Origin of the sequence: Pseudomonas asgharzadehiana, from assembly GCF_019139815.1 — a bacterium.
GTDB classification, from domain to species: Bacteria; Pseudomonadota; Gammaproteobacteria; order Pseudomonadales; family Pseudomonadaceae; genus Aquipseudomonas; species Aquipseudomonas asgharzadehiana.
This window is the reverse complement of record NZ_CP077079.1, coordinates 5,501,739-5,614,317: the sequence shown is the minus strand read 5'-3', so window position 1 is coordinate 5,614,317 and position 112,579 is coordinate 5,501,739. Positions and strand designations below refer to the sequence as shown.

At 58.2% G+C, this 112,579-nt stretch carries 107 protein-coding genes and 3 pseudogenes (2 of these 110 only partly in view); 52 read left to right on the top strand and 58 right to left on the bottom strand.

Going from position 1 to position 112,579, the window contains the following annotated elements; genetic code table 11:
• From dxs to ycaC, 6 genes are all read right to left on the bottom strand, one after another.
• Positions 1-305 carry the beginning of a 1-deoxy-D-xylulose-5-phosphate synthase gene (dxs, locus tag KSS96_RS25460; RefSeq protein WP_068936637.1) on the bottom strand. 1,594 nt of this gene lie to the left of the window's left edge, so 305 of the gene's 1,899 nt are visible here — the first part of the coding sequence; the start codon lies at positions 303-305; the stop codon falls past the left edge of the window.
• A 99-nt stretch (positions 306-404) separates the two neighbouring features.
• Positions 405-1,292 (bottom strand): (2E,6E)-farnesyl diphosphate synthase, encoded by an 888-nt coding sequence (gene ispA / locus KSS96_RS25455; RefSeq protein ID WP_017525996.1) that lies wholly within the window; start codon positions 1,290-1,292, stop codon positions 405-407.
• On the bottom strand, positions 1,289-1,531 hold the full coding sequence (locus tag KSS96_RS25450; protein WP_003176346.1) for an exodeoxyribonuclease VII small subunit: 243 nt from the start codon (positions 1,529-1,531) through the stop codon (positions 1,289-1,291). The genes ispA and KSS96_RS25450 overlap by 4 nt, the downstream gene beginning before the upstream one ends.
• Before the next feature lie 322 nt (positions 1,532-1,853).
• Positions 1,854-2,276, bottom strand: coding sequence for an HAD family hydrolase (locus KSS96_RS25445; protein ID WP_065879173.1), 423 nt, complete (start codon positions 2,274-2,276; stop codon positions 1,854-1,856).
• Positions 2,273-6,838 carry an RHS repeat-associated core domain-containing protein gene (locus KSS96_RS25440; protein ID WP_217855451.1) on the bottom strand — a complete coding sequence of 1,522 codons (4,566 nt, stop codon included), beginning with the start codon at positions 6,836-6,838 and terminating at the stop codon, positions 2,273-2,275. Before KSS96_RS25440 ends, KSS96_RS25445 begins: the two co-directional genes overlap by 4 nt.
• 284 nt (positions 6,839-7,122) lie before the next feature.
• Entirely contained in the window at positions 7,123-7,755 is a 633-nt protein-coding gene (gene ycaC / locus KSS96_RS25435; protein WP_017528971.1) for an isochorismate family cysteine hydrolase YcaC, read from the bottom strand.
• A gap of 345 nt (positions 7,756-8,100) precedes the next feature.
• Here ycaC and KSS96_RS25430 point away from each other — a divergent pair, with 345 nt between their 5' ends.
• The 3 genes from KSS96_RS25430 (at position 8,101) to KSS96_RS25420 (ending at position 11,960) form a co-directional block, all read left to right on the top strand.
• On the top strand, positions 8,101-8,565 hold the full coding sequence (locus KSS96_RS25430; protein WP_241665023.1) for a sigma factor-like helix-turn-helix DNA-binding protein: 465 nt from the start codon (positions 8,101-8,103) through the stop codon (positions 8,563-8,565).
• Positions 8,562-9,503, top strand: coding sequence for a FecR domain-containing protein (locus tag KSS96_RS25425; protein WP_223271458.1), 942 nt, complete (start codon positions 8,562-8,564; stop codon positions 9,501-9,503). The genes KSS96_RS25430 and KSS96_RS25425 overlap by 4 nt, the downstream gene beginning before the upstream one ends.
• Before the next feature lie 102 nt (positions 9,504-9,605).
• Positions 9,606-11,960, top strand: a complete 2,355-nt coding sequence (locus tag KSS96_RS25420) for a TonB-dependent siderophore receptor (RefSeq protein ID WP_065876723.1) — start codon at positions 9,606-9,608, stop codon at positions 11,958-11,960.
• 312 nt (positions 11,961-12,272) lie between these two features.
• Here KSS96_RS25420 and KSS96_RS25415 read toward each other — a convergent pair whose 3' ends face one another.
• From KSS96_RS25415 to exaC, 9 genes are all read right to left on the bottom strand, one after another.
• Positions 12,273-13,049: a LexA family transcriptional regulator gene (locus KSS96_RS25415; protein ID WP_065876724.1), complete on the bottom strand. Its 777-nt coding sequence runs from the start codon at positions 13,047-13,049 to the stop codon at positions 12,273-12,275.
• Between the two features lie 212 nt (positions 13,050-13,261).
• On the bottom strand, positions 13,262-13,789 hold the full coding sequence (ppa, locus tag KSS96_RS25410; protein ID WP_003176323.1) for an inorganic diphosphatase: 528 nt from the start codon (positions 13,787-13,789) through the stop codon (positions 13,262-13,264).
• Positions 13,790-13,897: 108 nt separating this feature from the next.
• Entirely contained in the window at positions 13,898-14,713 is an 816-nt protein-coding gene (locus KSS96_RS25405) for a M90 family metallopeptidase (RefSeq protein ID WP_217855449.1), read from the bottom strand.
• A 6-nt stretch (positions 14,714-14,719) separates the two neighbouring features.
• Complete coding sequence (locus tag KSS96_RS25400; protein WP_017528965.1) at positions 14,720-15,376, bottom strand: DedA family protein; 657 nt, start codon at positions 15,374-15,376, stop codon at positions 14,720-14,722.
• Between the two features lie 308 nt (positions 15,377-15,684).
• Entirely contained in the window at positions 15,685-16,143 is a 459-nt protein-coding gene (locus KSS96_RS25395; protein WP_017528964.1) for a GNAT family N-acetyltransferase, read from the bottom strand.
• Between the two features lie 91 nt (positions 16,144-16,234).
• On the bottom strand, positions 16,235-17,068 hold the full coding sequence (gene eutC / locus KSS96_RS25390; protein ID WP_065876726.1) for an ethanolamine ammonia-lyase subunit EutC: 834 nt from the start codon (positions 17,066-17,068) through the stop codon (positions 16,235-16,237).
• Entirely contained in the window at positions 17,065-18,459 is a 1,395-nt protein-coding gene (locus KSS96_RS25385; RefSeq protein ID WP_017528962.1) for an ethanolamine ammonia-lyase subunit EutB, read from the bottom strand. Before KSS96_RS25385 ends, eutC begins: the two co-directional genes overlap by 4 nt.
• Before the next feature lie 53 nt (positions 18,460-18,512).
• Positions 18,513-19,946, bottom strand: coding sequence for an ethanolamine permease (gene eat, locus KSS96_RS25380; RefSeq protein ID WP_017528961.1), 1,434 nt, complete (start codon positions 19,944-19,946; stop codon positions 18,513-18,515).
• Between the two features lie 210 nt (positions 19,947-20,156).
• The gene (gene exaC, locus KSS96_RS25375; protein ID WP_017528960.1) at positions 20,157-21,677 is read right to left on the bottom strand and encodes an acetaldehyde dehydrogenase ExaC; all 1,521 of its coding nucleotides are present in this window, start codon (positions 21,675-21,677) and stop codon (positions 20,157-20,159) included.
• Between the two features lie 271 nt (positions 21,678-21,948).
• On the opposite strand from exaC, the gene KSS96_RS25370 reads away from it, so the two are divergent.
• The 6 genes from KSS96_RS25370 to KSS96_RS25345 all read left to right on the top strand — a co-directional run bounded on the left by KSS96_RS25370 (position 21,949) and on the right by KSS96_RS25345 (position 30,852).
• Complete coding sequence (locus KSS96_RS25370) at positions 21,949-23,856, top strand: sigma-54-dependent Fis family transcriptional regulator (RefSeq protein WP_116079155.1); 1,908 nt, start codon at positions 21,949-21,951, stop codon at positions 23,854-23,856.
• 160 nt (positions 23,857-24,016) lie between these two features.
• The gene (locus KSS96_RS25365) at positions 24,017-27,232 is read left to right on the top strand and encodes a hypothetical protein (protein ID WP_135196717.1); all 3,216 of its coding nucleotides are present in this window, start codon (positions 24,017-24,019) and stop codon (positions 27,230-27,232) included.
• 181 nt (positions 27,233-27,413) lie between these two features.
• Positions 27,414-28,367 (top strand): hypothetical protein, encoded by a 954-nt coding sequence (locus tag KSS96_RS25360; protein WP_065876729.1) that lies wholly within the window; start codon positions 27,414-27,416, stop codon positions 28,365-28,367.
• Positions 28,368-28,599: 232 nt separating this feature from the next.
• Positions 28,600-29,949, top strand: coding sequence for a UDP-N-acetylmuramate:L-alanyl-gamma-D-glutamyl-meso-diaminopimelate ligase (gene mpl, locus KSS96_RS25355; RefSeq protein ID WP_217855447.1), 1,350 nt, complete (start codon positions 28,600-28,602; stop codon positions 29,947-29,949).
• Positions 29,946-30,575 carry a flavin prenyltransferase UbiX gene (ubiX, locus tag KSS96_RS25350; protein WP_017528953.1) on the top strand — a complete coding sequence of 210 codons (630 nt, stop codon included), beginning with the start codon at positions 29,946-29,948 and terminating at the stop codon, positions 30,573-30,575. Before mpl ends, ubiX begins: the two co-directional genes overlap by 4 nt.
• Complete coding sequence (locus KSS96_RS25345) at positions 30,568-30,852, top strand: YceK/YidQ family lipoprotein (protein WP_017528952.1); 285 nt, start codon at positions 30,568-30,570, stop codon at positions 30,850-30,852. The genes ubiX and KSS96_RS25345 overlap by 8 nt, the downstream gene beginning before the upstream one ends.
• Before the next feature lie 82 nt (positions 30,853-30,934).
• Here KSS96_RS25345 and KSS96_RS25340 read toward each other — a convergent pair whose 3' ends face one another.
• The 3 genes from KSS96_RS25340 to KSS96_RS25330 all read right to left on the bottom strand — a co-directional run bounded on the left by KSS96_RS25340 (position 30,935) and on the right by KSS96_RS25330 (position 33,885).
• On the bottom strand, positions 30,935-31,576 hold the full coding sequence (locus tag KSS96_RS25340) for an oxidoreductase (RefSeq protein WP_017528951.1): 642 nt from the start codon (positions 31,574-31,576) through the stop codon (positions 30,935-30,937).
• A 29-nt stretch (positions 31,577-31,605) separates the two neighbouring features.
• A complete protein-coding gene (locus KSS96_RS25335; RefSeq protein ID WP_017528950.1) occupies positions 31,606-33,324 on the bottom strand; it encodes a C13 family peptidase in 1,719 nt (572 codons plus the stop codon).
• A 105-nt stretch (positions 33,325-33,429) separates the two neighbouring features.
• The gene (locus KSS96_RS25330; protein WP_017528949.1) at positions 33,430-33,885 is read right to left on the bottom strand and encodes a MaoC family dehydratase; all 456 of its coding nucleotides are present in this window, start codon (positions 33,883-33,885) and stop codon (positions 33,430-33,432) included.
• Positions 33,886-34,048: 163 nt separating this feature from the next.
• Between KSS96_RS25330 and KSS96_RS25325 the strand changes: the two genes are divergently transcribed.
• From KSS96_RS25325 to KSS96_RS25315, 3 genes are read left to right on the top strand one after another with little or no spacing between them, the layout of a single operon-like run.
• Complete coding sequence (locus KSS96_RS25325; RefSeq protein ID WP_017528948.1) at positions 34,049-34,402, top strand: CidA/LrgA family protein; 354 nt, start codon at positions 34,049-34,051, stop codon at positions 34,400-34,402.
• Complete coding sequence (locus tag KSS96_RS25320; protein ID WP_017528947.1) at positions 34,399-35,115, top strand: LrgB family protein; 717 nt, start codon at positions 34,399-34,401, stop codon at positions 35,113-35,115. Before KSS96_RS25325 ends, KSS96_RS25320 begins: the two co-directional genes overlap by 4 nt.
• Before the next feature lie 21 nt (positions 35,116-35,136).
• A complete protein-coding gene (locus KSS96_RS25315) occupies positions 35,137-35,727 on the top strand; it encodes an LON peptidase substrate-binding domain-containing protein (RefSeq protein ID WP_068936650.1) in 591 nt (196 codons plus the stop codon).
• Here KSS96_RS25315 and KSS96_RS25310 read toward each other — a convergent pair.
• Positions 35,724-37,040: a bifunctional DedA family/phosphatase PAP2 family protein gene (locus KSS96_RS25310; RefSeq protein ID WP_068936652.1), complete on the bottom strand. Its 1,317-nt coding sequence runs from the start codon at positions 37,038-37,040 to the stop codon at positions 35,724-35,726. The two genes, KSS96_RS25315 and KSS96_RS25310, sit on opposite strands and share 4 nt — an antisense overlap.
• A gap of 78 nt (positions 37,041-37,118) precedes the next feature.
• Entirely contained in the window at positions 37,119-37,805 is a 687-nt protein-coding gene (locus KSS96_RS25305) for a DNA-3-methyladenine glycosylase (RefSeq protein ID WP_065876802.1), read from the bottom strand.
• A gap of 174 nt (positions 37,806-37,979) precedes the next feature.
• Here KSS96_RS25305 and KSS96_RS25300 point away from each other — a divergent pair, with 174 nt between their 5' ends.
• The 13 genes from KSS96_RS25300 (at position 37,980) to KSS96_RS25240 (ending at position 50,444) form a co-directional block, all read left to right on the top strand.
• Positions 37,980-39,245, top strand: coding sequence for a glutamate-5-semialdehyde dehydrogenase (locus tag KSS96_RS25300; RefSeq protein ID WP_017528943.1), 1,266 nt, complete (start codon positions 37,980-37,982; stop codon positions 39,243-39,245).
• Positions 39,245-39,889, top strand: a complete 645-nt coding sequence (nadD, locus tag KSS96_RS25295; RefSeq protein ID WP_017528942.1) for a nicotinate-nucleotide adenylyltransferase — start codon at positions 39,245-39,247, stop codon at positions 39,887-39,889. Before KSS96_RS25300 ends, nadD begins: the two co-directional genes overlap by 1 nt.
• A gap of 69 nt (positions 39,890-39,958) precedes the next feature.
• Entirely contained in the window at positions 39,959-40,453 is a 495-nt protein-coding gene (gene rsfS, locus KSS96_RS25290; RefSeq protein WP_003176298.1) for a ribosome silencing factor, read from the top strand.
• Positions 40,454-40,462: 9 nt separating this feature from the next.
• The gene (gene rlmH, locus KSS96_RS25285) at positions 40,463-40,930 is read left to right on the top strand and encodes a 23S rRNA (pseudouridine(1915)-N(3))-methyltransferase RlmH (RefSeq protein WP_003176297.1); all 468 of its coding nucleotides are present in this window, start codon (positions 40,463-40,465) and stop codon (positions 40,928-40,930) included.
• Positions 40,931-40,945: 15 nt separating this feature from the next.
• A complete protein-coding gene (mrdA, locus tag KSS96_RS25280) occupies positions 40,946-42,844 on the top strand; it encodes a penicillin-binding protein 2 (protein WP_017528941.1) in 1,899 nt (632 codons plus the stop codon).
• Positions 42,845-42,875: 31 nt separating this feature from the next.
• Entirely contained in the window at positions 42,876-43,979 is a 1,104-nt protein-coding gene (gene rodA / locus KSS96_RS25275; protein ID WP_050554003.1) for a rod shape-determining protein RodA, read from the top strand.
• A 17-nt stretch (positions 43,980-43,996) separates the two neighbouring features.
• On the top strand, positions 43,997-45,007 hold the full coding sequence (mltB, locus tag KSS96_RS25270) for a lytic murein transglycosylase B (protein ID WP_017528939.1): 1,011 nt from the start codon (positions 43,997-43,999) through the stop codon (positions 45,005-45,007).
• A complete protein-coding gene (locus tag KSS96_RS25265) occupies positions 45,007-46,005 on the top strand; it encodes a septal ring lytic transglycosylase RlpA family protein (protein WP_017528938.1) in 999 nt (332 codons plus the stop codon). Before mltB ends, KSS96_RS25265 begins: the two co-directional genes overlap by 1 nt.
• A gap of 178 nt (positions 46,006-46,183) precedes the next feature.
• Complete coding sequence (locus KSS96_RS25260; protein WP_137220292.1) at positions 46,184-47,341, top strand: D-alanyl-D-alanine carboxypeptidase family protein; 1,158 nt, start codon at positions 46,184-46,186, stop codon at positions 47,339-47,341.
• An 84-nt stretch (positions 47,342-47,425) separates the two neighbouring features.
• Entirely contained in the window at positions 47,426-47,701 is a 276-nt protein-coding gene (locus KSS96_RS25255) for a DUF493 domain-containing protein (protein WP_017528936.1), read from the top strand.
• Complete coding sequence (gene lipB / locus KSS96_RS25250) at positions 47,701-48,348, top strand: lipoyl(octanoyl) transferase LipB (protein ID WP_017528935.1); 648 nt, start codon at positions 47,701-47,703, stop codon at positions 48,346-48,348. The genes KSS96_RS25255 and lipB overlap by 1 nt, the downstream gene beginning before the upstream one ends.
• A gap of 26 nt (positions 48,349-48,374) precedes the next feature.
• Positions 48,375-49,376 (top strand): lipoyl synthase, encoded by a 1,002-nt coding sequence (gene lipA / locus KSS96_RS25245; RefSeq protein WP_161979900.1) that lies wholly within the window; start codon positions 48,375-48,377, stop codon positions 49,374-49,376.
• A gap of 147 nt (positions 49,377-49,523) precedes the next feature.
• Positions 49,524-50,444 (top strand): S66 peptidase family protein, encoded by a 921-nt coding sequence (locus tag KSS96_RS25240; protein WP_017528933.1) that lies wholly within the window; start codon positions 49,524-49,526, stop codon positions 50,442-50,444.
• A gap of 123 nt (positions 50,445-50,567) precedes the next feature.
• On the opposite strand, the gene KSS96_RS25235 is transcribed toward KSS96_RS25240, so the two are convergent.
• From KSS96_RS25235 to leuS, 5 genes are all read right to left on the bottom strand, one after another.
• On the bottom strand, positions 50,568-51,893 hold the full coding sequence (locus KSS96_RS25235) for a lytic murein transglycosylase (RefSeq protein WP_017528932.1): 1,326 nt from the start codon (positions 51,891-51,893) through the stop codon (positions 50,568-50,570).
• Between the two features lie 61 nt (positions 51,894-51,954).
• Positions 51,955-52,119, bottom strand: a complete 165-nt coding sequence (gene arfA, locus KSS96_RS25230) for an alternative ribosome rescue factor ArfA (RefSeq protein ID WP_003176285.1) — start codon at positions 52,117-52,119, stop codon at positions 51,955-51,957.
• Positions 52,120-52,237: 118 nt separating this feature from the next.
• A complete protein-coding gene (holA, locus tag KSS96_RS25225) occupies positions 52,238-53,275 on the bottom strand; it encodes a DNA polymerase III subunit delta (RefSeq protein ID WP_217855445.1) in 1,038 nt (345 codons plus the stop codon).
• A 39-nt stretch (positions 53,276-53,314) separates the two neighbouring features.
• The gene (locus tag KSS96_RS25220) at positions 53,315-53,920 is read right to left on the bottom strand and encodes an LPS-assembly lipoprotein LptE (protein ID WP_017528930.1); all 606 of its coding nucleotides are present in this window, start codon (positions 53,918-53,920) and stop codon (positions 53,315-53,317) included.
• An 88-nt stretch (positions 53,921-54,008) separates the two neighbouring features.
• Complete coding sequence (gene leuS, locus KSS96_RS25215) at positions 54,009-56,615, bottom strand: leucine--tRNA ligase (protein ID WP_217855443.1); 2,607 nt, start codon at positions 56,613-56,615, stop codon at positions 54,009-54,011.
• A gap of 261 nt (positions 56,616-56,876) precedes the next feature.
• Between leuS and KSS96_RS25210 the strand changes: the two genes are divergently transcribed.
• On the top strand, positions 56,877-57,194 hold the full coding sequence (locus tag KSS96_RS25210) for a hypothetical protein (protein ID WP_017528928.1): 318 nt from the start codon (positions 56,877-56,879) through the stop codon (positions 57,192-57,194).
• Between the two features lie 98 nt (positions 57,195-57,292).
• Positions 57,293-58,054: a YdcF family protein gene (locus tag KSS96_RS25205; RefSeq protein ID WP_065876737.1), complete on the top strand. Its 762-nt coding sequence runs from the start codon at positions 57,293-57,295 to the stop codon at positions 58,052-58,054.
• Between the two features lie 57 nt (positions 58,055-58,111).
• Here KSS96_RS25205 and lnt read toward each other — a convergent pair whose 3' ends face one another.
• From lnt to miaB, 5 genes are all read right to left on the bottom strand, one after another.
• A complete protein-coding gene (gene lnt / locus KSS96_RS25200) occupies positions 58,112-59,635 on the bottom strand; it encodes an apolipoprotein N-acyltransferase (protein WP_017528926.1) in 1,524 nt (507 codons plus the stop codon).
• Positions 59,636-59,643: 8 nt separating this feature from the next.
• A complete protein-coding gene (locus tag KSS96_RS25195; protein WP_017528925.1) occupies positions 59,644-60,483 on the bottom strand; it encodes a CorC family transporter in 840 nt (279 codons plus the stop codon).
• Between the two features lie 45 nt (positions 60,484-60,528).
• Positions 60,529-60,987, bottom strand: a complete 459-nt coding sequence (gene ybeY / locus KSS96_RS25190) for an rRNA maturation RNase YbeY (protein WP_017528924.1) — start codon at positions 60,985-60,987, stop codon at positions 60,529-60,531.
• On the bottom strand, positions 60,980-61,984 hold the full coding sequence (locus KSS96_RS25185; protein ID WP_003176276.1) for a PhoH family protein: 1,005 nt from the start codon (positions 61,982-61,984) through the stop codon (positions 60,980-60,982). Before KSS96_RS25185 ends, ybeY begins: the two co-directional genes overlap by 8 nt.
• Before the next feature lie 203 nt (positions 61,985-62,187).
• Positions 62,188-63,516 carry a tRNA (N6-isopentenyl adenosine(37)-C2)-methylthiotransferase MiaB gene (gene miaB, locus KSS96_RS25180; RefSeq protein WP_017528923.1) on the bottom strand — a complete coding sequence of 443 codons (1,329 nt, stop codon included), beginning with the start codon at positions 63,514-63,516 and terminating at the stop codon, positions 62,188-62,190.
• Positions 63,517-63,647: 131 nt separating this feature from the next.
• Here miaB and KSS96_RS25175 point away from each other — a divergent pair, with 131 nt between their 5' ends.
• The gene (locus KSS96_RS25175; protein ID WP_003236992.1) at positions 63,648-63,974 is read left to right on the top strand and encodes a DUF1820 family protein; all 327 of its coding nucleotides are present in this window, start codon (positions 63,648-63,650) and stop codon (positions 63,972-63,974) included.
• 10 nt (positions 63,975-63,984) lie between these two features.
• On the opposite strand, the gene KSS96_RS25170 is transcribed toward KSS96_RS25175, so the two are convergent.
• From KSS96_RS25170 to KSS96_RS25155, 4 genes are all read right to left on the bottom strand, one after another.
• Positions 63,985-64,539 (bottom strand): tetratricopeptide repeat protein, encoded by a 555-nt coding sequence (locus tag KSS96_RS25170; RefSeq protein ID WP_017528921.1) that lies wholly within the window; start codon positions 64,537-64,539, stop codon positions 63,985-63,987.
• A 225-nt stretch (positions 64,540-64,764) separates the two neighbouring features.
• On the bottom strand, positions 64,765-66,048 hold the full coding sequence (gene hemL / locus KSS96_RS25165; RefSeq protein ID WP_017528920.1) for a glutamate-1-semialdehyde 2,1-aminomutase: 1,284 nt from the start codon (positions 66,046-66,048) through the stop codon (positions 64,765-64,767).
• Positions 66,049-66,059: 11 nt separating this feature from the next.
• Complete coding sequence (gene thiE, locus KSS96_RS25160) at positions 66,060-66,689, bottom strand: thiamine phosphate synthase (RefSeq protein WP_065876739.1); 630 nt, start codon at positions 66,687-66,689, stop codon at positions 66,060-66,062.
• Between the two features lie 18 nt (positions 66,690-66,707).
• Entirely contained in the window at positions 66,708-67,505 is a 798-nt protein-coding gene (locus KSS96_RS25155; RefSeq protein WP_017528918.1) for a hydroxymethylpyrimidine/phosphomethylpyrimidine kinase, read from the bottom strand.
• A 272-nt stretch (positions 67,506-67,777) separates the two neighbouring features.
• On the opposite strand from KSS96_RS25155, the gene KSS96_RS25150 reads away from it, so the two are divergent.
• From KSS96_RS25150 to KSS96_RS25135, 4 genes are all read left to right on the top strand, one after another.
• On the top strand, positions 67,778-70,168 hold the full coding sequence (locus tag KSS96_RS25150) for a hybrid sensor histidine kinase/response regulator (RefSeq protein WP_068935241.1): 2,391 nt from the start codon (positions 67,778-67,780) through the stop codon (positions 70,166-70,168).
• A 69-nt stretch (positions 70,169-70,237) separates the two neighbouring features.
• Positions 70,238-71,893: an acyl-CoA dehydrogenase family protein gene (locus KSS96_RS25145; protein ID WP_065876741.1), complete on the top strand. Its 1,656-nt coding sequence runs from the start codon at positions 70,238-70,240 to the stop codon at positions 71,891-71,893.
• 90 nt (positions 71,894-71,983) lie between these two features.
• Positions 71,984-73,456, top strand: a complete 1,473-nt coding sequence (amn, locus tag KSS96_RS25140) for an AMP nucleosidase (RefSeq protein ID WP_003176267.1) — start codon at positions 71,984-71,986, stop codon at positions 73,454-73,456.
• Between the two features lie 71 nt (positions 73,457-73,527).
• On the top strand, positions 73,528-74,163 hold the full coding sequence (locus KSS96_RS25135; RefSeq protein WP_017528914.1) for a pseudouridine synthase: 636 nt from the start codon (positions 73,528-73,530) through the stop codon (positions 74,161-74,163).
• Here KSS96_RS25135 and KSS96_RS25130 read toward each other — a convergent pair.
• Both KSS96_RS25130 and KSS96_RS25125 read right to left on the bottom strand, forming a co-directional pair.
• Positions 74,158-74,367: a DUF2788 domain-containing protein gene (locus KSS96_RS25130; protein WP_025999909.1), complete on the bottom strand. Its 210-nt coding sequence runs from the start codon at positions 74,365-74,367 to the stop codon at positions 74,158-74,160. The two genes, KSS96_RS25135 and KSS96_RS25130, sit on opposite strands and share 6 nt — an antisense overlap.
• A 134-nt stretch (positions 74,368-74,501) precedes the next feature.
• Entirely contained in the window at positions 74,502-74,981 is a 480-nt protein-coding gene (locus KSS96_RS25125) for an Lrp/AsnC family transcriptional regulator (protein WP_003194418.1), read from the bottom strand.
• A 417-nt stretch (positions 74,982-75,398) separates the two neighbouring features.
• On the opposite strand from KSS96_RS25125, the gene KSS96_RS25120 reads away from it, so the two are divergent.
• Entirely contained in the window at positions 75,399-76,430 is a 1,032-nt protein-coding gene (locus tag KSS96_RS25120; protein WP_217855441.1) for a DUF6515 family protein, read from the top strand.
• Here the strand turns inward: KSS96_RS25120 and KSS96_RS25115 are convergent.
• A complete protein-coding gene (locus KSS96_RS25115) occupies positions 76,427-77,320 on the bottom strand; it encodes a cation diffusion facilitator family transporter (protein WP_017528911.1) in 894 nt (297 codons plus the stop codon). The two genes, KSS96_RS25120 and KSS96_RS25115, sit on opposite strands and share 4 nt — an antisense overlap.
• 9 nt (positions 77,321-77,329) lie before the next feature.
• Entirely contained in the window at positions 77,330-77,749 is a 420-nt protein-coding gene (pmcY, locus tag KSS96_RS25110) for a periplasmic Zn2+ metallochaperone PmcY (RefSeq protein WP_017528910.1), read from the bottom strand.
• A 110-nt stretch (positions 77,750-77,859) separates the two neighbouring features.
• Between pmcY and KSS96_RS25105 the strand changes: the two are divergent.
• Together KSS96_RS25105 and hrpB are read left to right on the top strand one after the other, a co-directional pair.
• Positions 77,860-78,240, top strand: a pseudogene (locus KSS96_RS25105) (DEAD/DEAH box helicase); the annotation flags it as partial.
• A 128-nt stretch (positions 78,241-78,368) separates the two neighbouring features.
• Positions 78,369-80,891, top strand: a complete 2,523-nt coding sequence (hrpB, locus tag KSS96_RS25100) for an ATP-dependent helicase HrpB (RefSeq protein WP_217855438.1) — start codon at positions 78,369-78,371, stop codon at positions 80,889-80,891.
• Between the two features lie 147 nt (positions 80,892-81,038).
• Here hrpB and KSS96_RS25095 read toward each other — a convergent pair whose 3' ends face one another.
• The 5 genes from KSS96_RS25095 to KSS96_RS25075 form a co-directional block, all read right to left on the bottom strand.
• Positions 81,039-81,809: a DUF4365 domain-containing protein gene (locus KSS96_RS25095; RefSeq protein ID WP_217855436.1), complete on the bottom strand. Its 771-nt coding sequence runs from the start codon at positions 81,807-81,809 to the stop codon at positions 81,039-81,041.
• A gap of 28 nt (positions 81,810-81,837) precedes the next feature.
• Positions 81,838-82,530 carry a helix-turn-helix domain-containing protein gene (locus tag KSS96_RS25090; RefSeq protein ID WP_145162402.1) on the bottom strand — a complete coding sequence of 231 codons (693 nt, stop codon included), beginning with the start codon at positions 82,528-82,530 and terminating at the stop codon, positions 81,838-81,840.
• 89 nt (positions 82,531-82,619) lie between these two features.
• A complete protein-coding gene (locus KSS96_RS25085) occupies positions 82,620-84,248 on the bottom strand; it encodes a DUF2326 domain-containing protein (protein ID WP_217855434.1) in 1,629 nt (542 codons plus the stop codon).
• Positions 84,241-84,411: an ABC-three component system middle component 7 gene (locus KSS96_RS25080; protein WP_225913303.1), complete on the bottom strand. Its 171-nt coding sequence runs from the start codon at positions 84,409-84,411 to the stop codon at positions 84,241-84,243. Before KSS96_RS25080 ends, KSS96_RS25085 begins: the two co-directional genes overlap by 8 nt.
• Positions 84,412-84,448: 37 nt before the next feature.
• Positions 84,449-85,183 carry an ABC-three component system protein gene (locus KSS96_RS25075; RefSeq protein WP_145162393.1) on the bottom strand — a complete coding sequence of 245 codons (735 nt, stop codon included), beginning with the start codon at positions 85,181-85,183 and terminating at the stop codon, positions 84,449-84,451.
• A 435-nt stretch (positions 85,184-85,618) separates the two neighbouring features.
• Here KSS96_RS25075 and KSS96_RS25070 point away from each other — a divergent pair, with 435 nt between their 5' ends.
• Positions 85,619-86,173, top strand: coding sequence for a hypothetical protein (locus KSS96_RS25070; protein WP_217855430.1), 555 nt, complete (start codon positions 85,619-85,621; stop codon positions 86,171-86,173).
• A gap of 183 nt (positions 86,174-86,356) precedes the next feature.
• Here the strand turns inward: KSS96_RS25070 and KSS96_RS25065 are convergent, their stop codons facing one another.
• Together KSS96_RS25065 and KSS96_RS25060 are read right to left on the bottom strand one after the other, a co-directional pair.
• Positions 86,357-86,845, bottom strand: coding sequence for a 3'-5' exonuclease family protein (locus KSS96_RS25065; protein WP_186754785.1), 489 nt, complete (start codon positions 86,843-86,845; stop codon positions 86,357-86,359).
• A gap of 709 nt (positions 86,846-87,554) precedes the next feature.
• Positions 87,555-88,109 carry a hypothetical protein gene (locus KSS96_RS25060; protein ID WP_189683307.1) on the bottom strand — a complete coding sequence of 185 codons (555 nt, stop codon included), beginning with the start codon at positions 88,107-88,109 and terminating at the stop codon, positions 87,555-87,557.
• A 305-nt stretch (positions 88,110-88,414) separates the two neighbouring features.
• On the opposite strand from KSS96_RS25060, the gene KSS96_RS25055 reads away from it, so the two are divergent.
• From KSS96_RS25055 to KSS96_RS25045, 3 genes and pseudogenes are all read left to right on the top strand, one after another.
• Entirely contained in the window at positions 88,415-88,882 is a 468-nt protein-coding gene (locus KSS96_RS25055; RefSeq protein ID WP_186701132.1) for a transcriptional regulator, read from the top strand.
• A 325-nt stretch (positions 88,883-89,207) separates the two neighbouring features.
• Positions 89,208-90,209, top strand: a complete 1,002-nt coding sequence (locus KSS96_RS25050) for a metallophosphoesterase (protein ID WP_186754782.1) — start codon at positions 89,208-89,210, stop codon at positions 90,207-90,209.
• 67 nt (positions 90,210-90,276) lie between these two features.
• Positions 90,277-90,885: pseudogene (locus KSS96_RS25045) on the top strand (histidine phosphatase family protein); the annotation flags it as partial.
• Positions 90,886-91,211: 326 nt separating this feature from the next.
• On the opposite strand, the gene KSS96_RS25040 reads toward KSS96_RS25045, so the two are convergent.
• The 5 genes from KSS96_RS25040 to KSS96_RS25020 form a co-directional block, all read right to left on the bottom strand.
• Entirely contained in the window at positions 91,212-91,757 is a 546-nt protein-coding gene (locus KSS96_RS25040) for a DUF488 domain-containing protein (RefSeq protein ID WP_186701133.1), read from the bottom strand.
• A gap of 309 nt (positions 91,758-92,066) precedes the next feature.
• The gene (locus KSS96_RS25035; protein ID WP_217855428.1) at positions 92,067-93,578 is read right to left on the bottom strand and encodes a sensor domain-containing diguanylate cyclase; all 1,512 of its coding nucleotides are present in this window, start codon (positions 93,576-93,578) and stop codon (positions 92,067-92,069) included.
• A gap of 305 nt (positions 93,579-93,883) precedes the next feature.
• The gene (locus tag KSS96_RS25030) at positions 93,884-94,417 is read right to left on the bottom strand and encodes a hypothetical protein (RefSeq protein ID WP_225913301.1); all 534 of its coding nucleotides are present in this window, start codon (positions 94,415-94,417) and stop codon (positions 93,884-93,886) included.
• A 111-nt stretch (positions 94,418-94,528) separates the two neighbouring features.
• Complete coding sequence (locus KSS96_RS25025) at positions 94,529-94,753, bottom strand: DUF2188 domain-containing protein (RefSeq protein WP_186701135.1); 225 nt, start codon at positions 94,751-94,753, stop codon at positions 94,529-94,531.
• Between the two features lie 156 nt (positions 94,754-94,909).
• The gene (locus tag KSS96_RS25020) at positions 94,910-95,920 is read right to left on the bottom strand and encodes a chemotaxis protein CheB (protein ID WP_186701136.1); all 1,011 of its coding nucleotides are present in this window, start codon (positions 95,918-95,920) and stop codon (positions 94,910-94,912) included.
• A gap of 410 nt (positions 95,921-96,330) precedes the next feature.
• Here KSS96_RS25020 and KSS96_RS25015 point away from each other — a divergent pair, with 410 nt between their 5' ends.
• The 6 genes and pseudogenes from KSS96_RS25015 (at position 96,331) to KSS96_RS24990 (ending at position 100,324) form a co-directional block, all read left to right on the top strand.
• Positions 96,331-96,741, top strand: coding sequence for a response regulator (locus KSS96_RS25015; protein WP_186701137.1), 411 nt, complete (start codon positions 96,331-96,333; stop codon positions 96,739-96,741).
• Positions 96,742-96,902: 161 nt separating this feature from the next.
• Complete coding sequence (locus KSS96_RS25010; protein ID WP_186701138.1) at positions 96,903-97,130, top strand: DUF6555 family protein; 228 nt, start codon at positions 96,903-96,905, stop codon at positions 97,128-97,130.
• A gap of 154 nt (positions 97,131-97,284) precedes the next feature.
• Entirely contained in the window at positions 97,285-97,977 is a 693-nt protein-coding gene (locus tag KSS96_RS25005; protein ID WP_186701194.1) for a DUF421 domain-containing protein, read from the top strand.
• 52 nt (positions 97,978-98,029) lie between these two features.
• Positions 98,030-99,211 (top strand): annotated as a pseudogene (locus tag KSS96_RS25000) (RimK-like ATPgrasp N-terminal domain-containing protein); the annotation flags it as partial.
• Positions 99,212-99,214: 3 nt separating this feature from the next.
• Positions 99,215-100,126, top strand: coding sequence for a magnesium transporter CorA family protein (locus tag KSS96_RS24995; RefSeq protein WP_186754774.1), 912 nt, complete (start codon positions 99,215-99,217; stop codon positions 100,124-100,126).
• Between the two features lie 42 nt (positions 100,127-100,168).
• On the top strand, positions 100,169-100,324 hold the full coding sequence (locus KSS96_RS24990) for a hypothetical protein (RefSeq protein ID WP_186701140.1): 156 nt from the start codon (positions 100,169-100,171) through the stop codon (positions 100,322-100,324).
• Between the two features lie 62 nt (positions 100,325-100,386).
• Here KSS96_RS24990 and KSS96_RS24985 read toward each other — a convergent pair whose 3' ends face one another.
• The 5 genes from KSS96_RS24985 to KSS96_RS24965 form a co-directional block, all read right to left on the bottom strand.
• A complete protein-coding gene (locus tag KSS96_RS24985) occupies positions 100,387-102,288 on the bottom strand; it encodes a potassium transporter Kup (protein ID WP_186701141.1) in 1,902 nt (633 codons plus the stop codon).
• Positions 102,289-102,764: 476 nt separating this feature from the next.
• Positions 102,765-103,046, bottom strand: coding sequence for a hypothetical protein (locus tag KSS96_RS24980; RefSeq protein WP_186701142.1), 282 nt, complete (start codon positions 103,044-103,046; stop codon positions 102,765-102,767).
• 55 nt (positions 103,047-103,101) lie between these two features.
• Positions 103,102-103,485, bottom strand: a complete 384-nt coding sequence (locus KSS96_RS24975) for a hypothetical protein (RefSeq protein ID WP_186701143.1) — start codon at positions 103,483-103,485, stop codon at positions 103,102-103,104.
• Positions 103,486-103,575: 90 nt separating this feature from the next.
• Positions 103,576-104,022 (bottom strand): hypothetical protein, encoded by a 447-nt coding sequence (locus KSS96_RS24970; RefSeq protein ID WP_186701144.1) that lies wholly within the window; start codon positions 104,020-104,022, stop codon positions 103,576-103,578.
• A 42-nt stretch (positions 104,023-104,064) separates the two neighbouring features.
• Positions 104,065-104,457 carry a DUF6957 family protein gene (locus KSS96_RS24965; RefSeq protein WP_217855426.1) on the bottom strand — a complete coding sequence of 131 codons (393 nt, stop codon included), beginning with the start codon at positions 104,455-104,457 and terminating at the stop codon, positions 104,065-104,067.
• Between the two features lie 225 nt (positions 104,458-104,682).
• On the opposite strand from KSS96_RS24965, the gene KSS96_RS24960 reads away from it, so the two are divergent.
• On the top strand, positions 104,683-105,174 hold the full coding sequence (locus KSS96_RS24960) for a transcriptional regulator (protein ID WP_186754764.1): 492 nt from the start codon (positions 104,683-104,685) through the stop codon (positions 105,172-105,174).
• Positions 105,175-105,581: 407 nt separating this feature from the next.
• Here the strand turns inward: KSS96_RS24960 and KSS96_RS24955 are convergent, their stop codons facing one another.
• Positions 105,582-106,043, bottom strand: a complete 462-nt coding sequence (locus KSS96_RS24955) for a 3'-5' exonuclease family protein (RefSeq protein ID WP_186754762.1) — start codon at positions 106,041-106,043, stop codon at positions 105,582-105,584.
• A 467-nt stretch (positions 106,044-106,510) separates the two neighbouring features.
• On the opposite strand from KSS96_RS24955, the gene KSS96_RS24950 reads away from it, so the two are divergent.
• Entirely contained in the window at positions 106,511-106,855 is a 345-nt protein-coding gene (locus KSS96_RS24950; protein ID WP_186754760.1) for a hypothetical protein, read from the top strand.
• Between the two features lie 74 nt (positions 106,856-106,929).
• On the opposite strand, the gene KSS96_RS24945 is transcribed toward KSS96_RS24950, so the two are convergent.
• Complete coding sequence (locus KSS96_RS24945; protein ID WP_186754758.1) at positions 106,930-107,640, bottom strand: SOS response-associated peptidase family protein; 711 nt, start codon at positions 107,638-107,640, stop codon at positions 106,930-106,932.
• A 99-nt stretch (positions 107,641-107,739) separates the two neighbouring features.
• Between KSS96_RS24945 and KSS96_RS24940 the strand changes: the two genes are divergently transcribed.
• The 5 genes from KSS96_RS24940 (at position 107,740) to KSS96_RS24920 (ending at position 112,194) form a co-directional block, all read left to right on the top strand.
• Positions 107,740-108,171 (top strand): LexA family protein, encoded by a 432-nt coding sequence (locus tag KSS96_RS24940; protein ID WP_186754756.1) that lies wholly within the window; start codon positions 107,740-107,742, stop codon positions 108,169-108,171.
• The gene (gene umuC / locus KSS96_RS24935; protein WP_186754754.1) at positions 108,158-109,438 is read left to right on the top strand and encodes a translesion error-prone DNA polymerase V subunit UmuC; all 1,281 of its coding nucleotides are present in this window, start codon (positions 108,158-108,160) and stop codon (positions 109,436-109,438) included. Before KSS96_RS24940 ends, umuC begins: the two co-directional genes overlap by 14 nt.
• Before the next feature lie 624 nt (positions 109,439-110,062).
• Complete coding sequence (locus KSS96_RS24930; protein ID WP_217855425.1) at positions 110,063-110,431, top strand: hypothetical protein; 369 nt, start codon at positions 110,063-110,065, stop codon at positions 110,429-110,431.
• A 61-nt stretch (positions 110,432-110,492) separates the two neighbouring features.
• The gene (locus tag KSS96_RS24925) at positions 110,493-111,665 is read left to right on the top strand and encodes a DUF3800 domain-containing protein (RefSeq protein ID WP_217855424.1); all 1,173 of its coding nucleotides are present in this window, start codon (positions 110,493-110,495) and stop codon (positions 111,663-111,665) included.
• The gene (locus KSS96_RS24920) at positions 111,658-112,194 is read left to right on the top strand and encodes a hypothetical protein (RefSeq protein WP_217855423.1); all 537 of its coding nucleotides are present in this window, start codon (positions 111,658-111,660) and stop codon (positions 112,192-112,194) included. The genes KSS96_RS24925 and KSS96_RS24920 overlap by 8 nt, the downstream gene beginning before the upstream one ends.
• A gap of 321 nt (positions 112,195-112,515) precedes the next feature.
• Here KSS96_RS24920 and KSS96_RS24915 read toward each other — a convergent pair whose 3' ends face one another.
• A protein-coding gene (locus KSS96_RS24915) for a hypothetical protein (protein WP_054044287.1) crosses the window boundary here: on the bottom strand, positions 112,516-112,579 show its 3' end. It continues 692 nt past the right edge of the window; only the last 64 of its 756 coding nucleotides appear in the window; its start codon lies off the right edge, out of view; its stop codon occupies positions 112,516-112,518.

Sequence of the window (112,579 nt, the reverse complement as noted above, 5' to 3'; positions counted from 1 at the left end):
ATGCGCTCGCGGCGGCCGGTGAGGATTTTATGCGGATACGCCTGGTGGCCCACGTCCCACACCAGCCGGTCGTCCGGGGTGTCGAACACGTAATGCAAGGCGATCGTCAGCTCGATGACGCCCAGGCCCGCGCCGAAATGCCCACCGGTCTGGCCGACCGTGTAGAGCAATTCCAGGCGCAGTTCATCGGCCAGGGTTTCCAGCTCGGCTTCACCCAGTCGACGCAGGCCGTCCGGCATGGCAGCACGGTCGAGCAGGGGCGTGGACGGGCGCTTGCGGGGAATCTCTTGAAACGTCGTGGGCATCAGGCGAATCGTTATAGGTATAAGAAGAGGCGGCAGTTTACCTCAAGCATCGCAAACTGCCCACGCAGAGCACCGAAGTTGGCCGATATGCGGCCTTTATCAGTGGCGGCGTTCGACGATATACCGCGCCAGGTCACGCAATGGCTCGGCTGCCGCGTCGAATGGTCGCAGGGCGTCCAGGGCCTGATCGCGCAGTTCCAGGGCATAGGCCTTGGCGGCTTGCAGGCCGAGCAGTGCCGGATACGTCGGTTTATCCCGTGCGATATCGGCACCCTGGCGTTTGCCCAGGGTTGCGGTGTCACTTTCTACGTCGAGAATGTCGTCCTGCACCTGGAACGCCAGGCCGATGGCTCGGGAATAGGTCTGCAACGCCGCCAATTGGGCCGCGTCGGCACGACCACTGGCCAGGGCGCCCAACTGCACGGCGGCCTCGATCAGCGCGCCGGTCTTGTGGCGGTGCATGTGTTCGAGGGCGGTTTGATCCAACTTGAGGCTGACCGAGCCCATGTCGATCGCCTGCCCCCCGACCATGCCGGCCGGACCGGCGGCCAGGGCCAGGTCGGTGACCATGCGCAGACGGATCTCGGCGTTGACACTGCTCAGGCGCGGGTCCAGCAAGGCACTGAACGCCAGGCTTTGCAGGCCATCGCCGGCCAGAATCGCATAGGCTTCGTCAAAGGCTTTGTGGGTGGTCGGCTGGCCGCGACGCAGATCGTCATCGTCCATCGCCGGCAGATCGTCGTGCACCAGGGAATAGGCGTGAATCAACTCCACCGCACACGCCGCACCATTGGCCTGCTCGGCGGGCGCGCCCAGTGCTTCGCAGGCCGCATACGCCAGCAACGGGCGTACACGCTTGCCGCCATTCATCACGCTGTAGCGCATGGCCTCGTATAAACGCTTCATTTCCGGGCTTGGCGCAACAAACAAGGGCTCCAGCGCCGCATTCACCCGGGCTTGGCTACTGGCCTGGTACGCGTCGATCATTCCGGCTGTTCCGCATCGAAAGGTTCCTCGGCCAACTCGCCGTCACGCTCGAGCAACACCTGCACCTTTTGCTCGGCCTGCGCCAACGCGCTCTGGCAGTCACGGGTCAGGCCGATGCCTTGCTCAAACGCTGTCAGCGAGTCCTCCAGCGACAACTCGCCGTTCTCCAGACGCTCGACCAGGGTTTGCAGATCGGCGAGGGATTGTTCGAAATCGAGTGCAACTTTTTTGCGGGCCATGGCGGCTATTCCGGTAGACGGTAAACCGGCGCGACACTAGCAGACATGGGGGATGGGGGCAAATGAGTGGGGTGTCAGCGGTCCGCTGTATCGACCTGATAACGCGTGCTGCGGCGGTCTCTCAGGAAGCGGATGGGTTTGCTGGCAGGAATTGTCATGCTCATGGCGTGCCTTGACACGAGCTTTGGAAAGCGTCTAGCTATTGTTTTTTTTGTTTTGGTGTGCTGCAGTATTCTAACTTTTTCATGTTTCATGGTTGTTCAGATCTGCGACCATCTTTGTGGCTCAAGCCATGGGAGTGATTTAACAAGGGCCCGAATTTTTATTCTGAGACAAGATTAGCGAAGTTCAATTGTCCTTCGAATGAGATGCATGCAATCCATTCCAATGACTTAGATGTTATATAGGTGTGCTGTGGTATTTCTGAAAAAAATCTGAGTGCTTCTTCTAAGTCTTCGGAATGTATGATGTAAGCCTCATCACAAACCGAATCGCCTAAAATAACTATTTCGTCGGTTGCTACATTTTTTATTTCCTTGGCGAGTTGCGAATTCGCTGCGTGCGGAAGTTCATCCTCAAAGCTAATGCTCTTTTTTAATTTGCTCCAAGCGATTTTGCTTCCTGAGAAAGGTATGCGCTCATTGATTTCTCTAACGATAGAATTGTGGTTATTCACAGATAGAATATTAAAGGGGATGTTGTGGGCCTTAAGCTCTTTAATTAGCTCGTCATCAAAGTAACTCATTTTTTCGCGAACCTTTTAGTCAATTTGAATACGGTTTTTGGGCTGGCGTCAAAAAGGTAGTGTGGTCCTTTTTTCTTCGCAGACCAAACATTTATATGGGCGCCATTCTTATTGTCATGCTCAACCCGGTAACCAGTCTTACCGTCGGCTGTCTGCATTCCCACTGGCTCCCCTTTGCGTGGACCGAATCTTCTTGGAGTTGGCTTTTCTGCGCGGAAGTTATTTTCAAGCAGCCAATCTAGTGCTTTATTTGCGGCCTGTTCATATGTTGATGAGCGGATAGCGCCACTAGTCTCCGGGGAGGTGGGGCCATGTTTTTTCGCTAACGCTTCGTCTCTTTGTCCAGGGCACCTCCCGGAGACGCAAGTTAATCCCAACGGATCCACCCACCCCGTAGGATTGGGCGCGTACTGGTAGGCGTTGATCCCACCCGCCAGCTTCACCGGGTCTGGCGTCAGGTAACGACCAATATCCGGATTGTAGTAGCGATGGCGGTTGTAGTGCAGTCCGCTTTCCGGATCGAAGTATTGGCCTTGGAAACGCAGCGGGTTGTCGATTTTTCCTATGTCGAGGCGGCTGATTTGGCCGTAGGCGCGGTAGTGGGCGGACCAGACAATTTCGCCATCAGGAGCTGTGAGTTCCTGCGGCGTGCCGAGGTGGTCGAGTTGGTAGTGGTAGGGCTTGGTGTCTTGTGGGCCGAAGCCTTCCAGCAGCGCCAGCGGCCGAAAGCTGTCCGGTTCATAGATAAAACTGCGATGGCGATCCGCATGGTGTTCGGCGATCAGTTTGTCGCCTTGCCAGAAAAACTCGGTCGTTATGCCATCGACGGTTTTGCTGATGCGTCGCCCAAACGGGTCGTAGCGGTAACTCGCGGTTTGGCCGTTGGGCTGGGTGAGGCCGATCAAGCGATGCTGGCAGTCGTAGCGGTACTCGGTAACGAGTTGATGGCCCTTGCCGCGCCGTTCACGGATCAGGTTGCCGAAGGCGTCATAGTCGTAATGCCGGTCGCCCTGAATCATCAACCGATTGCCCGCCACAATGTCCGGGCCGGGGCGGTCGTGCATCAGTAGATTGCCGGCAGGGGTGTGGCCGAAGCGTTCTTGCAGGTCTTGCGAATGGTCGGCGCGGGTGAGGCGGGCTAGTGGGTCGTAGCGGTAGCGGTGTTCGCCCTTGCGGGTGTCGTTCAGGCGGGTGAGGTTGCCGGATTTGTCGTAATCGTAGTGGCGTTGGTAGAGGTGGTTTTCCTGTTGCGTGACGGTGTGGGCGTGCAGGCGGTGTTGGTCGTCGTAGTGGTAGTGGCTGAGGAGTTGACCTTGTTGGCGTTGGTGTTCTTGGCCGGATTTGAAGAGGTGCGAGGTCAGCGTTTCGCCATTCAACTCAACTGTCGCCAAATGACCACCTTTGGCGTGGTTGAACACCAGTCGGTTGTTGTCCGGCAGGCGTAAATGTTGAAGCTGGCCGCAGGCGTCATAGCCATAGCGTAAAGTGCCCCAGCCCTGATGCTCGGCGGTGAGGCGATTTTGGGCGTCGTCCTCGTAGGCCAGCGCCCAGTGGCCGTCGTCGACGCTGAGGAGGTTGCCCTGGCGGTCGTAGGTGTAATCGACCTTGTTGCCGTCGGGCAGGGTTTTTCGTACGAGTCGGCCGGCGTGGTCGCGCTGGTAAACGGTAACTAGCTGACGGCCATCGTCGCCGTGTTCGGTTTTTTCCTGCAGGTGGCCGTTAAGGTCGTAGACGTAGGCGGTGCGCTGGCCGTCAAAGCCGATTTCCTGCTGGATCAGGCCGTTGGGGTGGTAGTTGAGCCGGTAGGTTTCGCCGACTTCGTTTTCGATTTCGGTGAGCAACAGCCGAGCGTTGTCGTAGCGGTAGTTGACCTGGCTGCCATCGGCGTTGAGGCGGCGGCTGATCAGGTGCAGGCCGTCGGCGTATTCGTAGCGGGTGACGTGGCCGAGTTCGTCGCGTTCGGTGGTGATTTTTCCGTAGGGGTTGTAGCTGTATTCTCGCGTGGCACCGCCTGGCAACACGATGCGAATCAACCGGCCGACGCTGTCCCATTGGTATTGGGTCAGCGCGCCTTGTTCATCCTCGCGGGCAATCTGGCGGCCCAGATCATCGTAGCGATAGCGCTTGGCGCCGCCATTGGGCCGTTGTTCTTCAATGAGCTGACCGCGTTCATTCCACACCAGGCGGTGACAACTGTGGTCGGGATACCAAACCCCCGTCAGTTGCCCATATTTGTTGTAGCTGTAGTCCGTCACCTCACCATCGGGATCGGTCCTACGCGTTACGTCGCCCTGATCGTTACGCTCGTACTTCCAAACCGCCTCACCACGCCGCACCACCCGTACGAAGCCGTTGTCATGCTCGTAGGACGTCGGCGCGTCATCCCCCGGAAACACCGCCACCAAGCGTCCGGCATCGTCGTACTGATACGCCGTCACCGCCCCGAGCGGATCCTGCTCGACCGTCAGCCGGCCTTTGGCGTCGTAGGATTTGAAGTGCTGAGCGCCGTCCGGATCAATGCGCTGCACCAGCCGTGCGCGGTCATCGTGGACATACACTTCCTGACTGCCATCGGCGTTATGCACGACCACGCGGCCGTTGTCCTCCCAGACATACCGCGTATCCATCTGCGAAAAACTGGCCCAGTGCCGGACACACCGCGCCGCCTTGCCAGAGCGTTCCCATTCCCAGAAGAAACTCGCCCCGCCGGCCAAGCCCCGCTCCAGAATGACGTGCTGCTCGTCGTACCGATAAACCTCGCTTTCGCCGACGGCGTTGGTTGCCGAAAGCAGTCGTCCCGCGTCGTCATAGGCGTAGGAAACAACGTTCTGTTCCGTGATCCATTCGTAAGGCTCATACCCCTTGGCCCGCTGAACCTGGTAATCCACCGCCACCATGCGGCCCAGTTCATAGCGCAAACACAACGAGCGCCCGACGCCGTTATCCAGCCGTGCAATACGCCCCACCACATCCCGCGAAATCCGCAGGCGGTTGTCATACGCATCGCTGATCGAGACCAGCACCCCGTCACGAAAGTGATAAAACCGCGAGGCCTGGGCCAGCACTAACTCATCCGGCGAAGCCCCCAAATAGATCGCCGCTTCAGCCAGGCTGTTGGTGATCGCCGGTCGCGCCTCGGTCGGCAGTGGAAACTCAGTCGACCGGTTTTCATGGTCGGTCCACACCACCGAATCGCCCGAAACAGAAAGCCGCTGCGCCAGCGAATGACTCCAGCCAAACCCCAGCCCAACATCCACTTCCACCGCGCTGGTGCGGTACAAACGGGTCCACTCAAACGGCAATATCCCGTCTAAAACACCATCGGTGAGGGTGAGCAATTCCTCCCCAGTGACCATCGACACCGGGCAGCCATTGGTGACGGTCTTGTCCGCCGAAGCCGCCGCATCTCCGTTCGGGTTTTTCCCCGAAACAGGCGCATCGTCGACATGCTCTTTTTGCTTCAGCACCGCGTTCTGCCGCGCCCGCCAGCGCATCTGCAGCTTGCCTTGCTTCACCCCACCGACGACCCCGCGCACCGCCACCGCTTTGTAGCGACCCACCGCTTGCATGAACTTCGCAAGAATCGCCAGCACGCTCTGAACAAAACCAACGGCCTCCTTCACAATCTGCGCGCCGTACCTGGCCAGCCGCAGGCTCAGATACGCCACAGCCGCCGCTGGCAATGCGATGGTCAGCACCGCGCCAATCACAAGGTCAATCAGCAGCGACACCACAAACCCAGCGGCCACTTGCGCAATCTCACTGGGCGGCAATGCGTCCAACCAGATCATCGCCGTGCGCACCAGCAGAAACAGCGCCGCCTCGTCACTGGCGAGCAACATCGCCTGTTCCATGACCTTGGGCGCGTCGGTGGCGATTTGCGCCAATTTGGCGGCCTGATCACCGAGCTCTTCGACGTATTTAAGCGGGTCTTCAAGAACCGCCTGCACCCGCTTGACGCTGTCCCACACGTCCATGATCGCGGCCCAACTGCCCGCCAGCACGCCGCTGCCAATCGCACTCGCGGTGGACTGTTCCCAATAGGGCTTGAAGGTTCGCCACTGCTCGCGAAGCCACTGCTCCAGGTCCGCTGTCAGCCCGGCATAGGAGGCAAACAGTGCATCGACCTGTTCTGCCGACACGCCGCCCTGCACCCGCACTTGATAGCGCCCGCCGGCAGCGCAGTGGTGAGAGCCCTTGCCGTGCTCATCCAGCATGACTGGCGTGGAGCTGCCGTCATCCAGCCCGACCACCTCGACCGCAATCCCGCCAATCGGCACGTCATACAGCGACTCGAATTTGCTCTCGATCTTCAGCTCGCCGCCCGCACGGCAGCGGGCCACGGTGGAAAAATCCGCATCGGAAATACTTACCGAACGCTGCGAGTCCCCGACCCGCACCACCCGATCCATCCCCAACAAGGACGGTATATCTGCCGCGTGGCTCACCGAATCCAGCGCCCGCGAATACCAGGCGCCCATCTGCTGGCGATAAATCATCAGGCTCTGATGAAAGCCATCCAGCTCATGTTCGATAGAGGCAATGTGGGAGGCGTGTGTCATCCGTGACGTCTCGGCAGAGGGCAAGGCGTCGGAGTCTGCCGCAGCAAAAAGCGGCTGGATGAACGGTTGGAAAAGTCAGAATAGGCTGACGAGCAGGATGTAAAAGTCGGCGTCAACTGGTGGGCAAGGGCTACTTAAAATAGCGACATTGCACATAGGAAACAGGGCTTTCCAAGGTGGGAGGGGGGAGCGTTGTTCGGTCTGCGTTCAGATCTATGCAAGCCCTTGCATAGATGCGCAAAAGCCTGCTTTTCAGGGCAGGCTTATCGCGGATCTCGGCTGACTTACTTCTGATGAGCTGTCAGCGCCGCATACCCATTCATCAAGTTGCGATAGTTGGGAATGCGCTGGGACAACAGGTTGCCCAAGCCTTCGATATCGTTGCGCCAGTCGCGATGCAGCTCACACGCCACCGAGAACCAGTTCATCAACTGCGCACCGGCTTGCGTCATGCGGCTCCACGCGGCTTGCTGCACGGTGGTGTTGAACGTGCCGGAAGCATCCGTCACCACAAACACCTCAAACCCTTCCGCCAGCGCCGACAAGGTCGGGAACGCTACACACACATCGGTAACCACGCCGGCAATGATGATCTGTTTGCGGCCGGTGGCTTTGATCGCCTTGACGAAGTCTTCGTTGTCCCACGCGTTGATCTGGCCAGGGCGAGCGATGTAGGGCGCGTCCGGGAACATCTCTTTCAGCTCTGGTACCAGCGGGCCATTGGGGCCTTGTTCGAAGCTGGTGGTGAGGATCGTCGGCAGGTTGAAAAACTTGGCCAGGTCGGCCAGGGCCAGCACGTTGTTCTTGAACTCGTTGGGCGAGAAGTCCTGCACCAGGGAGATCAGGCCGGTCTGGTGGTCGACCAACAGAACTACGGCGTCGTCTTTGTTCAAGCGGTTATAGGTTGGAGCGCTCATGGTTGAATCCTTTTTTGTTTAGGTTGGTTGGGCGTTGCGTTCAACATGGGCATAGATTAATGGGTGAGCGAGGGGGGATAAATCGGCTGGTAGGTGTCTTACTGTCAACTTAAAAGCGACAATGTGCGTAAGCTGATGGTGTTGGCGTGGGCGAGGTGAATGAGCTGTTGTACAGGCATTGGCATCGATGACCAGTCGCTCCTGCACCGCCAAGCCCGGCCCACTCTTGCAATCAGGCTCCAATCACGCCACTATTGAGAATAGTTTTCATTAGCACGGACGCCTCCCGCTGTGTTTCCTACTCGCTCGGCAAACCAAGATCCCCGCCAGCAGGCGCTCCACCGCTTGTTCGGCGAGCACCACAGCTGGCTGCTCGAACGTCTGCGCCTGCGCCTGCACTGTCGTGAAGATGCTGCCGATATGGCCGCCGAAACCTTTGCCCAGGTTGTGGCGCTGCCGGATCCCCATGCCATTCGCGAGCCTCGGGCGTTGTTGAGCCTCATTGGCAAGCGGCTGATGTTCGCTCGCTGGCGACGCAATGATATCGAACGAGCCTATCTCGACGCCCTTACCTCTTTGCCCGAGCCGACCGTGCCTTCGCCCGAGGAACACTGGGTGGTGATGGAGGCGTTGATGGCGGTCGATCAGTTGCTCGATGGCTTGTCGTCCAAGGCCCGCGCGGCGTTTCTATATAGCCAGATTGATGGCCTGACTTACGCGCGCATCGCCGATGAGCTGGGAGTGTCGGTGACGCGGGTGCATCAGTACGTGGTGCAGGGACTGACTGCATGTTATCGAGCCGTTCCGTGACGACAGTGTCCGCAGCGGCGGCACAGGCGATCGAGTGGTATGCACGGCGTGCTTCGGGCGTGTTCACTGAGCAGGAGCAACAGCAATTGATGCTGTGGCTCGAAGCCGACCCTGGTCATCTGCATGCCTGGCAGACCTTGCAGCGGCAGTTGAGCCGTACGGTGGCACCGTTGGTGCAGCAGCAGGCCGCCGTCCATGCGCTGTGCGATGCCGGGCACAGTCGTCGACGTTTGCTGCGTGGCGCCCTCGGTCTGGGCGCGATGGCTGTCGGTGGGCAGTTGTTGACCATGCCGGGTGGGCCGTTACACGCACGTTTTCGCGCCGACCTGCGCACGTCAACGGCCCAACGCCGTAGTTTCACCCTCGAAGACGGTTCGACCTTGCAACTCAACGCCCAGAGTTCCGTCGACGTGAATTTCAACCCTCTGCAGCGTCACGTCCAGCTGTTACGCGGCGCGGCCCAGGCCCAGGTGCGAAGTGATCCGGCGCGGCCGTTTGTGCTGGCGTGCCCGTGGGGCGAGGTCTGGCTCGACAGTGGGCAGTGCCTGCTGGCGATGCAGGCCGGCCAGCCACAAGTGTGGGCACTGGAAGGTTCCTTGCAGTTGCGCACGCCCCATGACAGCCAACACCTCGCCGCCGGCGAGGGCCTGGCGTTCGATGGCCACCGCTGGCGGGACCTCCCGTCGCGTTATGTTGACGAGCGCAGTTGGACCAGAGGGATGCTCGAAGTGCATGACCAGTCTCTGGGCCAGGTGGTTGAGCACCTGGCGCCTTACCACCAAGGGCTGCTGCATGTTTCGCCAGCGGCGGCGGTGTTGCGGATTTCCGGGGTGTTCGCCCTGGATGACACGCGTGGCGCGCTGGCCGCGCTTAGGGATGTGCTGCCGTTGCGCATCGATAACTGGCTGGGCGTATGGACGCGAATCGAGCGTGTTTGAGTTTTTTTTCCCACACCCCTGAAAATATCCCGGGCTTGCGTCACATACCTGTTAGACGCGCGTATTCCGCGCACTCGTTTCCGTACTTCTGCGAGCCCGCTCATGCATCCCAACCTCCTTTTGCCGGTGTTTGCCGGCTGCCTGGCCAGCTTTACCCTGCAAGCGGCCGAAACCGTCTATGACTTCAACCTGCCCGCCGGCGCCGTGGGCGCGACTCTGATAGGGATTGGCCAGGTGAGTGGCCAGCAGGTGCTGTTTATTCCGGCTGATGTGGCAGGTCGTCAGGCGCCTGGGGTGCGCGGCCTCCTGAGCGCGCGTGAAGCGGTACGCCAGAGCCTGGTGGGCACCGACCTGAGTGTGCTGGTCACCGCAAGCGGTGCCTTGAGCGTGCAACGAACTGGTGACGGCCTGACCCTGGATGCCACCACCATTAATGCAATCCGTCAGAGCGGGGAAACCGCTGACGCCGGCTATGTGGCTCAACGTTCCTCGGTCGGCACAAAAACCCGCACGGAACTGGTAAAAGTCCCACAATCCGTGTCGGTAGTGACTCGCGAAGAGCTCAACACGCGCAAAAGCGACAACCTCTCCGACGCGCTCAAGTACACCCCCGGGTTCAGCAGCCAGCCCGCCAGTTTCAGCCGCACCGCCGACGACTACACCCTACGCGGCTTCAACGTCGGCGCCGGTACCGGGGGTATCCTGCGCGATGGTATGAAACTGCAATCGAACCCTTACGATGGCAGCGTCGAAGCCTATGGTCTGGAGCGCGTCGAGGTACTTAAGGGCGCCTCGTCCGTGTTGTACGGCCAGCTCTCGCCGGGCGGCATGATCAATACCGTGAGCAAGCGTCCTACCGATACGCCGCTGCACGAAATCGGCCTGGAACTAGGCAATTACGACCGCCGCCAGTACACCATCGACCTCGGCGGCCCGCTGGATGACCAGGGTGAGTTCAGTTACCGCCTGACCGGCCTTTGGCGCGACAGCGGTACCCAGGTTGACCACGTCGATGATGACCGTCGTTACATTGCCCCGGCCGTGACCTGGAAACCCGACGACGATACCTCACTGACCGTCCTCGCCAGCCACCAGGACACCTATACCGGTTTCTCGCCGCCGATGAGCTATGCACTCAGCAGTTACAGCAACACCGCCGGCTATAAGATCGGCCGCAACCAGTTCGTGGGTGAACCCGGCTACGACCACTTCACCAACCGTATGGACACACTCGGCTACCTCTTCGAGCACCGCTTCAACGACAACCTCGCCGTCAACCACAGTCTTCGTTACTTCCAGGCCAATACCAATTGGGACTACCTGATTCCTGTGTCGGTCAGTGGCAGCCGACTGCTGCGCCGCTACAGCGCCCGCGAAGAGCGTTCCACTGGCTGGACCAGCGACAATAACCTCAACTTCACGTTCGACAGCGGGCGCTGGCAGCACGACCTGGTGCTGGGCGTCGACTACTACCACAAGACTTACGATTCGCACCGTTTTATCAGCTCGACCGTGGCCCAACTGGCACCGCCGCTGAACCTGGCCAACCCGCAATACACCGGTGTCGGTGCCAACACCGCCGCCGATACCGGCAGTGACCTGCACAGCAGCCAGGCCGGCATCTACCTGCAAGACCAGATCACCTTTGACGACAAATGGGTACTGCTGCTCGGCGGCCGCCAGGACTGGGCTGAGAGCGTCACCACTACCTTCGCCACTGAGGCTCGCGCCACCCGCAACGACAAAAAAGCCACCGGCCGTGTAGGCCTGGTCTACCTCGCGGACAACGGCCTGGCGCCCTATATCAGCTACAGCCAATCATTCCAGCCGGCCAGCGTCAGCAACCCGGCCTTCGGCAACGCGTTTGCCCCGCTGGAAGGCGAACAATACGAAATCGGTCTGCGCTACCAGCCTCCCGGCACCGATACCCTGCTCAGCGCCGCCGTCTACCAGCTCGACCAGGACAACTCACTGAGCCTCGACAGCCTCACCAACACCTACGTGCAATATGGCAAGACCCGCTCTAAAGGCCTGGAGCTCGAAGCCAAGGGCAACCTCACCGAGAACCTTCAACTCAGTGCCGGCTACGCCTACACCGATACCCACGTACTGGAAGACAAGACCGCGAGTAACGTAGGTAAGCGCATCGAGGGCGTGCCCTACAACACCGCGAGCCTGTGGGCCAGCTACCGCTTGGCGAGCCTTGGTCTTGAGCGCTTGCGCGTGGGTGCTGGCGCCCGCTACATAGGAACTACGCGGACGACACCGAGTGTTTATGACGGGAAAATTCCGGCTTACACGCTGGTAGATGCGCTGGTTAGTTATGATCTGGACAGCCATTGGCAGCTGCAGGCTAAAGCGCAGAACCTGTTTGATAGGAAGTATCTGTATTGCAATACCACGTGCCGGTATGGCGATGAGCGTAGCTTGATTGGTTCGGTTACGTATAAGTGGTGATAGCCCGCAGAGTGGGCATCTGTTGGCGGGTGAGCACGCATTCGCAAATTGCGATATTCCTGACTGGGCAGGTAAGGGGAGCTACGAGAGTGGCTTTCAAAAAGACATTAAAAAGCCGGCTTGTGGCCGGCTTCTCGGGGACTGCCTCAGCTTGTTTTTGACAAGCCTCACCAGCCTTCAAATCGCTCAGCCCACGTTGCGTCGGGCTGAATAGTAGGGGCATCCGCGGGAACTCCTCCGCTTCGCCGAGCAGGGTGGATAAGCGTTTGCCACCCCCTGCCAAATGTGCGGCGCATGATACCCACATTCATTTCAAATGCCCACCTCCGGATCCGACTTAGAGCCTTCCCAGCCCAAAAGATGCTCATCCAGCGGCACGGGTGGACGGCGGTTGTTGAGGGTGGACCACCAGAATACCCAGCCGACGATAGTGAAGTTCTGTTCGAAGCGTTCCTCGTAGGTGAGGTATTCGTCCGGGTGTTCGCCGGCGTTGTGGCTACGCATGCGAAGGCCACCTCCCGGCCGGTTGTAGAGGTATTTGATGCGCAGCATGCCGTCGTGTTCGACGGCGTAGATTTCACCGTCGATGATTTGGGTGCGGCCTTTGTCGATGGCGAGGGTGGCGCCTTGTTGGATGATGTCGATCATGCTGTTGTCGACCATGTAGGCGCCTAGCGCGCGGTCGGGGTTTACGTTGAGCGCGTCGAGGGTGTGCAGGGCGACGCGGATGCGTTCGGTTGAGGTGAAGGTTTGGTGGAGGGGGATCTCCACGTCGAGTTTTTCTGGAGGGCAGGCAGGGCCTGTGAGGTACTTTCCGCTTCCTTCGCGGGTGGTGGGCAGTCCTTTACGTGTTTCCGGGCCTTCCAGGAGGAAGTTGGCCGGTGGGTGTTTGGGGCCTTCGCCGGTGCGCAGCCAACGGCTGGAGACGCAGAGCAGTTCTGCGAACTCGTTGAGTCGGCCCATGGGCACGCCGCGTTTGAACCAGTTGTTCACGTGTTGAGGCGTGACGCCGCGGTTCTTGGCGAAGTCGGAGGCGGAAAGATGCACTTCCCGTAACAGCGCTTTTAATCGATCACCTGATGTATTCATAAACGCAGAGTTTACTGGCCGAAAAAACCATTCAAATAAACCATGCGTTGAATTGCGCGTGTAGGTTTTTACTTAGTTGTGGCTTGATCTTTCAGTTGTGCAACTTAGGTCAACGTTATGTGTTACGCGTTTAACTGGGAGTTTAATTTTTTTCATAAAAAAGCCCCGAGCAGTCGGGGCTTTTTAACTTGCCTGGGCAAGAGGAGCAGGTATCAGCCTTTATAGGCAGCGACCGACTTCATGATCTCGGCGCGGGCGGCGTCTGCGTTGCCCCAACCGTCGATCTTCACCCATTTGCCTTTTTCGAGGTCTTTGTAGTTTTCAAAGAAGTGCTTGATCTGTTCCAGCAGCAATGGCGGCAGATCGGTGTATTCCTTCACGTCCACGTACAGCTGGGAGAGCTTGTCGTGCGGGACTGCGATCACTTTGGCATCGCCGCCGCCGTCGTCGGTCATGTTCAGGATGCCGACTGGGCGTGCGCGGATAACCGAGCCTGGGGTAACCGGGTAAGGGGTCACCACGAGCACGTCGAGGGGGTCACCGTCGTCAGCCAGGGTGTTAGGGATGAAACCGTAGTTGGCCGGATAGAACATCGGGGTGGCCATGAAACGGTCAACGAACAGGCAGTCGCTGTCTTTGTCGATTTCGTATTTGATCGGCGCGTGGTTGGCCGGAATCTCGATGGCGACGTAGATGTCGTTCGGCAGGTCTTTGCCAGCCGGAATCTTGCTGTAGCTCATTGGGCGTTGCCCCCGTAGTTGGCCATATGACATGGCCGGATTGGCCTAAAAGTGGCGGCGATTATAGGCATATTCTGACGCCGATGCCATGCGCCAGACGTCGTACGGTCATTCGTCTTGTGGCTGATAACGTGGGTCGTGCGCCTGCAAATGGATCAGGCGGGCCAGGGGATCCTGGCGATAAAAGCGGCTGAGCTGGGCGTACACCTGTGGATAACGGTTGACCAGTAAATCCGGGGCACTGAAAAAATATTCACTGGTCACGGCAAAGAACTCCGCCGGGTCTTGCGCCGCATACGGGTCTATGTCGGTTTCGGCATCCGGGTCGGCGTCCAACTGGCGATTGAGATCATCAAACGCGCTTTGCATCACGCTGGCCCACTCCTGCACGCGCATGTCGCTGTGCAGCGGCGGCAAGCCATTGGCGTCGCCGTTGAGCATGTCGAGCTTGTGCGCCAGTTCGTGAATCACCAGGTTGTAGCCTTCCCACTGGCCGCTGGCGAGCACGCCGGGCCAGGCGAGGATCACCGGGCCTTGTTGCCAGGCTTCGCCGCTGTGTTCGCCGTCCCACTCGTGTTCCACGCCGCTGGCATCGCGATGGCGCTGGGGGCTCAGGAAGTCGTCGGGGTACAGCACGATTTCGTGGAAGCCCTGGTACCAATCGAGATCGCCAAGGTGCATCAGCGGCAGTTGCGCCTGGGCGGCGAGCAGCAGGCGTTGCTCCTGGTGCAGCTTGACGCCGAGCAGTGCGGTGAGGTGTTTTTCGGCGAGAAATACTACGCAGGCTTCGCGCAGCCACTGGTCCTGCTCGGCGCTGATGCCGTCGAGGAAGGTCAGGTGGTGGCGCACCCGTTGCCAGGTGTCATCGGCAATCGGGTTCTTGGCCAGCAGTCGCCGGCGACGCCAAGCGCTGAAGGACCACATGGCCGGTTACTGCTGCTTGGCTTCGGAGGAGGTACGGCCAAAGCGGCTGCGCAATACGCTGATGATCATCGGCACCAGCGACAGCAGGATGATGAACACCACCAGCAGCGACAGGTTTTTCTTGATAAACGGCACGTTGCCGAAGAAGTAGCCCAGGGTCACCAGGCCGCCGACCCAGAGGATGGTGCCCAGCACGCTGAAACCGAAGAACCGCGGGTAGGGCATCTTCGCAATGCCGGCAACGAATGGCGCAAAGGTGCGCAGGATCGGCAGGAAACGCGCCAGGGTCACGGTTTTACCGCCGTGCTTGTCGTAGAAGTCGTGGGTTTTTTGCAGGTAGTCGCGGCGGAAGATTTTCGAGTTCGGGTTGTTGAACAGGCGCTCGCCGATGGTTCGCCCGATCACGTAGTTGGTGCTGTCACCGAGGATCGCCGCCAACATCAACAGACCGGCCAGCAACACCGGGTCCATGCCACCACCTGCAGCGACGGCGCCGGCGATAAACAGCAAGGAATCACCCGGCAGGAAGGGCATGACCACCAGGCCGGTTTCGCAAAAGATGACCAGAAACAGGATGGCGTAGATCCACGGACCGTAATTGGTTACCAGCAGGTCGAGGTAAACGTCGAGATGCAGGATAAGGTCGAGCGGGTTGAAATCCATGGATGACACCTGTGTGAACGGCCCGGCTCTGCAGGCCTGTGCGGAAGCTCGGGTAATAAGGCTACACCGGTATGCCGTATTTTCTTACAACCCTGAAAGGTCCGCATTATACGGATTGAACTGTGAAAAGCGTGTGGGTTTTGTAGCGAAGAGTGTCGTGGTGCACGGCGTGGGAACCGCTGGAGACTCAACTGTGGGAGGGGCTTGCTCCCGATTACGGTGGGTCAGTTATAAATAGTCTGACTGGCCCAGCGCAATTGGGAGCAAGCCCTCTCCCACGGGGATATGCGGTGTTTGGTCTGTCGAACTTAATCCTCGCTGATCGGCAGGGTGTAGTTCTTGAACTCCGTGTCTTCGCGAAAACCGATCGACTCATAGGTCTTCTGCGCCACTTCATTGTCACTGCTGGTAGACACCCGCAGCCGCACCGCGTGGGTCTCCTTGGCCATTTTTTTCGCTGTGCGCATCAGGTTGTCCGCCACCAGTTGCCGGCGTGCGTCCTCGGCTACATAGATATCGTTGAGGATCCACACCCGCTTGAGCGACAGCGACGAAAAGCTTGGGTACAGCTGGCAAAAGCCCAGCAGTTTTTTGTCGTCATCATCGGCCAGGGCCAGGTAAATCACCGACTCCTTGCGGCGCAGGCGCTTTTCCAGAAAGGCCCGCGACGAGTCCGGGAAGGGCAAGGCCCCGTAAAATTCACGGTATTTGACGAACAGGGGGGTCAGCAGGTCCAGGTGTTCCAGGGTCGCTTGAGTAATCCGCATGCCAGGCCTCGACTTCCAAAGGGGTATGACCACGCGCGCGGCCGTGACTCGATGCTGCCTAAAGACGCCAAAAAGCGCAATCGTGCCGGGATCAGTCTGCGGGTGGGCTGAGCAGGAAATTACCCTTCATCAGGTCCGGATCGTCGGACTCGATCGTTTGCACCTGCGCCTCGTCCTTGAGATTGACCCCTGATAACTGTCGGCGACATGCCTCGCGCATCAAGTACAGCAAACGATGGGCCGCCATGCCGTAACTCAAGCCTTCCAGGCGTACGTTGGAGATGCAATTGCGGTAGGCATCGGTGAGGCCGACCTTGGGGTTGTAGGTGAAATACAGTCCCAGGCTGTCCGGCGAACTGAGCCCTGGCCGCTCGCCGATCAGGATCACCACCATCTTTGCGCCGAGCAAGTGCCCGATCTCATCGGCCACGGCCACGCGGCCTTGTTCCACCAGTATGACGGGTGATAAGGACCAGCCTTCGGCGTGGGTCTGTTCCTCCATGCGTGTCAGAAACGGCAACGTGTGTTTATGCACCGCCAGCGCAGACAAGCCATCGGCCACCACCACCGCCAAGTCCACGCCGCCAGGGTTGGCCGCCGCATGGTCACGCAGGGTTTGCGCCGATTCATCGCTCAAGCGCCGGCCCAAATCTGGGCGTTGCAGGTAGCTGTGCCGGTCGGCGGCGGCGCTGTGCAGCAACAGGCTGTCGCGGCCGCGCTCGGCCAACTGGCTGCTCAGGCCTGCAGGGTCGAAGGGCAAATGCACGGCATCGCGCGCCTGGGCGTGGGCGAACTGGAAGTCCAACTGGGCGCTGGTTGGGATGCTGGTACCGGTACGGCCCAGGGCGATACGCGCCGGGGTCAGGCGGCGCAGTTCCAACCACGGGTTGTCAGGCAATTCTGGGTGCACGGTCGGCTCCTTCATCCCAATTGCGCCAAGGCGTGGCGAAACGCCGGTGGCAGGCTGTTGCCGAAGCGTACTTTACCGTCGGCTTGCGTGAAGATGCCCATTTTCGCCAGCCACTGTTCGAACTCCGGCGCCGGTTTTAAACCCAGGGTTTGGCGGGCGTATAAGGCGTCGTGGAACGACGTGGTCTGGTAGTTGAGCATGATGTCGTCGGAGCCGGGGATGCCCATGATGAAGTTGATGCCGGCCACGCCGAGCAGGGTCAGCAGGGTGTCCATGTCGTCCTGGTCGGCTTCGGCATGGTTGGTGTAGCAGATGTCGCAGCCCATCGGCACGCCGAGCAACTTGCCGCAGAAGTGGTCTTCGAGGCCGGCGCGGATGATCTGTTTGCCGTTGTACAGGTATTCGGGGCCGATAAACCCGACCACGGTATTGACCAAAAACGGCTTGAAGTGTCGGGCCACCGCATAGGCGCGGGTTTCGCAGGTTTGCTGGTCGACGCCAAAGTGCGCGTTGGCCGACAGGGCACTGCCCTGGCCGGTTTCGAAGTACATCAGGTTCTGGCCCAGGGTGCCGCGGTTCAGGCTCAAGCCCGCATCGTAGCCTTCCTGCAGCACGCTCAGGCTGATGCCGAAACTGGCGTTGGCCGCCTCGGTGCCGGCAATCGACTGGAAAACCAGGTCCAGCGGCACGCCACGGTTGATCGCCTCGATGGAGGTGGTGACGTGGGTCAGCACGCAGGCCTGGGTGGGGATTTCGTAGCGCTGGATGATCGCGTCAAGCATCTCGAGCATGGCGCAGATCGAGGCGATGCTGTCGGTGGCCGGGTTGATGCCGATCATGGCGTCGCCGTTGCCATACAGCAGGCCGTCGAGAATGCTCGCGGCGATGCCGGCCGGTTCGTCCGTCGGGTGGTTGGGCTGCAGGCGGGTCGACAGGCGCCCGCGCAAACCCATGGTGCCGCGAAACTGGGTGACCACGCGGATCTTCTGCGCGACCAGCACCAGGTCCTGCACGCGCATGATCTTGGAGACGGCGGCGGCCATTTCCGGCGTCAGGCCGGGCGCCAAGGCGCGCAGGGATTGCTCATCGGCCGCGTCGCTCAGCAGCCAGTCGCGTAACCCGCCGACGGTGAGGTGGCTGACCGGGGTAAACGCCTGTTTATCGTGGGTGTCGATGATCAGCCGAGTGACTTCATCGCTTTCATAGGGGATCAGCGCTTCCTGCAGGAAGTGCTTGAGCGGGATATTCGCCAGCGCCATTTGCGCCGCCACCCGTTCACCGTCGTTTTGCGCGGCCACGCCGGCCAAAAAATCCCCGGAGCGCGCGGGGCTGGCCTTGGCCATCACGTCCTTGAGGCTGTCGAAGCGGTAGGTTTGTGTACCCACCGCGTGGGAAAAGCTTGCCATACAGTGTCTCCTTGGCGACGCGGGCAAGGCGCCCGCGCCGAGGTTTACGGCAGTTAGTGCAAGGCGGCCTCCGCGGCCTGGATCGCCGCGAATTCCTCTTCGGGCGTGCCTGCTACCAAGTGATGCCGGCTGTAGAAAGCAAAGTAAGCAATTAATACTCCATAGATGATCGCGGCGCCAATCACCACCCGTGGGTCCACCAGAAAGCCCGCCACCACGGCCACGCAGGCCAGTACCAGCGCTACGCCGGAAGTAAAGATGCCGCCCGGCGTACGGTAAGGACGTTCCATTTTGGGGCGGCGGATGCGCAGGGTGATGTGTGCGGCCATCATCAGCACGTAGGAAATGGTCGCGCCAAACACCGCCACCAGGATCAGCAAATCACCTTGGCCGGTCAGCGACAGGCCGAAACCGATGATGCCGGGGATAACCAGCGCCAGCACCGGGGCCTTGCTTTTATTGGTCTGCGACAACTTGCGTGGGAGGTAACCGGCGCGCGACAAGGCAAAGATCTGCCGCGAATAGGCATAGATAATCGAGAAAAAGCTCGCAATCAGCCCGGCCAGGCCCACCAGGTTGACGAAGCTGCCCATCCAGGTCGAGCCGCCGTAGGACAACGCCAGCGCTTCTACCAGCGGGTTACCGGATTTGATCAGCGCATAAGTCCCCGCGCCGCCGGGTGCGATCACTAGGATCAACAGAGCAAAACTGGTCAGCACCACAATGGCGCCGATCAAGCCACGCGGCAGGTCGCGCTTGGGGTTCTTGGTTTCTTCGGCGGCCAGTGGCACCCCTTCTACCGCGAGGAAAAACCAGATGGCATAGGGGATCGCCGCCCACACGCCAACGTAGCCGAAGGGCAGGAAGGTGCTGGCGCCCTTGGCTTCGGTCACCGGGATGTCCAGCAGGTTGGCGACGTTGAAGTGCGGCACCATCGCCACCAGGAAGACGCCCAAGGCAATCGCGGCGACGGCGGTGATCACAAACATCAGCTTCAAGGCTTCACCGACGCCGAAGATATGGATGCCGATAAAGATGATGTAGAACGCCAGGTAGATCATCCAGCCGCCAATGCCGAACAGCGATTCGCAGTACGCGCCGATAAACACCGCGATGGCGGCCGGGGCGATGGCGTATTCGATCAAAATCGCGGTGCCGGTGAGGAACCCGCCCCAGGGGCCGAAGGCGCTGCGGGCAAAACCGTAGCCGCCGCCGGCGGTGGGGATCATGGAAGACAGTTCGGCCAGGGAAAAACACATGCACAGGTACATGGTGGCCATCAGCAAGGTTGCGAGGAACATCCCGCCCCAGCCACCTTGGGCCAGGCCGAAGTTCCAGCCGGCGTAGTCGCCCGAGATCACATAGGCGACGCCGAGGCCGACCAGCAGCACCCAGCCGGCGGCGCCTTTTTTAAGTTCGCGTTGTTGGAAGTAGTCGGTGCCGACTTTTTCAAAGTCGACGGAAGAGCCAGTGGGTTCGCTAGGCATGGGAAAGTACCTTTCATTGTTATTGTTTTTAACTCGGCATCTTTGTGCCGGATGCACATCGCAAGTACTTATGAATATCCAAACCTGGGGGAGGGGGCTTGCTCCCGATGGCGGTGGGCCAGTGATATAAACATTGGCTGACACAATGCAATCGGGAGCAAGCCCCCTCCCACAGGTTTAACCGCATTTCAAAGTGGGTGGGGTGATGGGTTAGAAGAAGCCCAACGGATTAATGTCGTAACTCACCAGCAAGTTTTTAGTCTGCTGGTAATGGTCCAACATCATCTTGTGCGTTTCACGGCCCACGCCGGACTTCTTGTAACCACCGAACGCAGCATGCGCCGGGTACAGGTGATAGCAGTTGGTCCACACGCGCCCGGCCTTGATCGCCCGGCCCATGCGGTAGGCGCGGTTGATGTCGCGGGTCCACACGCCGGCGCCCAGGCCGAACTCGGTGTCGTTGGCAATCGCCAGGGCTTCGGCTTCGTCCTTGAAGGTGGTGATACTCACCACCGGGCCGAAGATTTCTTCCTGGAATACGCGCATGTCGTTGGTGCCCTTGAGCAGGGTCGGCTGGATGTAATAACCGCCGGCCATGTCGCCGGTGAGTTTTTCCACTTTGCCACCGGTGAGCAGTTGCGCGCCTTCACCCTTGGCGATTTCCAGGTAGGACAGGATCTTGTCGAACTGCTGCTCGGATGCCTGGGCGCCGACCATGGTGTCGGTGTCCAGCGGGTCGCCGCGCTTGATCTGTTCGATTTTCTTCATCACCACTTTCATGAAGTCGTCGTAGATCGACTCTTCCACCAGCGCGCGGGATGGGCAGGTGCACACTTCGCCCTGGTTGAAGAACGCCAGCACCAGGCCTTCAGCGGCTTTTTCGATAAACGACGGCTCGGCTTTCATGATGTCGGCGAAGAAGATGTTCGGCGACTTGCCGCCCAGCTCGACGGTCGACGGAATAATGTTCTCGGCCGCCGCATGCATGATGTGCGAGCCCACCGGGGTGGAGCCGGTGAAGGCGATCTTGGCGATGCGTTTGCTGGTGGCCAGGGCTTCGCCGGCTTCTTTGCCGAAGCCGTGCACGACGTTCAGCACGCCCGGTGGCAGCAAGTCGCCGATCACTTCCATCAGCACGTTGATGCCCAGCGGGGTCTGCTCGGCCGGCTTGAGAACCACGCAGTTACCGGCGGCGAGGGCCGGGGCGAGTTTCCAGGCGGCCATCAGCAGCGGGAAGTTCCACGGGATGATCTGGCCGACCACGCCGAGGGGTTCGTGGAAGTGATAGGACGCGGTGTGCTCGTTGATCTCGGCGCTGGTGCCTTCCTGGGCGCGCAGGCAGCCGGCGAAGTAGCGGAAGTGGTCGGCGGCCAGTGGGATGTCGGCGTTGAGGGTTTCACGCACGGCCTTGCCGTTGTCCCAGGTTTCGGTGATGGCCAGCAGTTCGAGGTTTTGTTCGATGCGGTCGGCGATTTTCAGCAGCACCAGCGAGCGGTCCTGCGCCGAGGTCTTGCCCCAGGCGTCAGCGGCGGCGTGGGCGGCGTCTAGCGCCTTGTCGATGTCTTTGGCAGTGGAGCGCGGGAATTCGGCGATAGGCTTGCCGTTGACCGGCGAGGTGTTGGTGAAGTAATTGCCGTCGACCGGCGCAACGAACTCGCCACCAATGAAGTTGCCGTACTTGGCCTTGAACGAAACGATCGCGCCTTCAGTACCGGGGTGTGCGTAACGCATGGTGGGTATCTCCTGGCTTTTATGTTTATTGGAGTGCAGCGCTCAAGCGCTTGATAAAGCGTAGAGCAAAGGTTGGGCCAGTGCTCTGCGGGTCAGTTAAATCAAGGGCTTGGGGTTTGTTGCAAGGCGTTGTTGTCACGTGCGCGGTACAGGCGCGTGACAGTTTGTGCCATAAACGGTACAGCCTGTGACCGGTGGGTCGGCGCGGGATTGCATCTGCCGCAGGGCTGGGGGATGCTGGGCGCTCTCACGCCGGGAGAATAATAAGAACATGCACAACGATCATTTCAGTCGCCATGCCCAGCAAGTCTTGACCGTGACCCGTGGGCAAGACCTGACCCAGGGCCCCGGCAGCGACCCGTCCATCGCCCGCTCCTGGTTGCGTTGCCTTCAGGACTACCACCTCGACCCTGCGCTGACCATCGCTCCCACCGTGCTTGAACACGCGCGTCTGCTGGAAAGCCGCGAGCGTCTGCAGCACGTGCTGCACATCGCCGGCAGCGAAATGAACAGCCTGCACCAACAACTCTCCGGCGCCGGCCACGCGGTGCTGCTGACCGATGCGCGCGGGGTGATCCTCAACTGTGTCACCGCGCCGTCCGAGCGCAAGATTTTCGAGCGCGCCGGGCTGTGGCTCGGTGCCGATTGGAGTGAAGCCTGCGAAGGTACCAATGGCATCGGCACCTGCCTGGTGGAGCGCCAGTCCCTGACCATCCACCGCGATGAACACTTTCGCGGCCGGCATACCGGGCTGACCTGTTCGGCCAGCCCGGTGTTCGACCCTCACGGTGAGCTGCTGGCGGTGCTGGATGTGTCGTCGGCGCGGGAGGCGGTGTCGCGCCAGAGCCAGTTTCACACCATGGCATTGGTCAATCTCTCCGCGAAGATGATCGAGAGCTGTTACTTCCTGCGTCATTTTGAGAACCACTGGCTGCTGCGGTTCCATTTGCAGGCCGAGTCCGTGGGGTTGTTCAGTGAAGGGCTGTTGGCGTTCGATGGCGAAGGTCGGGTGTGCGCGGTCAACCAAAGTGCGTTGAACCTGCTGGGGCAGGTGCGTGGGGGGTTGCTGGGCCAGCCGGTGGAAGCGTTTTTCGAGTGCTCCCTGGACCAATTGCTCGCTCGCTCCAGCGCCAATGCGACCGCCAGTTGGCCCCTGCGCACCCGTGATGGCCGGCATTTATTTGCGGCGTTGCGGGGGCAGGCACGCAATGTGCCGGTCGCCACCGCCAAGCCCGTGGCGCCGCGCCTTGCAGATATCTGCCTGGGCGACCCGGCCCTGCAAAATGATTTTCGTAAAGCACTGCGCGTATTTGAGCGCGACGTGCCGTTATTGATCAACGGCGAAACCGGCTGCGGTAAAGAAGCTTTTGCCAAGGCCGTGCATCAGGCCAGCTCGCGTGCCGACAAGCCCTTCGTGGCCCTCAACTGCGCCGCCATCCCCGAAAACCTGATTGAAAGTGAGTTGTTCGGTTATCGCGGTGGCAGTTTTACCGGTGCGCTCAAAGAAGGGATGCGCGGCAAGCTGCAACAGGCCGATGGCGGCACGTTGTTTCTCGATGAGATCGGTGACATGCCGTTCGCCTTGCAAACCCGTCTGCTGCGGGTGTTGGAAGATCGAGTGGTGGTGCCCATCGGCGGCGCGCCGCAGGCGGTGGATGTCAGAGTTATCAGCGCCACCCATCGTAACCTGTCAGCACGTGTTGCCAATGGCAGTTTCCGTGAAGATCTTTACTATCGTCTCAACGGCCTTGAAATTGCGGTGCCCCCCTTACGCGAGCGTAGCGACAAAGCACAATTGCTGGCGTTTTTGCTTGCAAATGAAGCTGCAGGACAGGTTGTGTCGCTTGATGAGGCGGCGCACCACGCTCTGCTCGAATACGCTTGGCCTGGCAACGTTCGGCAATTGCGCAACGTACTTCGCACGTTGGCAGCGCTGTGCGAGAACGGGCAAATCGGTTTTGAAGACCTGCCGCCAATCATTCGCCAGGCGCGAGCGGTGACGGTTGTCGAGTCTGGCCAAGAGCGCGCACTGGACGATGCAGAGCGGGTGGCGTTGCTCAACGCATTGAAGCAGCAACATTGGCACATGTCCCATACGGCAAAGAGCTTAGGGGTAAGCCGGAATACGCTTTACAGGAAGCTGCGCAAACACGGAATCGAACGTTGTTCACAAGTATGATCGCCACCTTGTCGCCACAAAATTTACGAAGCCTGAGGGAGGGGGTAGGGCCGAAATAATTGGATAAGAGTTTTCGAATTTTTTTTGAATTACTTGTATGAAATCACACCACTCAGGGTACGAACAGTTACTGAATTTAATCGTACCCGAGTGTGGAAAGATGACGAATTTTGAAGGTGTAAAAGCAACACCGTCCTTTTCGAATAACATGGCGCGCGAATTACCATTGGTTGCCGCCAGGGCGACTAACGATAATGCATTCGTTACCAACCCCCCCTCCGCGAAAATACCGGACACCCCCGAAGCGCGAGCTACTGCTGACGCTCAATTGGCCAAGCCCTACGCGATCGCATTGGCGACGCGCTCTTACCACACCTCAATTTCCCCTCCCGATGTTCCAGTTGCTCCCGAGTCGACGCTTGGGCGCTGGCGTACCCAATTGGACAGTGCTTTCAAGAGCCCCGGATTTATATCGTGGGCAAAAGAGCAGGGGCTTGATACCAAAAAACTCAAACTGGATCCGTTCCTCGGGGAGTTGACTGCAATTGTAAATGGCCAGTTGCAAACGTTCTCCCTGACCGACGATTCGGGTTGGTCAGATATTTCTCGAGTGCTGTTATCCATTGCAAAGGCGATCGCCCCAATGTCCGGGCAGGCGTTCGATTATCCCTGGCCCGAAGGGAAGGTGCCGTTGTACACGGTGGGGAGGTTTTATGGCGAACCTGTCGACCTCTCGCCTTCACAAGCCGCCTCACACATTAAGCAATTGAAAGAAGGGCGCGCGTTTGAGTTTGCGCCTGTAAAGCAGGCACTGCAGCGATCTGTAGAGGCGCTGGCGGGGCACGAGGAGGCGCTGGGGAATGAAGCAAATCGTCATGCGCTTCTTGCTGCGCTGAGGTCACAGGTAGACGACGCCGAAGGGAAGATCGACCTGAGTAACGTCAGGGTTGCGATTGACCCACGTTCGAGTTTGTTCCTTCGCGAACAGCGCCGGGAAATAAGTGTTGCGCAACTGCTCGAAGAGCAAGGGCAGAAACCACCTGCGAGCAGCGAACTGGCGCATGACTTGGCCAACGCTATGTCCTTTGACCTTGCCCACCGGGTGCCTGGTGCCGATGCTGGGGGGGTAAGGCATATTGTTGGGCTGCTGAACAAAACCTCATTGCGCAAGATGAAAGCGGTGGTGGATCAGTGGAAGTTGGCGCATGCAAGTCAAGCTGCTGAACCGCAAGTGGGGGCAGGGGCAGGTAGCTTGTTACGTAGCCTGATTAGCACGCTTTCAGCATCTGAGAAGAAGGCAATTGCCGACAATCCTTCATGGGGAGTGGACCAGCTCATTCGGTCGCCCGATGCTCAGGCATTGGGCAGCGCTATACAAACGCGTATCAAACTAGCAGCATCGCCGACCGGTGCGCTTGAGGCCTTGACTGCGGCGCTCTTGCAAGAGCTCGATCCTAACCCAGAGCGGTCACGTTTCAACGTGGCGGGCTATAACCTTTATAAAAGCGAAAATGTGGGTGCCTGCGCTGCTGAAATCGTCAAACGCTTTACTGCTCACCTTGAAAGTAAAGTGGGAGTTGAAGCCGCCCCGCTTGCTGCGCAACTATTGCTATCAGCCGTCGCTCCTGAACTGCTGGTGAAGAACACGCCTGCGAACCTTGTGTATGGATCTCATACGTGGGCGGAGTTCTCTATAGCGGTTGCATTGGTAGAGCATGAGGCACCCGGTGCGTCGGGGAACATGACGTTCAGTCAAGTCATGAGCTATGCGGATGCGCAACTTCGTATTCTTGAAGGGAGGGAGGCGTTAGCCGCAGCGTCAACCGATCCGCTTATTGCGTGGGGCCTCGCTAATCAGGTGATTAAATGCAATCCAAAAGGGCAGTACACGTCCGAAGAGATTGAACAATCATTAAAGGTATTAAAAAAACAGAAAAAGGAATTGGAGTGGGCGCGCGTCGAGCTAATGAAACCAACGCCTACTCGGCAGGAAGCGGCGTTGGCCGAGTTCAAACGGGTGTTCCCTGAGGTTGATCCGACGAAGGCGACGTTACGGAGTGTTCATGAAGCCGGGTATGTCGTATCGCCCCTGGATGTCTATATGACGAAGCCTCAGCATTTGGATTGGTGGAAGTCGCGAAATGAAAAGGAATTTTCGTGGGAACAGGTGAAAGCTCGCTTTTCTGAGCTTGATGACAATATCGATAAAAAGTTCTCTGATGAGTTTGAAGTGTATACGAAGACTCAAGCAGCTGCCTGGGCTATTCAGTTCAAGTATCAAGTGTCTTTGCTACCATGGGTGGAACAGGAGCGTATAAAAAACTCTGAGGTAACGTTCGTCGGTGTGTCTCGCCCGTTTTTGGGAACGAAGCTAAATAGTCGCGGCGGCCTGTTCCCTGAGCGCATACCACGAACGCCGACCCCGCATGAACTCAAAGAACTAGACGGGGTGTGCGGTTTACTTATGAAAGTGAAGGCAGCGGATGGCAAGGTGGAGTACTACAGTTATTTTCCAGGCCTAGGGAAAATAGTTAAGGAACAGGGCGTGCCGGAAGAACAGTCTAACTTTGACGATAGCAAGTATTTTCCCTCGGACTCAACGCCGCGTGTGCCGGGTACTAATAATGTGTTTACGATATTTGATGCTGTTGATCCGAACCCAGCCTCGCCTGACGTAGCGGGTGAAGAAAGCGCACCTTATTTTTCTCGACGGACGGGTAGGCTGGCGACCGTCGTGGGTAAATTCTTCACCAAAGATTATGGCGACTTAAAGGCACGGGCTGCCGGTGAAACAATTATTGAAAAGAATAATAGAAAAATTAAGGCGATCAATGATTTTATTCTTTCGCTTGTCCCTTTTTATGACGGCATCAAAGATGCGATCAAGGGTAATGTTGCGGGCTCGGTTTTTAATCTCGGGTTTGACCTCTTAGGGTTCTTTCTTCCTGGGGCGCGCGCCGCGAGCAGAGCGGCGAAACTTGGAAAATCAACCGGGAAAATACTCAAAAGCTCTTTCTTTGCTGGCCTTGGCGCTTCTACGGGTGTCACCGATACTATTGAGCTTCCGAAAAACCTCAAGCGGGGGGCAGTAGCATTGGGTCAGGATGCAAGATCGCTGCAAAAACATGCAGATGAGGTGCTCCCTCGATTAAAAGGGAATTATGGATCTTATGAAGTGACTAGGACTTATAAGGAAGGTGATATTGTCAAGGGGTTCTATCAAATAGAATCTGACGGCGTGTATAAGCCCATCGTCGCGATACTTAAAAAGGGGGGGTGGTATGCGTACAGTAGTGTCACCAATACCCCGTTTGGCCCTCAGTTAGTGCAATTTGGTACGTTGAGCGCACTGCAGTCCTCGAATAAACCGAAATGATTTGCGGGTGGCCAATTAACTGCTCCTCACACGCTCCAGTGTCAGTGGTCAATGTTGGCGCGTTATGTGTTAGTGATGAATTTTTAATTTTAATTTGGAACCGTTAAAGCTCTTTTAGTTACACAGTGGGTGAAAGAAACGGATGGCTTTCTAATGTAAATCAATCATTAGGTAGGGCATTATGATATTTTCAAATTCAGTGACACGGCGGGTAGCTTTCTCAAAAGTTGGGGATATTTTTAGTGGGGGGTGGACCAGGACCCCCACCCCACCCCCTATCAAGGGGTTTGAACTTACAAAGATAGAAGTCCAGGCCGGGCCCAAGTCTGCAGGCAGCAGCAAGCACGATTTCGATCAGGACTTCGTCGATAAAAAAGTGAGTGGCTTTGAAGGGCCGGGGCACGTCAGTGGCAAGCGCCAGCCAGGGGATACCCCCGATGCAGATACTCCTGATTCTCCAGAAATCACTCAATACAGAGAGGCGAACAGGAAGAAGTGGCAGGCTGAACAAGATGCTAAAGCCCGGGATAAGTTGTTTGATCAGCCGACCCCAGGTCGAGTAGACGGAAGGGAGGCTGAGCCTTTTTCGCAGAGTGGCCTTGAAGACAACGCCGAGGTGGTAGTAAAGGCTAAAACTGCGAAAGCGAATCGGGCGCTTCCGCTTGAGGCGCGAAATATAGCCAAGACCGCCGCGATTACGACGGCGATCACAGCACCCATAACGGCGACCGCGACACTTGCCGCGAACGTCGTTCTGGAACGTCTCAAACCCAAAATCAATCCAGCGCAGACGCCAGCTACAGAGCAGCATGTGATGGAGTCGCGGCTGGTTGATAATGCTCAACGGAACGTATTTCTGTTAGCAAATACGCTGGGTAGTCTTCGTTCGGAAGAGGGCGTCAAACCCAGTGTGGAGTGGTTGGCAAAAACAAATGATGAACGCATGGATTACTTGGATGAGATGCTGGACTACCTTGAAAAGGAGTTTGCTGTAGAAGCGAACTCGCGGGGTATTCAAACTCAGCCTCCGTCAATCGGCGCGCAAGAAGAGGATATCAAGAGCCGGGCCACTGGCATGGAGTCCAGAATGGCATACATCAACGGTCTGTTGAGCGCCATAAAACCCAAGGTGTAGTTAATTCGCGCCTCATACACGGTGTAATGGGCGGTTCCGACTGAACCGCTCATAAGCAGTTGCTCACTTAACAGGGGGGCAACTGCTTATCGTGTTGTTCATGCCATAAAGTCACGCTGCGGTTATCGGTGCATGCGTTAACGTTGGCGCATTTTACCAGGCGGCTGACCGTATAAAAGGTGCGATTTGCCCCTCCCTGCGCTAACCTGCCTCGATGTTTAAGAGGTCAACCATGCACATTCATATTCTCGGTATCTGCGGCACATTCATGGGCTCGATGGCCGTTCTGGCCAAGGAACTCGGCCATCACGTGACCGGCTCCGATGCCAATGTTTACCCACCCATGAGCACGCAACTGGAGGCCCAGGGGATTGAGTTGACCCAGGGTTACGACCCGGCGCAATTCGACCCGGTCCCTGACCTGGTGGTCATCGGCAATGCCATGTCCCGTGGTAACCCTGCTGTTGAATACGTGCTTAACAAAGGTTTGCCTTATGTGTCCGGCCCGCAATGGCTGGCCGATCATGTGCTGCAAGGCCGCTGGGTGCTGGCTGTGGCCGGCACGCATGGCAAGACCACCACCAGCAGCATGCTGGCCTGGGTGCTGGAGCACGCGGGCATGAGCCCGGGTTTCCTGATCGGCGGCGTACCGCAGAATTTCTCGGTGTCGGCGCGCCTGGGCGATACGCCGTTCTTCGTGATTGAGGCGGATGAATATGACAGCGCCTTCTTCGACAAGCGTTCCAAATTCGTTCATTACCGTCCGCGCACCGCGATCCTCAATAACCTGGAGTTCGATCACGCCGACATTTTCCCCGATCTACCGGCCATTGAGCGGCAGTTTCACCATTTGGTGCGCACCATCCCCAGCGAAGGCCTGGTGATTCACCCCACGACCGAGCCGGCCTTGCAGCGTGTCATTGACATGGGCTGCTGGACCCCGGTGCAAACCACCGGCGTCGGCGGGCAGTGGCAGGTCAAGTTGCTCAGCGACGACGGCTCGCGCTTTGAAGTGCTGTTCGAAGGCCAGGCCCAGGGCGTCGTCGAGTGGGACATGACCGGTCAGCACAACGTTGCCAATGCCTTGGTCACCTTGGCCGCCGCGCGCCATGTGGGTGTGGTGCCGTCCATGGGCATCGCGGCCTTGAGCGCGTTCAAAAGCGTGAAGCGGCGCATGGAAAAAGTCGCCGATGTGAACGGGATTACCCTCTACGACGACTTTGCCCACCACCCCACGGCGATCGCCACCACCCTTGATGGCCTGCGCAAGCGCGTCGGGGATGCCCAAGTGATCGCGATTGTCGAGCCGCGCTCCAACTCCATGAAGCTCGGCGCGCACCGCGATGGGTTGCCGCAAAGCGTCAATGACGCCGATCGGGTGGTGTGGTACGCCCCGGCCAACCTCGGCTGGGACCTGCCGGCCATTGCCGCGCTGTGCACCGTGCCATCGAAGGTGTGTGATTCCCTCGACGCCATCATCGAAGACGTCAAGCACCACGCCAAGCCCGGCACCCAGGTGGTGATCATGAGCAACGGCGGCTTCGGCGGCCTGCACGGCAAGCTGGCCGAGGCGCTCAAGTGAGCGGGCCGGAACGCGTTACCCTGGCGATGACCGGCGCCTCGGGCGCGCCTTACGGTCTGCGCCTGCTCGATTGTTTGGTGCGTGAAGACCGTGAGGTGCATTTCCTGATCTCCAAAGCGGCGCAATTGGTGCTGGCTACCGAGACGGAGGTGCAGCTGCCGCCCAAGGTGCAGATGATGCAAGCCTTCCTCACCGAATACACCGGTGCGGCGGCGGGGCAGATCAAGGTGTATGGCAAAGAGGACTGGATGTCGCCGGTGGCTTCGGGCTCCGGTGCGCCGGCCGCGATGGTGGTGGTGCCGTGCTCTACCGGCACCTTGTCGGCGATTGCCACGGGGGCCTGCAATAATTTGATCGAGCGCGCGGCGGACGTGACGTTGAAGGAGCGTCGCCAGTTGATCCTGGTACCGCGCGAGGCGCCATATTCGAGTATTCATCTGGAGCACATGCTCAAGCTGTCGAATATGGGCGTGACCATCTTGCCGGCATCGCCAGGCTTTTATCACCAGCCGCAAACCATCGATGACCTGGTGGATTTTGTGGTGGCTCGCATTCTCAACCTGCTGAGCATCCCCCAGGACATGCTGCCGCGTTGGGGCGAGCACCATCTGAGCAGCGATGAATAAGGCGCTGCTGCTGGTGTTGGCGCTGCACCTGAGCGGCTGCGCCACCGCGCGCACGCTGGACGCGGCGCAACCGGGCGCGCCGGTGGTATATGCCGGCACGCGGCTGGACGTGTATGCGATAAATGGTGGCTGCTGCGCCAAGGACCGGTTTGGCGCCGAGGCGCCGAGCTACCCCGGCGTCGACCTGCCGGCCAGTGCGTTGCTCGATACGCTGCTGTTGCCGTTGTCGGTGTTGACGGTGCTGGGAGTTGGATTCAACGCAACCGGCGGACTCTAGCCTGGGTTTTAAAGGCACCACATCACTCATGTGGGAGGGGGCTTGCTCCCACAGTTGGATAGGTGCAGGTTTTTAGATCGCATTACTTACCGAGTTTGCGCAGCTCATCCGACTCGACGATCCGCACCCCATCCTGCTCTTCCAGTGCCAGGCGCCACATGGCGCGGGCCAGTTCGCACACTTCGATGCCGTGGTACTTGCCCGGAATCAAGCGCGACAACGGGCCGGCCAGTTGCTCGGCCAGGCGGGGTTCCAGCCGTTCCCCCAGTAATAGAGACGGGCGCACGATGGTCAGTTGCGGCCAATCCTGCGCCTTCAGCGCCTGCTCCATTTCGCCTTTGACCCGGTTGTAGAACACCGAGGATTGCGGATCGGCGCCAATCGCACTGATCACGATCAGATGCCGCGCGCCCATTTCCCGTGCGCGCTTGGCGAAGGTCACGACCATGTCCAGGTCGACAGCCCGGAACGCCGCCTCGGAACCGGCCTTCTTGATGGTGGTGCCCAGGCAGCAGAAAGCGATATCCACGCGACCGCTCAGTTGCGCCAGCAATACCGCCGGGTCACCCACCGGGTTTTCCAGATGTGGGTGTTCGGCCAGGGGCTTGCGGCTGGGCGCGAGTACGCGGGTGACGGTGGGTTCGTTGAGCAGGCGATCGAGCAGGTGTTCGCCGGTAAGGCCAGAGGCGCCAGCGAGCAAAATATGCTGAGGTGTCAGGTACATAGTGTTTCCCCCTTGTTACACGTTACAGCTTAGTTGCCTTTGGCTTCCTTGCTATTCATTGAGACGCTTTCGAGCGCCTTTCGTGCCTGCTGCTTGCGTAATAGTTGCCAGTGAGCGATCACCCCTTTAGGCGCCCACATCTGCGGTTCGGAGGGCTCGAAGTTGTCTGCCTGTTCGCGCTCGGTCACGTGCAGTTGCGCCAGCTTGAAGGCTTGCTGCAGGTCGTCGGTCTGGTTGAAGGCTTGGGCGAAGAGGGCGTCGCCGAAGTAGGTGAAGTCAGCCTCTTCGGAGCAGCCGAAGGACACGCGGTCGGCTCGCGAGGCGGTCATGATCAGCGTGCGATCGTCTTTGAGCGCGGGGATAAACCCTCCGGAGTAGCAGGCGGAAATTACCACGATTTTGTCGCGGTTCTTCAGCGGGGCGAGTACGGCCGCCAGCTCGTCGGCGGGCAGGTCGGCGAGTTCCATGCGCGGTTGGTCCAGGACCAGTTCGTGTTCGTGGGTGCCGTGGCTGGTCAGGTAAATAAACACCAGGTCTTCCGGCCCGGTGCGTTCGGCCAGGGTTTGCACGGCACGGCGCAGGCTTTCACGGGTGGCCAGCGGGCGATCGGCGATATGGTCGCGGTGGTTGACCAGGCGGATCTGCCCGCGCGCGCCGAAGCGTGAGGCGAGCATGTTGCTGACGTAGTCGGCTTCGCGCAGGAACACGCTTTGCTTGCCATCGCCGGCCAGCGCCAGGGTATACAGCTCGACGGCCGGCGTGGAGGTGGGCACGGCGGCGAGTGCCGCATCGAGCAGGCGACCCTGGGCCAATACGCCGATTTCCAGAGGGTCGGGCAGCAGCTTGCCGTCGGCGTCACGCACGCGCATGCCGTTGACCCATGTGCCGGCCTGTACGGTGCCGTCGGTGAGTACCAGGGTGCCCCGGCCTTGATAGTTGTCGCTGTCGAAGCCACCGATGTAGAAGCTGCCGTCCGTGAGGTTCAGGCGGCCTTCGCCGGTGAAGCGCCAGTCGCTGAACTGGCCGACGTAGTGGCTGCCATCCACCCCGATCAACTCGCCCTTGCCGCTGAGCGCGCCCTCCTTGAACTGGCCGATCCACACGTCGCCGTCGGCGTTTTCATAACGGCCCTTGCCGTTGAGTTGGTTCTGTTTGAACTGGCCGACATAGATGTCGCCGTCAGCGCTGTTGAAGGTGCCGTTGCCCTCCAACTGGCCATCGACGAAATGGCCGCTGAACTGGTTGCCGCTGTCGTCGTTGCGCTGGCCTTCGCCGTTCGGCTTGCCGTGGGCGAACTGGCCCTGGTATTGGCTGCCGTCGGCCAGCTCCAGGCGGCCGAGGCCGGAATACTGGTCGTCCTTGAATTCGCCGCGATAGGTCATCTGCCCCTCTTTGAGGGTGCCTTCGCCGTTGCGCCGGCCGTTGCTGAAACCGCCGACATAGTGGCTGCCCGCCGTGGTCAGGCTGCCCTGGCCGTCGAACAGGCCCTGCTTGAACTGGCCTTTATAGACTTCGCCGTTGCTGCCATGCCATTCGCCCTGGCCGTGCCACTGGCCCTTATCGAACTCACCGGCGTACCAACTGCCATTGGGGTAGTCGACGCGGCCCTGGCCTTGCAGCAAACCATTGACCACATCGCCCCGGTAACGGCCGCCATCGGGCAGGCGCGCATCGGGCGGCAACAGCGATTCGCCGTCTCCGCAAGCGGTGAGCAACAGGGCAAGGGCGAGGGGGGCGAGTGGGCGCATAGCGGGATCCGGATAATTGAGCGCCGAGTATGCCGCAGCTGCAGGTTTCATACATAAATTTACATACCCTGTGGTGAGTTTCAGTGCCTCACCACAGGGAAAACCTTATACGAAGCAGAGTGACAGCGACTCGGCGATGTAAGCCGGTTTTTCCTGGCCCTCGATCTCAAGGGTGGCGGTGGCCTTGAACAGCCACTGGCCAGGTTTTTTCTCGGTGACACTTGTCAGGGTCACGTTAAGGCGCACCTTGGAGTCGACCTTCACCGGCTGGATAAAGCGCACGCTGTCCAGGCCGTAGTTGATCGCCATCTTCAGGCCTTCGGGCATGATCAGAATGTCTTCCATCAACATGGGCATCAGCGACAGCGACAGGAAACCGTGGGCGATGGTGCTGCCGAACGGGGTTTGCGCGGCCTTGACCGGGTCGACGTGGATGAACTGATGATCGCCGGTGGCCTCTGCGAACAGGTTGATACGGGCCTGGTCGATGGTGAGCCATTCGGAACGTCCCAGTTCCTTGCCGACATAATCGTTGAGCTGCGCTACGGGTACATAGGGCATTGCGTCTCTCCTTGGTCCATCGATGCTGTTTTTAGGGGTTACAGAGAACCAATGTAGATCATCATGGGCACCCGGCCCGGTCAACCCACCATGCTTTTGGCGAATGCCGATGCATAGCGCGGGCGTGCTTATAATGCGGGCGGGTCTTGAGGGGAGAGAGCGGATGCTGTTACGCGGGCTGACATGGCTGGTGTTGTTTCAATTGATCGGCACGGCCATCAATCATTTATTGCTGCCGGTGCTGCCGGGGCCGATCATCGGCCTGCTGCTGATGCTGGGTTATCTGGTGTGGCGTGGCGAAGTCGGCGAGCCCCTGAGCCTGGCGGCCAGCAGCCTGCTGCGTTACCTACCGTTGCTGCTGGTGCCGCCGGCGGTGGGGGTGATGGTGTACGCCAAGGATATCGCCGCCGACTTCTGGGCCATCGTCGGCGCGTTGGTGTTGTCGCTGGTGGTGGCCATGGCCTTTGTCGGTGTGCTGATGCAGCAGATGGTCAAGCGCAAGGAGAAGGACCAATGATGTTCGACTGGCACGGCGCGTGGACGGCGGTGATCCATCACCCGCTGTTCGGCATCGGCATCACCCTCGGCGCCTATCAGCTGGTGCTGGCGGGCTTTGAGAAAACCCGCTGGATCTTCCTGCAACCGGTGCTGGTCTCTATGCTTTTGGTGATCGGGGTGTTGCTCACTTGCGGCTTGAGTTACGCCGAGTACCGCAAGAGCACCGAGATCCTGGGGGTTCTGCTCGGCCCTGCGACAGTGGCCCTGGCCGTGCCGCTTTATCTGAACCTGCGACGGATTCGCCAATTGTTCTGGCCGATTTTTACTACGCTGGTAATAGGCGGGGTGCTGGCCACCGGCCTGTGTGTGCTGCTCGGCTGGTGGTTTGGCGCCGAACACATGATGTTGATGACCATGGCGCCCAAGTCGGTGACCTCGCCGATTGCCATGTTGGTGGCCGAGCAGATTGGCGGCGTGGCGGCCCTGGCGGCCGTGTTCGTACTGATAACCGGTGTGGTGGGCGCGATGGTCGGCCCGGCGCTGCTGACGCTTCTGCGCGTACACGGCCCCGAGGCGCGTGGCATGGCCCTGGGCATGACCGCCCACGCGGTCGGCACCTCGGTGGCCCTGCAGGAAAGCGAAGAGTGCGGTGCCTTTGCGGCGCTGGCCATGAGTCTGATGGGCGTGGCTACGGCGGTCTTCCTACCGCTGGCCGTGTCGGTAATTGTTTAAACCAGGTTTAAGGAAGCCTTTATGAGTCTGGCGCTGTTCCCGCTCAATACCGTGTTGTTCCCCGGTTGCACCCTCGACCTGCAAATATTTGAGGCGCGCTATCTGGATATGATCAGCCGCTGCATGAAAAAGGGCGAAAGCTTCGGCGTGGTCTGCATCCTTGGCGGCAAGGAGGTCGGCATGGCGGCGGATGGCTATGCATTGATTGGCTGCGAAGCGCTGATTCGCGACTTCAAGCAGCAGGACAACGGCCTGCTCGGCATTCGCGTCGAAGGCGGCCGCCGTTTCCGCGTGCGGGAGGCCGGGGTGCAGAAGGACCAACTGCTGGTGGCTGACGTGCAATGGCTTAAAGAGTTGCCGGACCAGCCACTGCACGAAGAAGATGCTGATTTGCTGGCCTTGCTTGAAGCACTGGCGGAGCACCCGATGGTCGCATCGTTGGACATGGACGCCAGTGCCGAAGGCCAGCAAGCCTTGGGCAATCAGTTGGCTTACCTCTTGCCCTTCACCGAAGCCGACAAGATCGACCTGTTGCAACTCGATGACCCGCAGCAGCGCCTGGACGCGATCCAGATGCTGCTCGACGAGTTGCAGGGTGAACTCTTCACTTAGTAGGCATAACGCAACAGTGCGTGGGAAGTGCCGGTGAGTGCGATAAAACTGAACACCGCCACAATCGCCGGCAACAGCAGCCACCAGGTTTTCTTGCGCATTGCCGGCAACGGGCTGCGGTACTGGATAGCGGTCAGGCTGAGCGCACACACGGTCATCGCCAGCAACGTGCCGGCGAGGATGTCGCTGGGCCAGTGCACGCCCAGGTACACGCGGGACAAGGCGATAAACGCGGCGGGAATGCAGCCCAGCAGTATCCAGGTCAGGCGCAGCCGTATCGGTTGGCCGCGACCCGCCAACACCGCCAGCGCCAGGAAAAACGCGAAGGCGCCGGATGCATGGCCGCTTGGCATGCTGAAACTGGTCAGTGGGTCGGTCAGGATTTCGGGGCGGCCACGCGCGAAAAACAGCTTGGTGCCGGTGTTGATGACCGCCGTACCCGCCAATGCTGCGCCGACAAAGATCGCGTGACGCCACTGCCGAGCCAGCAACAGCAGGCCGGTGAACACGGCGCTGGCGATAAACATCTTCTTGAACTCGCCCAGCTGCGTCACCCTCACCATGGTTTCATCCAGCCACGGGCTGCGATGTTCTTGCACCAGCGCACTCAGGCCCTGGTCGAAGTCGTTCAGGTGCGGGTAGCCGATAAACAGCGCAATCAACAGAACCAGGCTGGCGCAACCGACCCATAAGGTAGCGCGTCGATGTTCGCGCAGGCTGCTGTTGAGGCTCAGGCCCAGCAGCAATGCCAGACACGCCGTGACCACGCCCGCTTCAGGCCAGAAACCTTCAGGCAGCGGCAAGCGGAACGCGGCGCCGGTGGCCCAGCCGGGCAGCAGATACGCCACCGTCCAACCGGCTGCGGCGAGCATGCTGACCAGGGCAAAGCGCGGGAATGGCATATCGCACATACCCGCTACCATCGGCAGCATGGGGCGCAATGGGCCAATGAAACGTCCGACCAGCAGGCTGGCAATGCCGTACTTGTGGAAGTAGGTTTCGGCGCCGTTCATCCATTCCGGATGGTGGCGCAGGCCGGGCAGGCGGCGGATGTTCTGATGGAAATGGCGCCCTAAAAAGTAGGAAACCCCGTCGCCCAATAAGCCTCCCAGAAAGCCCATCAGCAAGGTTTCACTCAACGACAGCGCACCGCTGCCGGCCAGCGCGGCGATAGCGAACAACAACACCGTGCCGGGCACGATCAAGCCGGCAATGGCCAGGCACTCCACGCACGCGACGACAAACACCGCCATGGCCAGCCATTGGGGGTTCAGGGTCAGCCAGCCGGTAATGCTATCGAGCCATTGGCTCATACGATCCACTCCATCAATGCGATACAGGCTCTTCAGCGCTGCGGGTATCCATGTGCAGCACGAACAGCTGTGTTCAATTCATCCAATCAAAAAATAGTCGCGGCCTTCGACCTGGCCCCGACGCAGCGGGTTCCGTGTGCAGTAAGGCGCATAGCCAGCATCGACGAAGCGGTACATCAAATGCGCGTCACGCCCGCTGGGAATACCCAGCCGCGTGGTCTGGATAATCTGCGTGGGCACCTGGCCCACATCTTCTACATACAGCAGCTCCTGGTCGAACCGCTTGGCATCCCACATGGGCACTTTCAGCCCCAATGCCTTGCATAGCAGCGTCTGCCCCGCGCATAGCTTTTGCGAGGTGCGCGGGCTGCCGTCGGCGTTTGGGTTGTTCAGCAGCATCTGCGCGAGGCTGGCGGGGCCGGAGACATTATCGACCCACGGGTAGGCCGATTTGATCAGCACCGCATTGCCCGGGCCATGGGCACTGAAGTTCAGGGAGTCGCCGCCACGGGCGTAGTACATGTAGATATGGCCACCATCCAGAAACAAAGCCTTACGCTTTTCTGTGTAGCCGAGTGAGGCGTGGCTGCCTTTTTCGGCCAGGTAATAGGCTTCGGTTTCAATAATTCGCGCCGAAAGCCAGATTTCGCCGACGCGATGGCGTATGACTTTTCCGAGCAATTGGCACGCGAGTATCTGCGCGTCACGGTCGAAGAAGCTGTCGGGCAGGGCGCTGGCGGGGCGTTTGGGCAATGGGCTGGGCATGGTGGTCAGGAGAAATACGGCTAAATGTGACGGAATCATAACAACTCCCACCTTAATTACCGCTGAACCCCAAGTTTTTACAGTTCATTTCGACCATCCGCCCCTCACCGCTGTCAGTCGAGCGGCGTCACGGCTATAATCTGCCGCTTTCCTCTTTGCCAAGACTCCCTGACCATGACTGAGTCCGTTCTTGACTACATGACCCGCCTGGGTCGCGCTGCCCGGCAGGCCTCGCGGTTGATCGCCCGTGCGAGCACGGCGCAGAAGAACCGCGCCTTGCTGGCGGCCGCCGATGCTCTGGATGCTTCGCGCTCCGAGCTCGCCGCCGCCAACGAGCTGGACCTGGCCAACGGCCGCGCCAATGGCTTGGAGCCGGCCCTGCTGGACCGCCTGGCACTGACGCCGGCACGTATCGACGACATGATCGAAGGCCTGCGTCAGGTGGCCAAGCTGCCTGACCCCATCGGTGAAATCCGCGATATGCGCTACCTGCCGTCCGGCATCCAGGTCGGCAAGATGCGCGTGCCCCTGGGCGTGATCGGTATCATCTATGAGTCGCGTCCGAACGTGACCATCGACGCCGCGAGCCTGTGCCTCAAGTCCGGCAACGCCACCATCCTGCGTGGCGGCTCCGAGGCGATCAATTCCAACCGTGCCATTGCCGCCTGCATCCAGCAGGGCCTGGCCGTGGCCGAGTTGCCGGCCGAAGTGGTGCAAGTGGTCGAGACCACCGACCGCGCCGCCGTGGGGGCGCTGATCACCATGCCGGAGTACGTCGATGTGATCGTGCCGCGCGGTGGCAAGAGCCTGATCGAGCGTGTCAGCCGTGATGCCAAGGTGCCTGTCATCAAGCACCTGGACGGTGTATGCCACGTGTTCATCGACATCGCCGCCGACCTCGACAAGGCGATCCGTATCGCCGACAACGCCAAGACCCATCGCTACGCGCCGTGCAACACCATGGAAACCCTGCTGGTGCATGCCGGCATTGCCGAGCGCGTGCTGCCGCCGCTGGCTGCCATCTACCGCGATAAGGGTGTCGAGTTGCGAGGCTGCGAGCGCACCCGTGCGCTGTTGGGCGCGGACGTGATCGAGGCGACCGAGCAGGACTGGTACACCGAATACACGGCGCCGATCCTGTCGATCCGCATCGTTGACGACCTGGACCAAGCCATCGAACACATCAATAAGTACGGTTCCAAGCACACCGACGCCATTGTTTCCGAGCATTTCAGCGATGCGCGACGTTTCCTCAACGAAGTGGATTCCGCTTCGGTGATGGTCAACGCCTCGACGCGTTTTGCCGATGGCTTCGAGTATGGCCTGGGGGCGGAGATCGGTATTTCCACCGACAAGCTCCACGCCCGTGGCCCGGTTGGCCTCGAAGGCCTGACCAGCGAGAAGTACGTGGTGTTTGGCGACGGTCATGTGCGCACTTGATGGCTAAACGCATCGGGCTGCTCGGCGGTACTTTCGACCCCGTGCACATCGGCCATTTGCGCAGTGCCCTGGAAGTCGCGGATGCCCTGGCGCTGGATGAGCTGCGCCTGACCCCCAATTTCCGGCCGCCGCATCGCGACACGCCGCAAGTGTCACCGCAACAACGTTTGCAAATGGTACGCCTGGCCGTAGAGGGCATACCGCCGCTGGTGGTGGACGATCGTGAACTCAAGCGCGATAAACCGTCCTACACTGTCGACACCCTGGAACTGATGCGCGCCGAGTTGGCCGCGGATGACCAGCTGTTTCTGCTTTTGGGCTGGGACGCATTTTGCGGCCTGCCCTCTTGGCATCGCTGGGAGGAACTCCTCCAGCATTGCCACATCCTGGTGCTGCAACGCCCGGATGCCGACAGCGAACCGCCGGATGCCTTGCGCAACCTGCTGGCCGCGCGGTCGGTAAGTGACCCCTTGGCCCTGACCGGGCCGAACGGGAATATTGCATTCGTCTGGCAAACCCCGCTTGCGGTGTCTGCCACCCAGATCCGTCAACTGCTGGCCAGCGGGAAGTCGGTACGTTTCCTGGTGCCTGACGCGGTCCTGGCCTACATCGATGCGCACGGGCTTTACCGTGCGTCGAACTGAAAAGGCGCGCTTGAACGCACGAACAGTCGTGCAGCGAGCGCCCGAACATACGAGCAAAACGAGTTTTATATGACGAACAAAGACGTAAGCAAAGTTAAGCGCAAAGGCACCTTCAAAAGCGCCCCGCTGCCGGTCGAAGCCCATGTTGGCCCGGAACTGGCTGGCGAAGAGCTGGTGAAAGTCGCCGTTGCCGCCCTGGAAGACGTGAAGGCCCAGGACATCCAGGTCCTGGACGTACGCGACAAGCAGAGCATCACCGACTTCATGATCATCGCCACCGGTACCTCCAACCGCCAGATCGGCGCGATGCTGGACAAGGTTCGCGAAGCCGTCAAAGCCCAGGGCGTCAAGCCACTGGGTGAAGAAGGCAAGGGCGACAGCGACTGGGTGTTGCTGGACATGGACGACGTGATCGTTCACATGATGACCTCCAACGCCCGCCAGTTCTACGACCTGGAGCGTCTGTGGAAAGGCGCCGAGCAGAGCCGTGCCGCCGATGGCAAGCACCACAGCCCGGAAGTGGGCCACGCACACTTCGACAAGCTCAACAAAGACCAGGAATAAGGAACGGCTGTGCGCCTGCGTCTGATCGCTGTCGGTTCACGCATGCCCAAGTGGGTGGAAGAAGGCTGGCACGAGTATGCCAAGCGTCTGCCCGCCGAGCTGTCGCTTGAGCTGGTGGAAATACCGCTCAATACCCGGGGCAAGAATGCCGACGTGGCGCGTTTTATCCGCCAGGAAGGCGAAGCCATGCTGGCCAAGGTCGGCCCCAACGAGCGCATCGTCACCCTCGAAGTGCACGGCAAGCCCTGGAGCACCGAGCAACTGGCGGTGGAACTGGATCGCTGGCGCCTGGATTCGCGCACGGTCAACTTCATGGTCGGTGGCCCCGAGGGGCTGGCGCCGGAAGTGTGCGCGCGGGCGGATCAGCGCTGGTCGCTCTCGGCGCTGACGCTGCCGCACCCGTTGGTAAGGATTCTGATCGGTGAACAGCTGTATCGCGCCTGGACAGTTCTGTCCGGGCACCCTTACCACAAATAATCTGCGCCCCTCCCGATGACCCAGCCGATCCGCATCAAGGACCATGAGAAAGACGCACGTCTTGTACGTGCGCGCGTGGTGTTTGGCGCGATCATGGTGGTGGCGTTGATTGGGGTGCTGATCGCCCGCCTGTATTTCCTGCAAGTGGTCCAGTACGACTATCACTCCACGCTGTCGGAAAACAATCGGGTGCATGTGCAACCGATTCCACCGACCCGTGGGTTGATCTTCGACCGCAACGGCGTGGTGGTCGCGGATAACCGGCCCAGTTTCAGCCTGAGCATGACCCGCGAACGCTCCGGCGATTGGCAGCAGGTACTCGATGTGATTGTCGAGGTGCTGCAGTTGACCCCGGAAGATCGAGTGGTCTTCGAAAAACGCATGAAGCAGGGGCGGCGGCCATTCGAGCCGGTGCCGATCCTGTTCGAGCTGACCGAAGAGCAGATCGCACGTATCGCGGTCAACCAGTTCCGCCTGCCGGGTGTGGAAGTGGTGGCGCAGTTGGTGCGCCACTACCCGCAAGGGCCGCATTTTGCCCACTCGGTCGGCTATATGGGGCGCATCAACGAAAAAGAGCTCAAAAGCCTCGACCCCGTCAATTACAGCGGCACCCATCATATCGGCAAGACCGGCATCGAGCGTTTCTACGAGCCCGAGCTGCACGGCCAGGTGGGTTACGAAGAAGTCGAGACCAACGCCCGCGGCCGCGTATTGCGCGTGCTCAAGCGCACCGATCCGGTGCCCGGCAAAGACATTGTGCTGAGCCTGGACATCAAGTTGCAGGAAGCGGCCGAGATGGCTCTGGGCGGTCGGCGCGGCGCCGTGGTGGCGCTGGACCCGAAGACGGGTGAAGTGCTGGCCATGGTCAGCCAGCCGAGTTTCGACCCCAACCTGTTTGTCACCGGGATCAGCTTCAAGGCGTACGCCGAGTTGCGCGATTCCATCGACCGGCCATTGTTCAACCGCGTGCTGCGCGGCCTCTACCCGCCCGGCTCGACCATCAAGCCGGCCGTGGCGATTGCCGGCCTGGATGCCGGTGTGGTGACCGCATCGAGCCGGGTCTATGACCCCGGCTATTACATGCTGCCCAACTATGATCACAAATACCGTAACTGGAACCGCACCGGTGACGGCTATGTCGATTTGGATACGGCAATCATGCGGTCCAACGACACCTATTTCTACGACCTGGCCCACAAGCTGGGGATCGATCGTCTGTCTGCCTACATGGGCAAGTTCGGCCTTGGTCAGAAAGTTTCCCTGGATATGTTCGAAGAGTCCCCCGGACTGATGCCATCGCGGGAATGGAAGCGTGCCACCCGACGTCAGGCGTGGTTCCCCGGTGAAACGCTGATCCTCGGGATTGGCCAGGGCTATATGCAGGCAACGCCATTGCAACTGGCCCAGGCGACCGCGCTGGTGGCCAACAAAGGCATCTGGAATCGACCGCACCTGGCCAAGACCATCGAAGGCGAAAAGCCGGTGGATGACAATCCGATTCCGGACATCGTGCTGCGTGACCCGTCCGACTGGACCAAGGTCAACCATGGCATGCAGCAAGTGATGCACGGTGCCCGTGGTACCGCGCGCAAAGCGGCGATCGGCGCGCAATACCGCATTGCCGGCAAGAGTGGTACGGCCCAGGTGGTTGCGATCAAGCAGGGCGAGAAATACGACCGCTCCAAGGTCCAGGAACGCCACCGCGACCACGCGTTGTTTGTCGGCTTTGCCCCGGCGGACGACCCTAAAATCGTCGTGGCGGTGATGGTGGAAAACGGCGAGTCCGGCTCCGGCGTCGCCGCGCCCGTGGTGCGCCAGGTGATGGACGCCTGGCTGCTGGGCCCCGACGGCAGGCTCAAGCCCGAATATGGCGGCCCCCCTTCAACCCCCGAGGTTACGGCCAGTGAAGAGTAATTTTGACCGCATCCTCTCCAGCGAAGACGTGATGCGTCGCCGCGCGACGTTGCTGCAGCGCATGCACATTGATGGCCCGTTGTTGATCCTGCTGCTGACCCTGGCCGCCGGCAGCCTGTTCGTGCTGTATTCGGCCAGTGGTAAAAACTGGGACCTGCTGATCAAGCAAGCGTCCTCGTTTGGCCTTGGCCTGTTGTCGATGGTGGTCATCGCCCAGTTGGAGCCGCGCTTTATGGCGCGTTGGGTGCCGCTGGGGTATGTCGCCGGCGTGTTGCTGCTGGTGGTGGTGGATGTCATGGGCCACAACGCGATGGGGGCGACCCGCTGGATCAACATTCCAGGGGTGATTCGCTTCCAGCCGTCGGAATTCATGAAGATCCTGATGCCGGCCACTATTGCCTGGTATTTGTCCAAGCGCACACTACCGCCGCAGCTCAAGCACGTGGGTATCAGCCTGATCCTGATCGGCGTTCCCTTTGTGCTGATTGTGCGTCAGCCGGACCTCGGCACCTCGCTGCTGATCCTGGCCGGTGGTGCGTTCGTACTGTTTATGGGTGGGCTGCGTTGGCGCTGGATCCTCAGCGTGCTGGCCGCCGCGGTACCTGTGGCGGTGGCCATGTGGTTCTTTTTCATGCACGACTACCAGAAGCAGCGGATCCTCACCTTCCTCGACCCGGAAAGCGACCCGCTGGGTACCGGCTGGAACATTATCCAATCCAAGGCCGCCATTGGTTCTGGCGGAGTATTTGGTAAGGGCTGGTTACTGGGCACCCAATCCCATTTGGACTTTTTGCCCGAAAGCCACACCGACTTCATTATTGCGGTGCTGGGCGAAGAGTTCGGCCTGGTGGGCATTTGCGCGTTGTTGCTGATCTATTTGCTGCTGATCGGGCGGGGCCTGGTCATTACCGCCCAGGCGCAGACGCTGTTCGGCAAATTGCTCGCCGGCAGCCTGACCATGACTTTTTTTGTTTACGTTTTCGTCAACATCGGTATGGTCAGTGGCCTGTTGCCGGTGGTTGGGGTGCCGTTGCCGTTCATTAGCTACGGCGGAACTTCGCTGGTGACATTGCTGTCAGCGTTTGGGGTTTTGATGTCGATTCACACGCATCGCAAGTGGATCGCGCAGGTTTGAATAAGGTGAAGATGTCAATGCAAGTAATGCGCGGCTGGGCGACTCGGCATGCGTCCTGGATGAGCCTGATTGGGCTGCTGGGCGCAACGCAAGAGGCGCTGGCCGGTGACTACGATGGTTCACCCCAGGTCGCCGAATTTGTCGGTGAAATGACCCGCGACTACGGTTTCGCCGGTGAACAACTGATGGGCGTGTTCCGCGAAGCCCAGAAAAAGCAGGCGATCCTGGATGCCATTTCCCGTCCCGCCGAGCGCGTGAAGCAGTGGAAAGAATATCGCCCGATGTTCCTCACCGACGCCCGTGTGGCCCGGGGTGTGGACTTCTGGCGCCAGCATGAGGCCGTGCTGGCCCGCGCCGAGCAGGAATATGGCGTGCCAGCCCAGGTGATTGTCGCGATCATCGGCATCGAAACCTTTTACGGGCGCAATACCGGCAGTTACCGGGTGATCGACGCCTTGTCGACCCTGGGCTTCGACTACCCGCCGCGCGCCGACTTCTTTCGCAAGGAACTGCGCGAGTTCCTGCTGTTGGCCCGCGAAGAGCAACTCGACCCACTGACCCTCAAGGGTTCCTACGCCGGTGCGATGGGCTTGCCGCAGTTCATGCCGAGCAGCTTTCGCGCCTATGCGGTGGATTTTGACGGCGACGGCCATATCAATATCTGGAGCAACCCTGACGACGCCATCGGCAGCGTGGCCAGCTACTTCAAGCGCCACGGTTGGGTCGCCGGCGAGCCGGTCGTGATCCGCGCCGAGGTGACCGGGGACCGCGCCGATGAAGGGCTGACCCAGGGTATCGAACCGGCCAAGACGGTCGGGGAGTTGCGGGCGCTGGGCTGGTCGAGTCAGAATGCGCCACGCGATGACATGCCGGTCACGGCGTTCCGCCTGGAAGGCGAAAATGGCCCTGAATACTGGATGGGCCTGAAGAATTTTTACGCAATCACGCGTTATAACCGCAGTGTGATGTACGCCATGGCGGTGCATCAGCTGTCAGACATGCTTATCCAAGCACGGGGCAACAAGTAATGCGGGCATCGCTGTTCAATCAACCGCTCAAGCTGGTGGCGTTCGCCGCGTTGTCCCTGCTGGTCGTCAGTTGCTCCACCAGCCGGGCGCCGACGCAGAAGTCCGGCGGCACGGCAGTGCGTTCACAGCCGGGCCTGGACATCAACCGCGCGCACAAAGACGGCGCGCCGTGGTGGGATGTCGACGTGTCGAAAATCCCGGATGCCACCCCGACCCTGCACACCGGCCCCTATAAGGCCAACCCTTATACGGTGTTGGGCAAGTCCTATTTCCCGTTGCAGGATTCCAAGACCTACGTGCAATCGGGCACGGCGTCCTGGTATGGCACCAAGTTCCATGGCCAGAACACCGCCAACGGTGAAGTGTATGACCTGTATGGCATGAGCGCGGCGCATAAGACGCTGCCGCTGCCCAGCTACGTACGGGTGACCAACCTGGACAACAACCGCACGGTGATCCTGCGGGTCAACGACCGCGGGCCGTTCTATTCGGACCGCATCATCGACTTGTCCTACGCTGCCGCGAAGAAACTCGGCTATGCCGAAACCGGTACCGCGCGGGTCAAGGTCGAAGGTATCGACCCGGCGCAGTATTGGGCCCAGCGTGGCAAGCCGGCACCGTTGATGCTCAACGAACCGCAGACCCCGCAGCCGCAGGTGACCGCGTCGACCGGCAAGATCGAGCAGTGGACGCCGCCACCGCAGCAGCACGCGCCGGACACGGTGGTTGTGCCCCATGCGGCACCGGGTGCCTCGGCAGCGGGTGGGCAGTACTTGCAGGTCGGCGCTTTCGCCAACCCGGATGCGGCAGAGCTGTTAAGGTCCAAGCTCAGCGGCATGGTCAATGCCCCGGTGTTCATCAGCTCTATCGTGCGTAACCAGCAGACCCTGCACCGCGTGCGCATGGGGCCGATCGGTTCGCCGAGCGAAGTCGCCCAGGTACAGAACAGTGTGCGCCTGGCCAACCTGGGGCAACCCAGTGTAGTGACCGCCGAATAAAAAGATTGATGGTGCGGGCGCGTGCGCGTGCCCGAACCCTGGTTGTTGGCTCTTTGAACAATAAAAACCCGAAGGCAAGGGGAGAGCGGGCAACCGAACACGTGACAGTCTGGTAGCGGGCTGTCTGAATAAGTTTTGCCCGCGAGGGCAAGTTTCCATAAGCAATTTCGAGAGACGGATGAACATCACCACCTTAGCCAAACGCACGTGCCTGCTTCTTTCGCTGATCATCACCCCCGCCGCCTGGGCGGTTGAAATGGTGCCGGCTTCACCGCAACTGGCCGCCAAGGCCTGGGTGCTCATGGATGCCGCCAGCGGCAACGTGTTGGTCGAGAGCAACGGTGACCAGCGCCTGCCGCCGGCCAGCCTGACCAAGCTGATGACCGCCTACATTGCCACCCTGGAAATCCGTCGCGGCCAGATCGGTGAAAACGACCCGGTGACCGTCAGCGAAAACGCCTGGCGTACCGGCGGTTCGCGGATGTTCATCAAGGTGGGTTCGCAAGTCACCGTGAGTGACCTGCTGCACGGCATCATCATCCAGTCGGGTAACGATGCCAGCGTCGCCCTGGCCGAGCACATCGCCGGCAGCGAAGACGCGTTCGCCGACATGATGAACAAAACCGTGGCCGACCTGGGCATGACCAACAGCCACTTCATGAACCCGACCGGCCTGCCGAACCCTGAGCATTATTCGTCGGCTCACGACATGGCGATCCTGGCCCGCGCGATCATTCGTGTCGACCCGGTGCATTACGCGATCTACTCCCAGAAAGAGTTCTTCTGGAACAACATCAAACAGCCTAACCGCAACCTGCTGCTGTGGCGCGACAAGACCGTCGATGGTCTGAAAACCGGCCACACCGACGAAGCCGGCTACTGCATGGTGTCGTCCGCCGTGCGTGATGGCCAACGCCTGATCGCCGTAGTCTTCGGCACCAACAGCGAGCAGGCCCGTGCGGCCGAGACGCAAAAACTGCTGACCTACGGTTTCCGCTTCTTCGAAACCCAGACCTTCTACCAGAAGGGTGCAGAGCTTGCGAGCGCGCCGGTGTGGAAAGGCGCCACCTCGCAAGTCAAGGCCGGCCTGGCCGAAGACCTGACCCTGACCATGCCTAAAGGCCAGCTGAAAAAGCTCGCTGCCAGCATGACCATGAACCCGCAATTGGTTGCGCCAATCGCCAAGGGCGACGTGATCGGTAAAGTCGAAGTCAAGCTGGACGACAAGGTTGTGCACAGCGCCGACCTGATCGCGCTGGACGCCGTCGACGAAGGTGGTATCTTCCGCCGCGTGTGGGATAGCATCCGTCTATTCTTCTACGGCTTGTTCAACTGATAGTGTGCACCTGCAGAGCCCCGTGTTGATCCGACACGGGGCTTTGCCCGTCGCCACGGCTTACGCTTACGAGGCCGTTACGCCATGACCGATAAAGAAGTAAAGGCGCCAAAGATCGAATTCCCGGTAACCGATTACCCTATCAAGGTGATCAGCGACACCGGTGTGGGCCGCAAAGACCAGATTCTCGACATCGTGCGTAAACACGCCACGATCAACGATAACCGTGTGGATGAGCGATCCAGCTCGACCGGTAAATACACCACGATCCAGTTGCACATCGTTGCGACCGGTCAAGACCAGCTCTACGACATCAACAGCGAACTGCGGGCCACCGGCTTCGTGCACATGGTGCTTTGATGTCACAGGTCCTGGGCTTTCGCGAGCTCGGCCAGATGGCTTACGAGCCGGTCTGGCACGCCATGCAGCGCTTCACCAATGAACGCGGCACGTCGGCCCCCGATGAAATCTGGTTGGTGGAGCACCCTGCGGTGTTCACCCAGGGGCAGGCCGGCAAGGCCGAGCATCTGCTGCTTCCGGGCGATATTCCGGTGGTGCAGGTCGACCGAGGTGGCCAAGTGACTTACCATGGCCCCGGTCAGCTTGTCGCTTATCTGTTGCTGGATGTGCGCAAACTGGGCTTTGGTGTGCGTGAACTGGTGAGCCGCATGGAGGCTTGCCTGATTGAACTGCTGGCCAGTTACGGCGTGACCGCCATGGCCAAGCCGGATGCACCGGGTGTGTACGTCGACGGCGCGAAAATCGCCTCCCTGGGGCTGCGCATTCGTCACGGTTGTTCCTTTCACGGCCTGGCCCTGAATGTGGACATGGACCTGGCGCCGTTCCGGCGGATCAACCCGTGTGGCTATGCCGGGTTGGCGATGACACAGTTGAGCGACCACGCGACACCGATTAAATTTGCCGAGGTAAGTGCCCGGCTGCGCGCGCAGCTCGTCAAACACCTCGACTATGCTGAGCAGACGACCCTTACGGGCGGAATCGACTGACTATGACTACTGATGCAGTGCAAACCATGATCCCGACGCTGGACGTCACCGAGCGTCCGGCTGCGGCCCCGCGTGCCAAGGTGGAAGCCGGCGTCAAGCTGCGCGGCGCCGAGAAGGTTGCACGCATCCCGGTGAAGATCATTCCGACCACCGAACTGCCGAAGAAACCCGACTGGATCCGCGTGCGCATCCCGGTTTCGCCGGAAGTCGACCGTATCAAGGCGCTGCTGCGCAAACACAAGCTGCACAGCGTGTGCGAAGAGGCGTCCTGCCCGAACCTCGGCGAGTGCTTCTCCGGCGGCACCGCGACCTTCATGATCATGGGTGATATCTGCACGCGTCGTTGCCCGTTCTGTGATGTCGGCCACGGCCGGCCGAAGCCACTGGACGTCAACGAGCCAGAAAGCCTGGCCATCGCCATCGCCGACCTCAAACTCAAATACGTGGTGATCACCTCGGTAGACCGCGATGACCTGCGCGACGGCGGTGCCCAGCACTTTGCCGACTGCATCCGCGAAATCCGCAAACTGTCGCCGAACGTGATGCTCGAAACCCTGGTCCCGGACTACCGTGGCCGTATGGACGTGGCGCTGGAAATCACCGCCGCCGAGCCACCGGACGTGTTCAACCACAACCTGGAAACCGTGCCGCGCCTGTACAAGGCCGCGCGTCCGGGTTCGGACTACCAGTGGTCGCTGACCCTGCTGCAGAAATTCAAGCAGATGATGCCGCACATCCCAACCAAGTCCGGGCTGATGCTGGGCCTGGGCGAAACCGACGAAGAAGTCATCGAAGTCATGAAGCGCATGCGCGAGCACGACATCGATATGCTGACCCTGGGCCAGTACCTGCAACCGTCGCGCAGCCACTTGCCGGTGCAGCGTTTCGTGCACCCGGACACCTTCGCCTGGTTCGCCGAGGAAGGCTACAAGATGGGCTTCAAGAACGTCGCTTCTGGCCCGCTGGTGCGTTCTTCGTACCACGCCGACGAACAGGCCAAGCTGGTCAAGGCGAGCCTGGTTTCGTAAAAAATCTGTGCCACACCGCAGATCCAATGTGGGAGGGGGCTTGCCCCCGATAGCAGGGTGTCAGGCACTTATCTGTCACTGATACACCGCTATCGGGAACAAGCCCCCTCCCACATTTCGTTGCGCGTTAATTAGGGAGAGTTGTGTATGACCGCCGCCGTTCCAGCCCTTCGTGCTGAAGGCACCATCGCACTGATCGCGCCCGCCGGCCCCGCCGCGCTGGACGTTGAAAAGGCCGGGCAATGGATGCGCGCCCGCGGCTACGACCTGCATATCTTTCCTGGCGTCTACGAGCGCGACGGGTATCTTGCCGGCAGCGATGCAGTGCGCCTGCGCGACCTGCATGCCGCTTTCGCCAATCCCGATATCGATGCGATCTTCTGCCTGCGTGGTGGCTACGGCACGCCACGGCTGCTCGACGCGTTGGATTTCGACCTGCTGCGCGCCAACCCCAAACCATTGGTGGGCTACAGCGACATCACCGCCTTGCACCTGGCGATCAACCGCTACGCCGGGTTCGTGACCTTTCACGGCCCGATGCTTAATGCCGATCTGCTGGGCAACAAACAGCCCCCCACCGAGTCATCCCTGTTCAGCCTGCTACGCGGTGACCTTGGCGCCGGTAGTGTGCTCGCGCACCCGGTTGCCTACCCGTTGACCACCCTTGAGCCGGGCATCGCCTGTGGGCGCTTGCTGGGTGGCAACTTGTCGATGATTGCGGCCGTCATGGGCACGCCTTACGAAATCGACGCTGAAGGCATCATTCTGTTTATCGAAGACGTTAACGAGCCGATCTACCGCATCGACCGCTTGCTGACGCATCTGCGCCTGTCGGGCAAGTTCGCTCAGATCGCCGGTGTGCTGGTGGGCGATGTTGCCGGTGTGGATAACGCCGCGTTGCAGCGGCTGCTGAAACAGACCTTCGCGCCGCTGCGCATTCCGGTGTTGTCCGGCTGGCGCAGCGGGCATTGTGATCCGAACCTGACGTTGCCGCTGGGCGCGCAGGTGCGGTTGGATGCGGGGGAGCAGCGGGTGGTGTTGGAGCAGGACGTGGTCGTGAGGTCCTGAATCGGTTGCTGACTGCTGAACCGCATCGGGGGCAAGCCCCCTGCCACATGGACGCGCGCACTGTGGATGCGGTCAATGTGGGAGGGGGCTTGCTCCCGATAGCAGTAGGCGTCATAAGCCAATCTATCGGCCCTGCAACGACTCCAGCAATTTCACCGTTGGATACCCGTCCGCCGGCCAGCCCAGTGCCTGCTGCGCCGCACGAATCGCCTTACGCGTATTGGCGCCGATAATCCCGTCCGGGTTACCCGCGTCGTAGCCGTTGGCGCTGAGCGCCGTTTGCAAATCGATACGCTGGGAGCGGCTCAGCGGCAGCTCATCCTTGGGCCAATCGCCGCGAATCACACCACCGCCACCAAACCGCTCCGACAGCAGGCCAACGGCCAGCGCGTAGGACGACGAGTTGTTGTACTTGAGGATTGCCCGGAAGTTATCCAATACCAGGAACGCCGGGCCACGGTAGCCCGCAGGCAGCAGCAGGGCGGCCGACAGTTGGTCGACGTTGGGCGGCAGGCTGGCCCCGGCTGGCAACTGGATGCCCAGTTTCAGCCATTCGGCTACGCTTTTGCGCACGCCACCGTCGGCCAGTGCGTAATCGAAGTTCGCTGGCAGTTGTTGCACCTCGAAGCCCCACGGCTGGCCTTTCTGCCAGCCGGAGCTTTGCAGGTAGTGCGCGGTAGACGCGAGGGCGTCGGCTGGGCTGTTCCAGATGTCGCGGCGGCCGTCGCCGTCGAAATCCACGGCGTGGGTGTTGTAAGTGGTCGGGATAAATTGCGTCTGGCCCATCGCACCGGCCCAGGAGCCTTTCATCTGGTCGGCCTGGATGTCGCCGTGCTGGATGATCTGCAGCGCCGCCAGCAGTTGCGCCTGGGCAAATGCCGGGCGACGGCCTTCATAGGCCAGGGTCGCCAGCGATCGGATCACTGAGTTATTGCCCTGGAACTGACCGAAGTTGCTCTCCATGCCCCATACCGACACCAGCGCCTGGCGGTCCACGCCATAACGTTGCTCGATGCTTTGCAGGATGTCGGCGTACTTGATCAGCAGTGCCTGGCCGTTACGCACACGCACTGGTGACAGGGCGCCGTCGAGGTATTGCCACACAGGGCGGGAAAATTCCGGTTGGCTGCGGTCGGCACGAATCACCGCCATGTCCGGGGTGACGTTGGCGAAGGCGTTATCGAAGACGGCTGGGGTAATCCCGGCTTTCAGCGCATCCACGCGAAAGCCTGCCTGCCATTCGGCGAAAGTCTGGGTCGGTTGGATATCGAGATTGTCCACGGCCAGCGGGGCTACGACAGCGGGTGCTACCACCGGGGCGGCCTGGAGCTTGGGGAGTGGTTGGGCGTCGGCGGCGGTGGGTTTTTCGGCGCAGGCGACAAGCAGAATGAGGCTGGAGGCAGCGATCAGTTGGCGAAGGTGCCAACGACGAGAAAGACTAGAGGGCATGCACAGGTCCAGGGATTACAAATCAGGTACAGACCTTATCATGCCAGAGGGGCGCTTGCCTTCAGGCAGCCAGAAAGTAAGAAGCCTCCCAGCTATTAGACTGGAAGGCTTCGCGGCGGTAGCTGCCTTTGCCCTTGCCGGCGCGTTCCTGACGGCTGCGGAACAGTGGCTGGGCGATGATGGATTTGGCCTTGTTGGGGCCATGCTTGGATGGCTTTTTGCTCATGCTGATTACTCTCATGGGGTGGTTTGAACGGCGCAAATAATCTGCCTAAGTCAGGTCGCTGTAAAGCCCATGAATGGTAAACACAATCAAAAATGTAGAAGGGGCAGTTGTCTTGAGGTTACTCGGCAGGCAGTGCCAGGCGCTGACCGGCCATCAGCAGCGACAAACGGCTGAGGCTCATCCATGGCGAACCGGCCGCCTGGCCCTTGATCTGCGCATCAATGCGCTGAGCCTCCAGCAAGAGCTGCGCCCAGCGTTGCGCCGAGTGCCGTTGCAGGGCTTTGCTCATCAAGGGTTTGCGCTTGTCCCATACCGGCGGCCTGGCCTGGCTGAAGCACTTGTCGAGCGGCGTTCCCTGGCTGTATTGCAGGGAAATATTGGCCAGCACCCGTAACTCGCGCGCCAAGGCCCAGAGAATCACCGGTGGCTCCACGCCTTCGCCGCGCAGGCCTTCGAGCATGCGCAGGGCATGCGCGGGTTCGCCGTTAAGGATCGCATCCACCAACCCGAACACGTCAAAACGCGCACTGTCTGCCACGGCGCCCTGGACGGTTTCGACAGTAATCTGCCCATCTTCGGCCATCAGCTTGAGCTTTTCGATTTCCTGGGCGGCGGCAAGCAGGTTGCCTTCGACCCGGGCCGCGATCAGCTCGACCGCGTCTTGAGTCGCGGACAGCCCCGATTGCGACAGGCGCTGGCGAATCCATTGCGGTAACTGATTGCTGTCCACCGGCCAGATCTGGATGAACTGGGTCTGTGTCCCTTCCACCAGGGCCTTGCCCCACTTGGTTTTCTGCGCGCTGCCGTCGAGCTTGGGCAGGCTGATCAGCAGCACTGTGTCGTCCGCGGGGCGTGCGCAGTATTCCATCAAGGCCGCCGCGCCTTTGTCACCGGGCTTGCCCGAAGGCAGGCGCAGTTCCAGCAGGCGCTTTTCGGCAAACAGCGACATGCTCGCGCCGGCTTGCAGCAGCGTGCCCCAGTCGAAACTGGCGTCGGCGCTGAACACCTGGCGTTCATCAAAGCCTTGTTGGCGGGTGGCAAGGCGGATGGCGTCCGCGGCTTCCTGGCACAGCAGCGGGTCATCTCCGCTGACAATGTAGACGGGCGCAAGGCCACCTTGCAGGTGTTTGGCGAGTTGGGTGGGTGCGAGTTTCATAGGCAGGGCGAACGGGGCGCCTGTGGCGCCCCGTCTGGCTTACTCGACAGGGACTTCAACAGGCGATTGTTTCGGCGTGTTGTCTTCGTACTCTTTGGCGGCCTTCAACGCGTCGGCATCAGCCTTGGCCTTGTTGTCAGCCGCTTGCTGCAAGGTTTCGAGTTGTTCCGGGGTCAGCATCGACAGGCGCAGGACCAGGCGTTGCACCAGCTCGCGACGCATTTCCTTGCGAACCTGGGTGACTTCGGAATCCGAACCCACCAGGTTGTTACCGTCGTGGCTGACGATTTTTTGTATCTGGATCTTGTCACCCATCAATGGCTGATGGTCGCGGCCCTGGATCTCGAAGTTCAGTTCGGTGCTCACTTCGACATCGGACGCACGCCCGGCGCTGGCGTAGCTCAGGTTACGCTGGGTTTCTTTCTCGTTGGCCAGGAACAGCTTGTAGGTCGCGCCGGTGTAGACGTGCACGCCGCTGCTTTTTAGGACCTGGCGCAATTGGGTGACAGTCTCGCTGTAGGCGTCGCGGGCGCTGACGTCCAGTTCCTTGATCGTCAGGTCGGTAGTGCCGGTGCCGCGCAGCTGGAAGCCGCAAGCGCTCAGCAGTACGGCCAGGCCCATAACCAGCAGGTTGCGTTTGATCATTTTGTTGCTCCCCTTGAAACCATGTGGGCCTTATCGAGGCCCTGAAGGCTTTGTTCGGCGCAGGGCTCAAGCCCTGCGCCCGATCCGATTAGCTAGCGACGATATTGACCAGTTTGCCAGGCACCACGATCACTTTGCGGATCGTCAGGCCTTCGGTGAAGCGCAGCACGTTCTCGTTGCAGCGTGCGGCCGCTTCGACTTCTTCGCGGCTGGCGCTGGCCGGCATGTCGATATGGCCACGCAGTTTACCGTTGACCTGGATAACCAGTTGCAGCGTGTCCTGTACCAGGGCGCTGTCATCCTGTACCGGCCAGCGCGCATCGATGACCGCGTCGCTGTGGCCCAGGCGGTTCCACAGTTCGTGACTGATGTGCGGCGTGATCGGCGCCAGTAGCAGGGTGACTGTTTCCAGGCCTTCCTGTACCAGTGCGCGGTCTTGTTCGGTGACCTGCGGGGCTTTTTCCAGCACGTTCATCAGGGTCATCACCTGGGCGATGGCGGTGTTGAACTTGTGGTTCTGGCCCACGTCCTGGCTGGCTTGCTTGATGGCCAGGTGAGTGCTGCGGCGAATGGCTTTCTGCTCGTCGTTCAGGGCCGCCACGTCCAGCTTGGCCGGCAGGCCCTGGCTGACATGGGCGTGCGCCAGGCGCCAGACGCGCTTGAGGAAACGGTGCGAACCTTCGACGCCGGAGTCGGACCATTCGGCGCTCATGTCGGGCGGCGAGGCGAACATCATGAACAGGCGGCAAGTGTCGGCACCGAACTGATCGATCATCGACTGCGGATCGACGCCGTTGTTCTTCGACTTGGCCATCTTCTCGGTGCCGCCGATTTCCACCGGCAGGCCGTCGGCGATCAGCTTGGCGCTGATGACCTTGGCTTTGCTGTCGCGCTCAAGTTGGACATCCGCCGGGTTGAACCAGGTGTAGGCGCCATTGGCTTCGCGGCGATAGTAAGTCTCGGCGATCACCATGCCCTGGGTCAGCAGGTTCTTGAACGGTTCGTTGGAGGTCACCAGGCCTTCGTCACGCATCAGCTTGTGGAAGAAGCGCGCGTACAGCAGGTGGAGGATGGCGTGTTCGATACCGCCGATGTACTGATCCACCGGCAGCCAATGGTCGGCCGCGGATTTCTCGACCAGGCCGCCCTCGTAGTGCGGCGAGGCGTAGCGCGCGTAGTACCACGACGACTCGACGAAGGTGTCCATCGTGTCGGTTTCGCGCTTGGCCGGCGCGCCGCATTTCGGGCAACTGCACTCGTAGAACTCAGGCATGCGCGCCAGTGGCGAACCGGCGCCGTCCGGCACCACGTCTTCCGGCAGCACGACCGGCAGTTGGTCTTCCGGTACCGGCACGTCGCCGCAGGTGTCGCAGTGGATGATCGGGATCGGGCAGCCCCAGTAGCGTTGGCGGCTGATACCCCAGTCGCGCAGGCGGAACTGGGTGCGCGAGGCACCGAGGTTTTTCTTGATCAGCGCCACTTCGATGGCGTCGAAGGCACCTTGGAAGTCCAGGCCGTCGAACTCGCCGGAGTTGATCAAAGTGCCGTGCTCGCCGTAGGCGTCCTGCCACGGGGCCGGGTTGGTGTTGCCCGAGCTGGTACGCACTACCGATTTGATCGGCAGGTTGTACTGGGTGGCGAATTCGAAGTCGCGCTCGTCGTGGGCCGGTACGGCCATGACGGCGCCATCGCCGTAGTGCATCAGCACGTAGTTGGCGACCCATACCGGCAGTTTCTCCGCCGTCAATGGGTGCTCGACGAACAGCCCGGTCGGCAGGCCTTTTTTCGCTTGGGTGGCGACGTCGGCTTCGGCCACGCTGCCGCCTTTGCATTCGGCGATGAACGCGGCAAGCTCAGGGTTGTTCTGTGCGGCTTGGGTGGCCAGCGGGTGTTCGGCGGCCACGGCGACGTAGGTCGCGCCCATCAGGGTATCCGGGCGGGTGGTGAAGACCTTGAGGGCACCGGCCTCGCCGATCGAGTCGACGTTGTACGGGAACTGTACTTCCATGCCCTTGGATTTGCCGATCCAGTTGCGCTGCATGGTCTTGACCTGTTCAGGCCAGCCCGGCAGGTCATCGAGGCCCGACAAGAGCTCATCGGCGTAGGCGGTGATCTTGAAGTAGTACATGGGGATCTGGCGCTTTTCGATCACCGCGCCGGAACGCCAGCCGCGACCGTCGATCACCTGTTCGTTGGCCAGTACGGTCTGGTCGACCGGGTCCCAGTTCACGGTGCCGTTCTTGCGATAGATCACGCCTTTTTCGAACAGGCGTGTGAACAGCCATTGCTCCCAGCGGTAGTAGTCCGGCTTGCAGGTGGTCACTTCGCGGGACCAGTCCACCGCCAGGCCCAGGCTGCGCAGTTGGGTCTTCATGTAGGCGATGTTCTCGTAGGTCCACTTGGCGGGAGCTACGTTGTTTTTCATCGCGGCGTTTTCCGCCGGCATGCCGAAGGCGTCCCAACCCATGGGTTGCAGGACATTCTTGCCTTGCATGCGCTGGTAACGGGAAATCACGTCACCGATGGTGTAGTTGCGCACGTGCCCCATGTGTAGCTTGCCGCTGGGGTAAGGGAACATCGATAGGCAGTAGTAAGTCTCCTTGCCCGGCTGTTCACTGACTTCAAAGGACTTTTGCTCGTCCCAGAAGGTTTGGGCGGCATTTTCTATTTCACGGGGCTGATATTGTTCGTGCATGGCTACTTTTGAACTGAATAGGGGTGGCCTAATCCTCTTCGGAGCATTGTCCAGGTAGATCGACACCAAAAAGCGGCGCGTCCGTGCCCAAACCTTGCGGGAAGTGGAGTTACAGGAAGCGCCGTAGCATACATGACCCCACTCTATCGAGGGAAACCCTGATTGCGCGGTCGAGGCCGTCTGTCGCGGCGCCAGGCAGGCGCAGCCACGGGGACTACGCTGTTTATTGGGGAGCAAGTCTTTCTTCAATGAGGTGAGGGGATGGTTGAATCGCAGCGAACCGCAACGAAACCGGAAATCTACGAAGGATTGATCGACCGATTGGGTCGTGCATTGGATGCAGCGAGGACTGCGGGCCGATTGCGTGATGAGCGGCCTGTGGAGTTGGAACTGCGCGGGTTGAGCCGCGCGGAGCTGGAGTTGATCAAGGCTTATCTGGAACGCAACAAGCGCAGTGCGCCTCCCTGGGTGGCAACCCCGCCAGCCAAAGAGCCCACGCACTCTGCCAAGGTGGTGTGGCTCAAGGACTTGCCGGCCGGCCGTGGCCCGGAAACACTCCGGTCCGCCCGCTACAAGTAATTCACTCCCCGCGCAGCCGCACCCGCGTGTATGTCACTGTAAAGATTGTCGCTAAACCCCGTTACACCTTAGGCTTCGGGCATCTTTGGAGATGCCCGATGCCTATTCGTTACTTCATCAAACAACTGCTCCTGCCGCCCGGCATTCTTTTGCTGCTGCTGGCGTTTGCCTGGTGGTTTCGCCGCAGTCGCCCACGGTTGGCGGGCTGTTGCTTCGCCTTGGGCCTGGGCGGCATGTGGTTGGTCAGTTTGCCGGTGATGGTGGAGTGGGGCGCGCGTGCCCTGGAGACCGAGCCGCCATTGGCGCCCGAGCAGTGGGCGACACTGGCGCAGCGTGCCGACGCCATTGTGGTGCTGGGGTCGGGGCGCGAGCGTGGGGACCCGGCGTGGGGCAGCGACCAGCCTACCGGTGTCGGCCTGGAGCGCCAGCGCTATGCCGCGCGACTGGCCAAGGCCTCCGGGTTGCCGGTGCTCACCACAGGCGGCTTGCATTACGGTACGCCGCCCAGCGAGGCGCAGTTGATGGCGGTGTCGATGCAGGACGATTTCGGCGTGAGCGTGCGCTGGAAGGAAGAGCGCAGCCGCACCACCTGGGAAAACGCGCAGATGAGCGCTGAAATCCTATTGCCGGCGGGCGTCAAGCGCGTGGTGGTTGTGTCTCAGGCCTGGCACATGTCGCGGGCGGTTTGGAGTTTTGAAAAGGCTGGCCTCACCGTGGTGCCGGCGCCTGTGGGGTTCCTGGGCGTGGACAACGCCCGGCCGCTGGGCGGCTGGATGCCGGAGTTCAAGGCGGTGTGGCAGAGCGGGCAGTTGATCAACGAGGCGGTGGGGCAGGTGGGTTATCGGTTGTTCTATCGCTGACCCTACTGATTAAAATGCAAAAAATGTGGGAGGGGGTTTGCCCCCTCCCACATTGAGTCAGACAGTTTTGGCCATCCGGGCCGCCAGCAGCGCCCAGCCAAACAGCACCAGGCACACAATAATCAACGGCCACGAACGCCATTGCAGGTACGGCGTGAGGTCGTGCATCGGCACTACTTCGCCATACAGGATGCCGCGTTCGAACTGCGGGATCTGCGCCGTGATCTGCCCAAACGGGTTGATCAGCCCGGTCACGCCATTATTGGTGGCGCGGATCATCCAGCGGCCGGCCTCCAGCGCGCGCATCTGCGCCATTTGCAAATGTTGCAACGGACCGATCGAGCGGCCGAACCAGGTGTCGTTGCTGATGGTCAGCAGCAGGTCGCTCTGGGCCGAGAGGCTGGCGGCGAATTCCGGGTACACCACTTCGTAGCAAATGAACGGCGCGATCTGATAGCCCTTGGCCTGCAACATGGCCTGGTCAGCGGGGCCGCGGGCGAAGTCCGACATCGGCAGATCGAAGAAGGCGATCAGCCCGCGCAGCATGTCCTGCAGCGGTACGTACTCACCGAAAGGCACCAGTTTCTGCTTCAAGTAGGTGCCGTCGCCTTCACCCACCACGGTGATGCCGTTGAAGTAGCGCTTCTGATGATGCACTTCCTGGCGAATGGGTACCCCGGTGATCAGCGCGGTATGCCGGTCGGCGGCGAACTTGCCCATCATGCCCAGGTAGCCCTCTACCGATTCCTTGAGCACCGGCACGGCGGTTTCCGGCCAAACCAGCAGGTCGACGGGCTTGGACGTGAAGCTCATGTCGCGGTACAGGGCCAATTGCGCGTTGAGCTGCTGCGGGTCCCATTTCATGCTTTGTTCGACGTTGCCCTGAATGGCCGCCACGGTGAGTGGGGCGCCGGAAGGGCTGGTCCAGGCGTGATGCTTGAGGGCCAAGCCGATAGCCCACGGCGCAACCAACAGCACCAGGCCCGCACCGATAAAAGCATTGCGCTTGGCGGCCAGCAGGCGCGGCAGGTTGCACAGCAAGGCGGCCGTGAGTGCCAGGGCAAAGGAAATCAGCCACATGCCGCCCACGGGCGCCAGGCCGGTGAGCGGGCCATCGAGTTGGCTGTAACCGGAATACAACCACGGGAAACCGGTGAGGAACCAACCGCGAAAGGCTTCCTGGCCCACCCATAACGCGGCGAACGTCAGCGCATCCGCCAACGGCGCTTCATTGCGACGTAACCAGCGTGCCCATAACCAGGCTGGCAGGGCGAAGAACCAGGCGATGGCGGCGGTAAACAACAGCATCAAAAAGCCAGCCAGCAGCACCGAAGCGCCACCGAAGTGGTGAATGCTGTAGTAGATCCAACTGGTGCCGGCGCCAAACAGGCCGAAACCGAAACACCAGCCACGGCCAAGCGCCTGACGCGGGGTGAGTTCCCGCAAGCCCACGTAGAACAATCCCGCCGCCACCAGTGCAAACGGCCACAGATCGAACGGCGCCAGCGCCAGGGTGGTGATGGCGCCGGCCACCACGGCCAGCAAGTTACCGGGCCAGCCGGGTGCGATCAAACGGCGCATGTCAGTCCTTAGCGGGCAATAGGTGTCAGGCGAATCAAGTGGATCCTGCGGCTGTCCGCATTCAGGATGCGGAAGCGATAGGCGCCGATCTCGGTGGTTTCGTTACGCTTGGGCAGATGGCCAAACGCATTCATCACCAGGCCGCCAACGGTGTCGAACTCATCGTCGGAGAATTCGCTGTCGAAGAACTCGTTGAAGTTCTCGATCGGCGTCAGCGCCTTGATCAGGAAGTCACCGCTGGGCAGCGGCTTGATGTAGCTGTCTTCTTCGACGTCGTGTTCGTCTTCGATGTCGCCGACGATCTGTTCCAGCACGTCTTCGATGGTCACCAGGCCCGCCACGCCGCCGTATTCGTCGATCACAATGGCCATGTGATTGTGGTTGGCGCGAAATTCGCGCAGCAGCACATTCAGGCGCTTGGATTCGGGGACGAACGTGGCCGGACGCAGCAGGTCCTTGATGTTGAAGCTGTCACCGTTCTCCTTGAGGATCAGCGGCAGCAGGTCCTTGGCCAGCAGGACACCCATGACGTCGTCATGGCTTTCACCAATGACCGGGTAGCGCGAGTGCGCCGAGTCGATCACGGCCGGGAGGAACTCCCGTGGAGTCTGGGTCGCCTTGATGCTGATCATCTGCGAGCGCGGGACCATGATGTCACGCACTTGCAGGTCAGCCACCTGGATGGCGCCTTCGACGATGGCCAGCGCTTCGCTGTCCAGCAACTTGTTCTGATGGGCCTCGCGCAGCAGCTCCAGCAGCTCCTGGCGGTTTTTCGGCTCGTGGGCAAAAGCCTGGGTCAGTTTACCCAGCCACGACTTCTGCCCGTTGCTCGATCGGTCTTCGCTCATAGCGATTACTCTGAATCCTTTATCGTTACAGTTAGTAGGTGATGTTCAAGCTTCGTCAGCTGCATACGGGTCGGGATGACCCAGTTCTGCAAGCAACGTTCGTTCCAGTGCTTCCATTTCCTCGGCTTCCTCATCGTCTATATGGTCGTAACCCAAGAGATGCAAGCAACCGTGAATGACTAGATGAGCCCAGTGGGCTTCAAGTTCCTTGTTTTGCTCCTTCGCCTCACGCTCGACGACCGCGACGCAGATCACCAGATCGCCCAGCAAGGGAATGTCCAGTAACTCATCGGGTACGTCGGCGGGGAAGGACAGCACGTTGGTCGCGTAGTCCTTCTGGCGCCAGGTGTGGTTGAGTTCGCGGCCTTCTGGCTCGTCCACCAGGCGGATGGTCAGTTCCGAGTCGGCGCTGCGCTGGCGCAGGGCCAGCTCGCACCATTGGCGAAACTGCGCTTCGCTGGGGGCGGGCGCGTCGCTGGCCAGTTGCAGGTCTAGCTCAAGCATCGCGGCGAACGTCCTTTGACAGCCCGTCATCACGGTGTTCGAAGCGCTCGTAGGCCTCGACGATGCGCTGCACCAACGGGTGGCGCACCACGTCCTTGGGCATGAAGTGCGTAAAGCTGATGCCCGGCACGTCCTTGAGCACCTCGATCACCTGGCCCAGGCCCGACTTGGTGCCCTTGGGCAGGTCGACCTGGGTGATGTCGCCGGTGATCACGGCAGTGGAGCCGAAACCGATGCGGGTCAGGAACATCTTCATCTGCTCGACGGTGGTGTTCTGGCTTTCGTCGAGGATGATGAAGCTGTTGTTCAGCGTACGGCCGCGCATGTAGGCGAGCGGGGCGATCTCGATCACCTGGCGCTCGATCAGCTTGGCCACGTATTCGAAGCCGAGCATCTCGTAGAGCGCGTCGTAGAGCGGGCGCAGGTACGGGTCGATCTTCTGGGCCAGGTCGCCGGGCAGGAAGCCGAGCTTTTCACCGGCTTCAACCGCTGGGCGCACCAGCAGGATGCGGCGTACTTGCTCGCGCTCCAGGGCATCGACCGCGCAGGCCACGGCCAAGTAGGTCTTGCCGGTACCGGCCGGGCCGATGCCGAAGTTGATGTCGTTGCCGAGGATTTCCTTGACGTAGCGCTGCTGATTCAAGCCGCGAGGGCGAATCATGCCTTTTTTGGTGCGCAGGGCCACGCTGGCTTCGGCCACGGGATTGTTGGCCAGGTCTTCCACGGCGGACTCTTGCAGGTACAAGTGCACCGTTTCCGGCGACAGTTCACTGCCTTTGGTCTCGCGATAGAGACGACGCAGCAGGTTCTCTGCGGACGTGGTGTGTTGGGGTTCACCAATAAGCTCGAACTGATTGCCGCGGTTGCGGATCTCGATGCTCAGGCGTTGTTCGATCAGACGCAGGTGCTCGTCGAACTGTCCGCACAGATTGGCGAAACGGCGAGCCTCAAACGGCTCGAGGAGAAAACGATGGGGTTCTACTATGGGTGCGTTCAAGGTCGCTTTTAGCCGCCCTTTGGCTGTTGATGTGAAAGAGAGAATAACGCCAGTGGCGCGGGTGCGAAAGCACTTACGTCATCGCAATGCTGCACGGTTCCAATGTGGGAGGGGGCTTGCTGCCGATAGCAATGGGGCAGTCAGTACATTTGATACTGACACACCGCTATCGGGAGTAAGCCCCCTGCCACACTGGATCACATTTATTGCACCAGCGAGCCGCGCAACGAGTGCGGTTGCGCCGCATCGATATGCACATCGGCAAACTGGCCGATCAAGGTCGGGTTGTCGCAGCGGAAATTGACGATGCGATTGTTCTCGGTGCGGCCCTGCAATTCACCGGGGTCTTTTTTGGAGTAATCGGTCACCAGAATGCGCTGGATCGAACCGACCATTTGTCGGCTGATCTCGAAGCCCTGCTGGTTCAAGCGATGTTGCAGCGCATTTAGCCGTTCCTTCTTCAGCGCCTCCGGTGTTTCGTCCAGCAGGTCGGCCGCCGGTGTGCCTGGGCGCTGGCTGTAGACGAACGAGTAGGAAAAGTCGAAACCAACGTCTTCGATCAGCTTCATGGTTTGCTGGAAGTCTTTCTCGGTTTCGCCGGGGAAGCCGACGATAAAGTCCGAACTGATGCAGATGCCCGGCACCGCTGCGCGTAACTTGCGCAGTTTGGATTTGTATTCCAAGGCCGTGTGGTTGCGCTTCATCGCCGACAGAATGCGGTCCGAACCCGATTGCACCGGCAAGTGCAGGTGCTTGACCAGTTCCGGTACCTCGGCGTGAGCCTGGATCAGGCTGTCGGAGAACTCCAGCGGGTGCGAGGTGGTGTAGCGAATGCGTTCGATACCGTCCACCGCCGCCACCACGCGGATCAGTTCCGCCAGGTCGGCCAGGCGCCCGTCATGGGTCTGGCCACGATAGCCGTTGACGTTCTGGCCGAGCAGGGTCACCTCGCGCACGCCGTTTTCGGCCAGGTGGATGATTTCCGACAGCACGTCGTCAAACGGCCGGCTGACTTCTTCGCCACGGGTGTAGGGCACCACGCAGAACGTGCAGTACTTGCTGCAACCTTCCATGACCGACACATAGGCGCTTGGCCCGTCGATGCGTGGCTCGGGCAAATGGTCGAATTTTTCGATTTCGGGGAACGAGACGTCAACCTGCGGCAGCTTGGTAACGCGGGCGGCGTCGATCATTTCCGGCAGGCGGTGCAGGGTTTGCGGGCCGAACACCACATCTACGTAGGGGGCGCGATCGCGGATGGCGGCGCCTTCCTGGCTGGCCACGCAACCGCCGACAGCGATCACCATGTCCGGGTTGGCCAGTTTCAGTTCACGCCAGCGACCCAGTTGCGAGTACACACGGTCCTGGGCCCGTTCGCGGATCGAGCAGGTATTGAGCAGGATCACGTCGGCATCTTCGGCGCGGGCGGTGACTTCCAGGGCCTGGTGTTCGCCCAGCAGATCAACCATGCGCGAGCTGTCGTACTCGTTCATTTGGCAACCGTGGGTTTCGATATAAAGCTTCTTGGCCATGGGAATCGTCAACTGGTGGTAAAGAACCGCGCATTATAGGGGGCATGCCCATTGGTTCCTAGCGTTGTGCATCGGGTGCCATGCTATAGTTCGCGCCCTCTTTTATATCCCCGATGTGTTATTCGCCCACCATGACCAAACGTGAAGCTCCAATCTACAAGGTGATTTTCCTCAACCAGGGCCAGGTGTTCGAAATGTACGCCAAGCAGATCTATCAAAGTGATCTGTGGGGCTTCCTGGAGGTGGAAGAGTTCGTCTTTGGCGAGCGCACCCAGTTGGTCGTCGACCCGGGCGAAGAAAAGCTCAAGGCTCAGTTCGAAGGCGTTGTGCGCAGTTTTGTGCCGATGCATTCAATTGTGCGCATCGACGAAGTGGAGCGCCTGGGCACGCCGAAAATCAGCGAGGCGCGGGGCGTGAGCAATGTCATGCCGTTTCCGATGCCGATGCCTGAGAAGTAAGGCTGGTGGGTCAGGGCAGGGGCGAGAAGGGCGAGCGCCCATCGGCGCTCTGCAATTCCTGCAGGTAGTTGCGGAAAATCTGCCCCAGCACCTGGGTCGCCACTTCCAGTTCATCGCGTTGCATGTGCTCGGCGACCTCGTCGGCGGTGTCCAGCGCGTCTTCGGCGCCGTTGACCGCGGCCATTTTCAGCACGATGTACGCCTGAACGTTATTGGCCGGTACGCCTTCACCTTTGAAGAACATGGTGCCGAGCTGGAACTGTGCCTGGGCGTGGCCCTGCAACGAGGCTTTCTCGAAGTAACTCAAGGCCTTGTTAAGGTCACGGGCGGGGTTTTTGCTGTCGTGGTAGTACTCGCCCAACTCGTATTGCGCCTGCGCATCCCCACCGTCGGCCTGCTTCTGGCACGCGCTCAGGGCTTCGGCCTGGCTGTCCGGCTGGGTATTGAGGGTGCAACGACCCATCGCTGGGATTAACAACGAGTTGCCGCCTGCTTGTGCATGTGCCAGCAGCGGCTGAAGGAGCAACAGGCAGCCCAGAACCAGGGTGCGGCCGGTGCGTTTCATGGGAATCGACTTACCTCTGACGGGGCACGCGGACCCTCGTAGGGTCCAATAAGCGCGCATTATGAAATAAGCAGGCCCCTGCTTACAAAGTCTTTACTCGTTTTTCTGCTGGTCAGGCAAGTTATCTGCCGGATTACAGGTGAATTCTCAGACAAATAGGGAAATATCTGTAAGCAAGGTAGCAAATTTGACACCGCATGGGCGGTGTCAAACCTGCGCGGCTGTTTATTTCAGGGCTGCGAACGCGCGTTCAGCGGCATCCAGAGTCAGTTTCAACTCGGCATCACCATGGGCGATTGACGTAAAGCCTGCTTCAAAGGCGCTTGGTGCCAGGTACACACCGCCTTCCAGCATCAGGTGGAAGAAGCGCTTGAACAGGCCGGCGTCGCTGGCCATTACGTCATCGAACGTGACGATATCGTCGGCGCCGCTGAAGTACAGGCCGAACATACCGCCGGCCTGGGTCGTGACGAACGGGATACCGGCTGCATCCGCACGTAGTTGCAGGCCGTCGAGCAGGCGCGTGGTGTAGTCGGTCAGCTCGGCATGGAAGCCCGGGCGGCTGATCAGGCGCAGGGTGGTCAGGCCGGCGGCCATGGCCAACGGGTTACCGGACAGGGTGCCGGCCTGGTAGACCGGGCCCAGCGGCGCGATGTGCTGCATGATGTCGCGCTTGCCGCCGAAGCAGCCGACCGGCATGCCGCCGCCGATGATCTTGCCGAAGGTGCTCAGGTCCGGCGTGACGCCGTAGTGCGCCTGGGCGCCGCCGAGGGCAACACGAAAACCGGTCATCACTTCGTCGAAAATCAGCACCACGCCATGCTTGTCGCACTGCGCGCGCAGGCCTTCGAGGAAGCCCGGCGCCGGCGGTACGCAGTTCATGTTGCCGGCTACCGGCTCGACGATGATGCACGCCACCTCCTGGCCCACTTCGCTGAGCATCTGCTCGACGGCGCCGATGTCGTTGAAGGGCAGGGTCAGGGTGTGTTTGGCGAACGCCGCCGGCACGCCGGCCGAGCTTGGCACGCCCTGCGTCAGCGCGCCGGAGCCGGCTTTGACCAGCAGGCTGTCGGAGTGACCGTGGTAGCAGCCTTCGAACTTGATGATGCTGTCGCGGCCGGTGAAACCGCGCGCCAGGCGGATCGCGCTCATGGTGGCTTCGGTGCCGGAGCTGACCATGCGCACCATTTCCATCGACGGCACGATTGAGCACACCAGGTCAGCCATTTCGGTTTCCATGGCAGTCGGCGCGCCATAGGACAAACCGTGTTCCAACTGTTTGCGCACCGCATCGAGCACGTCCGGGTGGCTGTGGCCCAGGATCATCGGGCCCCAGGAACCCACGTAGTCCACATAGCGTTTGTCGTCTTCGTCGGTGACGTAGGCGCCTTCGGCATGTTTGAAGAACAACGGCGTGCCGCCGACGCTTTTGAACGCACGCACGGGCGAGTTCACACCGCCGGGGATGTGCTTCTGGGCATTGGCAAACAGGGTTTCGGAACGTGACATGTGCGGGCTCTCTAAACTGAATATTTAAGAAGGTCGTTAAAGGCGCGGGCGCGGCGCGTCACTTCCTGGGTGGTGTCGGCACCGAATAGGCCGTGCACCGCCGCGAGCAGGTCGGCGCCGTGGGCCACCAGGGGTTCGGCGTTCTCCAGGGTGACGCCGCCGATCACGCAGATCGGCAGGTGCAGGCGCTTGCGCGCATCGGCCAGCATTTCAACGGTGGCGGCCGGGGCGCCGGGCTTGGTCGTGGAATTGAAGAAGCGACCGAAGGCGACATAACTGGCGCCTTCCTGTGCGGCCTGCTCGGCTAGTTCGATCCGGCTATGACAGGTGGCACCAATGATCGCCTTGGACCCGAGCAGCGCACGGGCTGGCGTCAATGGGCCGTCGGTCTGGCCCAGATGCACGCCGACGCCCAGGCGCGCGGCCAATTCGGCGTCGTCGTTGATGATCAGCTGGGTTTTATAGCGCGCGCACAACTCCTTGAGCTTTTGCGCTTCACGCAGGCGCCGGGCGTCATCGCTGCTTTTGTCGCGGTATTGCAGCAGGGTCACGCCACCTTCCAGCGCCGCTTCGACGTAGGCGAGGAATTTGCCGGCCAACAGTTGGCTGTCGGTAATGGCGTAAAGGCCACGTAATTTCATCGTGCAGGCCTCTCGGTATCAGGAGCAGAAATCCAGTGGCAGGCGGCGCGGTACAAATTGGCCCTGCCCGAGTTGCTCGGCGTCACGCAGGGTGCGCCAAGTGTAGTTGAGCGCCGATTGCACCGCGCTGGCCAGGCTTTCGCCCTGGGCGATCCGCCCGGCCAGGGCGCTGGCCAACGTGCAGCCCGAACCGTGATAGCTGCCCGGCAGGCGCTGGCAGGTAAAGGTCTGGCGCGTGCCATCGCGGCTGTACAAGCGGTTATGCACTTCATGCTCATCGCCATGGCCACCGGTGATCAACAGGTGCTTGATAAACGGCAGCAGCTTGTCGGCGCATTCGTCCGCCGTGCCGTGCGGCAGTTCGGCAAGGATGCGCGCTTCGGGCAGGTTGGGCGTGGCGATCAGCGACAAGGGCAGCAGCCGCTCGCGCATGGCGTAACCCACTTCATCCTTGCCCAGGCTGCCGCCGCCGCCGGCCCGCAGCACTGGGTCGCATACCACCGGCAGGTGCGGGTGCGCCTGCAGCAGTTCGACCACGGTGTCGACCATCGCGGTGGAGCCGAGCATGCCCAGCTTGACCGCCGCCACTTCGGAGTCGCCGAGCACGGCATTGGCCTGGGCCAGCACCCACTCGCGGTCGAGCACGCGGAAATCGCTGACATTGACGGTGTTCTGCACGGTCAGCGCGGTGACGGCCGGAGCCGCGTGGCAACCCTGCGCGAGCAGGGCTTCGATATCTGCCTGCAAGCCGGCGCCACCACTGGGATCATGGCCGGAGAGACAGAGAACAACAGGGCGAGAGCTGTAGATATTCATGGTGCGCGAGCTTACCACCAAACGCTTTTTGCGTGGCTGTCGGGCGAAGGGGGATTTTTGACGGGAAATAGTGCTTTTGGATGCGCAATTAATCGTTACAGCGCTCTGTAAGCCTTGTACTAGAGCCTTTGTGGGAAATCTTCAATGGTGTCCAATGGCCTTTGCCGGCTATGCTAGAGTGGATCCAAACAACTTAACTGTATTGCCGGTGTACGTCTGCTCAAAAGGAATGGGGGCTTTTGACACGACCGGACAGGCCACGCTGGGGCTCTATGCGCTATTTGCTGATTTTATTGTTGTGCGGGCTACCGATGCTCGCCAGCGCCATCGAGTTCAACCAGGACACGCGCAGCCTGCCGCTGGGCCGAGCCATGCAAGTGCTCGAAGACCCGACCGATGCCCTCACCATTGCCCAGGTCAGCGCACCTTCCGCCGCCCGGCAGTTCAAGCCCCACGATAAAGACACGCTCAATGCCGGCTACTCGCGCTCGGTGTTCTGGCTCAAGGTCGACCTGCACTATCTGCCTCAGAACCGCGAGGCCCAGCGCACCTGGTTGCTGGAACTGGCTTACCCGCCGCTGGACCACCTCGACCTGTACCAGCCCGACAGCACCGGCACCTATCGCCTGGCCGGGCGCACCGGGGATGCGTTGCCGTTTTCGGCCCGTGAGATTCGCCAGAACAACTACCTGTTCAAGCTCGACTTCACCCCCGGCGAGGCGAAAACCGTTTACCTGCGCCTGCAAAGCGAAGGCTCGATCCAGGCGCCGCTGACCCTCTGGTCCAGCACGGCGTACCTTGAGCAACAGCCGTTGCGCCTTTACGTCCTGGGCCTGATCTATGGCGTGCTGCTGGGAATGCTGGTGTACAACCTGTTTATCTACCTCAGCGTGCGCGACACCAGCTACCTCTATTACATCTTCTATATCGCCTCGTTCGGCATGTACCAGTTGTCGGTCAACGGCGCGGCGGTGGAGTACTTCTGGCCGAACAACCCCTGGTGGGCGAATGCCGCGACGCCTTTTCTGATCGGTGCATCGGCGCTGTTTGGCAGCCTGTTTGCGCGCAGTTTCCTGCACACCGCGCAACACAGTCGCTGGATCAACCGCCTGCTGCTGGCGCTGGTGGCCTGCGGCGCGGTGGTGATGTTGCTGTCGCTAATGACCAGCTACGCACTGGCGCTGCGCCTGGCTACGGGCCTGGCGCTGGTCTTCACCCTGAGCATTTTTGTGGCCGCCATCAATGCCTGGTACTGCGGCCAGCGGGTGGCGCGCTATTTCATCATCGCCTGGTCGGCGTTCCTGCTGGGCGGGGTGGTGAACACACTGATGGTGCTGGGCTACCTGCCTAATGTGTTCCTGACGATGTACGCCAGCCAGATCGGCTCGGCAATTGAAGTGGCGCTGCTGTCGCTGGCCCTGGCCGACCGCATCAACGCAATGCGTGAACAACAGGCGCAGATTCTGCTCGACGCGAGCCAGAAGCTCGAAGTGCTCAACCAACAGTTGGCGCGCAGCAACCGGCTCAAGGATGAATTCCTCGCCACCCTGACCCACGAACTGCGCACGCCGATGAACGGGGTGATCGGCTCGTTGGAGCTGATGCAAACCGTGCCCCTGGACAGCGACCTGGCGCAGTACCAGCAAACCGCCGCCGGTTCGGCGCGGGACATGATGCGCATGGTCAACGGCATCCTCACCCTGACCGAATTGCAGGCCGGGCGCTTGAGTGCCCAGCCTCAGGTGTTCAGCCTGCGCGGCGTGCTCGACAGCCTGCGCCAGCAATTCAATGCCAGCGCCCAGAGCAAAGGCCTGGCGTTTTCCATCGACGTGGCCGATGAACTGCCGGACCGCGTGCGCGGTGACGCCGACAAGCTGCTTCAGTGTCTGGACTGCCTGCTGGACAACGCCTTCAAGTTCACCCACCAAGGTGCCGTGCGCCTGCGTGTGGTGGGGGTGCCGGAGAGTGATGGCGGCTTGCGCCTGAGCTTTATCGTCACGGACACCGGTATCGGTTTTGCCTTTCTCGACGAGGCCACGCTGTATCAGCGCTTCTTCCAGCTTGATGGTTCCACTACCCGCGAATACGGTGGCCTAGGTATCGGCCTGGCCATCTGCCGGCAACTGATCGAGTTGTTGGGCGGGCGGCTCACCCATCACTCCGAACCGCGCAAAGGCAGCCGGTTCCAGTTGGACCTGTGCGTCAGCCCGGTGGCGTCCGAGCCTAAACCCGCGCCCGATCACCAGCGCTCGCCCCAGGAGTGCACGGTGCTGTTGGTAGATGACAACAGTGTCGGGCAACTGGTGGTGCGCGGCATGTTGCTCAAGCTTGGTTACCGGGTGAAAACCGTGGACAGCGGCCCGAGTGCTTTAGGGGCGTTGCAGGCGGGCAATTTCGACGGCGTGCTGTTGGATATGCCTGAAGGTGATTTCTCGTTGTGCTGCCAGATCCGTGCACTGCCGGGCTGCGGCGAGCTGCCGGTGATCGCTGTGAGCCCATCGCTGAACGTGGCTGAGCGTGAGCACTGCGAGGGCATCGGCATCTCCGAGCGCCTCGCCAAACCCGTACGCTTCGACGCGTTGCAGAGGGTATTGGAGCGCCGGGTTCTGGCTGTAATGGAGGGTGAAAGCGCCGTCAATTCGGCGGGTATGCCACTTTTTTAAGCCAGGTTACGGTGCTTAACTGACCTTCAGGCCCCATCCAAACGCGGCCTTTTTTCCAGGAGGCCCGTCATGCACCCGCACCCGTTTGCCGAAACCCACGACGTCACCAACCAGCCGCCGTCCCTGGACGGCACCAACCTGTACCGCATCGATCTGCCCTTGCAAGACTGGTCGCGCCGCTTTGGTGCCGGCTGGGCAGAGCCACGCATCAATGCCTACGGTGCACTGGCCGGTGGGCCGTTGATGGCGGCCGGGTTCCTGGCGAATCAGTACAAGCCGGTGTTCAGCAGCCATGACCGCTATGGCCATCGCATTGACCTGGTGGAGTTTCATCCGGCCTACCACGAGCTGATGCGCACCGCCGTCGAACACGGCCTGCCGTCGCTGCCCTGGGCCCATCCGCAATCCGGCGCCCACGTGGCTCGCGCCGCCCTGACGTATCTGCACAGCCAGGCCGAAGCCGGCACCGGTTGCCCGCTGACCATGACCTTCGCCTGCGTCCCGGCGCTGCGCCTGCAACCGGACCTGGCGAAGACCTGGCTGCCAAAAGTCCTCAGCACCGAATACGACCCGCGCAACGTCGGCATCGCCCACAAACCGGGCGCCACCATCGGCATGGCCATGACCGAGAAACAGGGCGGCACCGACGTGCGCGCCAACACCACCCGCGCCTATCCGGTAGGCGCGAGCGGCCCTGGGCAAGCCTATGAACTGGTTGGCCATAAGTGGTTTTGCTCGGCGCCGATGTGCGATGCGTTCCTGACCCTGGCGCAGACCGACAAGGGCCTTACCTGTTTCCTACTGCCCAGGCAGCGTCCGGATGACACTCGCAACGAGTTCTACATCCAACGCCTGAAAAACAAGCTCGGCAATTGCTCCAATGCTTCCAGCGAGGTGGAATTGCGTGGCGCACTGGCCTGGATGGTGGGTGAAGAAGGCCGTGGCGTACCCACCATCATCGAGATGGTCGCCATGACCCGCTTCGATTGCATGGTCGGCTCCAGCGCCTTGATGCGCCAGGCGTTGACCCAGGCCAGCCATCATTGTGCCCATCGCTCGGTCAGCGGGCGCGTGCTCAGCGAACAACCGCTGATGCAAAACGTGCTCGCCGACCTGGCGTTGGAAAGCGAGGCCTCGCTGGCCTTGAGCATGCGCATGGGGCGCGCCCTGGACCACTTGGGCGATGAGCGGGAAGCCAAGTTCGCCCGGTTGGTGACGGCGGTGGGCAAGTATTGGATCTGCAAGCGCGCGCCGGCGATGATCAACGAAGCTGCCGAATGCATGGGCGGTGCCGGCTACGTGGAGGACAGCATCCTGCCGCGCCTCTACCGTGAGGCGCCGGTGAATTCCACGTGGGAAGGTTCCGGCAATGTGCAGTGCCTGGACGTGTTGCGTGCGCTGTCGAAAGAGCCGGGCGTGCTGGAGGTGTTGTTTGTCGAGCTTGGTGATGGACACGGCGACAGGCAACTGGCGCGGCGTATCGAGCAGCTCAAGTCGGCGTTTATGGACACTCAGGATATTCAATACCGTGCACGCCAACTGACCGAGGATATTGCCGTGGCGTTGCAGGCCAAGTTGTTGCTGGAAGCCGGGAATGCGGCGGTCAGTGATGGGTTTATTGCCAGTCGGTTGGGCGAGTCGTCCGGGCGGGTGTATGGGGCGTTGCCGCGTGGTGTGGATGTGGCAGCCATCGTCGCCCGCTCAACCCCTCATTCACCTATGTAAACACGGTCCACATTGGATTGCATTCCAACTCTGCTGTTTCGGTGAGCCCTGGATACAGGCAAGATAAAGGCCAGCACGTCAGAACACAGGATGCTTACCGTGACCGAAGCTTTTGTTGTCGTTCAAACCGCCGAAGAAGCCGTGGACCGGCTGGCCGCTCTGCATGAGCGGGCCACCGGCGCGCTCAACCAGGCCCTCAAGCAATATCTCAAGGACCGCGTCGAACCCGACGCCGCGCAACGCGCACTGTTTCGCTACCCGGAACTGCGTTTGACCTACCACTGCCACGGCGAAGTCCCACAGACCACCCGGGCATATGCCAAGGTGCAATTGCCGGGCACCTACAGCGTTACCGTCACCCATCCGTCGGCGTTCCGTAAATATTTGCTGGAGCAACTGGTGCCATTGATGCACGACTTCACCGTGACGGTCGAAGTGGGCGTCAGCCAGCAGAACATTCCCTACCCGTACGTGGTGGAGCAGGGCGACGAACTGGCCGGTTCCGGCGTGACCGCTGCGACCCTGGCCCGCGTGTTCCCCAGCACCGACTTGTCGGCCGCCACCGATGGCATCGCCGATGGCCTCTATGACTGGGAAAACACCGACCCCCTGCCGCTGGCGTTGTTCGATGCGGCGCGCGTGGACTTTTCCCTGCGCCGCCTGGTGCACTACACCGGCAGCGACTGGCGCCATGTGCAACCGTGGATCCTGCTGACCAACTACCACCGCTATGTCGACCAGTTCATCCTGCATGGCCTGGAGCAACTGCGCAGCGACCCGCGGTTTATCCGCATGGTGTTGCCGGGCAACGTGGTGATCGACAAGAGCATGGACCACGGCGAAGCGTCGGCCATCGCCGCCGGCGTGGTCTGGCACCGCTACCAAATGCCGGCCTATCACCTGCAGGCCACTGATGGCCACGGCGTGACCCTGGTGAACATCGGCGTAGGCCCGTCCAACGCCAAGAACATCACCGACCACCTCGCCGTGCTGCGCCCACATTGCTGGCTGATGATCGGCCACTGTGGCGGCCTGCGCCAATCCCAGACCATCGGTGACTACGTACTGGCCCACGCTTATATGCGCCGCGACGGAATCCTCGACCGCGTGGTGCCGCCGAACATTCCGATCCCGGCCCTGGCCGAAGTGCAGATGGCGTTGCAGCAGGCGGCGGCGAATGTCACCGGCGAAAAAGGTGAAGAGCTGAAAAAACGTCTGCGCACCGGCACCGTGCTGACCTACGACGACCGCAATTGGGAACTGCGCTGGGCCCAGGAACGGCCGCTGATCAACCTGTCCCGCGCCGTGGCCGTGGACATGGAAAGCGGCACCATCGCCGCGCAGGGCTATCGTTTGCGTGTGCCGTACGGCACGTTGCTGTGTGTCTCGGATAAACCGTTGCACAGCGAGATCAAGCTGCCGGGTTCGGCCAACGCGTTCTATGAGCGTGCGGTGAGCCAGCACTTGAAGATCGGCATTGAAGCGGTGGACCTGTTGCGCACCGAACTCAACTCGCTGCATTCGCGCAAACTGCGCAGCTTCGACGAGCCCCCGTTCCGCTAAGCGGTTGGGATGGTTATTTAACGGTCAGGCCACTAGCATTGTCGGCCCTGACCGTTAGATGTTCCTTTGCCATGTCCCGTCCTGCTCGCCCTGATTCGCGCCGCCCTGGCGTGAAACCTCCGCACTCCGCTGCTCGTCGTGTCGCCAAGGCGCCGCCGGCCGAGCCCAAGCTGATCCTGTTCAACAAGCCTTTCGATGTGCTGACCCAGTTCAGCGACGAAGGCGGGCGGGCGACTCTCAAGGATTTCATCGATATTCCCGGCATCTACCCGGCGGGCCGTCTGGACCGTGACAGTGAAGGCCTGTTGTTGCTGACCAACGATGGCCAGTTGCAGGCGCGTATTGCCGACCCCAAGCACAAGTTGGCGAAAACCTACTGGGTGCAAGTCGAGGGCGAGCCGACGGAAGAACAATTGCAACGCCTGCGCGACGGCGTGCAGCTCAATGACGGCATGACCTTGCCCGCCGAAGCGCGGCCATTGGAAGAGCCCCAGTTATGGCCACGCAACCCGCCGGTGCGCTTTCGTAAAAGCGTGCCGACCCATTGGCTGGAGCTGGTGATTCGCGAGGGGCGCAACCGTCAGGTGCGGCGTATGACGGCGGCGGTAGGGTTGCCGACGTTACGCCTGGTGCGCGTGCGCATTGGCGATTGGTCGATCGAAGGCCTCGATCAGGGCCAATGGAAAGCCGTGCCGGCGCGCTTATAAGGCGCCGGACTCGATCAGGCCGATCACCACGCTCTTGATGATAAACGCGGCCACGCCCAGCCCCAGCACAAAAAACAGGATGAACGAACCAAAGCGCCCGGCCTTGGACTTCTTCGCCAGGTCCCAGACGATAAAACCCATGAAAATGATCAGGATCGTGACCAGGCCGGTCATCATCCATTCTTCGAAGAGGGCGGGGTCGATGTTGTCCATGGGCTATTCCGTTGGGGCAGGCGGCAAGTATAGGGCAGCGCTACAGGCGCAACATTGATCTGGATCGAAGCGCAATCCAAATGTGGGAGGGGGCAAGCCCCTCCCACATTTGACCTTCACTGATCTTAGGTGCGCAGGTGGGTCAGGGGAAGCTCGGTACTGTTGAGCACCTGGTTGAGCACAAAGCTCGACCGCACGCTGGTCACGCCCTCAATCCGCGTGAGGTGGCCCAGCAGCAGTTTCTGGTAGTGATCCATGTCCGGGACCACCACCTTCAGTTGATAGTCCGCATCCATGCCGGTCACCAGGCTGCACTCCAACACCTGGGGCAGGGTGCGGATGGCCGCTTCGAAGTTCTCGAAACGCTCGGGAGTGTGCCGGTCCATGCCGATCAGCACATAAGCCGTGAGGCTCAGGCCGAGCATCTTGCGGTCGAGCAGGGCGACCTGGCGGGCGATGTAGCCGTCGTCCTCCAGTTGCTTGACCCGGCGCGAGCAGGGCGACGGTGACAGGCCGATGCGTTCGGCCAACTCCTGGTTGGAGATCCTCGCGTCGCGCTGCAATTCCGCCAAAATACTCAGATCGTATCGGTCAAGCTTGCTCATTGGGTTAGCCTTTGTCGTAACTATTGCGATGAATTATCCATGAAGGGTTAAAAATTGCGCAAGCACTGTTTATTGACGCAATCTTCGCAATCCTCTGTCGGGCGCGGGCGGGTATCTTTATCAACAGAATCACCGCCTGGACAACAGTCCACGCAGCGCGCCCAATCAGGCCCGCTGCGGCCGCCACCCCAGCAGGGTTGAGCCGGCCTCCAGGCTGCACACTGTCCACCAGACGGCGTGAGGTGAGCCGACGTCAAAAGCGTTGAGCATGGACGAAGTTCTCAAGGGGTGGCCGACGGGTCGCCCCTTTTCTTTTTGCCTTTAAGAAAATACTTCTCGTGACTGATAACCTGTCTCAGAACCGGGCGAGGCTTTTCCAGTCTCATCTGTAAGCCCTAACCCGCAGTGAGGAAAAGCATGAAGCGCATCTGGCGTATGGCAGGTGTTGGTTTGCTGGTGGTCAGCGTCGGCGCGCAGGTAATGGCCGATGAGCGCGATAACGCACCTCGCGAGGGCCAAGGGCCGCAGGGCCAGCATGAGCGAGGTCCCGAAGGCGGGCGACGGCCGGAAAACGCGCCGCCACGCCCCGAGAACAATCAGCCACGCCCGCAGAACCCTCACGGTGAACGCGCCGGCCAGTGGCAAGGTCGCCCGCAAGGCAATGAGCCGAGCCGGCCGGCACCGCAACCGCAACCGTCGAACAACCTGCCGATCCAGAGCCGGCCCGACACCGTGCGTCAGACCCAGGAGCCGCGCCAGGGTTACTACCGCGACATCCCCCGGCGCAATGACGACAACCGACATTGGGAGGCTGGCGGCCCTGGCCAGCGCGCCGGCAATAACGGCGGCGGTTTCAACAATGGCCGCCCCGATGACCATCGCTGGCCCGGTCGCCCCGACGGTCATGGCAATGGCTGGGGGCCGGGCCCGCAGTATCGGCCCGGCTATGTGGTGGATCGTTTCCCCGAGCGCAATTTCCGCGTGCCGTATCGCGGGCAGGACTACTTTTTTTCCGGGGGCTACTGGTACCGTCCACAGGGGCCGCGCTACGTCGTAGTGGCGCCGCCCTATGGCATCCGCGTGCATTACCTGCCGGACTATGCGCGTGAAGTGTGGGTGGGGGGCTCGTTGTTGTTTCTTGCCGCGGGTGCCTACTACGCCTACGAAGAAAGCTCCCAGCAATACGTGGTGGTGCAACCGCCGGCGCAAGTGCCGTCGCCACCGCCCGCGCCGCAAGGCAACGGCTATGACGTGGTGGCTTATCCCGCCAACGGCCAGTCACCGGCCCAAGTGCAGCAGGACGGTTACGACTGTTATCGCTGGGCCGTGCAGCAAAGCGGTTTCGACCCGCAGGCCGCCACGTACGCCCCGGACCCGGCGGTGGTGCAAACCTACCGCCAGGCCCAGGGTAACTGCCTGAGCAGTCGCGGTTACCAGGTGCAGTATTAAGCCTTGTTGCCGGTGACCACTTCCCGTGGGTCGGCGTGTACCAGCACTTCGGCGCGCGGGTAGGCGTTGTGAATGGCATCGGCGGCCTGGTCGCTGATGCCATGGGCCACAGACAGCGTCAACTCGCCCGGCAACTCCAGGTGCAGTTGCACAAACCAATGGTTGCCCGACACGCGCGTGCGCAAGTCATGGGCACCCAATACCCCCGGCACGCCACGGGCCAGTTCGAGCATGTGCTGGCTTACGTCCGGCGGCAGTTCCTCATCCATCAGCACCGCGAAGCTTTCCTTGGCGATGTGGATCGCGCTCCACAAAATATAAGCCGCGATGCCCAGGCCGAACCAGGCGTCCACCTGATGCAAACCGATGGCGGCCAGTACCAGCGCCACCAGGATGCTGCCGTTGAGCAGCAGGTCCGAGCGATAGTGCAGCGAGTCCGCGCGCACGGCGTTGGAGCCGGTTTCGCGGATTACCCGGTGTTGCAGCATCAGCAGCGCAACGGTCAGCACCAGCGAAAATACGATCACCCCTATGCTCAACCACGGCGCACCGACCGGTTGCGGGTTGTGCAACCGCTCGTAGGCTTGCAGCGCGATCAACACCGCACTGCCACCAATAAACAACGCCTGGGCCATGCCCGCCAGTGACTCCGCCTTGCCGTGGCCATAGCGGTGGTCATCGTCCGCCGGGCGTAGCGCGTAATGCACCGCCAGCAGGTTCAGCAACGAGGTCACGCCATCGAGCAGCGAGTCGGTCAGCCCGGCGAGCATGCTCACCGAGCCGCTGAACCACCAGGCGATCGCCTTGGTAATGATCAGCACACAGGCCACACCGACAGAGGCGCGGGTGGCCAGGCGCAGGAGCCTGGCGTGTTCGGGACTGCTGGTCATAAGCAGTCCTTACGCGGCAGGTTGCAGGCCCAGGGTGGCGAGTTGCTGCACGCTGCCCTTGAACTGGATCAGGCGCGGGTCGTCCAGCGGCAAGCTGTGGCCGGTTTCTTTCTGGATGATCGATTGCAGCTTGGCGTTGTCGACCTGGCCGTCGGCGCCGATGGCTTCGTGGAGTTTTTCCGGCGCGACTTGGGCGGTCTTGCCCGGCTCGAAATAAATCGCGCCGGTGGCGAAGTCGACGCCAAACGCAATCAGGCCTGGGATCACATAAAACAGCAGGCCTACGGCATCGAGCACGGCGATGGTCGGGTCGATTTTGCCTTCGATCTGGCCACGGCGGTCCGGGTAGAAAATCGAACCGCAGGCGGTGAGTTGGCTCAACAGGGTGACGGCTAAAACACCGCCGATAACACGGGAAGCGATACGCATGGAAACTCTCCTGAACTCGGTTGGTACGCGACTATATAACACTGACCTTGAGACCAGCGTCGGCATGCGGCAGTTCGCCGTTATACTCGCGGCTCTGCTTTGGAGCCAGTATGAATTCGTTGCCCATTGATGATGTTTTACCCGCCCTGCGTGACGCCTTGGCGAACCGCCATGAAGCCGTGCTGGAAGCACCGCCCGGCGCCGGTAAAACCACCCGCGTGCCCTTGGCATTGTTAAATGAGCCCTGGCTGGCCGGGCAAACCATCCTGATGCTCGAACCGCGCCGCCTGGCTGCCCGCGCCGCCGCTGAACGCCTGGCCAGCGAACTGGGGGAAAAAGTCGGTGAGACAGTGGGTTATCGCATCCGCCTGGATAGCAAAGTCGGCCCCAATACGCGGATCGAGGTGGTCACCGAAGGCATCCTCACCCGCCGCCTGCAGGACGACCCGGCGCTGGACGGCGTGGGGCTTTTGATCTTCGACGAATTCCACGTTTTGCCGATTGCACGGAAATCATCCCTTTCTTGTCAAAAACTCCTATCCTTCCGTCCGCAGCCTTTGAGCTGAATCACCTCTCCACAGAGCCCGTCGTATACTGCCTCCCTGATTTGGGAGCCTCGATGATTTCACTACCTATTGACCTCGTATTGCCAGACCTACGAGAGGCCCTGGCCAACCGCCACGAAGTAATCCTTGAAGCTCCTCCTGGTGCGGGCAAGACCACTCGAGTGCCCCTAGCACTACTGAGTGAACCTTGGCTTGGTGATCAGAAGATCCTGATGCTCGAGCCTCGTCGATTGGCTGCTCGGGCCGCCGCTGAACGTTTGGCGAGTGAGCTTGGTGAGAAGGTTGGTGAGACTGTCGGATACCGCATTCGCCTTGAAAGCAAGGTAGGCCCTCGCACCCAGATTGAAGTGGTGACCGAAGGCATCTTGGCTCGCCGACTTCAAGATGACCCCGCGCTTGATGGAGTGGGCGTGGTTATCTTCGATGAGTACCACCTTAGAAACCTCGACTCCGACCTTGCGCTGGCCTTGTGCGTGAGTGCTCGGGAGCTTCTGCGTGATGAGCCGCCACTGAAGTTGCTTCTGATGTCCGCAACGCTGGAAGGTGCTCGTCTTTCAAAGGTGCTGAATGATGCGCCTGTGGTCACCAGTGAGGGCCGGATGTATCCGGTCGTACCGGTTTGGGGCAGTCCATATCAGCCGGGCGAGCGTATGGATGCGCGAGTCACTGACACCTGTTTGGCTGCCATCAACGAACAGTCGGGAAGCGTTTTGGTTTTCCTTCCTGGGCAGGCAGAGATTCGGCGGGTGGCTGAGGCGCTCAAGGAGCAGTTGAGTGGTCGTCCAGAGGTAATCGTATGTCCTCTGTACGGCGACCTCGACTTAAATGCTCAGCGTGCTGCGATAGACCCGGCACCCAAAGGCTCCCGGAAGATCGTACTGGCCACGAACATCGCGGAGACTAGCTTGACCATCGAAGGTGTCAGAGTGGTGGTGGATAGTGGTCTCGAGCGAGTGCCGAAGTTCGATCCTCGCAGTGGAATGACCCGGCTCGACACACAGCGTATTTCGAAGGCCAGTGCTACTCAGCGTGCAGGGCGGGCAGGGCGATTGGAACCAGGTATCTGCTATCGCCTTTGGTCTGAGTCGCAGCACGAGCAAATGGCTGGCTACAGTACCCCTGAAATTTTGCTGGCTGATCTTGCAGCCTTGGCACTCCAGTTGGCGCGGTGGGGAATGAAGCCAGAGGAGATGGCCTGGCTCGACCAACCTCCATCAGCTCCCTTCGGCCAAGGTAGAGACCTGCTGAAGCGCCTGGGCGCACTCGACGATGGTGGACAGCTCACACCACACGGATCAGCCATGAGCGAGCTCCCAGCGCATCCACGGATCGCTCACATGCTCATTAAAGGCAACGCGATGGGGCTGGATGACCTTGCTTGCAACATCGCGGCGCTGCTGGGTGAGAAGGATATTTTGCGCGGTGCAGGTGCCGATCTTCACGCCAGATTGAGTGCATTATCCGGCGAGCAACATTCACGTCGAGACGGTGGCTCCTTTCAGCGCGTGAAGCAGTCTGCTCGGCAGTATCGATCCCTGCTACGAGGGAGTGTCGTTCACCCTGTCAGCGAACCCGATCACCCAAGATGGGTAGGGTGTCTACTGGCATTCGCCTACCCTGACCGAATCGGTCTCCAGAGGCGTGCAAGTGCATCCGAGTACCGTCTCTCCAACGGTCGGGCTGCCGTGTTCTCAGAGCCTGATGCTCTCACCAAGCACGAGTGGCTGGTGGTAGCCGATCTGGGTAGCCGGCAAGGCCAGCGTGAGGAGCGGATCTACCTGGCGAGTGACCTCGATCCGGCCCTTTTCGATGACGAGCTAGATGACCTCGTGAGATCTGTCGATGAGGTCGATTGGGATGAAAGGGAAGGGGTGCTTAAGGCTGAGCGGCAGTTGAAGGTTGGGCATCTCATCCTGTCGACGACACCCCTGCCGAATCTTGATGAGCAAACCCGTTCGTTGGCCTTGGTCAACCTGGTGAGGCGTAAGGGCCTCGAGCTCCTGCCTTGGAACCCTGAGCTGCGCCAATGGCAGGCGCGGGTCGATCTGCTGCGTCAGCTGGATATCCACAATGGCCAAGCAGAAAGCAAGTGGCCTGACCTCAGCGATGCCAATCTTCTGGCCACGTTGGAAGAGTGGCTCACACCGTACTTGGGCAAAGTCGCGAGGCTCAGCCACTTCAGTCATCTGGATCTGGCTTCGATTGTCAGAAGTCTTCTGCCTTGGCCGCTTCCACAGGAACTGGAGACTCAGGCACCTCAGACCATCCAGGTGCCTTCCGGCTCCAATATTCGTATCGACTACTCGCAGCATCCACCAGTCCTCGCAGTGCGCCTGCAGGAGCTTTTTGGCCTAGCAGAAACCCCACGCATTGCCCTTGGTAAGCAATCGCTGGTTTTGCATCTCCTGTCGCCGGCCCGCAGGCCGGTGCAAGTCACCCAAGATCTCGCAAATTTCTGGCGCAGCACCTACGTGGAAGTAAAGAAGGATCTTAAGGGCCGATATCCAAAGCATTATTGGCCCGAAGACCCATTGGTGGCTGAGCCAACCGCGCGAGCCAAGCCCAGAAAATCCTGATGAGGGATGAGAATGTTGCTGGCGGCATTGTGAGGCTGCCTTCGGCAGTCATTGAACCGTGATCCGCGAACCAAAACCCGCATGCTTCTCTTGTTTCGCATGTGTCAAACAAGACGCTAACAGGGTGATAAATGTGTTGGTGAGGTATTAAGCCTCATCAATGAATTTTTGAATCTCGCCGTCCCCGTACTTTCGGTCATCCCAATCGATATGCATATTCCAGTCTTCCATGAAAGTTCTCAGCTCATTCAGGGCTGCCTCTAAGATTTCTTCCATTTTCTTGCATTCGGGTGCCCCGACCTTATAACTGGCGGAAAGAGTTTTGGCTTGTAATAAGTCATTGTAGGCCCCCCACCTACTGTTCATAATATCAATTAAGCTGGGTGGGTCTGAGTAATCGTCCATCTCTTCGATTGCTGATTTGACTTCGTCGATCTTAATCTGGACTTTAGACAAATGTTCCTCTATTGCCGACATGGTGCTTTCTTCGGCTGCCGCCTTAATTCGCTTGCCGCTTGATTCGGTGAAGTGCTCATTAACTAAATCAAAATCAATCCGGACTGAGTCTTTCTCAGTTATGTGGTAGCGGGATTTTTTCTTTATTTGATGCAAGTGAATAGTCTGCTTTTTTAGCGAGACCAATGCAACAAATACCGGTATGTCCATGTCGCGCCAGTAGTCGAGCTGATTTTTCGAAACGTACCAGTAAGGCTGAGGCTCCTCATCTGCAGAAGTTTTCACTTGGAAGGCGACAAATCGCCCGGTGCTATTTCGATTCTCGTCCAGTATTTCGACTTGTGCATCAATGCCAATGTCGATATCGAAGAGCCGACAAGGCCAACCGAGAACATACGAAATCTTGTAGGCAAAAAAATATTCTCCAGCATCGCCTGTTGCAATCTTGGATGGGTATTTCATGTTTTGTCGAGTTGCCTTTAGATAAGGTTTACCGAAAATTAAGCTTCCTTGGCAGTCCGAGTTCTTCCGGAGCCTCTCCATGCATGAATGCCAAGAGGTAAAGCACCTGACCCACTGGCTGTGGTTTCTGCTGCGGTTCGGAGGCGTCCTTCTGCACTATCTGTCTGGTCGCGTAGCGTAACGTTACGCCCAGAGCACTGAGCCGGTCTAGGAGCTCCTGCAACTGATCAAAAACCTCAAGGCGGGCGGTGCTTGAGTAGTGCTCGGCGCAGTCGCGATAGTCGCGTAGGTAATCAGTCAGCTCCGCGAATGCTAGTGCTTGATCACATGAGGGTTCGAAGGCGGGCTCGATGTAATCGCCGACGGTCTCAGCTGCAAGCCTAGCCAAACACCTTCCCGACGCGGGCTTGAGAGCCCTACGTACCACATAATCATTCTCAAACTGCTCGCGTGCAGCTTTCATTTGTTCATCGGTAGGGATGGCCATCGGTTTACTGAAAGCGTCGATGTCTCGGAATTCAAATGCACTGGCGATGGAGCGTAGGGTGTTGATACTCGTGCCCGAACCGGCTTCGATTCTCTGGATGGTGCGGGTTGTCGTCTGGGCGAGCTCCGCCAACGTCTCTTGAGACCATTGGCGAAGTTCTCTCAGATACCTGATTACCCGCCCCAGTTCGGCTTTGCTCAGAGTGCGTGTTTCAGTGGTGTCAAAGGTGCTCATATCGTGTCTCCTGCTACTAGGCTGATGTGATGAACCGAGTATGAACAGGCGCGGATCGCGGTGACACGACATGTACCCGACAGGCCTCTTTATGTCCTCTTCACTTTTGCCCGCCAGTCCTTGGTATAGAGCAGCTTGTCGCGATGCAATTGTAATACCTTATTGTTTTGCAGGATCTGCTGAGTCGCGAGGCTGAACTTTTTCGCTTCATCAAAAGCTAGGAAAATTTGCTTTTGTTTAAATGAGGCGAGAATTCGAATGATATGCTCAGTGGCGGCAATTTCGATGTTTTTGTAGATCATCGAATCATGGATGACAAATGGCAGACGCGTGAGCGAAAGCATTGACAAATCAAATCCAACCAAGCCTGCATACGATTTTCCTGTTCCAGTATCCAATGGCGAAGTAAAGCTGTAAGAGTTTGCATTCTTAATGCGAAGCTGTGACGGGTTGCGCTCAGGCCCATAAACAGTATTGTTAAATTTCTCAAGCTTCTGGTTAATGGTGCCTTCAATCTCAAGAAATATTTTGTCGTAGATAGCGTCTAGTCGAGTTTTGGAAGCGGCCTCGCTATCATCAATGGAAACCTTCTGCTCGAAGAATTTATTCTCTTCCCTAGCCTTGTCGGTAACCTCTTTAAGTTCAAAGACTTTCGTGAATAGATCTGTGGGGGTGCCTTTGGCTTTAAGGGTGAGTTTTATTTGTTGATCCAAGTCGGTGATAAGTCCGGTAATCTCAGATTCATTTGCGACCAAAAGCTCAAGTTCGCTTTTAAGTTCTTTGCTGACTAGCTTGCCAATTTTTGCGTGGAATTGCTCTACCTGTTCGAGTCTTTCTAGGTTGGCTTCTGGGAAAAATTCAGCAACGAGAGCTATGTTTGCAGCGAGGCGAGGTGTTACGCCAGATATGTCCCTCTGAAGCTTTTCTCTTCTAGCTGAAATTAGATTTCTCTGATTTATCATTTCGTTTTTGGTTTGTTGGATGGCCCTTAATTTTTCGTCGAACAGGGCTTCGTATGCGGTGATAGCTCCAGCGAAATTATCCTTGATATCACTAATAGCTTGCGCATTAGTTTTAATTAGCTGGTTGTTGGATTTGTATTTGGTCATCGTGATCCGTGGAATGATTTCCGCAGTCATCGACTTTCTCATCAGATCTTTTTTATCTTTCAAGGTCTGAAGTACAGCCCGCTCCACGGAAACATCACCGGTGCGTTCAAAGATATCGAGCAGCCTGGCCACCCCGGCGCTGAGCCTTTCTTTTGAAGCTCCCGCCAATGGGTGATCTGGATCGGCTTCGCCCTTGTTCCATATCCGAGCAAATGGGCCAACAATGGATCGAAAGGTGCTCTCTAGCTCAGATAGGTCGTAGAGGCTTTTTAGCTTTTCTCTATACGCTTCTAGTGATATTTCGTCTTGTTTAACATGGTTGGAGTCGCAGACATCAACAACGTCTGGCTGCTCAGTAGACCTAGTTACGAATAGGGGGGCGCCACCGAAGTCAAATGTGATTTCGTATGAATGGTTCCCCAGCACCTTAATAACTCCGGCGTCGTCTACCAATAGGCTATTACCGCCCATTGCGAAGTCGATCACCAAGAGAGCTGAGGATTTGCCAATGGAGTTCTTGGCTTCGTCATCACCAAGGACAATATTTAGTCCAGCATGGAATTCAATAGGGGTTTGATTGAATAGGCTGCACTTCACTTGTTTAAGCATATTCAATCACTCCAGTTTCATCTTGAATATCTAAATAACCTAGAAAAAAAAGAACATCCATCGCAGCAAGAAATTCAGAAGTGTCTAAGAATTTATCGCGAGTCTTCGCGAGGGCTTGGGCTACTGTTTCGCCAGCCTCCTTCTCTGCTAGGATTACGTGCATCTTGAAAATCGTAGATTCCTCCAGCTTCGTAAACTTACTAGGCACTAACATCGAAAACCTCGCAGTTTTGAACAAAGAATGAAGTTATGATCTTCGAAACATCCAGCGATTTGCCGCTTTTGGCGCTAATCCATTGAGCGATATAATTGAAAATTACATCCTTGTTGTCAGGGTGCTCTCTATGCATCGCCCAAAAATAGGTATTTACTTGGTTGAGCAGCATCTTGACTGATGCTTGATCCCTTTGCTCAAGCAGCCGCAGTTCATCCCGAATTGTCACGAAATAGCCAACCACGTCGTTTCGTATGTTGCGTTTCAGGATGTTGGTAGCGCCTTTCTTTAGTTTCTCTTTTAAGGTGTAGGCATTAAGTTCTAAGTCAAAAGCGACGAGGCTTTCGTCGTCTAGATCAGCGAATGACTCAATCAGTTCTTTTATCTCAATCCTGAGGCTGTGTTCAGAAATCGACTTTCTTGCCTCGGTATCTCGGATGAAGCCATCCTTAATTTCCCGTAACCGATCATACTCTTCAATCTTAAAGTCCTTGTCATACTTCCGGTGACAAGAAGGACACAAGCAGATCACGTTGCCGAGACCGTTTATGTCGATAGGAATCGTGTGATTTATCAGTGCCAGAGTTTGAGCGGCAGTTGGATTCAGAGGGTAGATGTGAGCGATTTCATAAAACTTTCTAGGGTTTTTGGAACCTGGCTTCTTATCTATGATTACACGAGCGCAAAGCGGACAGATACCACCTGTTTCCGCATAAAGCATGCTGTGCTCTTCAGGATGGTAAGTTGTCCTTACATTCGCCATATAAAACCTAAGTTGTCTGCATGCCACTCAGGGCTGAGCAGTGCCCCGGTTGGCTGATGGAAGAGTAATGAAGAGGCGCAGGTATAGGTTCCAAGCGGCAAAACAAGAACGCCTGACCTACGGGTGATTGTGAGGGCAGCAAGACGCTGTCAGCCAACGGTGCGGCTGTGCCTAGTGATAAAGACATCCTGCTTTCGCAGGTTGCCTGTTTAAAATTCCACATTCCCTGTGCCTGATTTCCACTTGTCTCGCGCAACATACCATTTTGCCATCATCGCCGGTATAGCTAAGCCCCGCCTTTTGAGGAAGGGGCAACCAATGGCGGTGTGAGCATCATTGAAGCTGTGAGGTATGATCGCCAGAGCTTGTCTCCCTCAAATCAGGCTAGGAATGATGCTGAAGTTTTTAAAATGCGTTTTTAACGTCCTCTATCCCGACCGCCGTCCCGATTGGGAGCAGAAGCGCGAGCGTGAGTTCATCCTGGCAGCGAACGGATTAAAGACTCTTTCGGTCACCGACCGGGGTGGCATGTCTATCGACCCCGAAGAGCTCCGCGACCAGATAGTCGCCTCGCGTGAGCAGTTGAAGCATCTTGTCCACAGGCCAGAAGCGCCTAACCGATCATTCAGAGCAGCGGAAGATGCCCAAGTGGAAACGTTAGTGAGTTCCACCGTAGAGGCTCCGGTGAGCACCATGGACTGTATCGAGGTAGTGGCTTGGCGTCGGTTGCAGAGCGGCGCTACTGTGCGCTACATGTGCCTCCAGTCTACGAGTACGCGGCGATTCGCTGTCGCTACAGCCAGTCTGTTCACAGAGGCCATAGAGAGTCTCCCGACTTGGGTCGATGGCAATACCAACAGGCAAGTTGCAAATGCACTTCAGAGCGGTGGACTCCATTGGTACGCGACTTTGAGTGAGGCGATGAATGCTTGGGATGCGGAGCTTTAATGACCCTGAGCGTTCAGTTGGGGCGTGCCCCTTCGGGGGCGAGCTGTCGTAAACCGAGCCTGCGTCTCGGCCCTTCGGGCTTCCATCCCGCACGCCTGCGCGCTCCGCTTGCATTGCTTATCCAGCCGTGTGATCACCTTCCTTCGGTTCGAGCGGACACCCAGACTGAGCTAGATCCAAAGCTCACTGGGTTAAACCCTTCGAAAGTTCAGCTTCAAAAAAAGCACGACAGGCGTTCATCAAAGCAGTTGCGTCATTCAAAGCTCGGTGGTGACTAGATGTTGGCAGTAGGCGATAAATGTCACTAGCCGCCTCGCGGCCCACCAACACCTCCAAAGGCTTCAACTCGAAGGTAGGTCTCAGATCTGCTGCTTCATAAAGGACATCGAACCAAAACACGTCTTGAGGTGAGTCGCTGCAAAGCACCTGCCCTGAAAACAGCTGATTCATTCGTTCCGCCACGGTGTGTGGGGTATCACCTTCCTGAAGCAAATGATCCTGAGTGAGACCATGCATGTCTTGCGCATCGAATGACCAGTGCGTCCAGTACCTTGCTGGTTTGATCAGCGTATTGAAGGCGAACTCACTCGACACGACGGCGACTTCGATAGGATAGCTATCCGGGGCTATACCTGAAGCTTCGAAATCGATAAAAAAAGAAGGCCGTTCCACTCTGCTGCTCCTGTTTTGAGGGTGCGACTTCACCAGGCTACACCGACTGCTTGTGTGCTTGCGCCGCCATCGCGCGAACTAGCCGCTCTAGCTGGTAGCAGCCTGTGCAGCTCGGTGATTTTTCACATGCTGCATCTCACGCTCCCATTCAACCAAAAATTTATCCCAGTCTGTGGAGTAGGGCCCATCAGGAACTCTGGTCGACCCGATGCTTGCTTGGTGGAAACGCTCTCTCCAGGGTTGCGGAATAGACCGCTCCAAAATGATGTCGATTCCGGAGTTGTGGCGCATAACCGAGACAGAGTTACGAACCTCAGGGAGCTCAAGTAGCCTATCGCTACAGGGGGTGTCGTTTCGCTCTTGGTCGTCGAGAACATCGAGGATGGCAAGGAGGTCAGATGCGCTGGGATCACCAGGGTCGAAGGTGGCAAGCGCCCACAGAACCCTTCGCCTAGTTCTCTCACGCTCGCGGAGTAAATCGCAGCTCATTTAAGCCTCCTCTTCACAACGCTGGGCGGTGGTTATGGCGTGCCGCCTTCGGCGGATGGCTGGCGTGAACCGAGCCGTGGCAAGCCACGTCTCGTCCCTACGGGCTTTCATCCCGCACGCCTGCGCGCTCCGCTTGCCTTCTGAACTGCACGGTAAGGATAGTCCTGCGCAGCGATCCTGAAGCCGGGGCGGGTGTAAGCTTGCCCTACGTATAGGCCTATTACTTGTGGAGCTTACTGAAGCGACTCGATAGCGCTGCGGCTTCGGTAGTTTCCCAAGCTTCAGGATCAGACGTAGCGTTGAACATCACCAATGCCCTCCACAGGAAAAAAGCGGCAACCAAGCTCGACTCAATTACTGCAAATACCGTAGTGGTATACATATAATCTGAATTTTCTCCGAATAAGAAAAGCACTGGAAATATCGAAGCTATCCAGCCGGCGACGAAAGTTAAGCAAAATGCGATGGCCGCAGTGACGATCAGGAAAAGCGGGACTTGATATCTGTACTGGGTTGCAAATGATTTCTCGCCGTTTTGCTTCGCTAGGCCGTACAAGATGCCTGTGTTTTTTTCCTTGTCATTACTTCTTTTGAAAAGGCCATACAAAGTTACGTTTTCGCCGACTTCTAACTCTTCGTAAAGCTTATTCGATACTTGCAAATTCGGGATAACTGCACCGTCAATGCTGACTTTAGCTTTATGTCCGCCGTTCATTCGATCAACAGATCGAACGTAGTCAACTTTTCCTGAAACTTTCACGCAATCGAACTTCATCACTCACTATCCCTGCCTTCGCTCAAAAAAGTGGATCTGGTTCTTGCCAAGACGTCGCTCAGTGACTATTGCAGGCGGGCTCACGCGGGCCATAAACGCCGGACTTGATGAGCGCGTCTCCCATCGAGACGTCCCTGGCCGTGTCTTAGGTGCTGCTCTGATGACCAATCCATCACCAATCCAGACATCGCGCCGCTATGATCAAACGACGGCCTGGCAAACCATATGTCACGATAATATCACTATGGTCTGTTTATCGAAACACACTTGCCGTGGCTCTATCCTCGCTTTTGAGGATCCGACTCATGAATCTGAAGGAAGCGCTGGCGGGGGCATTACGCGGAGCCCGTGCACACCAAGGGTTGAGTTACGAGGATCTGGCAGGTGCGACGCACAGAACGAATTTAGGGAAGCTTGAGCAGGCCAGGACGACGCCGACGCTGGAGAAGCTGGACGAGATCGCTGACTACCTAGGACTCGACCTTTTGACGATGGTCACTCTCGCCATTGCTGCGCAGGGTGAAGAGCTCCCGTCAGAGGCTTTACAGCGTACTGCCTTGCGTGTCAGGGAATTCGAGATGTCTGGAGGGTGGGAGTTGGTAGAGGAGCAATTCAGTGACGGAAAGCTCATCAAGCGCTCCCAAGGCAAGCCAAAGCGGCCCGTTAATGCGATTTACATTCGAGCCCTGAAAGCGCAAGGTTTCGACAGGAAAACAATCGCCGAAAAGCTCGGCGTTGCGCGAAGCACTGTCCAAAAATATTGGAATACATAAACCTGCAGAACATCAGCAATCCTGCAATCTAAGCAAATCGCGGTTTTGGCGCGCCCTATCGGGTCGGCTGTCGTAAACCATGCCATGGCTGACGCCAAGTCATGGCCCTTTGGGCTTCCATCCTCGCGCCTCCGGCCTTAATGGCCTGCGCGCTCCGCTTGCTCCAGTTATTTTCATCGTCGGAAGAAACTCGGTATACCTCAGCCCTGCGCAATGGAGTGTGGTCATCCTGTCAGGCGATATTTATGTTGGAAGGTGCGGTTGCTGGGTGGACAATACGGGTTTGGTCACCTGGTAGCTGGCCATTCAGGAAGGAACCCCGCGCATGAGTCAGAAAGTCCTGAGGCTTCCCCGGAACGAGGTCGGTCGCGACTTCGTCGTCGGTGACATCCACTTCAAGACGATTGATCTTCATAAAGGATTGTTGAAGCTAGGTTTCGACAAAGCTATCGACCGAGTCATCGGGGTGGGCGACCTCATAGATCGCGGGCCTGGAGTCCTCGACGGTCTGAAGCTTCTTGGTGAGCCGTGGTTCTTTACCGTTCAAGGTAACCATGAGCAGATGCTTATCAATGCTTACAGGGAAGACCCCAGCGCTCGTTACGTAGCTCATGGCGCAGGCTGGTGGTCGACCATAGCCGACGAATCGAAAGAGATGATAGTTGGAAAGCTTGAGAGCCTTCCATCCGTCATAGAAATCGAGTCGCCTCGCGGCTTGGTTGGCGTTGTTCACGCGGACATTCCTTCCGGGATGTCATGGGTCGAGTTCACTCGAGACATATCAATCCCTGCTGTCGAAGAGATTGCGCTATGGGGGCGCGAGCGGATCAAAAAGCACCATCGAGAAGGTATCAAAGGGGCCTGGCGTGTGTGCACGGGCCACACCTGGATTCCAGCGCCGGTTCGATTAGGAAACGTTCTGGCACTCGATTGTACGGGAGGGGGGGAAGGGCCACTCGCTATCTATTGCGTTCAGGACGACACGATTTACGTCGAAGGGCGTCCAGTGTCACTTGACCAAGCGGACGTCGTTACCGAGCTATTGGAAGAACTTGAGCAGACGGTAGGTAATCTGAAAGCAACCATCCACGCTAATAGGCTAATTGAGTCGCAAAGCTTGAGCCATGAGGCCGACGAGCTGACTCGTCGAGTGAACACTACCTGGCTGACTTTGCGTTCGGAAATTGGTGAGTCTCAGAAGTTGCTTAATGCGCTTCACGGACTCAGCCTGCTCACCGGGGAACGAAGGGCAGCTAAGCTCGAAGAGCTGAAATTCAAGCATTCAGGCACCCAGATAGAGGGATTGCTTTCGAGGCTTCTTGATTGAAGGTTGAGTACAGTAATCTTGGGGATGTTAGTGAAATGATGGCCGAACCTGTGCGAGTAGTTGGTTAATGAAGCATGTCAGGCTAATTCGCCACGGAGAGAGCGCTGCGAACGCAGGCCAAGCCACGTTAGATCACGCGACCATTCCTCTGACTCCGAAAGGATTTGAGCAAGCGCACCTGGTGGCTCTATCGTTCAAACATCCTCCGGCTCTGATCGTTGCCTCGCCGTTCAGCCGAGCGCATTCAACCGCTATGGCGACCGCAGCGGTCTTTCCTCATACCCCTTTTGAAACTTGGCCCATCCAAGAATTCACTTACCTTCAACCTGCACGGTGCACTAACACAACCGTCGCCCAGAGACGCGAATGGGTGGATGCCTATTGGGCAAAAGCAGATTCTGGTTTCACGGATGGTGAAGGCGCTGAGTCATTTCTAGATTTCATAGCTAGAGCTCAAGTGTTCATGGAACGCCTTGCTGAACATCCAGCTCAAGACATCGTAGCGTTTTCGCATGGTCAGGTTATCAACGCCGTAGCCTGGCTTATTGAGCGCAAGCCGCTCAGCATGGATGGCGGAGCTATGGTGGACTGGCGTGAGTATGAGATCGCGAACCACGTACCCAATTGTGGTGAGTGCCTGCTTTCGAAAGATCCCGACGAAGACGGGTGGAGAGTAAGCCGGTCAGCCCCCGAGTCACGAATGGATGCCACCTGGCGCGTGCCGGGCAGAGCCTATCAAGTCGCCCGCGATCCTGAGCGCCTGCTCATTGAAGAGCGAGCCGAAGCTCTCTCAGCCGCAGGCTATCCGCTGCCAGATGACGATTCGGCTATGTACGCCGAACAATGGTTGCAGGAGTCTAAAGCGGCTATAAGCCTATCGTCCCCACACCCTCCTGGTAGAAAACTGTAGCGGAATGCGAGGGGAATGACGTTAGCAAGAGGTGTCACCTGGCTGGAGAAAGCCCTACACGTACAACGACGGAAAATTCGGCAAAACGGAGGCTATTCTTTCGATTCGCCTTTTTTCGGATAGGTAAGCTTGCTTCCCACTAGCTCGGCAGAAGGAGTCTGTATCGCCTTCGTGGACTTGCCAATGTCCATAATGTGAAAGACCTCCGCCCCTCGGTTCAGCAGGTAGTCAGCGACTATACGACGATGGCATCGCCACCAGACCGCTTCCGCGCACATGATGGCGCAACGCTTGGTGTCGCTCAGCTTCAACAGTTGATGCAAACCGTCTTCAAACTCATCCGATAAAGCGTAGTCAGCGTAGTTGTGGAAGCTTCTATTTTCCCAAAATGCATTGATGTCATCCGGGACGTTTTTGGATTTTTTTCGCAATCCGCCTAAGCTCTCGATCTGGTAATGCAAGATTTCAGATTTGGCTAATAACTCTGGCAGCACATCCAAATTGTACTGAGGATTCGTCCTGGAGCGAGGCACAGTCCGGATGTCTACCACGGCGTCAACATCGAAGCTCTGGAGCATCTGGACGAAGACATTGATAGGCTTTGTCGAATGACCCACAGTAAAGACTGCTTTGTTCATAACCTCCTCCTATGTGCGTCTCGCAGGAATAGTTTCGAAGTCAAGGATCCAAAAAAAGAGATGCTGAGCTACGCCTCGCAACGGTTGCGGCACACCTCATGCCCAACCCGAACCCGCTGCTACGCTCAGACAATTTCAAGGATAAAGGAAGCTCATGGCAAGCGAATATCCGTTATCGAAAGCGCTGGAAAGGATATCAAATCAGCTCGCCCTGGAGGCTGCACTGATGGAATTAACGCTCCATGTCGAAGCCCAAGGTAGCGGTGAAGTTGGAGATAACGTTCGAGGCGTTTTGTAGGCTATCGGTGTTCAGCTTGCTACTCGATTCCGTCCTTGAGCCTTAGCGCTGTAAAGCAAACGGTCAGCTTTGATCAGAAATTCTTTATGATTCTCCTCTCCTGTTTTAGCAGTCGAGACTACACCAGAGCTTATGGTGACTACGCCGAATGGGCTCGCTGAATGTGGAATTTTTGCATCCAACAAGGAAAGCCTAATGTTCTCTGCAACCATAACCGCACCTGCGAGTTCAGTGTCCGGAAGCAGAACTACAAATTCTTCCCCACCGTAGCGAGCAGCGATATCACCTGGTCTATTGACGTTAGCTGCAATAAGGTTCGCTACGCGCACAAGGCAATCATCACCACTTAAATGGCCGTAATGGTCATTATATTGCTTGAACAAATCTATATCCAAAAGGATTACGGATATGCTTGTCTGATTTCTCGTGGCACGCTTCCATTCTTTATCCATAGCCAAGTCAAAATTTCTCCTATTGGCTAGAGAAGTGAGACCATCTGTATGGGCTATCACCTCTAGCTCTTTTCGGATTGCTTTGAGCTCACGCTCTGCGACAAGCAGCTGTTGGATCTGCCGATATAGCAAGCTACCTAAAAACGCCAAAGCCAATATGATGGAGCCTACCAGTGCAACCGATTGGTAAACATATGACCACCAAGGAGCAAATACATGCTCGTACGACACTCCGGCTGCAGCGACGATAGGCAACCCTGCCAAGCGACGATAGGCGTAGATCCGCTCAATGCCATCTACAATGGATTTGATGACTGCAGTACCACTGTCGCTCTGAGGTAGGTACCGGCTGAAAATCTCACCTTTGGAAAGATTGGTCGTCATCAAAGCTGCGACTGTCGGGCGTCGGGCGAGTAGCTCGCCGTTATCGAGTGCTAGGAAAATTACTCCTTCGTCGTCAACGTCCACACGCTTGAAAAAGCTTTGGAAATATGAAACCGGAACCGTGGCTAACGCAACTCCTGCAAATGCTCCATCGGCTGTTTCGATACGCCGACTGATAGGGATCACCATCTCGCCAGTCGTTCGACTTTCGACTATGGAGCCGATGTGGATGGACTGATCATCGTGCTCGCGGTGATAAACGAAGTATGCTCGGTCGCTGTTGTTTTTGGTGTGTAGGCCTTCCGAAAATGAATTCGCCATCCAGTTGCCGTGAGCATCGAAGATGAAAAGCCCTTGAACACCTTCAATATTATTCACCTGTCGGGCCAGCAGCTTCGCCAATCGCTCTTGTTGATCAGGGCCGCTTCCATCGTGCGCTACACGCTCAGCAAGATCTCGCAAGGTATTGTCGGCCTGCAGCATCGTGTCACGGGCCTGCTGCTCAGCGGCAAGCACGATGTTCGAAACAGTTATTTTGGCCGCGTCTACTCGCTCACCGGACGACTTCGCCATCTGCCAAACAGTAGCAAGGATCAACGAAAAACAGACCAGAAGAATGAAACCTATCAGCGAAAGGGACAACGCTTTAGGTGTCAGCCTTGTGTAGATCGGTAAGGAGAGCGTCATGTGCGCGTCGTCAAATTGGCGGTGGGCTTCATAGAGCAATCTTCATACCGTACATCTAAAGAAAGATCAAAGCATTCGCCGGTGGCTTCTGAGCACCCCGGGACGCAGCGGACATCGCCAGAGCGTAGAAAATTCGAAGGCTCCTGCACTTTGTGAAACGCCGGACAAACCCCAAACGGTCTATCCTGATGCTTGCGAAGATCGACCAACTCACCTCCTTTGTCTGGTGAAGATATTTGCAGCCAGTTTCTCGGAGCCACCAATTCGGAGTGATGGCGGCGATTTTTACTTGGTGTTCTACCGAATCAATGCCACCCAAGCCCTGTCATGATCTGGCGCCGGTAGGGTGTATCGATCTGGGACGGCACATTTTTGATGTAGTCGCGCGCGTGTTCACGTTCTTCTCCGCTTAAGCCGGCAAGATAGGCAACAGCGTCCTCAGCTGCGGGAACTAAACCTTCAATGCCTCCGAACCTTGGTGGCAATCCAGTCCAGATTACCGCGTCCAATTGGCGGGGGATCGCCCATTCAGCAATGACCCCCGCTACGGTCTTCCCAACCATGAAACTACCGATGCCATCCTCCCGATCTTGAGGTACCCCCTCCCGAATTCTAAGGGCCTCGCGTGCCTCATCAAGGTTGTCCAGATCCAGTATCGCCCAAAGCACTGTGCACCCAGGCGCATTCGCGCATATGGCCGTCGTAAGATCTCCGTTGTCACTGATTCGCGCGAACTCGATGGGCAACACGGGGCCATCCATAAACCACTCGCTCGCGAGCGGTAAGGCATCCGGCTTCCAAATCAAAGATCCCCATCCTAGACATGCAATGACCATCATCAGCACCTGTAGTTGAAGCGAAGTCCATTTGGGATGACCGAGACTTCAGGTCGGTTGCTTGCATAGCAGTGCCAGTGAAATGCGCGCCGCAACCATTTTCATGTGCCCGGTTCAGCCTTTTGTTTTACTAGGATCTGCTGATCGAGGAAACGTACGCTCCTCTTGGATCGTGCCGTCCTCTTTGTGAATTTTGAGAGAGGCTGTCTTGCCCTGAAGAAATTCGCTCGCTATCTCGGTAATTTCTGCTTTGGTAGATGCGGTCTTGGAGGCGCGTTGCGCGCCCTCTTTGACGAGCTCCCAAAGCTTTCCTGTTTTCTTGATGTGATAGTTATCCATTGGCTCGCCTCTGATATGACGTATCGATACCTGCTATCAAGTTGACCATTAGAGATCCGGAGAGTTTGAACGGATTTGCGGCACGCTGAATGCTTTCGGAAATCCGCTTCGGACGTTCCTAGGCGATACGACAACAAGATCCAAATCGGCACGTTCTCAAGCGGGACGTAACGAAGTAAGCAATGCGCGTAGGGTCGCCTTATGACCTTCGAGTCCCTCACCCGCAAGTTCGTATTCTCGTAACGCGCCCAAGCGCCCGCCGTCTTTGCTGCTCTGCATGAGCCGACCCAAGAGCAACTGTTTTTCATGCAAGGCTCTAATGGCCACCCAGAGTGCCTCCTCAATCGTTTCATTTTGGGCATGAAACAATGCGGCGGCGGTATAAGCATGACCGGTATGGCAGCGAAACCGTGGTGATGACGCGTCTATCTCCCACAGAGCGCCTCCGCATTCAGGACAGGAAATGGCTGCGACTTGGCCGATCTCATCCAGCGCGTAAGAACCACCCTTACTGAAATCCTCAGCCAGATCATTCTCCGTAGCGAATGGCTCGATACGTTTTGATTCAGAAGGCGCTGTCGCTCCGGCTATGCGTTGATTGATGATCTGTACGAGCCTCCTACCCAAATCAGTGAGCGGCAGGCATCCGTCAACAGTTACATGACGAAGAGCGCTCGTCGGCATTGAGGGAGCTTCGGCAGTTTCAGGATCCTGTACGAAGGCCAGTCCGCCATAGGCCTTTATCGCCTGGAGTCCAACTACACCGTCATCAAGTTCGCCAGTCATCAACACCCCTATGGCATTGCTTCCGTAGCTGATGGCAGCCGATCTAAACATCGGATCAATCGCAGGTCGCGAGTGGTTTTCCTTTGCACTTCGAACGACCTGAATAGCTCCTTTTCTGACAAGCAGATGCTTATCCGGAGGCGCTATGTATACACGACCCGTCTGTATCGGCTCTTCACCCACGGCGAAGCCGACAGGCAATGGGCTCGTCTGGGCAAGAAGGTTTGGGAGAACGCTAGGTTGGTCTCCGATATGCATCGTGACAAAGACTGCCGCAGTTAAATCCGACGGAAGCTCGGCAAGAAACTCACGCAATGCAGCGAGCCCGCCGCTTGAAGTGCCGATGACGATCACTTGGTGGTTGTGGCTTTCTTTCTGCATGGATCGATCCTAGATTACATGCTCCAGTTTGACTCAGCTGCCTCATCTACTTTTGCGAATGAGTGCTGGTCTATGTTCCCTGCGATGCGTTGACTCTCTTCCTGGTTTCGATAGGTACCAGGGGGGAAGGTTCGAAAAAATGCGCAAAGTTTGATCTAGATCAAGGGATTGCTAAGCAGCATTCATAGCTCTACGCGCACAATTGAATCTAACTGCGATGCTCGCGCGATCACAAAAAGCGAGGCGCCAGACGCTCTTTCAATGTGCTTCGAGGACATCTGCAGGGGACATGACATGAGTCGAGTGTCCCGCGTGCTCCAAGCGCTTTCACGGCAAACGCGATATTTTCGCTTACACTCATCCAACCGTTCCGTCTGTTTGGTCGGTTTCCCTGATTAGAGGAGGATTGTTTGGACGTAAATTGGGAAGGACTGCTGCCGATTCGCGGTGAGATCATCGTCATTGAGGACGACCCAACTCTGCAGTCGCTCATGACCGATATCATGGATGAGATTGGCGCGAAGACTGTCCCGTTCGCGACGGCGGATGATGCGTTGACCTACCTGCTGGAAGCGCATGGTGAATGCGTCCTGGTGATCGCCGATCATGGCGTTCCCGGACAAGTCCAAGGCATCGAGTTCATAGAAATGGTTAAGGGCAGGTGGCCTCACATCGCTGCGATACTTACCTCGGGATATCTGATCGAGAGCACCGCAGTGCCAGCTCATACCATTTACCTGCACAAGCCTTGGTCGCTGGATGACATGGTAGTGGCAGTGGCGGAGCTTCTCCAGCCAGGAAACCCGATTAGCAAACGTTGAGCCTGGCTTCGAAATCGTGAGGTCATGCAGGACTTAGTTGGTGCTCAGCGGATGAGTCTGCATCTCCACTGCCCTAAATCAATATGGGGGAGAAGTCCCTGAATTTTTTGAATTTTTCCGCGCCCGATGACTCCGTTAGATCAGAGCAGACGGAGTAAGTCATGGAAAACAATCTATTCGTCATCAACTACAAGCTTCATGGTGTGCCCAAGTCCTTCATCATCCGTAGCAAAGCGATGCAAAACGCTGATGCCTGGCACTGGGCTAGCTGCGATGCGGGCGCAGCCCCAATTCCCAAGCCTGGACGCCCGCCACTGAAGATGGTGTCCAAACCTCAAGCCGAAAAATACGGCATTACCGATGTCACTTGGCGAGCCAGCTCAACGTAGTAGCGCGTGATATGGCGCGAACCTTTGATAAAGCCGCTACGCGTCGCAGCCCCACCGCAAAGTTCGATTCCCCGCTGAATACTCTGGTACCAGCTTTTGGAATCAAATGTTGAATCGATCCGTCGGCTGCTCTCACAATAAAATCGAGGTCACGATGTCGCCTTTTGATATCCAGCGGATGCTCATAGACGAATTTCCTTTAACGTTCTTGCTGGAGGTGGGTTTCCGGGCCACCTTCGCTTTTCTCGCAGTGTTTCTTTTTTTGAAATCCAGCGGTCGACGAGGGATCAGACAGCTCTCACTTTTTGAGCTGGTCGTAATTTTGACATTGGGCTCAGCAGCAGGAGATGTGTCCTTCTATCATGACGTTCCGCTGCTGCCGGTCGCCGTAGTATTTCTCACGCTCCTGCTTCTCTACCGGCTTACCGTCTTAGTGATGACCAAGAGCAAAAGATTCGAAGCCTGGATGGATGGGCTTCCGGTAACTGTCATCCGTGACGGTCTCTATGAGCTTAAGTCTTTAGACACGCTGAACATCTCATCCAACGAATTGTTGATGGAGTTACGACAGCAAGGTGTTGAACATCTCGGACAAGTAAGACTCGGTCTCGTTGAGACCGACGGCGACATCAGCCTTTATTTTTTCGAACAGAAAGATCTGCGCCCTGGGCTGTCCGTCCTACCATTAGAACATCGTGCTGAGTTTGAAACTGCGCCTGCGACGGCCCTGTTCTGCTGCGTAAATTGCGGTTGCCCTCAGCACATTGCGGAGGCCCAACGCGCAGATTGTTCTCGGTGCAATCATGACATCTGGTCAACAGCCTTAAGCAGTCCAAGATGTAGATGATGGTATTGAGACAATATCACCCCTCGGCACTCGGTCTTTGCATAGGTGGCCAAATCACCCATACGGCGAAACAGAAGCCTTCACGCTCTCGTTGTACTTCGGCAAGGCGTCGATTGAACCGCTGCAGGAGATCGGTCGCCAGCTTTTTGAGGCCTTTCCTTGTCCCATCCTGTTGGTGGAATTCCGCCGTAGTGACACTTGGCAAATTGCTGGTATCAAGGCTGGTGCACTGCACAAGCTTCGGGACGAACAACAACATGTTTTCGCTGATGCGCTGGATGCCTTCAACCGCAGAACATGGCGGGAGCCCGCATCCAAACGCGTTGCCCGATACGACCTGGCCATCCTGTACGATCCTGCTGAGGCGCTACCACCCTCCAATCCCATGGCCTTGGAGCGTTTCATCGATGTCGGTAAAAAGCTAGGCATCGATATCGAATTGATCGAGAAGAAGGACTACGCGCGTCTCGCCGAATTCGATGCGCTCTTCATCCGCGAAACGACACGGGTGGATGATCACACCTATCGATTTGCCAAGAAGGCTGAAAGTGAAGGCTTGGTCGTTATTGACGATCCATCTTCCATTCTTCGCTGCACCAACAAGGTTTACCTCGCCGACCTGTTGAAGCGTCGGGGTTTGGGCATGCCGGCAACGGAGATACTCTACAAAGATCGTCCCCAGGAGCTCGAGAATGTCGGGCGCCGTCTGGGTTTTCCTTTGGTGCTGAAAATTCCCGATGGTTGCTTCTCAAAAGGCGTGATCAAGGTCACCGATGCTCAAGCATTGGCCACTGCTGCCCAGGAGTTGTTTGAGCATTCCGTGCTGCTGCTTGCCCAGGAATATTGCTACACCGAATACGATTGGCGCGTCGGTGTACTCAACGGCGAGGCGCTTTACGCTTGTAGATACTTCATGTCCAAAGGGCATTGGCAGATTTACAACCACAAGGCGGTTGCTGGGGAAATCAACGGAATGTGTGAGGCGGTGCCTGTAGATCAAGCCCCGTCCGAAGTCGTGCAGCTTGCCGTACAAACGGCCCGTCTCATTGGGGATGGGCTCTACGGCGTCGACCTCAAGCAGGCAGGTGATCGGGTACTGGTGATCGAAGTGAACGACAACCCCAACCTCGACGCTGGTATCGAAGATGCCGTGCTGGGTGACGAACTGTATCGGCGCGTATTGCTGGCCTTCACGCAAAGGCTGGAACTGAAACACCGTGGCCAGGCGTGGTGACCGATGGTTGAAGGTTACTCTATACAGTCTGGCTCCCTGTGCTGCGCATCAAAAGACGACGCGTGTATTTGGCTGTCTGTCGCCCCGGACGCAGCCGAGCAATCCGAGCTACAGAGTCGCTTGGGCATTAGCGCTCAAGCGATGGAATCGTCCCTCGATCCTGATGAGGTGGCTCGAATCGAGATCAAACCAGATCACCTGTTCCTGATCTGGAAGCGCCCGGAAAGCTTTGACGGGCGAGCATTCAATGTCTCATCGTTCGGCGTGGTGTCGAGTGAAAAGCGGCTGGTGGTGATTTGTGCAAGCAATTCGCTGCTGTCCAGTCTTGAGCACGATCTGCAAATGACTGGCCCAGTGGATGTGTTGATGGCGCTACTCGCTGAAAGCGTTCATCACTACCTCGGGCATTTGAGGGTAGTGAAACAAATTGCTCGAGAGATTCAGCACCAATTCACCCGAGCGATGGATAACCAGCAGCTGGCTCAAATGTACAACCTGAGCGAAAGCCTTGTTTACTACGTAAACGCGATTCAAGGTAACGGCGCGGTTTTGACCCTGCTGCGAAACCATGGCCAGCGACAAGGCTTCAGTGACAGACAGCTAGATTCGCTAAACGACCTGATCATAGAAAACGAGCAAAGTTATCAGCAGGCCAAAATTCACGCGAAGGTGTTCGCAAACCTGATCGAGTCGCACGGCAACCTTGCAAACAACAGCATGAATCGAGCCCTTCGCAAACTTACGCTCATCAATGTCGTTTTCCTCCCGTTAAACCTTATCGCCGGCATCGGCGGGATGTCGGAATTCAGCATGATGACGTCCGGTGTTCCCTGGTGGATGTCCTTTCCCGTACTGATCATGTGCATGGGTTTCGTCGGTGCGGGAATGGTTTACGCATTGCGGCGTATGGCCTAACGAATTCGCTTTTTTAATGGGTATCTCGGTCAGGAGCACACGATGCAATCTTCGGATATCGGTATGTTGATGATGGTTGTGATTGCGGCGGTAGGAAGCATGATTAGTTTTCTTGATCATCGCTTCCTATTCGAATCCGGCTTGCCCAAGCCTCCATCGAAAATAGACACTGGGAAGATCAACACGAACAAGTCGTGAGCAGCCGTTTCCCGAACCAAAGCCTTGCCATTTTAAATGACACATGCGGCTTCAGATGTTTTTTACATTTCCACCTGGGTACCCAGCTCGATCACCCTGTTGATGGGCAATTTGAAATATTTGAGATTGCTGTTTGCGTTCTTCAGCAGGAAGGCAAAAAGACTCTCTCGCCAGCGCGCCATGCCGATTCGTTTAGTAGGAATCACGGTCTCTCGGCTCAAGAAATACGTTGTGCGCATCGGACTGAAATCAAGGTCAGCCAAGTGGCAAAGACTCAATGCCAGAGGAACGTCGGCTTCTTCCATAAAGCCAAAGTGAAGGCTCACTCGGAAAAAACCTTCCCCATAAGCTTCGACCTCGAACCTACGCGCAGGACTGACGCGTGGGCTGTCTTCAGACACAACGGTGAGGAGCACCACTTGCTCATGCAAGACCTGGTTATGCAGCAAGTTGTGCAGCAGCGCATGAGGTACGGCATCAGCCCTCGCTGTGAGAAAGACTGCTGTTCCTTGCACTCGATGTGGAGGCTGCGAGCGAATGCTGCTGATGAACAAGGGCAAAGGAAGCGCGGTTTCATCCAGCCGCTCAACAATGATTTTTCGACCCCGCTTCCAAGTCGTCATCAGGATGAAAAGAGCGACACCGGCAATGACCGGGAATGCTCCGCCCTGAAAAATCTTCGGAGCGTTGGCCGCAAAGTACAAGCTGTCGACGAGCAAGAAGCCAAGCAGCATCGGGATCGCCAGCCAGCGCGGTGTTTTCCATAGCAGCAGGACGACAGCCGAAGACAGGATCGTTGTGATCAACATGGTGCCTGTCACCGCGACCCCATAAGCGGCAGCCAAGGCGCTGGATGACTCGAACCCGATCACCAGCAGTACAACACCTACCATCAACGCCCAGTTAACCGTGCCGATGTAGATCTGCCCCTGCTCTTGGCTGGAGGTGTGCTGGATGAACATCCGAGGGACGTACCCTAGCTGGATGGCCTGGCGCGTCAGGGAGAAAGCACCGGAGATTACGGCTTGAGAAGCGATGATGGTCGCCAGTGTGGAAAGCGCGACCATCGGCAGCAGTGCCCAGCTCGGCGCAAGCAAGTAGAACGGATTGCGCACAGCCTCCGGGTTTTCCAGGATCAAGGCGCCTTGGCCAAAATAATTAAGTGCCAGCCCCGGCAACACCAACATGAACCATGCCCGAGAAATCGGCTTGCGGCCAAAATGGCCCATGTCGGCATACAGTGCTTCAGCACCGGTCAATGCCAACACGACGGCGCCCAAAATCGCTACACCCATGCCTGGATGAGCAACAAAGAACTGCACTGCCCAAACAGGGTTTAGCGCTTGCAGCACTTCGGGCCGCTGCAAAATGCCGTGGATACCGAGGGCGCCCAGCACCACAAACCACAGCACCATGACAGGGCCAAACAGTATGCCGATTCGAGCTGTGCCATGTTTCTGTATCAAGAACAGGGCGACGAGCACGACCACTGATATAGGCACGACCCAGTGCTCGATACCATCAAATGCTAACTGTAATCCTTCGACCGCAGAGAGCACCGAAATAGCCGGGGTAATCATGCTGTCGCCGTAAAAAAGTGCCGCGCCGAATAGGCCGAGCAGAACCAGTATCTTGCTCATGTGTGGGTAAGGTGCAGCTGCGCGGCGGGCTAACGCAGTCAAAGCCATGATGCCGCCTTCGCCCTGGTTGTCGGCACGCAAAATGAACAATACGTACTTAATCGAGACTACCCAGATCAGTGACCAAAAGATCAACGACAGAATGCCAAGCACGCCATCGTGATTCACCTGAACACCGTAATGCCCGGAAAAGACCTCTTTCAACGTGTAGAGGGGGCTCGTGCCAATGTCTCCGTAAACCACACCTACAGCAGCGACGAGTAAGCCCACCCCTGATGCTTTGGATGGGGAGTCTACGTGTGTAGCGGTTGCGGTCTCACTCAAGGTGGCGCCCTCTCAATTAGCGGGGAGTAACTGCATGCCGTCCTTGGGCATTACGTTTTTCCAGGGCCAACTGCTGAGCAGGCACGTGGACGATCAAAAATCACGGCCAGTATCGGGATGAGCGATAAAACCTACCGTAAAGAAATCGTAAAAAATTAGATTAGATTTCCTCGAATTTCAGGGTGCGCTAAGGCGACCCTAGTCAGAAGGCAGTGCTATAAGCGATTAACTGAGGTACGGCGATTGATCGGTTAAGCAACTTTGATTTGCTGCCCTGATTTGCTCGGGCGATTGCTCGACAGTCAGGGCTGCCAGTCTGCGAATTGCCGCGTTCACGACACTACTCATGACCGGAGCGGCACAAGGCGCTGAAGTCATCAACATTTACCGCGATCCTAAGTGCGGCTGCTGCAAGGCAAAGAATCTCAGCTCTATCGCTACCTTCATTAGGCTTTTGTCAAATACTTGAAGCGTCGTCATCGAAGGTCATCCTGCTCTTCCCAAATGTCGACTTCGCCCATCGCTCCTAGGTAAATTTTGCGACAAGGAAGCTTGGTGATGAGCCCGTTATCGAAAAGCACCCTGGGAATATCCGCAAACAAGCTCGACACTTCCCATTTCTCTGTGAGCGGCTTCATTGCCTCTGCTATGAATGAATCGAGGTCGAAGTCCTGCGTTGCAACAAAGGGCCCTGCGCGGTCGTAATTCTCAAAAATGCCCGAGGCAATGCAGATGACTTCGCCTGCCTTGACGATCATGACACCACCTCGAAGCCATTCAGGAGGCTTTGCCAGTGGAAGAAGACCACGGTCATTACTGTAACCCTCGCGGGGTGAAGTGGTGCATCCCCTGTGAAAGCCGCAGAAACTCACGCAGACTTGCACGTCCATTGCCCCTCTGGAATGTAGCGAGAACATACCTAGAGTTGACTGTGGTCAGCACCCAAAATCTGCCCTCGCGCTCCGCTTTAATCACGTCAGATGTTCGGATTAGGTGGCCATCGCCAAACCGTCCATATTGGTCTTTACGGTTGTGACCAAACACTACGCCTATGCCCGTTCGGGCTTTGATGGAGGCGCTGCAAAGATACGCTGTGATCGGTCTATCGAAGCCTTGCGCCTGGGCTTTTTTGATTCGTATTAGGTCAAATTCTGTGTGGCGCTTACCATAAAAATCCCGGCCAATCATGTTCAGCATTGTTGCACTCCGTTGGCGGTATATACGGCCTAACCAGGAATTCCACACGGAACCATCCGCACTGGTAGCGTGCAAGAATCCTGGTAAATTTCAGGCTGATCGAATCATGTTTGCGTGATAGATCGGACGAAGGTTGCTCAGAGCATCGCAACTGAAGCCAGGCTGGTGTGAGCTGTGATATTCGGAGCCTGTCTCGACCTCCAGCAGGCACACAACACACTCGTTTTGGTCTTCACCAAGCGTCACTTTGGTCAGTTTCTCCATCCGCCAAACTCCCGTGCCATTCATGTGAGCAGGTGTGACTACTTGCACCTCTGTGATGATCGTCTCCGCGTCCTGGGCAATCAGCAGTTGCTGAAGCTGTGGTTCGCTGTCGATCATCAGAACCGCCTCTGAAATTCTGTCCTCGTACATGGCCTGGACAGTTACGTGATACCAGTGATTACGAAGCACTTTGGATACCTGATGCCATTGGTATTGACCCTCACCGAACATGCCCGGTAGGCCCAGCATGTCGCTGTCGTGTGTTCTAAACATCGTATGTCCTTGGCCTGAAGGGGCTCCAATACAGAGCGCAGGTTAGAAGAGGGAGAAAACGTCTTTCAGGCTTGCGAGCTGTTCATAACCTGGGCCGATCAACACGTAAATCGTGTTTCTGGTTTCGAACACAACACCATCGTGGAAACCGGTGCACATGCTTGAACGAACCCAGTCGCCCCTTTCGAAACGGCCTTGACTGTCCTCTGTCACGTTATGGGCAAACAGGATCATCGGGAGCTGGCCCGCTGCATTGCATTTGAAGAGCTCGTCACGGGTGACTTCAATGCGAAATATTGTCCAGTCGCGAACTAGGCAGTAAGGCTTTTTAGGCAATCGTTCGACTGCTAAAGCTCGAGCTTCGGAAGTACCTGTCAGGCCCTCTAGGGACGTTCTAGGCCCTTTCATAAAATCGGGCTCTTGGACGCTAGCCATAGGGTTCACCTCAATTAATTACCCGGAAATTGACAATTCAATCCCGTTTGTCTGCGCTCGCCCCTCGTAGGAACCTCTCCGCGCGCCAGCTGTGTGGGGTTGGAGACGTCAATCAGATCAAGGGAAGCCAACCTGAAAGCGCTAGGAGCACCATAATGAGGATGATAGTCCGTGTTATGGTGCTTCGCAATATGGCCTCATCCTCGATTTGCTTGGGGAAATGTCATGGAGGCCGCAGAAGCCCTAGCTGTAGTGGTACGAGCACTGCGTAGAAGAAAGGGTTTTACGCAGGAAAACCTGATCACGATTGACCGTTCCTACTGGGGACGGATAGAGCGTGGCGAGGTGAATATCACGATTGATGTGCTCATTCGTCTTGCAGCGATAATGGAAGTTGAACCGGCCTCGCTGATTCTCATGGCAACATCCCTGCAATCTAATGAGCCGTTCGGGGAGGGCCTTAAACGCATTTCCAAACAGCTGAACAGAATTAAAAAAGAAAGCGTTGACCAGGAAATGAAGTCAATGGCACGAGACGGAAAGCCGGCGCCTGGTCGACCCGTCCGATCCGATGCGGCGCAAAAAGCGGCTGAAGCGGATCGCCTCCGCAGTGCCGGAGTAGCGGTGTCCGAAATCGCAGAGAGGCTGGATCTGTCGAGATCCACTGTCCGCAGATATCTGAAAACAACCACGTCTGAGCGAATTAATTCCGAGTGATTTTTCAATGACCAGCTCCCTGCTAAAAATGTCACAGGAAGGGCTGCTGTGGAGGGCTGCGGTAGCTACGTTGCACTGGGCTAGGCATGAGCCTAGCGACTCAGAGAATCAACTGCCGTCTTGAAGCCGGATGCAAAGCACTTCTCCGTATGAGGTGCGAGCTAATGTCCCCAATACGGCACATTAACCATCATTTTTGGGCTCAATGGCCCTATCCGGGCACATTAAGCTGAGCGAATAATGACGGTTGCCTCTGCTGCACGCACGGATAAGGTAGAGGAAATAACCTTTCGTGTTGTCGCCACAAATCAATTCGGCGACTTGCTTGGTCGTGCGCGCTTTCCATTTCATATTTCGCTCCAGGCGATTGGCCCATACAGACTACTGATTGACTGCCCTTCTCAGAGTCACTCTTTCTTTCGATTGCTGTTGGTGAACATGCCAGCGATGATACGGGCATCGAGGAGAGCGTGATGCGGAAGCGGAACCCCGTCACTTGTAGCATCCAGAGTGGTTGCGTCGGTGGGGTAATTCCGAACGTTCCCTGGCCATTTACCGTCGTTATATGCAAGTTCGCAGAAAAGCTCCCAGTCGAACTGTGGTGCGTCTGTGACAATTTCTAGAACTTCGTCGAACGACGCTAGGAAATCGAGCAGGGCAGTTCTTGCCCCAATAATGGGTTGTGCATTGTCACTGCCCCAGAGCTGCGGAAGAACGATCTCTACGACGAAGTCGCTGCAATCTTCCTCTCGCCATGTGTCGAGCAATTCCACGTAGAATTCGCGTCCATTCTCAGCTACCAGTGCGAGTGATATTAGCTTCGCTGTAGCTGAGAGCCGGGTGAACTCGCAATCAAGAAAGAGCCTCATTTGACAGAACTCCGTTATGACTAGGCCTCGCCTGGATATGGTGCAGGAAGGTGAGCTGTGGGAAATGGCCCTCAAGCATTTTGGCTCGGACGGGCTCCTCAAGGTGGTCATAGAAATGTGGAGTCAAGCTGCGCCTCCGCCCAAGCCAGTCGTGGAATACCTGTCCACCAAAGAGATGAGCCAAGAAGTCCTGAATATACTGAAAATTGCCCAAGAGCGAGTGGGTGCATTCGTTGCGGGTCGGACACCGGTTCCGGACACCGTAACACTGTACTCCCGGCACGCCAGTGACCTAGCAGACGGGCTCATTACGCGACTGCCGAAGGGGCAACTTTCCCGAGCCTGGAGGGGTTCTTGTCTCGAAATTGACCTAGGTATTTGAAATCTCCTCCTGCTCCACAGCTCTTCTTGGCTTAAGCCTTCCCGAACAACTTGTTGAGCTAATTGCTGTTCTATAGAGACGATTTATGAAAGCTGATTTAACTGAAGAAGAGATGCGCCGCGCCTTGTTTGGTACGGCTAAACCCGGAGAGGTGCCTGCCTCTCCAGTACCGGAGCCTGTGACAGAAGTCGTATTCACAAAGGCGATAGCGGCGCCTATAGCTACGAAAAAAGCGGCGAAAGCGTTTACGCCTAGGATCAGGGTCACGCTTCGGGTTGGAAACGAATACGAGGGGGAGATGCACGAGCTCATCCAGGACGCCGACACGTTGAGCTCGTTGCTGGCTGAGCAAGATGCTGTGAAGGCTGCCAGACAGAAGTACAAGTACGTGGAAGTGGTCTCGGTTAAACCGATAAAAAAAATGGGGTGAGCTAATTTAGATAGGTGTCCGCGTGCCTAAGCAGAGCGTGACGCTCCTTCAAGACAAGGTTGTCGCATCTGCGCTCAATCATCGGCATCCGAGGCCAAGGAAAGCGGCTCAATCAGATGCGGGCCCTGGTTTCGAACATTTCCGACATCCTTACCAACCTTGTACCAATGAAAGTCTGTTGCTGGCCGGCAATGCTCCATCGCTAACTCGCGTGCTCGTTCAGGTGGAGTGTCGGGATCAATCCATTCACGAGCGTGCTCAGGTGACAAGACCAGAGGCTTGCGATCATGGATATCGACCATGCCCTGGTCACTCGCAGCTGTGATGATGACGAAACCATCGCGATCATCCGGCTCCAGGCTTTCGTGCACCTCGGCCAACCCTGCGAAGAACATTGGAATCTGCTCTTTCAAGGTGATGAAGTAGGGCTGCTTCTTCTTTGCATCATCGGGGTCTTTAACCCATTCAAACCAGCCGTTCGCCGGGGCAAGCACACGACCGTTTGGCCAAAGCTGATTGAAAAACCTGCCGGTGATGACGGTCTCGACTCTCGCGTTGATCGGGTCTGGACGCTTCCCCTTCGCCCAGAAAGGCGCCCATCCCCATTTGACCTTGTTAACACTTAAACCTTCCAGAACGGGCCGGATGATTTCCACTCGCGTCGATGGCGCGACGTTGTATCGGTCGACGGGCCAGAGGTCATAGCCATTGATCACCAGCCGCTTCGGGGCTAGCACCTTGAGGTAGTGATCCATCGACTCGTAGATTGAGTATCGTCCGCACATGCTGTCACCCGTCGAATTGTCGTGCCTATGAGATTGACCGCAAGCAAAGCAAATCGTTAACTGTATATATGTACAGCTCACCACTCTAAGGCTTGCATCATGAGCATCACCATCCTCGGCCCACTCGCACCTGGCGGTAAGAAACTGCCTCTTTATTCTTCCAAGGTGCCTGCGGGGTTCCCTTCGCCAGCTGCTGACCACATTGAGAAACACATTTCCCTCGATGAGCTGTTCGATATCCGTGCACCGCACGTGTACTTGGTAAGGATCGATGGGGACAGTATGCAGGGCGCCGGGATTTACTCAGGGGATCTGGTGGTGGTTGATCGGAGCATTGATGCGGTCAGTGGCGATATCGTCATAGCCGCGTTGAATTCGGAACCGTTCTGCAAGCGCCTGCTTCTGCGCGAGAACGCCGTGATGCTTTTGTCGGAGAACCCAAAATATCCGGCGAGACATGTCATGGAAGGTGATGAGCTTGTGATCTGGGGTGTCGTGAAGTACAGCGTCCGCGATCATGACAATACGTGAGCCTGTCTTCGCCCTGATCGACTGCAACTCGTTTTACGCGAGCTGCGAGCGCGTTTTCAGACCTGACCTCGCCAAGACGCCTATCGTGGTGCTGTCCAACAACGACGGCTGTGTGATTGCGCGCAGCTACGACGCGAAGCCTTTCGTGAAAATGGGCGAGCCATACTTCCAGATCAAAGACCATCTACGCCGGCATGGAATCGTGGCCTTCAGCAGTAATTACAGCCTGTACGGCGACATGAGCGAACGCGTCATGACGATTATCGAATCGATGGTGCCAGCGCTCGAGGTCTACAGCATCGATGAAGCGTTTGCCGACCTCACTGGCGTCCCAGGTGATCTATCTGCTTTTGGGCGCCGTATGCGCTCCACTCTTTTCAAGTGCACCGGGATCCCAGTCGGTGTGGGTATTGCCCACACCAAGACGCTGGCGAAGCTCGCAAACCATACCGCCAAGCGACTGTTAGATATCACCGGCGGTGTGGTCGATCTTTGCGACCCGTTCAAACGGGACTGGACGCTGCGCAATACCGATGTCGGCGAGGTCTGGGGCATTGGCAAGCGTATGAAAGCTCACCTGGAAGTCATGGGCATCAAGACCGCGATGGACTTGGCAAAAGCCGACCCGTGGATGCTTCGCCAAAAATTCAGTGTGGTGGTCGAGAAAACCGCTCGCGAACTCGCCGGCACCCCAAGTCTCGAGTTGGGTGAGGCTGATCCTCCCAAGCGGGAGATTTGCTGTAGCAGGATGTTCGGCACGCGGCTCACCGAGATTGAGCCCATAAAGGAAGCTGTCGCTACCTACACGCAACGCGCGGCGGAAAAGCTCCGAGCACAAAACTCGCTATGCAAGAAGATCCGCGTGAGTATTAGAACCGGCATGTTCAATCCCCAGGAAGCGAAATATGCGAATGGCGCCTTGGTGGAATTGCCGTACCCAACAAACGACGTGCGACTCATGACGAAGGCTGCAACTGAAGCGGTCAATCGCATCTTCCGTCCGGGCTACAAATACAGCAAGGCGGAGGTTCTGCTGATGGATCTGCGACAGCCCGGCGAATTCACTGATGACCTGTTCGCGCAATCCCAACCGGCGTTGGCAGACAAGGTGATGGGTGTGCTGGATGAGATTAACGTTCGCTGGGGAAAGGGAGTGCTGCGTTTAGCCAGCGTGCCTACAGCACCTGGATGGGCGATGCGTCGGGAGCTTATGAGCCAGAGTTACACGACGAAGCTAGACCAGTTGTGGACAGTGAGAGCCAAGTAGCAAAGACGCGATGAGCATCTACCGCCTAAAAAACCAACCGTCTTGAACGGCTGTTTTCGGCTAGAAGCGGAGAGCTCATGACGATTCTTGCCAAAAAAAGGCTGTTTCGACTCGGGAAGGACACACGGATCGAGACTTCTGAAGATCTTCAACCCTTGCATGCTACTCAGCGGCAGAGCTGCTCCCTTCTACCGGTCGACCATCAAGGGCAGGCATTGGATCGATTTGAATTCCCGTGAGGATGGAGGCCCACGCTGTATACGCTTGCTTATGACGAGACACAGCGTCATCCCAACGGCTGCCTGTCACCTCACGTGACACTACAAGCATCATTAGGTGACTTGTAGCTGCATCCAGATCTAGCAGGAGGTGATGGGCGTTGAATCGGAAATCGTCGGTCGTAGGCATGGTGTCACGCATATTATGGGAGGGGTGGGGAGGCTTCGCTGCCTCCCACATGACATCATTGTGACATTGCGCTGCATCATTAGTGCGAGCGTCCAGACAACCGGCGGCTAGAGTGGCCGGTTTCTGAACGATGCTGTTGAAAGTCGATCCGCAGGGATAGTGGCTTTTGGCCCCAATGCCAGCTAGATTTGGAGCTTTCTACGATCAAGGAAGGATATGAAAAAGCTCATCGCAGTAATGGGTATCTCTGTCGCACTAGGCGGATGCGCTACGTCCCACTACACCGCAGGACGAGACTTTCCGTCGGCCAGTGTAGCGAGCATCACCAAAGGCAAAACCACGACTACTGAGTTGAGGTCACTGTTTGGTGAGCCCTACGCCAAAAGCGCAGTCAGCGAGACTGATGAGAAGTGGATCTACACCTACACCAATGGCTCAGCCCACGCCCAAAGCTACGTGGTCACCATGAAGGTGACGACTACTGGCACACAGAAAACGCTTGATGTCCTGATCCGCAATGACGTGGTCATCAACTACACCTTCAGCGAAGGCCCCGCTCCGGGCACGACCACTGCGACGAACTAAGTTCGCCACCTTGCCATTGTGCGACCCACCGCGCTCAGTACGTTGTTGATGGAGCAAGCTCATGGACAGAACCTATGCCTTCGTGGATGAGTCCGGGAATTCCGACCTTGATACGTCAAAGGGAGGAAGCTCGGGCTTCTTCATCGTGTGCTCCATTCTGGTGGCAGAGAAAGACCTGGAAGCTGCTTATGCCCAAGCTGAAGCACTCCGCATGCGTCATTTTCAAACAGGCGAGATCAAATCCAGCAATCTGAAGCCAAAAGATTCAGATCGCCGTGCCCGAATCCTCAACGAGCTAGCCGAGCTGCCATTCAAGCTCTATTTCACCGTCGTTGATAAGTCCCGAATTCACAAAGACGGCGGCCTCCGTATCAAGACCTCGTTCATAAAATACGTGAACGGGTTGCTCTATGAACGTTTATTCCGCGCATACCCTGACCTCCAGATGATCGTAGACGAGCATGGTGGCCAGGAATTTCAGGAGAGCCTCAAGAGCTACGTTGCAGAACGATTCGTGGACGACTTATTTGGCGATAAGGATGCCTTCCAGACGATGGCCAGTAAGGACAACGTTTTGGTTCAGGTTGCAGATTTTTTTGCGGGCTCAGTCGCTCAGATCTACGAAGGTAAAGCATCGGAAGAAGCCGTTCTTGCCTACAAAAAGATCCTACGCAGCCTGACTCTTGGAATGCTTGAGTGGCCATCCAAGTACCAGTCTCTTCTGCCACCGCCGACAGATGAATCTAGGTATGCAGACTACCAGGTACACCAAGAAGCTCTCCGCCAGGCTGATCGTTTTAGCGAGCGGGCTGGTGAGCACCCTGATGAGGATGAGCGCCTGCAATTGAGCATCCTGCGGTTCTTAAGATTTCAAAGCGAATTCGTCACCAAGGATTACGTGCTGACTACGGAGATCATGGCCCATTTAAAGGACAGCGGATTGGGAGAGGTCAACGGCCAGAGAATCCGATCCAGTGGCATTGCCAAGCTTCGGGATGCGGACGTCATCATCACAAGCGCGGCCAAAGGCTACAAGATCCCTCAAACACGGGCAGACATAAACGAGTTTCTTGAAAGAGCGTCAGGCATTGTTGTTCCCCTACTGGAACGGGTCAAAAAGGCTCGAGAGGTATATCGGCTAAGTAGTCGAGGAGAATATGACATCGTGACGGCAGCCAACCTGGCTGAGCTTGCCAAGCTGCTCACTGCGCTCGAGGCGTTTGCAGATGACTGAACTCAGTCATGGCAACGAACCTCAGCAGGCTGCATTGATCCAGGATGAAATCCTAGAGATCTTGAAAGAAGCCAAGGTACTTGCGCGTAGATACTATCGCTTGACCGGCAAGCCGCTGGGCGTGACAGGCGAGGTCGCAGAGTACGAAGCTGCTACTCGACTCGGCCTGTTACTACATCCTGCAAGGCAGGCAGGTTACGACGCTACAGAGACGCTGGAAGATGGCGTCGCGAGAATCCAGATCAAGGGCCGCTGTATCCTGAACCCGCTAAAGATTACGGGCCGTATGGGCGCAATTGATCTACGACAGCCCTTCGATATTGTGCTCTTAGTGCTGCTTGATTCTGAGTTCAACGCATTTGCAATGTACGAAGCGAGTCGTGCCAAAGTAGAGGCAGCGCTGACCCTGCCAGGGTCGAAAGCCAGAAATGAACGGGGAGCTCTGGCGATTAGGCAATTCATGTCGATAGCTACCTTGCGCTGGGCTCGCCATGAGGCCAGCGAATCAGAGAATCTACTTCCCTCCTAGAATCGAGCGCTAGTGGTATGTTGCTCTGAGATACATATTTAATGTCCCCAATAAGGCACATTAACCATCATTTTTAGGCTTAATGGCCCTATTTGGGTACATTGGGATGAGGGATGGATTGCGGCAACCAGTGACAATTGCTGCCACTGTACGGGACAACATGCTGAACATCCTTCAATTGCCGACTAGGGTGCCGGTGGTCTTGAACATTACTGATGCCCACTCAATGAAGCTGACCGCAGGTGGAACACCGACTACCCAACCCTTCAGTCTTAATTGGAGTAGTGGAAGGCATGGCTGTTATGGCCATTCACGCTCCATTTAAAGGGCGAGGATTTGATTCCGGCTAGCTTGGTTCTGCATGAACAGCAGGATGTCGAAAACC

Bases quoted from the DNA above. Each gene is read 5' to 3' on its own strand.
- KSS96_RS25360 (WP_065876729.1), top strand. From the start codon at position 27,414: ATGATATTTTCAAATTCAGTGACACGGCGGGTAGCTTTCTCAAAAGTT.
- KSS96_RS24930 (WP_217855425.1), top strand. From the start codon at position 110,063: ATGAAAAAGCTCATCGCAGTAATGGGTATCTCTGTCGCACTAGGCGGA.
- lipA (WP_161979900.1), top strand. From the start codon at position 48,375: ATGATCCCGACGCTGGACGTCACCGAGCGTCCGGCTGCGGCCCCGCGT.
- amn (WP_003176267.1), top strand. From the start codon at position 71,984: ATGCTTACCGTGACCGAAGCTTTTGTTGTCGTTCAAACCGCCGAAGAA.
- lnt (WP_017528926.1), bottom strand. From the start codon at position 59,635: ATGCGCCGTTTGATCGCACCCGGCTGGCCCGGTAACTTGCTGGCCGTG.
- KSS96_RS25420 (WP_065876723.1), top strand. From the start codon at position 9,606: ATGCATCCCAACCTCCTTTTGCCGGTGTTTGCCGGCTGCCTGGCCAGC.
- KSS96_RS25325 (WP_017528948.1), top strand. From the start codon at position 34,049: ATGCTGTTACGCGGGCTGACATGGCTGGTGTTGTTTCAATTGATCGGC.
- KSS96_RS24995 (WP_186754774.1), top strand. From the start codon at position 99,215: ATGGTTGAAGGTTACTCTATACAGTCTGGCTCCCTGTGCTGCGCATCA.
- KSS96_RS25040 (WP_186701133.1), bottom strand. From the start codon at position 91,757: ATGAACAAAGCAGTCTTTACTGTGGGTCATTCGACAAAGCCTATCAAT.
- KSS96_RS25385 (WP_017528962.1), bottom strand. From the start codon at position 18,459: ATGGCAAGCTTTTCCCACGCGGTGGGTACACAAACCTACCGCTTCGAC.
- KSS96_RS25235 (WP_017528932.1), bottom strand. From the start codon at position 51,893: ATGCCCTCTAGTCTTTCTCGTCGTTGGCACCTTCGCCAACTGATCGCT.
- holA (WP_217855445.1), bottom strand. From the start codon at position 53,275: ATGAAACTCGCACCCACCCAACTCGCCAAACACCTGCAAGGTGGCCTT.
- KSS96_RS24970 (WP_186701144.1), bottom strand. From the start codon at position 104,022: ATGTTTAGAACACACGACAGCGACATGCTGGGCCTACCGGGCATGTTC.
- KSS96_RS25210 (WP_017528928.1), top strand. From the start codon at position 56,877: ATGGTTGAATCGCAGCGAACCGCAACGAAACCGGAAATCTACGAAGGA.
- KSS96_RS24980 (WP_186701142.1), bottom strand. From the start codon at position 103,046: ATGATCGTCAAGGCAGGCGAAGTCATCTGCATTGCCTCGGGCATTTTT.
- KSS96_RS25025 (WP_186701135.1), bottom strand. From the start codon at position 94,753: ATGGATAACTATCACATCAAGAAAACAGGAAAGCTTTGGGAGCTCGTC.
- KSS96_RS24925 (WP_217855424.1), top strand. From the start codon at position 110,493: ATGGACAGAACCTATGCCTTCGTGGATGAGTCCGGGAATTCCGACCTT.
- KSS96_RS25070 (WP_217855430.1), top strand. From the start codon at position 85,619: ATGCTGAAGTTTTTAAAATGCGTTTTTAACGTCCTCTATCCCGACCGC.
- KSS96_RS25135 (WP_017528914.1), top strand. From the start codon at position 73,528: ATGTCCCGTCCTGCTCGCCCTGATTCGCGCCGCCCTGGCGTGAAACCT.
- pmcY (WP_017528910.1), bottom strand. From the start codon at position 77,749: ATGCGTATCGCTTCCCGTGTTATCGGCGGTGTTTTAGCCGTCACCCTG.
- ppa (WP_003176323.1), bottom strand. From the start codon at position 13,789: ATGAGCTACAGCAAGATTCCGGCTGGCAAAGACCTGCCGAACGACATC.
- KSS96_RS25320 (WP_017528947.1), top strand. From the start codon at position 34,399: ATGATGTTCGACTGGCACGGCGCGTGGACGGCGGTGATCCATCACCCG.
- KSS96_RS25265 (WP_017528938.1), top strand. From the start codon at position 45,007: ATGCGGGCATCGCTGTTCAATCAACCGCTCAAGCTGGTGGCGTTCGCC.
- KSS96_RS25345 (WP_017528952.1), top strand. From the start codon at position 30,568: ATGAATAAGGCGCTGCTGCTGGTGTTGGCGCTGCACCTGAGCGGCTGC.
- KSS96_RS25310 (WP_068936652.1), bottom strand. From the start codon at position 37,040: ATGAGCCAATGGCTCGATAGCATTACCGGCTGGCTGACCCTGAACCCC.
- KSS96_RS25305 (WP_065876802.1), bottom strand. From the start codon at position 37,805: ATGCCCAGCCCATTGCCCAAACGCCCCGCCAGCGCCCTGCCCGACAGC.
- KSS96_RS25115 (WP_017528911.1), bottom strand. From the start codon at position 77,320: ATGACCAGCAGTCCCGAACACGCCAGGCTCCTGCGCCTGGCCACCCGC.
- arfA (WP_003176285.1), bottom strand. From the start codon at position 52,119: ATGAGCAAAAAGCCATCCAAGCATGGCCCCAACAAGGCCAAATCCATC.
- eutC (WP_065876726.1), bottom strand. From the start codon at position 17,068: ATGAAGGAGCCGACCGTGCACCCAGAATTGCCTGACAACCCGTGGTTG.
- KSS96_RS25220 (WP_017528930.1), bottom strand. From the start codon at position 53,920: ATGATCAAACGCAACCTGCTGGTTATGGGCCTGGCCGTACTGCTGAGC.
- KSS96_RS25155 (WP_017528918.1), bottom strand. From the start codon at position 67,505: ATGAATATCTACAGCTCTCGCCCTGTTGTTCTCTGTCTCTCCGGCCAT.
- KSS96_RS25075 (WP_145162393.1), bottom strand. From the start codon at position 85,183: ATGCTTTATGCGGAAACAGGTGGTATCTGTCCGCTTTGCGCTCGTGTA.
- KSS96_RS25175 (WP_003236992.1), top strand. From the start codon at position 63,648: ATGACCAAACGTGAAGCTCCAATCTACAAGGTGATTTTCCTCAACCAG.
- exaC (WP_017528960.1), bottom strand. From the start codon at position 21,677: ATGCGTTACGCACACCCCGGTACTGAAGGCGCGATCGTTTCGTTCAAG.
- KSS96_RS25195 (WP_017528925.1), bottom strand. From the start codon at position 60,483: ATGAGCGAAGACCGATCGAGCAACGGGCAGAAGTCGTGGCTGGGTAAA.
- KSS96_RS25035 (WP_217855428.1), bottom strand. From the start codon at position 93,578: ATGACGCTCTCCTTACCGATCTACACAAGGCTGACACCTAAAGCGTTG.
- KSS96_RS25300 (WP_017528943.1), top strand. From the start codon at position 37,980: ATGACTGAGTCCGTTCTTGACTACATGACCCGCCTGGGTCGCGCTGCC.
- leuS (WP_217855443.1), bottom strand. From the start codon at position 56,615: ATGCACGAACAATATCAGCCCCGTGAAATAGAAAATGCCGCCCAAACC.
- mltB (WP_017528939.1), top strand. From the start codon at position 43,997: ATGCAAGTAATGCGCGGCTGGGCGACTCGGCATGCGTCCTGGATGAGC.
- ispA (WP_017525996.1), bottom strand. From the start codon at position 1,292: ATGATCGACGCGTACCAGGCCAGTAGCCAAGCCCGGGTGAATGCGGCG.
- thiE (WP_065876739.1), bottom strand. From the start codon at position 66,689: ATGAAATTACGTGGCCTTTACGCCATTACCGACAGCCAACTGTTGGCC.
- KSS96_RS25255 (WP_017528936.1), top strand. From the start codon at position 47,426: ATGACCGATAAAGAAGTAAAGGCGCCAAAGATCGAATTCCCGGTAACC.
- KSS96_RS25125 (WP_003194418.1), bottom strand. From the start codon at position 74,981: ATGAGCAAGCTTGACCGATACGATCTGAGTATTTTGGCGGAATTGCAG.
- umuC (WP_186754754.1), top strand. From the start codon at position 108,158: ATGACAATACGTGAGCCTGTCTTCGCCCTGATCGACTGCAACTCGTTT.
- KSS96_RS25030 (WP_225913301.1), bottom strand. From the start codon at position 94,417: ATGATGGTCATTGCATGTCTAGGATGGGGATCTTTGATTTGGAAGCCG.
- KSS96_RS25055 (WP_186701132.1), top strand. From the start codon at position 88,415: ATGAATCTGAAGGAAGCGCTGGCGGGGGCATTACGCGGAGCCCGTGCA.
- KSS96_RS25050 (WP_186754782.1), top strand. From the start codon at position 89,208: ATGAGTCAGAAAGTCCTGAGGCTTCCCCGGAACGAGGTCGGTCGCGAC.
- KSS96_RS25415 (WP_065876724.1), bottom strand. From the start codon at position 13,049: ATGAATACATCAGGTGATCGATTAAAAGCGCTGTTACGGGAAGTGCAT.
- KSS96_RS25240 (WP_017528933.1), top strand. From the start codon at position 49,524: ATGACCGCCGCCGTTCCAGCCCTTCGTGCTGAAGGCACCATCGCACTG.
- KSS96_RS25120 (WP_217855441.1), top strand. From the start codon at position 75,399: ATGAAGCGCATCTGGCGTATGGCAGGTGTTGGTTTGCTGGTGGTCAGC.
- KSS96_RS25085 (WP_217855434.1), bottom strand. From the start codon at position 84,248: ATGCTTAAACAAGTGAAGTGCAGCCTATTCAATCAAACCCCTATTGAA.
- KSS96_RS25315 (WP_068936650.1), top strand. From the start codon at position 35,137: ATGAGTCTGGCGCTGTTCCCGCTCAATACCGTGTTGTTCCCCGGTTGC.
- KSS96_RS25090 (WP_145162402.1), bottom strand. From the start codon at position 82,530: ATGAGCACCTTTGACACCACTGAAACACGCACTCTGAGCAAAGCCGAA.
- ycaC (WP_017528971.1), bottom strand. From the start codon at position 7,755: ATGAGCGCTCCAACCTATAACCGCTTGAACAAAGACGACGCCGTAGTT.
- miaB (WP_017528923.1), bottom strand. From the start codon at position 63,516: ATGGCCAAGAAGCTTTATATCGAAACCCACGGTTGCCAAATGAACGAG.
- KSS96_RS25330 (WP_017528949.1), bottom strand. From the start codon at position 33,885: ATGCCCTATGTACCCGTAGCGCAGCTCAACGATTATGTCGGCAAGGAA.
- KSS96_RS24975 (WP_186701143.1), bottom strand. From the start codon at position 103,485: ATGCTGAACATGATTGGCCGGGATTTTTATGGTAAGCGCCACACAGAA.
- KSS96_RS25170 (WP_017528921.1), bottom strand. From the start codon at position 64,539: ATGAAACGCACCGGCCGCACCCTGGTTCTGGGCTGCCTGTTGCTCCTT.
- KSS96_RS25335 (WP_017528950.1), bottom strand. From the start codon at position 33,324: ATGCGCCCACTCGCCCCCCTCGCCCTTGCCCTGTTGCTCACCGCTTGC.
- KSS96_RS25020 (WP_186701136.1), bottom strand. From the start codon at position 95,920: ATGCAGAAAGAAAGCCACAACCACCAAGTGATCGTCATCGGCACTTCA.
- KSS96_RS25405 (WP_217855449.1), bottom strand. From the start codon at position 14,713: ATGTGGTCCTTCAGCGCTTGGCGTCGCCGGCGACTGCTGGCCAAGAAC.
- KSS96_RS24960 (WP_186754764.1), top strand. From the start codon at position 104,683: ATGGAGGCCGCAGAAGCCCTAGCTGTAGTGGTACGAGCACTGCGTAGA.
- hemL (WP_017528920.1), bottom strand. From the start codon at position 66,048: ATGTCACGTTCCGAAACCCTGTTTGCCAATGCCCAGAAGCACATCCCC.
- KSS96_RS25205 (WP_065876737.1), top strand. From the start codon at position 57,293: ATGCCTATTCGTTACTTCATCAAACAACTGCTCCTGCCGCCCGGCATT.
- rsfS (WP_003176298.1), top strand. From the start codon at position 39,959: ATGACGAACAAAGACGTAAGCAAAGTTAAGCGCAAAGGCACCTTCAAA.
- KSS96_RS24950 (WP_186754760.1), top strand. From the start codon at position 106,511: ATGAAAGCTGATTTAACTGAAGAAGAGATGCGCCGCGCCTTGTTTGGT.
- KSS96_RS25370 (WP_116079155.1), top strand. From the start codon at position 21,949: ATGCACAACGATCATTTCAGTCGCCATGCCCAGCAAGTCTTGACCGTG.
- KSS96_RS24955 (WP_186754762.1), bottom strand. From the start codon at position 106,043: ATGAGGCTCTTTCTTGATTGCGAGTTCACCCGGCTCTCAGCTACAGCG.
- hrpB (WP_217855438.1), top strand. From the start codon at position 78,369: ATGATTTCACTACCTATTGACCTCGTATTGCCAGACCTACGAGAGGCC.
- KSS96_RS25150 (WP_068935241.1), top strand. From the start codon at position 67,778: ATGCGCTATTTGCTGATTTTATTGTTGTGCGGGCTACCGATGCTCGCC.
- ybeY (WP_017528924.1), bottom strand. From the start codon at position 60,987: ATGCTTGAGCTAGACCTGCAACTGGCCAGCGACGCGCCCGCCCCCAGC.
- lipB (WP_017528935.1), top strand. From the start codon at position 47,701: ATGTCACAGGTCCTGGGCTTTCGCGAGCTCGGCCAGATGGCTTACGAG.
- nadD (WP_017528942.1), top strand. From the start codon at position 39,245: ATGGCTAAACGCATCGGGCTGCTCGGCGGTACTTTCGACCCCGTGCAC.
- KSS96_RS25260 (WP_137220292.1), top strand. From the start codon at position 46,184: ATGAACATCACCACCTTAGCCAAACGCACGTGCCTGCTTCTTTCGCTG.
- KSS96_RS25095 (WP_217855436.1), bottom strand. From the start codon at position 81,809: ATGAAATACCCATCCAAGATTGCAACAGGCGATGCTGGAGAATATTTT.
- KSS96_RS25450 (WP_003176346.1), bottom strand. From the start codon at position 1,531: ATGGCCCGCAAAAAAGTTGCACTCGATTTCGAACAATCCCTCGCCGAT.
- KSS96_RS24945 (WP_186754758.1), bottom strand. From the start codon at position 107,640: ATGTGCGGACGATACTCAATCTACGAGTCGATGGATCACTACCTCAAG.
- rodA (WP_050554003.1), top strand. From the start codon at position 42,876: ATGCGTCGCCGCGCGACGTTGCTGCAGCGCATGCACATTGATGGCCCG.
- KSS96_RS25145 (WP_065876741.1), top strand. From the start codon at position 70,238: ATGCACCCGCACCCGTTTGCCGAAACCCACGACGTCACCAACCAGCCG.
- KSS96_RS25340 (WP_017528951.1), bottom strand. From the start codon at position 31,576: ATGTACCTGACACCTCAGCATATTTTGCTCGCTGGCGCCTCTGGCCTT.
- KSS96_RS25400 (WP_017528965.1), bottom strand. From the start codon at position 15,376: ATGGATTTCAACCCGCTCGACCTTATCCTGCATCTCGACGTTTACCTC.
- KSS96_RS24920 (WP_217855423.1), top strand. From the start codon at position 111,658: ATGACTGAACTCAGTCATGGCAACGAACCTCAGCAGGCTGCATTGATC.
- KSS96_RS25395 (WP_017528964.1), bottom strand. From the start codon at position 16,143: ATGCGGATTACTCAAGCGACCCTGGAACACCTGGACCTGCTGACCCCC.
- KSS96_RS25440 (WP_217855451.1), bottom strand. From the start codon at position 6,838: ATGACACACGCCTCCCACATTGCCTCTATCGAACATGAGCTGGATGGC.
- KSS96_RS25060 (WP_189683307.1), bottom strand. From the start codon at position 88,109: ATGAAGTTCGATTGCGTGAAAGTTTCAGGAAAAGTTGACTACGTTCGA.
- KSS96_RS25080 (WP_225913303.1), bottom strand. From the start codon at position 84,411: ATGCACGTAATCCTAGCAGAGAAGGAGGCTGGCGAAACAGTAGCCCAA.
- KSS96_RS25365 (WP_135196717.1), top strand. From the start codon at position 24,017: ATGACGAATTTTGAAGGTGTAAAAGCAACACCGTCCTTTTCGAATAAC.
- KSS96_RS25010 (WP_186701138.1), top strand. From the start codon at position 96,903: ATGGAAAACAATCTATTCGTCATCAACTACAAGCTTCATGGTGTGCCC.
- mrdA (WP_017528941.1), top strand. From the start codon at position 40,946: ATGACCCAGCCGATCCGCATCAAGGACCATGAGAAAGACGCACGTCTT.
- KSS96_RS24965 (WP_217855426.1), bottom strand. From the start codon at position 104,457: ATGGCTAGCGTCCAAGAGCCCGATTTTATGAAAGGGCCTAGAACGTCC.
- mpl (WP_217855447.1), top strand. From the start codon at position 28,600: ATGCACATTCATATTCTCGGTATCTGCGGCACATTCATGGGCTCGATG.
- KSS96_RS24940 (WP_186754756.1), top strand. From the start codon at position 107,740: ATGAGCATCACCATCCTCGGCCCACTCGCACCTGGCGGTAAGAAACTG.
- KSS96_RS25005 (WP_186701194.1), top strand. From the start codon at position 97,285: ATGTCGCCTTTTGATATCCAGCGGATGCTCATAGACGAATTTCCTTTA.
- KSS96_RS24990 (WP_186701140.1), top strand. From the start codon at position 100,169: ATGCAATCTTCGGATATCGGTATGTTGATGATGGTTGTGATTGCGGCG.
- KSS96_RS25445 (WP_065879173.1), bottom strand. From the start codon at position 2,276: ATGAGTTACTTTGATGACGAGCTAATTAAAGAGCTTAAGGCCCACAAC.
- eat (WP_017528961.1), bottom strand. From the start codon at position 19,946: ATGCCTAGCGAACCCACTGGCTCTTCCGTCGACTTTGAAAAAGTCGGC.